The organism is Pseudomonas sp. 382 (assembly GCF_002759075.1).
Classification (GTDB): Bacteria; Pseudomonadota; Gammaproteobacteria; order Pseudomonadales; family Pseudomonadaceae; genus Aquipseudomonas; species Aquipseudomonas vlassakiae.
This window is the reverse complement of record NZ_PEMX01000019.1, coordinates 1-96,244: the sequence shown is the minus strand read 5'-3', so window position 1 is coordinate 96,244 and position 96,244 is coordinate 1. Positions and strand designations below refer to the sequence as shown.

Annotated in this window: 90 protein-coding genes, 2 tRNA genes, 1 rRNA gene and 1 pseudogene; 59 read left to right on the top strand and 35 right to left on the bottom strand. The window is 63.4% G+C overall.

Features of this window, described 5'->3' with window-relative positions:
• Together CQW31_RS30965 and CQW31_RS20325 are read left to right on the top strand one after the other, a co-directional pair.
• A partial coding sequence (locus CQW31_RS30965) for a hypothetical protein (protein WP_143524242.1) occupies positions 1-183 on the top strand: 183 nt, incomplete at its 5' end.
• 9 nt (positions 184-192) lie between these two features.
• Positions 193-438, top strand: coding sequence for an AlpA family transcriptional regulator (locus tag CQW31_RS20325; protein WP_099815245.1), 246 nt, complete (start codon positions 193-195; stop codon positions 436-438).
• Here the strand turns inward: CQW31_RS20325 and CQW31_RS20320 are convergent.
• From CQW31_RS20320 to sohB, 3 genes are all read right to left on the bottom strand, one after another.
• The gene (locus tag CQW31_RS20320; RefSeq protein ID WP_099815251.1) at positions 435-1,412 is read right to left on the bottom strand and encodes a site-specific integrase; all 978 of its coding nucleotides are present in this window, start codon (positions 1,410-1,412) and stop codon (positions 435-437) included. The genes CQW31_RS20325 and CQW31_RS20320 overlap by 4 nt on opposite strands.
• Before the next feature lie 139 nt (positions 1,413-1,551).
• Positions 1,552-1,625: transfer RNA gene (locus tag CQW31_RS20315), tRNA-Cys, on the bottom strand.
• 153 nt (positions 1,626-1,778) lie between these two features.
• Complete coding sequence (sohB, locus tag CQW31_RS20310; RefSeq protein WP_099815244.1) at positions 1,779-2,798, bottom strand: protease SohB; 1,020 nt, start codon at positions 2,796-2,798, stop codon at positions 1,779-1,781.
• 194 nt (positions 2,799-2,992) lie between these two features.
• Between sohB and CQW31_RS20305 the strand changes: the two genes are divergently transcribed.
• The 4 genes from CQW31_RS20305 to CQW31_RS20290 all read left to right on the top strand — a co-directional run bounded on the left by CQW31_RS20305 (position 2,993) and on the right by CQW31_RS20290 (position 6,119).
• Complete coding sequence (locus CQW31_RS20305) at positions 2,993-3,703, top strand: histidine phosphatase family protein (protein ID WP_099815243.1); 711 nt, start codon at positions 2,993-2,995, stop codon at positions 3,701-3,703.
• A gap of 54 nt (positions 3,704-3,757) precedes the next feature.
• Positions 3,758-4,075: an SCP2 sterol-binding domain-containing protein gene (locus CQW31_RS20300; RefSeq protein WP_054884931.1), complete on the top strand. Its 318-nt coding sequence runs from the start codon at positions 3,758-3,760 to the stop codon at positions 4,073-4,075.
• A 185-nt stretch (positions 4,076-4,260) separates the two neighbouring features.
• Positions 4,261-5,328, top strand: coding sequence for a phosphotransferase family protein (locus tag CQW31_RS20295; protein WP_099815242.1), 1,068 nt, complete (start codon positions 4,261-4,263; stop codon positions 5,326-5,328).
• Between the two features lie 23 nt (positions 5,329-5,351).
• The gene (locus CQW31_RS20290) at positions 5,352-6,119 is read left to right on the top strand and encodes an SDR family oxidoreductase (RefSeq protein WP_099815250.1); all 768 of its coding nucleotides are present in this window, start codon (positions 5,352-5,354) and stop codon (positions 6,117-6,119) included.
• A gap of 121 nt (positions 6,120-6,240) precedes the next feature.
• Here the strand turns inward: CQW31_RS20290 and CQW31_RS20285 are convergent, their stop codons facing one another.
• On the bottom strand, positions 6,241-6,591 hold the full coding sequence (locus tag CQW31_RS20285) for a hypothetical protein (protein WP_054884929.1): 351 nt from the start codon (positions 6,589-6,591) through the stop codon (positions 6,241-6,243).
• A gap of 103 nt (positions 6,592-6,694) precedes the next feature.
• Between CQW31_RS20285 and CQW31_RS20280 the strand changes: the two genes are divergently transcribed.
• From CQW31_RS20280 to CQW31_RS20260, 5 genes are all read left to right on the top strand, one after another.
• A complete protein-coding gene (locus tag CQW31_RS20280; RefSeq protein ID WP_054884928.1) occupies positions 6,695-6,988 on the top strand; it encodes an RcnB family protein in 294 nt (97 codons plus the stop codon).
• 113 nt (positions 6,989-7,101) lie between these two features.
• On the top strand, positions 7,102-7,284 hold the full coding sequence (locus CQW31_RS20275) for a hypothetical protein (RefSeq protein WP_054884927.1): 183 nt from the start codon (positions 7,102-7,104) through the stop codon (positions 7,282-7,284).
• Positions 7,285-7,358: 74 nt separating this feature from the next.
• The gene (locus CQW31_RS20270; RefSeq protein WP_082433539.1) at positions 7,359-7,751 is read left to right on the top strand and encodes a glycine zipper domain-containing protein; all 393 of its coding nucleotides are present in this window, start codon (positions 7,359-7,361) and stop codon (positions 7,749-7,751) included.
• A 153-nt stretch (positions 7,752-7,904) separates the two neighbouring features.
• On the top strand, positions 7,905-9,734 hold the full coding sequence (locus CQW31_RS20265) for an SLC13 family permease (RefSeq protein WP_054884925.1): 1,830 nt from the start codon (positions 7,905-7,907) through the stop codon (positions 9,732-9,734).
• A gap of 138 nt (positions 9,735-9,872) precedes the next feature.
• Complete coding sequence (locus tag CQW31_RS20260) at positions 9,873-11,291, top strand: GGDEF domain-containing protein (RefSeq protein ID WP_099815241.1); 1,419 nt, start codon at positions 9,873-9,875, stop codon at positions 11,289-11,291.
• Between the two features lies 1 nt (position 11,292).
• Here the strand turns inward: CQW31_RS20260 and CQW31_RS20255 are convergent, their stop codons facing one another.
• Entirely contained in the window at positions 11,293-12,051 is a 759-nt protein-coding gene (locus CQW31_RS20255) for a TSUP family transporter (protein WP_099815240.1), read from the bottom strand.
• 98 nt (positions 12,052-12,149) lie between these two features.
• Between CQW31_RS20255 and CQW31_RS20250 the strand changes: the two genes are divergently transcribed.
• From CQW31_RS20250 to CQW31_RS20235, 3 genes are all read left to right on the top strand, one after another.
• Positions 12,150-13,070, top strand: coding sequence for a LysR family transcriptional regulator (locus CQW31_RS20250; RefSeq protein WP_099815239.1), 921 nt, complete (start codon positions 12,150-12,152; stop codon positions 13,068-13,070).
• 482 nt (positions 13,071-13,552) lie between these two features.
• The gene (locus CQW31_RS20240) at positions 13,553-14,125 is read left to right on the top strand and encodes a cysteine hydrolase family protein (RefSeq protein WP_054884921.1); all 573 of its coding nucleotides are present in this window, start codon (positions 13,553-13,555) and stop codon (positions 14,123-14,125) included.
• Positions 14,126-14,248: 123 nt separating this feature from the next.
• Positions 14,249-16,162: a tyrosine-protein phosphatase gene (locus CQW31_RS20235; RefSeq protein WP_099815238.1), complete on the top strand. Its 1,914-nt coding sequence runs from the start codon at positions 14,249-14,251 to the stop codon at positions 16,160-16,162.
• A 28-nt stretch (positions 16,163-16,190) separates the two neighbouring features.
• Here the strand turns inward: CQW31_RS20235 and CQW31_RS20230 are convergent, their stop codons facing one another.
• The 3 genes from CQW31_RS20230 to CQW31_RS20220 all read right to left on the bottom strand — a co-directional run bounded on the left by CQW31_RS20230 (position 16,191) and on the right by CQW31_RS20220 (position 19,347).
• On the bottom strand, positions 16,191-17,159 hold the full coding sequence (locus tag CQW31_RS20230) for an AraC family transcriptional regulator (protein WP_099815237.1): 969 nt from the start codon (positions 17,157-17,159) through the stop codon (positions 16,191-16,193).
• Positions 17,160-17,232: 73 nt separating this feature from the next.
• On the bottom strand, positions 17,233-17,949 hold the full coding sequence (locus CQW31_RS20225; protein WP_054884918.1) for a glycosyltransferase family 25 protein: 717 nt from the start codon (positions 17,947-17,949) through the stop codon (positions 17,233-17,235).
• Between the two features lie 24 nt (positions 17,950-17,973).
• Positions 17,974-19,347 (bottom strand): oligosaccharide flippase family protein, encoded by a 1,374-nt coding sequence (locus CQW31_RS20220; RefSeq protein WP_099815249.1) that lies wholly within the window; start codon positions 19,345-19,347, stop codon positions 17,974-17,976.
• Between the two features lie 200 nt (positions 19,348-19,547).
• Between CQW31_RS20220 and CQW31_RS20215 the strand changes: the two genes are divergently transcribed.
• Positions 19,548-20,795 carry an MFS transporter gene (locus tag CQW31_RS20215; RefSeq protein WP_099815236.1) on the top strand — a complete coding sequence of 416 codons (1,248 nt, stop codon included), beginning with the start codon at positions 19,548-19,550 and terminating at the stop codon, positions 20,793-20,795.
• Between the two features lie 55 nt (positions 20,796-20,850).
• Here CQW31_RS20215 and CQW31_RS20210 read toward each other — a convergent pair whose 3' ends face one another.
• The 7 genes from CQW31_RS20210 to CQW31_RS20180 all read right to left on the bottom strand — a co-directional run bounded on the left by CQW31_RS20210 (position 20,851) and on the right by CQW31_RS20180 (position 25,719).
• A complete protein-coding gene (locus CQW31_RS20210) occupies positions 20,851-21,237 on the bottom strand; it encodes a hypothetical protein (protein ID WP_099815235.1) in 387 nt (128 codons plus the stop codon).
• Positions 21,237-21,797 (bottom strand): hypothetical protein, encoded by a 561-nt coding sequence (locus CQW31_RS20205; RefSeq protein WP_099815234.1) that lies wholly within the window; start codon positions 21,795-21,797, stop codon positions 21,237-21,239. Before CQW31_RS20205 ends, CQW31_RS20210 begins: the two co-directional genes overlap by 1 nt.
• Positions 21,798-22,064: 267 nt before the next feature.
• Positions 22,065-22,140 (bottom strand) — tRNA-Gly (locus tag CQW31_RS20200).
• Positions 22,141-22,203: 63 nt separating this feature from the next.
• Positions 22,204-22,764, bottom strand: a complete 561-nt coding sequence (gene pgsA / locus CQW31_RS20195; protein ID WP_027920568.1) for a CDP-diacylglycerol--glycerol-3-phosphate 3-phosphatidyltransferase — start codon at positions 22,762-22,764, stop codon at positions 22,204-22,206.
• 33 nt (positions 22,765-22,797) lie between these two features.
• Entirely contained in the window at positions 22,798-24,621 is a 1,824-nt protein-coding gene (uvrC, locus tag CQW31_RS20190) for an excinuclease ABC subunit UvrC (protein ID WP_054884911.1), read from the bottom strand.
• A 6-nt stretch (positions 24,622-24,627) separates the two neighbouring features.
• Positions 24,628-25,266: a UvrY/SirA/GacA family response regulator transcription factor gene (uvrY, locus tag CQW31_RS20185; protein ID WP_054884910.1), complete on the bottom strand. Its 639-nt coding sequence runs from the start codon at positions 25,264-25,266 to the stop codon at positions 24,628-24,630.
• A gap of 78 nt (positions 25,267-25,344) precedes the next feature.
• Positions 25,345-25,719, bottom strand: coding sequence for a helix-turn-helix domain-containing protein (locus CQW31_RS20180; RefSeq protein ID WP_054884909.1), 375 nt, complete (start codon positions 25,717-25,719; stop codon positions 25,345-25,347).
• 525 nt (positions 25,720-26,244) lie between these two features.
• Between CQW31_RS20180 and CQW31_RS20175 the strand changes: the two genes are divergently transcribed.
• From CQW31_RS20175 to CQW31_RS20125, 11 genes are all read left to right on the top strand, one after another.
• On the top strand, positions 26,245-27,552 hold the full coding sequence (locus CQW31_RS20175) for a nucleotide sugar dehydrogenase (RefSeq protein ID WP_099815233.1): 1,308 nt from the start codon (positions 26,245-26,247) through the stop codon (positions 27,550-27,552).
• 91 nt (positions 27,553-27,643) lie between these two features.
• The gene (locus tag CQW31_RS20170; RefSeq protein ID WP_177332377.1) at positions 27,644-29,173 is read left to right on the top strand and encodes a glycosyltransferase; all 1,530 of its coding nucleotides are present in this window, start codon (positions 27,644-27,646) and stop codon (positions 29,171-29,173) included.
• Positions 29,174-29,189: 16 nt separating this feature from the next.
• Positions 29,190-30,353: a PilZ domain-containing protein gene (locus CQW31_RS20165; RefSeq protein ID WP_099815232.1), complete on the top strand. Its 1,164-nt coding sequence runs from the start codon at positions 29,190-29,192 to the stop codon at positions 30,351-30,353.
• Positions 30,354-30,374: 21 nt separating this feature from the next.
• Positions 30,375-31,826: a tetratricopeptide repeat protein gene (locus tag CQW31_RS20160; RefSeq protein WP_099815231.1), complete on the top strand. Its 1,452-nt coding sequence runs from the start codon at positions 30,375-30,377 to the stop codon at positions 31,824-31,826.
• Positions 31,823-33,277: an alginate export family protein gene (locus CQW31_RS20155; protein ID WP_099815230.1), complete on the top strand. Its 1,455-nt coding sequence runs from the start codon at positions 31,823-31,825 to the stop codon at positions 33,275-33,277. Before CQW31_RS20160 ends, CQW31_RS20155 begins: the two co-directional genes overlap by 4 nt.
• A gap of 14 nt (positions 33,278-33,291) precedes the next feature.
• Positions 33,292-34,719, top strand: a complete 1,428-nt coding sequence (locus tag CQW31_RS20150) for an MBOAT family protein (protein WP_054884904.1) — start codon at positions 33,292-33,294, stop codon at positions 34,717-34,719.
• Positions 34,720-34,728: 9 nt separating this feature from the next.
• A complete protein-coding gene (locus tag CQW31_RS20145; protein WP_054884903.1) occupies positions 34,729-35,823 on the top strand; it encodes an alginate O-acetyltransferase in 1,095 nt (364 codons plus the stop codon).
• A gap of 18 nt (positions 35,824-35,841) precedes the next feature.
• Positions 35,842-36,471, top strand: coding sequence for an alginate O-acetyltransferase AlgF (locus tag CQW31_RS20140; protein ID WP_054884902.1), 630 nt, complete (start codon positions 35,842-35,844; stop codon positions 36,469-36,471).
• A 27-nt stretch (positions 36,472-36,498) separates the two neighbouring features.
• Complete coding sequence (locus CQW31_RS20135) at positions 36,499-37,911, top strand: alginate biosynthesis protein AlgX (RefSeq protein WP_054884901.1); 1,413 nt, start codon at positions 36,499-36,501, stop codon at positions 37,909-37,911.
• A gap of 92 nt (positions 37,912-38,003) precedes the next feature.
• On the top strand, positions 38,004-39,131 hold the full coding sequence (locus tag CQW31_RS20130) for a polysaccharide lyase (protein ID WP_054884900.1): 1,128 nt from the start codon (positions 38,004-38,006) through the stop codon (positions 39,129-39,131).
• 3 nt (positions 39,132-39,134) lie between these two features.
• Positions 39,135-40,589, top strand: a complete 1,455-nt coding sequence (locus CQW31_RS20125) for a right-handed parallel beta-helix repeat-containing protein (RefSeq protein WP_099815229.1) — start codon at positions 39,135-39,137, stop codon at positions 40,587-40,589.
• Positions 40,590-40,714: 125 nt separating this feature from the next.
• Here the strand turns inward: CQW31_RS20125 and CQW31_RS20120 are convergent, their stop codons facing one another.
• Positions 40,715-41,146, bottom strand: coding sequence for a GNAT family N-acetyltransferase (locus CQW31_RS20120; protein ID WP_054884899.1), 432 nt, complete (start codon positions 41,144-41,146; stop codon positions 40,715-40,717).
• Complete coding sequence (locus CQW31_RS20115) at positions 41,136-41,522, bottom strand: DUF488 domain-containing protein (protein WP_054884898.1); 387 nt, start codon at positions 41,520-41,522, stop codon at positions 41,136-41,138. The genes CQW31_RS20120 and CQW31_RS20115 overlap by 11 nt, the downstream gene beginning before the upstream one ends.
• 121 nt (positions 41,523-41,643) lie before the next feature.
• On the opposite strand from CQW31_RS20115, the gene CQW31_RS20110 reads away from it, so the two are divergent.
• Positions 41,644-43,260: an inorganic phosphate transporter gene (locus CQW31_RS20110; protein WP_099815228.1), complete on the top strand. Its 1,617-nt coding sequence runs from the start codon at positions 41,644-41,646 to the stop codon at positions 43,258-43,260.
• Between the two features lie 168 nt (positions 43,261-43,428).
• Here CQW31_RS20110 and CQW31_RS20105 read toward each other — a convergent pair whose 3' ends face one another.
• Positions 43,429-44,124, bottom strand: coding sequence for a glutathione S-transferase N-terminal domain-containing protein (locus CQW31_RS20105; RefSeq protein WP_054884896.1), 696 nt, complete (start codon positions 44,122-44,124; stop codon positions 43,429-43,431).
• Positions 44,125-44,332: 208 nt separating this feature from the next.
• Here CQW31_RS20105 and CQW31_RS20100 point away from each other — a divergent pair, with 208 nt between their 5' ends.
• On the top strand, positions 44,333-44,758 hold the full coding sequence (locus CQW31_RS20100; RefSeq protein WP_099815227.1) for a hypothetical protein: 426 nt from the start codon (positions 44,333-44,335) through the stop codon (positions 44,756-44,758).
• Here the strand turns inward: CQW31_RS20100 and CQW31_RS20095 are convergent.
• Positions 44,736-45,233, bottom strand: a complete 498-nt coding sequence (locus tag CQW31_RS20095) for a PaaI family thioesterase (protein WP_054884894.1) — start codon at positions 45,231-45,233, stop codon at positions 44,736-44,738. The genes CQW31_RS20100 and CQW31_RS20095 overlap by 23 nt on opposite strands.
• Positions 45,234-45,291: 58 nt before the next feature.
• Positions 45,292-46,674 carry an amino acid permease gene (locus tag CQW31_RS20090; protein ID WP_099815226.1) on the bottom strand — a complete coding sequence of 461 codons (1,383 nt, stop codon included), beginning with the start codon at positions 46,672-46,674 and terminating at the stop codon, positions 45,292-45,294.
• A gap of 267 nt (positions 46,675-46,941) precedes the next feature.
• Here CQW31_RS20090 and gcvA point away from each other — a divergent pair, with 267 nt between their 5' ends.
• Positions 46,942-47,838: a transcriptional regulator GcvA gene (gene gcvA, locus CQW31_RS20085; RefSeq protein ID WP_099815225.1), complete on the top strand. Its 897-nt coding sequence runs from the start codon at positions 46,942-46,944 to the stop codon at positions 47,836-47,838.
• A gap of 209 nt (positions 47,839-48,047) precedes the next feature.
• Positions 48,048-49,298 (top strand): aspartate aminotransferase family protein, encoded by a 1,251-nt coding sequence (locus CQW31_RS20075; RefSeq protein ID WP_099815224.1) that lies wholly within the window; start codon positions 48,048-48,050, stop codon positions 49,296-49,298.
• A 3-nt stretch (positions 49,299-49,301) separates the two neighbouring features.
• On the opposite strand, the gene CQW31_RS20070 is transcribed toward CQW31_RS20075, so the two are convergent.
• Positions 49,302-49,604, bottom strand: coding sequence for a hypothetical protein (locus CQW31_RS20070; protein ID WP_054884890.1), 303 nt, complete (start codon positions 49,602-49,604; stop codon positions 49,302-49,304).
• A gap of 239 nt (positions 49,605-49,843) precedes the next feature.
• Here CQW31_RS20070 and CQW31_RS20065 point away from each other — a divergent pair, with 239 nt between their 5' ends.
• Complete coding sequence (locus tag CQW31_RS20065) at positions 49,844-50,269, top strand: hypothetical protein (RefSeq protein WP_099815223.1); 426 nt, start codon at positions 49,844-49,846, stop codon at positions 50,267-50,269.
• Between the two features lie 73 nt (positions 50,270-50,342).
• Positions 50,343-52,454 carry an elongation factor G gene (gene fusA / locus CQW31_RS20060; RefSeq protein WP_054884888.1) on the top strand — a complete coding sequence of 704 codons (2,112 nt, stop codon included), beginning with the start codon at positions 50,343-50,345 and terminating at the stop codon, positions 52,452-52,454.
• A 112-nt stretch (positions 52,455-52,566) separates the two neighbouring features.
• On the opposite strand, the gene CQW31_RS20055 is transcribed toward fusA, so the two are convergent.
• Positions 52,567-54,009, bottom strand: a complete 1,443-nt coding sequence (locus CQW31_RS20055) for a SulP family inorganic anion transporter (RefSeq protein WP_054884887.1) — start codon at positions 54,007-54,009, stop codon at positions 52,567-52,569.
• Positions 54,010-54,229: 220 nt separating this feature from the next.
• Here CQW31_RS20055 and CQW31_RS20050 point away from each other — a divergent pair, with 220 nt between their 5' ends.
• The 17 genes from CQW31_RS20050 (at position 54,230) to CQW31_RS19965 (ending at position 75,180) form a co-directional block, all read left to right on the top strand.
• Entirely contained in the window at positions 54,230-54,964 is a 735-nt protein-coding gene (locus CQW31_RS20050; protein ID WP_054884976.1) for a secretin N-terminal domain-containing protein, read from the top strand.
• 489 nt (positions 54,965-55,453) lie between these two features.
• Positions 55,454-56,779, top strand: coding sequence for an isocitrate lyase (gene aceA / locus CQW31_RS20045; RefSeq protein ID WP_054884886.1), 1,326 nt, complete (start codon positions 55,454-55,456; stop codon positions 56,777-56,779).
• Positions 56,780-56,999: 220 nt separating this feature from the next.
• Complete coding sequence (locus tag CQW31_RS20035; RefSeq protein ID WP_099815222.1) at positions 57,000-57,662, top strand: lysoplasmalogenase; 663 nt, start codon at positions 57,000-57,002, stop codon at positions 57,660-57,662.
• A 381-nt stretch (positions 57,663-58,043) separates the two neighbouring features.
• Positions 58,044-58,457: an NADH-quinone oxidoreductase subunit A gene (locus CQW31_RS20030; RefSeq protein ID WP_011534614.1), complete on the top strand. Its 414-nt coding sequence runs from the start codon at positions 58,044-58,046 to the stop codon at positions 58,455-58,457.
• 10 nt (positions 58,458-58,467) lie between these two features.
• On the top strand, positions 58,468-59,145 hold the full coding sequence (locus CQW31_RS20025; RefSeq protein ID WP_027920598.1) for an NADH-quinone oxidoreductase subunit B family protein: 678 nt from the start codon (positions 58,468-58,470) through the stop codon (positions 59,143-59,145).
• 79 nt (positions 59,146-59,224) lie between these two features.
• Positions 59,225-61,006 (top strand): NADH-quinone oxidoreductase subunit C/D, encoded by a 1,782-nt coding sequence (gene nuoC / locus CQW31_RS20020; RefSeq protein WP_054884885.1) that lies wholly within the window; start codon positions 59,225-59,227, stop codon positions 61,004-61,006.
• Positions 61,007-61,008: 2 nt separating this feature from the next.
• Positions 61,009-61,506 (top strand): NADH-quinone oxidoreductase subunit NuoE, encoded by a 498-nt coding sequence (nuoE, locus tag CQW31_RS20015; protein ID WP_003251433.1) that lies wholly within the window; start codon positions 61,009-61,011, stop codon positions 61,504-61,506.
• Positions 61,503-62,867 (top strand): NADH-quinone oxidoreductase subunit NuoF, encoded by a 1,365-nt coding sequence (nuoF, locus tag CQW31_RS20010; RefSeq protein ID WP_099815221.1) that lies wholly within the window; start codon positions 61,503-61,505, stop codon positions 62,865-62,867. Before nuoE ends, nuoF begins: the two co-directional genes overlap by 4 nt.
• A gap of 129 nt (positions 62,868-62,996) precedes the next feature.
• On the top strand, positions 62,997-65,711 hold the full coding sequence (gene nuoG / locus CQW31_RS20005) for an NADH-quinone oxidoreductase subunit NuoG (RefSeq protein WP_099815220.1): 2,715 nt from the start codon (positions 62,997-62,999) through the stop codon (positions 65,709-65,711).
• On the top strand, positions 65,708-66,715 hold the full coding sequence (gene nuoH / locus CQW31_RS20000) for an NADH-quinone oxidoreductase subunit NuoH (RefSeq protein ID WP_054884882.1): 1,008 nt from the start codon (positions 65,708-65,710) through the stop codon (positions 66,713-66,715). The genes nuoG and nuoH overlap by 4 nt, the downstream gene beginning before the upstream one ends.
• An 11-nt stretch (positions 66,716-66,726) precedes the next feature.
• Positions 66,727-67,275, top strand: a complete 549-nt coding sequence (nuoI, locus tag CQW31_RS19995; RefSeq protein ID WP_016488223.1) for an NADH-quinone oxidoreductase subunit NuoI — start codon at positions 66,727-66,729, stop codon at positions 67,273-67,275.
• A gap of 10 nt (positions 67,276-67,285) precedes the next feature.
• Positions 67,286-67,786, top strand: coding sequence for an NADH-quinone oxidoreductase subunit J (gene nuoJ / locus CQW31_RS19990; RefSeq protein ID WP_054884881.1), 501 nt, complete (start codon positions 67,286-67,288; stop codon positions 67,784-67,786).
• A gap of 3 nt (positions 67,787-67,789) precedes the next feature.
• Positions 67,790-68,098 carry an NADH-quinone oxidoreductase subunit NuoK gene (gene nuoK, locus CQW31_RS19985; RefSeq protein ID WP_008096201.1) on the top strand — a complete coding sequence of 103 codons (309 nt, stop codon included), beginning with the start codon at positions 67,790-67,792 and terminating at the stop codon, positions 68,096-68,098.
• The gene (gene nuoL / locus CQW31_RS19980; RefSeq protein WP_099815219.1) at positions 68,095-69,948 is read left to right on the top strand and encodes an NADH-quinone oxidoreductase subunit L; all 1,854 of its coding nucleotides are present in this window, start codon (positions 68,095-68,097) and stop codon (positions 69,946-69,948) included. The genes nuoK and nuoL overlap by 4 nt, the downstream gene beginning before the upstream one ends.
• 49 nt (positions 69,949-69,997) lie before the next feature.
• A complete protein-coding gene (nuoM, locus tag CQW31_RS19975) occupies positions 69,998-71,530 on the top strand; it encodes an NADH-quinone oxidoreductase subunit M (protein ID WP_054884879.1) in 1,533 nt (510 codons plus the stop codon).
• 7 nt (positions 71,531-71,537) lie between these two features.
• On the top strand, positions 71,538-73,007 hold the full coding sequence (nuoN, locus tag CQW31_RS19970) for an NADH-quinone oxidoreductase subunit NuoN (protein ID WP_054884878.1): 1,470 nt from the start codon (positions 71,538-71,540) through the stop codon (positions 73,005-73,007).
• Positions 73,008-73,134: 127 nt separating this feature from the next.
• Positions 73,135-75,180 (top strand): TonB-dependent receptor domain-containing protein, encoded by a 2,046-nt coding sequence (locus CQW31_RS19965; RefSeq protein WP_099815218.1) that lies wholly within the window; start codon positions 73,135-73,137, stop codon positions 75,178-75,180.
• A 7-nt stretch (positions 75,181-75,187) separates the two neighbouring features.
• On the opposite strand, the gene CQW31_RS19960 is transcribed toward CQW31_RS19965, so the two are convergent.
• Positions 75,188-76,252, bottom strand: a complete 1,065-nt coding sequence (locus CQW31_RS19960; RefSeq protein ID WP_099815217.1) for an AI-2E family transporter — start codon at positions 76,250-76,252, stop codon at positions 75,188-75,190.
• A 129-nt stretch (positions 76,253-76,381) separates the two neighbouring features.
• Between CQW31_RS19960 and yegQ the strand changes: the two genes are divergently transcribed.
• The 6 genes from yegQ to CQW31_RS19930 all read left to right on the top strand — a co-directional run bounded on the left by yegQ (position 76,382) and on the right by CQW31_RS19930 (position 82,299).
• Positions 76,382-77,716 (top strand): tRNA 5-hydroxyuridine modification protein YegQ, encoded by a 1,335-nt coding sequence (yegQ, locus tag CQW31_RS19955; RefSeq protein ID WP_054884875.1) that lies wholly within the window; start codon positions 76,382-76,384, stop codon positions 77,714-77,716.
• Positions 77,717-77,794: 78 nt separating this feature from the next.
• A complete protein-coding gene (locus tag CQW31_RS19950) occupies positions 77,795-79,486 on the top strand; it encodes a copper resistance system multicopper oxidase (protein ID WP_099815216.1) in 1,692 nt (563 codons plus the stop codon).
• Entirely contained in the window at positions 79,479-80,345 is an 867-nt protein-coding gene (locus tag CQW31_RS19945) for a copper resistance protein B (protein WP_099815215.1), read from the top strand. The genes CQW31_RS19950 and CQW31_RS19945 overlap by 8 nt, the downstream gene beginning before the upstream one ends.
• Before the next feature lie 14 nt (positions 80,346-80,359).
• Positions 80,360-80,788 carry a DUF411 domain-containing protein gene (locus CQW31_RS19940; RefSeq protein WP_054884872.1) on the top strand — a complete coding sequence of 143 codons (429 nt, stop codon included), beginning with the start codon at positions 80,360-80,362 and terminating at the stop codon, positions 80,786-80,788.
• Positions 80,788-81,225, top strand: a complete 438-nt coding sequence (locus CQW31_RS19935; protein WP_099815214.1) for a YqaA family protein — start codon at positions 80,788-80,790, stop codon at positions 81,223-81,225. The genes CQW31_RS19940 and CQW31_RS19935 overlap by 1 nt, the downstream gene beginning before the upstream one ends.
• Positions 81,226-81,300: 75 nt before the next feature.
• Positions 81,301-82,299 (top strand): alpha/beta fold hydrolase, encoded by a 999-nt coding sequence (locus CQW31_RS19930; RefSeq protein ID WP_054884870.1) that lies wholly within the window; start codon positions 81,301-81,303, stop codon positions 82,297-82,299.
• On the opposite strand, the gene CQW31_RS19925 is transcribed toward CQW31_RS19930, so the two are convergent.
• The 6 genes from CQW31_RS19925 to CQW31_RS19900 form a co-directional block, all read right to left on the bottom strand.
• A complete protein-coding gene (locus tag CQW31_RS19925) occupies positions 82,296-82,877 on the bottom strand; it encodes a DinB family protein (protein ID WP_099815213.1) in 582 nt (193 codons plus the stop codon). The genes CQW31_RS19930 and CQW31_RS19925 overlap by 4 nt on opposite strands.
• 12 nt (positions 82,878-82,889) lie before the next feature.
• Complete coding sequence (zapE, locus tag CQW31_RS19920; protein WP_054884868.1) at positions 82,890-83,999, bottom strand: cell division protein ZapE; 1,110 nt, start codon at positions 83,997-83,999, stop codon at positions 82,890-82,892.
• Positions 84,000-84,316: 317 nt separating this feature from the next.
• Complete coding sequence (locus CQW31_RS19915; protein WP_099815212.1) at positions 84,317-85,465, bottom strand: PQQ-dependent sugar dehydrogenase; 1,149 nt, start codon at positions 85,463-85,465, stop codon at positions 84,317-84,319.
• A gap of 32 nt (positions 85,466-85,497) precedes the next feature.
• Positions 85,498-85,815 (bottom strand): hypothetical protein, encoded by a 318-nt coding sequence (locus CQW31_RS19910; RefSeq protein WP_099815211.1) that lies wholly within the window; start codon positions 85,813-85,815, stop codon positions 85,498-85,500.
• 136 nt (positions 85,816-85,951) lie between these two features.
• Positions 85,952-86,914, bottom strand: a complete 963-nt coding sequence (gene speB / locus CQW31_RS19905; protein WP_099815210.1) for an agmatinase — start codon at positions 86,912-86,914, stop codon at positions 85,952-85,954.
• Between the two features lie 25 nt (positions 86,915-86,939).
• Complete coding sequence (locus CQW31_RS19900; RefSeq protein WP_099815209.1) at positions 86,940-88,019, bottom strand: polyamine ABC transporter substrate-binding protein; 1,080 nt, start codon at positions 88,017-88,019, stop codon at positions 86,940-86,942.
• 102 nt (positions 88,020-88,121) lie between these two features.
• Here CQW31_RS19900 and CQW31_RS19895 point away from each other — a divergent pair, with 102 nt between their 5' ends.
• A complete protein-coding gene (locus CQW31_RS19895) occupies positions 88,122-89,012 on the top strand; it encodes a LysR family transcriptional regulator (protein WP_099815208.1) in 891 nt (296 codons plus the stop codon).
• Between the two features lie 117 nt (positions 89,013-89,129).
• On the opposite strand, the gene CQW31_RS19890 is transcribed toward CQW31_RS19895, so the two are convergent.
• From CQW31_RS19890 to CQW31_RS19880, 3 genes and pseudogenes are all read right to left on the bottom strand, one after another.
• Entirely contained in the window at positions 89,130-91,553 is a 2,424-nt protein-coding gene (locus CQW31_RS19890) for a TonB-dependent receptor (protein ID WP_099815247.1), read from the bottom strand.
• A gap of 129 nt (positions 91,554-91,682) precedes the next feature.
• Entirely contained in the window at positions 91,683-92,558 is an 876-nt protein-coding gene (locus tag CQW31_RS19885; protein ID WP_249341950.1) for a FecR domain-containing protein, read from the bottom strand.
• 4 nt (positions 92,559-92,562) lie between these two features.
• Positions 92,563-93,069 (bottom strand): annotated as a pseudogene (locus CQW31_RS19880) (RNA polymerase sigma factor); the annotation flags it as partial.
• A gap of 133 nt (positions 93,070-93,202) precedes the next feature.
• Here CQW31_RS19880 and CQW31_RS19875 point away from each other — a divergent pair.
• The gene (locus tag CQW31_RS19875; RefSeq protein WP_054884861.1) at positions 93,203-93,691 is read left to right on the top strand and encodes an LEA type 2 family protein; all 489 of its coding nucleotides are present in this window, start codon (positions 93,203-93,205) and stop codon (positions 93,689-93,691) included.
• 9 nt (positions 93,692-93,700) lie between these two features.
• On the opposite strand, the gene CQW31_RS19870 is transcribed toward CQW31_RS19875, so the two are convergent.
• Positions 93,701-93,964 carry a hypothetical protein gene (locus CQW31_RS19870; protein WP_054884860.1) on the bottom strand — a complete coding sequence of 88 codons (264 nt, stop codon included), beginning with the start codon at positions 93,962-93,964 and terminating at the stop codon, positions 93,701-93,703.
• A 129-nt stretch (positions 93,965-94,093) separates the two neighbouring features.
• On the opposite strand from CQW31_RS19870, the gene CQW31_RS19865 reads away from it, so the two are divergent.
• Positions 94,094-94,414, top strand: a complete 321-nt coding sequence (locus tag CQW31_RS19865; RefSeq protein WP_054884859.1) for a YqjD family protein — start codon at positions 94,094-94,096, stop codon at positions 94,412-94,414.
• A gap of 3 nt (positions 94,415-94,417) precedes the next feature.
• On the opposite strand, the gene CQW31_RS19860 is transcribed toward CQW31_RS19865, so the two are convergent.
• Complete coding sequence (locus CQW31_RS19860; protein WP_054884858.1) at positions 94,418-95,035, bottom strand: tRNA-(ms[2]io[6]A)-hydroxylase; 618 nt, start codon at positions 95,033-95,035, stop codon at positions 94,418-94,420.
• A gap of 154 nt (positions 95,036-95,189) precedes the next feature.
• Here CQW31_RS19860 and CQW31_RS19855 point away from each other — a divergent pair, with 154 nt between their 5' ends.
• On the top strand, positions 95,190-96,053 hold the full coding sequence (locus CQW31_RS19855) for a universal stress protein (RefSeq protein ID WP_099815207.1): 864 nt from the start codon (positions 95,190-95,192) through the stop codon (positions 96,051-96,053).
• 66 nt (positions 96,054-96,119) lie between these two features.
• Here CQW31_RS19855 and rrf read toward each other — a convergent pair.
• Positions 96,120-96,235 (bottom strand): 5S ribosomal RNA (gene rrf / locus CQW31_RS19850).
• Positions 96,236-96,244 lie beyond the last annotated feature (9 nt).

The following is a 96,244-nucleotide window of genomic DNA, read 5'->3' as shown; positions in this document are numbered from 1 at the left end:
CCATCCATGAACCTGATCGACTGCTACGTCACGAAGATCCTCGGCGAGCCGTACCGCAAGTTCGGCGCCTGTTGGGTCGATGCCGAATACGAGGCCTATGGCCGGATCAGCAAAACCCAGCTCATGTTCCGCACTGAGGAAGCCGCCAGGGCGGCGAAGGTCGGGCATCACTTTTTGGCCTAAGGAGGTCAGATGGAGCAAGAAATCATCCACGTTCCCGAGCTGGCCAAGATGCTCGGGCGCACAGAATCATCGATCCGCAGTGCGCGGCAGGACGGAGCCAGCTGGCTGCCACCATTTTTCAAGCAGGGAAAGCGCGTGTGTTGGCGGGTCGCGACGGTGCGCAAGTTCTTGGAAGAGTACGAACAGGGTCTGCATGTGCCAGCCAAGCGGGGCCGGAAGCGCAATGCACCGCCGACCCTCGCCAGCGTTCGCTAGCCCAGCTTGTCCGCCAGAGTGTTCGGGCACAAATGCGTGTACCGCTTGAGCTGGCTCATCGTTTTGTGCCCGGTAATGCTGGCCACCTCCATGATCGACAGCCCCTTCTCGAAAAGCCTGGAGGTTCCTTCGTGGCGCAGGTCATGGAAATGCAGGTCCTTCACCTTGGCAGCCTTGCAGGCCCGGTTGAAGTACAGGCTAACCGAGTGCGGGGCCAGGGAGAACAAATTGCCATCGAGCCGATACGGCAGACTGTCGAGTGCTGCCCTGGCTTTCGATGACAGTGGCACCGTTCTCCTGGTCCCGTTCTTGGTATCCTCAAGCACCACGTGCTTTTCCTTCACGTTCTCGCGGCGCAGCCCCAGCAGTTCGCTACGGCGCATGGCAGTTTCCACCGCAAGCTTGATGATCGCCGGCATCTCGGCGTGAATCGCCCCCGCCTTCTCGATTACGTCCGCAAGTTCGAAGCTGGCCGGTCGACGATCCCTCTCCTTTGCCCCCTTGGGCATGCGAAGTTTGAAAATCGGGTTGCTCAGCCCCTCGATACCCCAGTCCTTGATCGCCACCGTGTACAGGTGGCTGATGATCGCCAGGTCAAGCTTGACCGTGGACACGGACCTTCCCGCCTTGAGCTCATTATCTCGGTACAGCGCAAAGTCGCTGGACTTCAACACGGCCAAGCCCTTGTCGGCTAAAGCATGCTTCTTCCACTTATTGATGCGCGTCAGCTCTTGCTTGGCGCCCTTTTTCTCTACGCTGACCTCGCGGGCATAGCGGTCCAATGCTTCGGCCAGGGTCGTTCGCTCAGCCTCACGCATGTCGACGAAACGAGCCCGCGACATGTCGCCTTCAATCTCAGCCGCCCATCGCTGGGCCTCGGCCTTGGTGTCGAAGGTGGCGGAAAGTGCGGGATATCCTTTGCGGCGGATCTTTGCCCGCCATGCGCCGCCTGGGCGCTGTTCGAAAGTAGCCATGAACCGGATTTTGCCGGGGACATTTGGGACATGCAATTTCTTCCAGTGTCCCAGATTTGTCCCAAATGCAGGGTTCGTGACCAATCCGCAGGCATTAAAAAAGCCCCGCAACCTCAATGGCTGCGGGGCTTTCGAATGGTGGAGGCCGAGGTCGGAATCGAACCGGCGTAGACGGATTTGCAATCCGGAGCATAACCACTTTGCTACTCGGCCTCAAAGTTCGGATCTAGCAGCTTGCGCTTCGCTATCTCCTTGAAACACCGCACCTTTTCAAGGTTTGCTGCGTTTCGATGGGCGCCATTATGTCCGCATTCTTTTCACCTTGCAACCCCCTGAACGAAAAAAAATTTCAACGGGTTCAAGGTGTTAGCGCAAGCGCCCAAGTTTACTCCACAAACCTACCACGGTGTTCTCAACCGTGCCGCTGGCGGCCATGCCGATTCGCTCCTGCAGGCTCTTGCGTTCGGCATAGTGCAGGTGGAACAGGCTGGCCGTGCGGGCGCGCTCACTGAGGTACTCGTCGCTGGTCTGCAGTGCATCGACCAGCTTGCGGTTCAATGCGGCAATGCCGAGCCAGACTTCACCGGTGGCGACCTCATCGATGTGCAACTGCGGGCGGTAGCGGGCCACGAAGTCCTTGAACAGCTGGTGGGTGATGTCCAGGTCTTCCTGGAACTTCTCCCGGCCTTTCTCGGTGTTCTCGCCAAACACGGTCAGGGTACGCTTGTACTCGCCGGCGGTCAGCACTTCAAAATCGATGTCGTGCTTCTTCAACAGGCGGTTGACGTTGGGCAACTGCGCCACCACACCGATCGAGCCCAGCACGGCGAAGGGCGCGCTGATGATCTTGTCGCCGATGCACGCCATCATGTAACCGCCGCTGGCCGCGACCTTGTCGATGCACACGGTGAGCGGGATGCCGGCCTGGCGGATGCGCGCCAGTTGCGAGGCCGCCAGGCCATAGCTGTGCACCAGGCCGCCGCCGCTTTCCAGGCGCAGCACCACTTCATCGCGAGGGTTGGCGAGGGTCAGCAGAGCGGTGATCTCGTTGCGCAGGCTCTCGGTGGCTGAGGCCTTGATGTCCCCGTCGAAGTCGAGCACGAACACCCGGCCCTTTTCCTCAGCCTTGCCCTTCTTCTGCTGTTTTTCCGCCTTGGCCTGTTGCTTGCGCAGGGCCTTGAGCTGGGCTTTGTCAAGCAAGCCGCTTTCCAGGCGCTCGCGCAACTCCTTATAGAATTCGTTGAGGCGGGTGACCTGCAACTGCCCACCGGCCTTGCGCCGCCCCTTGCCGCGCAAACCGGCAATGGCGGACAACACCACCAGGATGGCAATCACCAGGGTGGCGGTTTTGGCGAGAAAGCTTGCGTATTCGGCAAGAAACTCCACGTTGACTCCTTATGAACCTGCGCCCGATCGGCGCGAAACTGCTGCAAGCATACCGTTGCGCCCGTGCCCTCGCCAGCCGAGGTAAATGCTGGCAACACAGTTCAAACAACCTTTTCAAACGCTTGTATGTTTTTTCGTTGACAGCCTGTCTGGCGCATCCTAACCTCGAGCAACCTTCAACGCCGGATACCGCAGTGGGCAATCTCTACCTGATCCGACATGGCCAGGCTTCCTTCGGTGCAGACGACTACGACGTCCTCTCCCCTGTCGGTGTGCGCCAGAGCCAGGCCCTGGGCGCACACCTCGCCCAGCTCGGCCTGCACCTGGACCGCTGCGTGGCGGGTGACCTGCGCCGGCAGCAGGACACTGCCCGGCACGCACTGCAGGCGATGAACGCCAGCGGTTGCCCGGTACCGGCCATTGAGACCGACCTTGCGTTCAATGAGTTCGACGCCGATGGGGTGATTCGTGCCCTGCTGCCCGGCCTGTTGACTGAGGAGCCGCATGCCCGGGAGATACTGCGCAATGGTGCCCGCAACCGCAGCGAGTTCCAGCGCCTGTTCGCGCTGATGGTGCAGCGCTGGCACGCGGGCGAACATGCCGATGACGGCCTGGAGACCTGGCAGGCCTTCACCGCACGGGTCGAAGCCGGCCTGCAGCGTGTGCTGGGCACTGCTGGCAGTGGCGAAAACATCGCCGTGTTCACATCCGGGGGCACCATCGCCGCCCTGCTTCACCTGGTTACCCGAATCACGCCCAGCCAGGCCTTTGCGCTGAACTGGCAGATCATCAACACGTCGCTCAGCCAGCTGAAATTCCGCGGCCGTGACGTGGCACTGGCTTCCTTCAACAGCCAAGCCCATGTGCAGCTGTTGAGGGCCCCGGAGCTCATCACCTACCGTTGAGCCCGGCCCGTTGTGTCCTTACGGACGCGAATATCACTTAACAAGGAAAACACCATGAGCGATGTAGCTAAAGCCGTCGAAGCGATGAAAGCAAAATTCAACCCAGCGGCTGCTGAAGGCCTGGACCTGGTGTTCGGCTTCAATATCACCGACGAAAACAAGCAATACGCGCTGATCGTCAAAGATGGCACCTGCGACATCCAGGAAGGTGAAAACCCGGATGCCAACTGCACCCTGGTGCTGGACAGCGAAACCCTGAAAGGCATCGTCAGCGGTGAAACCGACGGCATGCAGGCCTTCATGGGCGGCAAGCTGCGCGTCGAAGGCGACATGATGCTGTCGATGAAACTAAGCGAGCTGTTCCCTTCCTGAGTGCTGGGCACAACGCAGAATCAAAGAACCGAAGCCTGGCCGGCTTCGGTTTTTTTTTGCCTGGCATTCGGTGCAGTGATCGACCAGCAACACCCTCGCCTATATGGCGCCTGGCACGCTTGTTCCACTGCCGCCAGGCCATTAGATTAGCCAATAGTCCTTGCACCAGATAATAAGGAAATCGCATGACGCTCACCGACCAGTCCACCCAGGTACGCCCCGGCGAAGAACTCGACGCGGCCGTCATCGATCCTTATCTGAAGGGCCACATCGCCGGCCTCGAAGGCCTGCCGCGCATCAGCCAGTTCCCCGGGGGCGCGTCCAACCTCACCTACCTGGTCAGTTACCCGGGCCGTGAATTCGTGTTGCGCCGCCCGCCCTTCGGTCACAAGGCCAAGTCGGCCCATGACATGGGCCGCGAGTTCCGCATCCTCAACCAGCTCAACAGCGGATTCCCGTATTGCCCCAAGGCCTACGTCCATTGCACCGACGAGTCGCTGATCGGGGGAGAGTTCTACGTGATGGAACGGGTCAAGGGCGTGATCCTGCGCTCCGACATCCCCGCCGAGCTGGGCCTGGACGCCAGCCGCACCGAGGCCCTGTGCAAAAGTTTCATCGACCGCCTGGTCGAGTTGCATCAAGTGGATTACCAGGCCTGTGGCCTGGCCGACCTGGGCAAGCCGGAAGGATACGTGCAGCGCCAGATCGAGGGCTGGACCAGCCGCTACGAAAAAGCCCTGACACCCGATGCGCCACGCTGGGAGAACGTGATCGACTGGCTGCACGAGAAGATGCCCGCCGACCACCCGCGTCCAGGCATCGTGCACAACGACTACCGCTTCGACAACGTCATCCTCGACGCCGACAACCCCATGCGCATCATCGGGGTGCTGGACTGGGAGATGGCCACCCTGGGTGATCCCTTGATGGACCTGGGCAACAGCCTGGCCTACTGGATCGAGGCCAGCGACCCGGCGCCGGTGCAACTGATGCGCCGCCAGCCAAGCAATGCCCCAGGCATGCTCACGCGCCGCCAGTTCGTCGACTACTACGCCGAGCGCGCCGGCATCCACCTGGACAACTTCGATTACTACTATTGCTACGGCCTGTTCCGCCTGGCCGGCATCGTCCAGCAGATCTACTACCGCTACTACCACGGCCAGACCCAGGACAAACGCTTCGCCCAGTTCATTCACATGAACCGGCTGCTGGAGCAGATGAGCCTGCAAGTCATCGGCAAGTCCACGCTCTGATGCCAGACAACAAGGAAAACAGCATGTCCAAGACCCAACTGTTCGACCTCGACGGCAAGATCGCTTTCGTCTCCGGTGCCAGCCGTGGCATCGGCGAGGCCATTGCCCATCTGCTGGCCCAGCAAGGCGCCCACGTGATCGTCTCCAGCCGCAAGCTGGAGGGTTGCCAGCAGGTGGCGCAGGCGATCATTGCAGCGGGTGGCAAGGCTACGCCGGTGGCCTGCCATATTGGTGAGCTGGAGCAGATCCAGCAGGTGTTCGCCGGCATCCGTGAACAGTTCGGGCGCCTGGATATCCTGGTCAACAATGCAGCCACCAACCCACAATTCTGCAACGTGCTCGACACCGACCCGAGTGCCTTCCAGAAGACCGTCGACGTAAATATCCGCGGCTACTTCTTCATGTCGGTGGAAGCCGGCAAGCTGATGCGTGAAAACGGTGGTGGCAGCATCATCAACGTCGCCTCGATCAACGGCGTTTCGCCGGGCCTGTTCCAGGGCATCTATTCGGTGACCAAGGCGGCGGTGATCAACATGACCAAAGTGTTCGCCAAGGAATGCGCGCAGTTCGGCATTCGTTGCAACGCCCTGCTGCCGGGCCTGACCGACACCAAGTTCGCCTCGGCCCTGGTGAAGAACGACGCCATCCTCAATGCCGCGCTGCAGCAGATCCCGCTCAAGCGCGTGGCCGACCCCAAGGAAATGGCCGGTGCCGTGCTGTACCTGGCCAGCGATGCTTCCAGCTACACCACCGGTACCGCGCTGAATGTCGACGGTGGTTTCCTGTCCTGATCATCGCTTGCCGGCCTCTTCGCCGGCTTGCCCGCTCTCACAGGTACTGCACAGCGCCCAGAAGCTGTGATGGCCTTGTGGGAGCGGGCAAGCCCACGAAGAGGCCGGTACTGCATCGCCGTTACAAACAGGTGGCCGCCGCCGCCCGACGCTGCAGGGCCACTCCGTCATTCTTCTGCGCATAGTAATCCACCCGCGTCCCACCCGCCTGCGGGTACACATCCACGAACGACTCCGCCTCGCGGGTATAAACCGTCAACCCACCCTGCTTGCGCGGTTCCAGGTAGCCGCTGGCGTCGTCGCCGAACACTTCCTCTTTCTGCCAGCTGAACTGGATGCACTGGGCCACCAGCTCCGGCGCCTTGCGCGAGTCAAGCTGGGCTGTCGGCTTGCCAGCGCGTGCCGCATCCATGGTCGCGCTCGCGCAACCGACCAACACCAGCGCCGCAGCCATCGGCAGAATTGCTCGCATGTTCCATCCTCGGGGCAAAAAAGAAAGCGACTCTAGCACCGCAAGTGAATTGTCCCAAGCGGGCCGCTGTCGCATCTGTTACATACCCCTCAAGGAGATTGCCATGAAAACCAACCACCTTCTGCCTGCACTACTGCTGGCCAGCCTGCCGATGATGACCCTGGCAGCCCCTTCGGCCGAAGAAAGCGTCAAGGCACCGGAAACCCATAACCGCGAACTCAAGGTCGGCGACAAGGCGCCCGATCAATACAAACGCGACGACGCGGCCCTGAGCGACTGGAAAGCCAAGGGCCTGCCCGCACCGGAAAAGGAAAGCCACTGGGTGCGCATGGGGGATCACTATGTGCTGGTCCAGACCACTAATGGCGTAGTGCTTGCCATCCACCCTGCCTCCTGAGCGCCATTCATCGCTTGCGCAGCAAAATCTTGCGGGTCAAGGAAACCAAATGGATCGATTCCAGTCTCAGTTAGTGTCCCGTAAACCTATGCGGATCAAGGACCTAAATCGAGATGACCCGCTTTGCAAGCTTTTCACTGATCGCCGCTATCCTGCTTTTGTCGGGCTGCTATCACCACCACTACCGTGATGACGGCGGCTGGCGCGACGACGACCGCGGCCACCGTCACCACCACCGGCACGATCGCGACGATGACGACGACCGCCAATGGCGCAGTGACCGTTACGATCGTTGAAGCGTCTTCCCTACCCTGGCCCGCCGCCCATCCGTGCGGCACCTTAACCTGATGATTCCTCTGAGGTTCCAATCATGCGTCTGACTCTACCTTCCCTCGCCCTTGGCCTGCTGCTGTGCCAGGGCGCTTTCGCCGGTGACGGTACTGCCGCCATTGGCGGTGGCCTGGGTGGTGTCCTGGGCAACGTTGTCGGTCAGCAGATGGGCGGCCGCACTGGCGCAGCCATCGGCGCCGGTCTCGGCGGTGCCGCCGGTAGTGCAGTAGCGGCGAAGAAAGGCAACCGTACCGAAGCCGCCATTGGCGGTGGCCTGGGCTCGGCCGGCGGCTCGCTGCTGGGTGGCGCAGTAGGTGGCAGGACCGGTTCTACCATCGGTGCAGGTCTGGGCGGCGCGGCCGGTGGCGCCTTGGGCAACCACCTGGGCGACAACGGTGGCAGCAGCAAGCACCGCCATCACCGTCGCCACTGAGTGACGTCAAGCGAAAGGGCCGCATCGTGCGGCCCTTTTCATTTACCCTTGGCTGCAAACCCTGCAGCACATCAACACCACCTTCACCGCAAGCTGCCACACTGACTGCTACTGTCTTTCGTGCCCCCTTGAGTGAAGGAACACCCTCGCCCCATGAACCAGGAATTGCTCTGGGTACTCGGCCTGCTGGCTGTCGTCGTCATCCTCTTCGTCATCAACCGCCCGCGCATGGACGTGGTCGCCCTGCTGGTGATCCTCGCCTTGCCACTGTCGGGCATCCTCACCGTGGAACAGGCCCTGGCCGGTTTCAGCGACCCCAACGTGGTACTGATCGCCGCCCTGTTCGTGATCGGCGAAGGGCTGGTACGCACCGGCATCGCCTACCGCATCGGTGAATGGATGAGCGAAAAGGCCGGTAACAGTGAGGCACGGCTGCTGGTCTTGCTGATGGTCTCGGTGGCCGGGCTGGGCTCGGTGATGAGTTCGACCGGCGTGGTGGCGATCTTCATCCCGGTAGTGCTCAGCATTGCCGCGCGCCTGAAACTGTCGCCCAGCCGGTTGATGATGCCGCTGAGCTTCGCCGGCCTGATCAGCGGCATGCTCAGCCTGGTGGCCACGCCCCCCAACGTGGTGGTGCACAGCGAACTGGTACGCCATGGCGCGCCCGGCTTCAGCTTTTTCAGCTTCACCCCGTTCGGCCTGGTGGTGCTGGTGCTCGGCATCGGCTACATGCTGCTGACTCGCAACTGGCTCAATGGCGAAACGCGCAAGGACGGCCGCGTGGAAAGCCGCCGCACACTGCTTGACCTGGTGCTTGACTACAAGCTCAACGGCCGCGAACGGCGCCTGCGCATCCGCCCCAGATCGCCACTGATCGGCCATACCCTGGGCGAGCTGGAACTGCGCACCAGGCATGGCGCCAACGTCATCGGCATCGAACGCCAGCACAAGTTCACCACCCGGGTGATCGCCGCCGATTCAGGCACCGTCCTGCAGCAAGGCGATGTGCTGCTGCTCGACCTGTTCGCCAAACGCGACGACCTGCGCACACTGTGCCAGACCATGCAACTGGAACCGCTGCATTTCAAGGCCGCCTATTTCATCGACCAGTCGCAGGACCTGGGCATGGCGGAGGTGTCGCTGCCGCCGGGCTCGCAGCTGATCGGCAAGAGCATTCTGGAACTGGCCTTCCGCACCCGCTATGACCTCAATGTGGTTGGCCTGCGCCGCGAGCAGGCGGCCATTGAAGAACAACTGGTGGAAGAGAAGCTGCGCCTTGGCGATACGCTGCTGGTGGTCGGCCCATGGAAAGCCGTGCGCCAGCTGCAGAGCCAGCCAAAGGACTTTCTGGTGTTGAGCCTGCCGGCCGAGATCGATCAGGTGGCGCCAGCCCGCGCCCGTGCACCCCATGCCCTGCTCAGCCTGGCAGTGATGGTCGGGTTGATGGTCAGCGGCGCAGTACCCAATGTCATCGCCGCGCTGATCGGCTGCCTGCTGATGGGCGCCGGGCGCTGCATCGACATGAACAGCGCCTACCGGGCCATTCACTGGCAGAGCCTGGTGTTGATCGTCGGCATGCTGCCGTTCGCCCAGGCGCTGCAGAAAACCGGCGGCATCGACCTGGCCGTGGGTGGCCTGGTCAGCCTGCTGGGCGGTGCCGGGCCGCTGGCCATGCTGGCCTGCCTGTTCATGGTCACGGCCATCATCGGCCTGTTCATCTCCAACACCGCCACCGCCGTGCTGATGGCCCCGGTGGCGATCAGCACGGCCACTCAGCTGGGCCTGTCGCCCTACCCGTTCGCCATGACCGTCGCCCTGGCAGCATCGGCAGCGTTCATGACGCCGGTGTCTTCACCCGTCAACACCCTGGTGCTCGGCCCGGGTCAGTACCGCTTTGCCGACTTCGTCAAAATCGGAGTGCCTTTCACCGTACTGGTGATGCTGGTCACGGTGCTGATGGTGCCCTGGTTCTTCGGTCTTTAGGCAACATGGCGAGGATTGGAGGCTATTTGACATCAACTTGCACGAACACGGCAGATTGACATCAAGCACCCGGTGCCAACACACTGACACGCCAATGCCCCAGGTGCTTATAGCCGTTGTCCTGGATTTCGTTTCCGCTTGTCGGTCGAGCCTATGGTTTTTCCAGCACAATCGCGTTTGTTGCCCTACCTTGCCCTGTTCGCCCTGACCTTCGCCCTGACCCTCGGCGGGATCCTGGCCCGGCCGATCGAATCATTATCACTGTTCTGGCCGGTCAATGCGGTGCTGGCCGGGGTGCTCTTGCGTTACCCGCGCCAGGCCAGCCTGGTGGGCTTTGGCCTGGTGTGGCTGGCCATGGTCGCCGCCGACCTGGCCTGTGGCAGTGCCTGGGCTCCCGCCCTGTGGTTCAACCTGTGCAACCTCGGCGTGGTGGTGACGGTGTGGTGGTTGCTTTCGCGCTTGCCCCGCCTGCATAGGCGGATGCGTACCCCGCATGGCGTGCTCAGTGTTTTCGGCGCCTGCGCAGCGGGTGCCGTGGTGGCGGCCAGCATGGCCTGCGTAATGGCTACACCGTGGTTCGAGAAGTCGCTGGAGGCCACCTGGCTGGCCTGGTTCAGCGAACAGTTCTCGACCAGTGTGCTGGTGCTGCCGGTGCTGCTCACCGCCCATTCGACCCGTGTACTGATGCGCAGCGGCGCCCAGGCTATCCGCCTGGCGCCCTTGTTGGTGCTGCTGGCCTCACTGGCCTTGAGCATCGCCTTCGGCGGCCCTGGCGCCATTGCCTTTCCGATTGCCGCGCTACTGTGGTGTGCCTGGACGTACTCGCCTTTTCTGGTTTCGTTGCTGGCGCTTACCGCTGGCAGCACACTGATCGTGGCGGTGGCGCAGAACCTCATGCACTTCAGCGTGCCGCAGAGCGAGCCTGGGGTCACCACGCTGATGTCGGCGCGCCTGGGGATCGCCATGCTGGTCCTCGGCCCGCTGGTCGTCGCCTGCGTCAGCCAGGCCAACCGCAGCCTGCTGGCGCGCCTGGCGCACCAGGCCACCATCGACCACCTCACCGGCCTGCTCAGCCGCAGTGCCTTTACCCGGCGCGCCAATGCCCTGCTCGACAGCCGTCAGCAGCATGGGCTGCCGCTGACCTTGATGATGCTCGACATCGATCATTTCAAATCGATCAACGATTGCCATGGTCATGCGGTCGGTGACCAGGTCCTGCGCCAGTTCGCCAGTACCCTGCAGGAGCAGTTGCACGACGAAGCGCTGCTGGCTCGCCTGGGCGGTGAAGAGTTCGTGGTGGTGCTGCCGGGGCTACCACCGGAACAGGCCACGTTCACCGCCGAACGTCTGCGCCGCGCCGTGCAGGACCTGCATGCGGCTCAGGGCGATACGCGCTTGCAGATCACCGTCAGCATTGGCCTGGCTGGCTGCGCCGCGGACGAGCGCGCGCCGAGCCTGGACGACCTGCTGGCGCGCGCCGATCAGGCGCTGTACCGGGCCAAGGCGCATGGCCGCAATCGCGTCGAGCAGGCCGAGGCGCAGCGCCAGGTCATCTGAGTCAGTTCAGCAGGTCCCAGGACAGCTTGGCGATCAGTACGCACAGCAGGATCAGGAACAGCCCGCGCACAAAGCCCGCGCCCTTGCGCACCGCCAGCCAGGTCCCGGTCAGCGCACCGAGGATATTGCATGCAGCCATCGGCAGGGCGATGGCGTAAAGCACATTGCCCGACGGCACGAAGAACACCAGCGCTGCCAGGTTGGTGGCGATGTTGACCACTTTCGCCGATGCCGAGGCATGCAGGAAGTCGAGGGCAAAGAAGCGGATGAACAGGAAGATCAGGAAACTGCCGGTGCCCGGGCCGAACAAGCCGTCATAGAAGCCGATCGCACCGCCGATCAGCACCGCCAGGCACTGCTCCCGGCGGCCGATCCTGGCCGGCTTGTGCAAGGTGCCAAAGTCCTTCTTGCAAAAGGTGTAGATCGCCATCAGCACGATCAGCACCAGCACCGCCGGGCGCATCACGCTCGGCGGAACTCGCGAAACCGTGGCCGCTCCGGCAAACGACATGACAAAGGCACTGAGCGCCGCCGGTATGATCAACCCCCAGTCCAGGGTCACCTTGCGAATGAATGAGCGAGCCGCAAAGGCCGTGCCGCACACCGAGGCCAGCTTGTTGCTGCCCAGCAGCGCCGCCGGCTGCGCCGTGGGCAGCACGTTGAACAGCGCCGGGATCTGAATCAGCCCGCCGCCACCGACGGCGGCATCGATCAGGCCGGCAGCGAAAGCGAACAGAGAAAGTACGGCGATATCCATCATGGTGCGGTCCTGGCAGTGAAAACAGACCGCAAGGCTAATCAATCCAGCGCGCTTGTGTTGAAATGCCGCATTGCGAAAACTGCAATCAGGAGCACTCCATGGCATTGAACATGCTGCGCGAAATCCAGGCATTCGTCAGTGTTGCGCACAAGCGCAGCTTCGTCGCCGCCGCCCGTGCCCTGGGCCGTTCGCCCAGCGCAGTAACCCGCGCGGTGCAAACCCTGGAGGACAACAGCGGGTGCAAGCTGCTCAACCGGAACGCCAACGCGGTTACGCTAACCGAAGCCGGTGAACGCCTGCTGCCCCATGCCGAGCGCTTGCTGGATGTGCAACGCGACGCGGCCGATGAACTGGCTGCGCTCACAGGTACTGCGCAAGGCTGGGTGCGCTTCGCCGCGCCGCAACTGCTCGGCGAGCACGTATTGCCGGGTGTGCTGGCCAGTTTCAGCCAGCGCCATCCGCAAGTGACCCTCGACGTGCAATACGGCGATGCCGCCTTCGACCCGTTGCACGGCAAGTTCGATTTCGTGGTCCGCGGCGCCTTTGCGCAGTCCAGCGAACTGATTGGGTACCCACTGTGGCGCTATCACCGCCACTTGTATGCCAGCCCGGCCTACCTCGCCCACGCCGGCATGCCGGAACGGCCCGAGCAGCTGGACAAGCATGCGCTGATCCTGCACACCGCGCCGCGCATCCTCAAAGCCTGGCATTTCTGCCGTGACGGCCAGATCACCAGCCTGCGCCCTCATCCGCGCTTGCGCCTGGGCTCTGGCGACGCGGTGTACCACAGCACCTTGGCCGGGGCCGGCATCGCACGCCTGGCAGACTGGGTGGCAGAAGCACAGGTGAAGGCGGGACGCCTGGTGCGGGTATGCGCGGATTACCGGCTGACCTCAAGCACCGGCCAGGACCCGCAGATGCACGCGGTGTACCCCTCTGGCGAGCTGCCAGCGCGCGTGCGTGAGTTGCTGCTGGCCTTGCGCCAGGCCGGCTCAGCCGCCTCTGAACGCGCCAGGTAGAGGCTGCTCAATTTCTGCTCAATTTAACAGAGCCCGCAAATTACCTGGCCTGCAGAACTTTATCCACAGACCTACCCACGTTTTTTGTGGACAGATTTCCTCGGACAATTAAGGACTTATCGCACAGTGATCGCCGAGACAACGTCCAGCGGTGCAGCCGGGGGAGGACCATCAGGATCTGGCAGCAGTCTGGCCCGTCCAACGAGGCAGACGGGCCGAAAGGGGTGAGAAGAATCAGCTTGGCGGAATGGTGCCCAACAAGCCGATCAGAACGGTCAACAGCAGAAAGCCACCCAGAAACAGCGCGAGCTTGCCCATCGGAACCTCTTCAGTGTGATAGCAGGGACGAACAGCATTGTGCGCGTCAGGCTGATACGGTTACAGATTCAGGTTCAAGGAAAAAAAGCAGATCAGATGACCCGCTCGCCTCCCACACTGTCGCCTGTGCTAGGGTCAGATGCTCGCAGACAAAGGAGCCTCGCATGACTGCTATCGCCGCCAATGCCGCATTGTTGCTGATCGACCTGCAGGTCGGTATCCATCACCCACGCCTGGGCCGACGCAACAACCCTGAGGCCGAATTGCGCATGGGCGAACTGCTCGCGGCATGGCGCCTGGGCGGGCGGCCCATCGTGCATGTGCGGCATGTGTCCCGCTCACCCGACTCGGTATTCTGGCCAGGCCAGGCGGGCTGTGAGTTCCAGCCGGCGTTTACACCACTGGCCAGCGAAACGGTGTTCGACAAGCATGTACCGGACGCTTTCGCCAACTCGGGCCTGGAGCGCTGGCTGCACGTTCGCGGCATCGGCGAACTGGTGATTGCCGGCGTCATCACCAACAACTCGGTGGAATCCACGGCGCGCTCGGCAGGCAATCTCGGTTTCGATGTCGTGGTCGTGGCAGACGCCTGCTTCACCTTCGACCAGCAAGACTGGCAAGGCCGGCTCTGGCCTGCCGAGGATGTGCATGCATTGTCGTTGAGCAACCTGGCACTGGATTACGCCCGGATCCTGGAGAGCCACGCGGTCTGTACCGGCCTGTTGGGGGCGGCGTAGCCAAAAAACGCTCACAATGGACAGAACGCGCAGCCATTTACGCTGCGCGGCTACTTGTAACATTCAGTTTCATATTGCCCGCCGACAGTAGCCAGCCCAACGCACCTGATCGAGGCTACTTCCGTGTTGCAACGTCTGTTCTGCTCCGTGTCCCTGCTCACCCTGGCCGTTTCCGCTGCGCATGCCGCCGACTCACTCGACACGCCGCGACTGGCCGGCATCGACAATTTCCGCGATATCGCCGGCACCACCAGCGCCTATACCACCCGCCATGATGGCGTCATGCGTAGCGGGGTGTTCTACCGCTCCAACGCCCTGACCCCTACGGCGGCCGACCTCGCAATCCTCAACGGCCTTGGCATCAGCAATGTCTACGACCTGCGCACCCCCACCGAAATCGCCAGCACGCCCGACACCCTGCCAGCAGGCGCCAGCTACACCAACATCGACATAATCGGCAGCACCACCTCGGGCTCGAACATCACCAACATCTCGTTCACCAGCGCAGCCCAGGCGCGGGCGATGATGCAGGACACCAACCGCGCCTTCGTCAGCGATGCCGGCATGCGCGGGCAGTTCAGCGTGCTGTTCAACGAACTGGCCAACGCCGACGGTGCCGCGCTGTTCCACTGCACCGCAGGCAAGGACCGCACCGGCTGGACCGCGGCCGTGCTGCTGAGCATTGCCGGGGTCGACGAAGCGACCATCATGAACAACTACCTGGCCACCAACGACTACACCGCCACGCGCGTGGCGGCGACGCTGGCGGCCATGCCGGCGAGCATGGCCGACATCTACGCGCCGCTGCTCGGTGTCGAAGCCAGCTATCTGCAGGCTGGGCTGGATGAGGTCACCGCCGAGTACGGGACCATGGACAATTACCTCAAGGCAGGCCTTGGGCTGTCGCAAGAAACCCTCTATGTGCTGCGCGGCAAGATGGTGCGCTACGGCACGCTGCCAGGCGAAGCCGGCCTGCTGGGCAACGCAGCTGCCGGTGCACAGCTGCTGGGGCAGTTGCAGGACACCCCGTTGTCGGGCACCTACAGCGCCTACAACTACTACCTGCAGTCAGCCATCGACGCTGGCACGCTGGGGGGCGTCGAGTCGACCGTGGGGGGCCAGGTGCATGCCGACGCCGCCAGCTTCCTGCTGCGCCAAGGGGCGATGATCGACCGTGCGGCCGCGCCGTTTGCCGATGGCCCCGACCTCAAGGTCGGCCAGTCGCGCCTGTGGAGCACTGCGCTGACCGGCTACCTGGGCACCGACGGTTCCTCCCGCGCGGCCAGCAGCAACGAGCACAGCCAGGGGCTGATGGTCGGGCTGACCCAGCGCTTCTCCGAGCAGCTCAGCGCCCATGCCGGTTTCGGCTACAGCAATGGCAATGTCGGCGGGGCCGGTGGCGAGGCGGACACCGACCTGACCTTCCTCAGCCTGGGGGCGCGCTTTGCGCCCAATGGCCTGGAACGTGGCCTGTTCATCGACGCCGATGCCAGCGCCGGCTGGCTCGACTATTCCAGCAAGCGTGAGCTCGGTGGCGGCCTGGGAACGGCGAAGGGCGACAGCCATGGCACGCTGGCTGGCGGCAGCCTGACACTGGGCTATCGCCTGCCCGCCGCCGCCCTGCTGCTGGAGCCGAGCCTGGGGCTGCGGGTCAGTCGCGTTGAGGTGGAGGGTTTCACCGAGAAAGGCAGCGAGCTGGCCCTGCAGGTCGATGACCTGAAACAAACCCGACGCACCGCCGTGGCCAACCTCCAGGCCTCGTTCGCGCCAGTCGCCATGGGCAGCTGGCAGCTGGTGCCAGGCGTCGAGGTGAGTTACGAGCATGTGCTGGGCGACCGCCAGGTCGACAGCGAAGGCCATTTGCTGGGGCTTGATATCGCGCAGCGGGCGGCCTTCGACAATCGCGACCAGTTCACCGGCGGCGTCAACCTGATGGCCAACCTTGGGGCGCTGAGTGTCGGGGCCGAGGTGGCAGCCATGGGTGGGGGTGACAGCCATGGGGTCAGTGGCAGCCTCAAGGCCAGCTACGCGTTCTGAAGATCATGGGGCCGCTGGGCGGCCCCGACTATCGGCGCCGCAGATCGGCGGGGTTGATCCCGAAGGCAAGCTTGAAGTACTGGGCAAACCGCCCGGCATTGCTGAAACCATGGCGCAAGGCAACCTCCGCCACCGACCCGCCCTCCCCGCGCGCCAGCACCGCTCGCGCCTGCTCCAGCCGAACTTGCCGCTGATAGCCGACGATCGACGTGCCGGCAAAACGCCGGAAGCCCTCCTGCAACGCACGCAGGCTGACATTGGCCAACCCCGCCAGCTCGCTACCACTGACCTGCCTGGCCGGGTGTTCGCGCAGGTAGGCCATGGCCAGTTTCACATGCCGCGGCGCAATGGCTGGCACCGGGCTGCGCAACGCCTCGCTGTAGTTGTGTGGCCAGGTTTCCAGCAGCGCGTCGACCAGCATCTCCTGCAAGCGCACAGGCATCAGCAGGCCCGTGCTGATCAGTTGATCGAACTCGGTTCCGGTTGCCAGTTCGAGCAAGGCCCGGATGCCAGGCAGTGCGCAGTTGCCCAGGTCAACCTGTGGCGTAAAGCGAATCGGCGCAGGCAAGGGTTGTTCGAGCAGGGTCGACAGCCGTTCGGCGAACGCGCCACGGCGAATCGACATGCCGCATTGAGCATGCCCGTCGGTGATGCGCACCGAGCGGATGTCGAGCTTGTCCACCGCCAGGCCCACCTGAGCACCGCCGATCGACTCGCCGCGGTGGTCGAAAATGATCTTGCCCGCAGTGGGCAGCACAAAGGTGATTTCGTCCTGCGGTGCTGGCAGGACGAGGGTGAAGTCGCCCTGATAATGCATGCGTCGCACGCTCATGCCGTCGAAGCGGCCATAGACGCCACCGATGGCAATGCCATCGCCCAGCGGCGGCATGTCGGCATACAGGTTGCCGTAAAGCTGGGTGAACAAGGCGGCGAATTCGTCGCTGCGCATGTCGCTGGAGCGGAGCATGAACGGCTTGCGGGTCGTGCCGGGATACACCGTGTTGCACACCTTGTGCCACGAAAAGGGACCCGCACACTATCAACTTCGCATGACAGGCAGGTGACGCCGGCTAGCGGGTTCGCCTGAGTTTTTCTGCCTTCAAGCGCCGGTAGAGGGCCATCATCGGCCGCAGCAGCGCCAGCCGGTCAAATATCGACAGGGCATGCAGGTCGGTGCGCGAAGGCCTCTGGTAGCCCAGGTTCCAGGTGAAGTAGTAGGCCTGGATGTTCTTGTCAGTGTGGATCAGCGTATTGAGGGCCGCGTCATAGTGCATCGGCCCACCGTCCGGGTGCCCGGGCGGGCGCTGCAGAACCTGCGCAAGAAAGTCACGCAGTTTGCCCACGCTCTTGCCATTCACCGCATAGAAGTGCGACAGGTGGATGGGACGATCAACCGGTGCCCAGCCGGGGTTATCGGAATTGCCCTCGCAGGAATGGCCGAGGTAGGCGATGTCCCAGTCCATGCCTTGCAGGGATTCGATGGCCTTTTTGCCAAACGGGCCGATGCGCCGGGAAAACTGGATGTCGTCTTCCATGATGAGGATGTTGTCGACATTCAGGCGCACGGCTTCTTCCAGTATCTGCATATGGCTCATGAAGCAGCCCCGGGCGCCGATGCTGGGGAAGCCCTGTTGGTCGGTGGGCGTCACAGCTGGGAAGAAGCCGATCTTTTCGTCATCGATGTGGAAGCCGTTGCGGGCGAATTCGGCCTCGGTTTCTTCGCGGCGATCCGTTCTGGACGGGATGTTGATGATTCGGGTCCGATCAAAAAAGTCGATCACATTCATCGTTCAGGTCCTTGGCGCAGCCGATCAGAAGGCGAACAGATGGCTGATGAACTGGCCACAAAGGGCGCCAAACACCATGACTGGCAGCACCACCAGCTCCCGCTTGATGCTCAGCATGCCCAGCTGGTGGCTGACCTTGAAGATCAGGAACAGCGTGAAGAAGGTGTGCAGGGCCACGCCCCACAACGCATAGGTCACCCCGCCGATGGCCAGCAGCAACGGCATCAGGGTGAACAGCGCTACCACCCGAATGATGTTGTCCATGGCCATGTACTTGGTCAGCCCGAGGGCCATCCATATCTGTTGCGTCAGGCCGTAGCGCAAGGTGAACAGCGACAACGACAGGATCGCCATCATCTGCCCGGCCTCCTGATACCGGGCGTCATAAAGCCAGTGGATGATCAGCGGGCTGGCAGTGAACAGGAAGCCGCAGGTGAACAGGGTCAGCACATCGAAGATCAGCCTGAAACGGAAATACAGGTGGCGCAGGCGGTCCATGTCACCGGTCCTGGCCGCCTCGCTGAAGGCCGGCAAGGCCACTGCCCCGGCCAGCCGCTGCAGGCTGAGCTGGAAGGCTGCCAGAATGCCCACCGCAATCGAATACACCCCCAGCTGCGCCACCGTCATGCTGCCGCCGAACCAGATCCGGTCCCCCTGCATGGCCAGTACGCCGACCGCAGACGACAGGAACACCCAGCGGCCGTAGTTGACGATCTCGCGCAGCGCGGCCGGGTCCCATTGCGGGCGGTCCTTGTGGCCTGGGAAGATCAGGTGGCTGAGCACCGTGGTGACCAGGGTCGAGACCAGACCCGCAGCCACCAGCGCCCAGATGGACCGCGTGAGGTAGCCGATCACCAGCATCACCACCAGGCCGGCGATTTGCGACACCAGCTCGACCAGCACCACCTTTTTCTGCTGGAAGGTGCGGATGGCCACATCGATCTTGGTCGACTGGAAGGCAAAGATGATCGCGAAAAAGCCAGTGACAGCCAGCACCGCAGGCAACTCCGGGGCGGCGTAGGTGGAATGTGCCGGCCACATTGCAAAGTGCTGGGACACCCAGGAGGCCAACGCCACCAGTTGCATCACCACGAACAGCCCAAGGCCGCGAATGATCTGCAGCGACCAGATCGTGTTGAGGAACAGCGGCTCGTCGCCGCGGGGGCTCTGGATGATGTTCTGCCGCAGGCCGACATCGGACAGCAACAGCAGCAACACCGAAACCGTGGTGGCAATGGCCATGAGGCCGAACATCTCTGGCAACAGCAAGCGGGTGATGATCAGGTTGCCGCCCAGGCGTATGACCTGGGAGGCCACGATGGAGCCGATATTCAGCGCCCCAGCCAACAACACGCGTTTGCGAAGACTTTGCGAGGACGACAGATCGATCGTAGACATGGCACCCACTGACCCGGCTTTTAAGACGTTACTATAGTCTCAATCTGCCATGCTGCTAATGCGTGGCTGCCGATGGCGGCGATCCTGCCTTGGGCCAGGGTCAGGAACCTATCGGCTACACTGCTGGTCCTTGACGAGAGCGGACGGCCCCGCGCAATTTGGCTGCCGATAGCGCCCATGGCTTTCACGAGATTGCATCGTTGACCCCTTCAAAGCCCCTCGCCTCACATCACCGTGCCCTGGACTGGCTGAATTTCTTCCTGGCCGACGTACGCGACGGCCTGGGGCCGTACCTGGCCATCTACCTGCTTGCCGTGCACCAGTGGCAAGCAGCTAGCATCGGCCTGGTGATGAGCTTGGCGGGCATCGTCGCGCTGCTGGCGCAAACGCCGGCCGGAGCGTTGATCGACAGCACCAGGGCCAAGCGCGCGGTGGTGGTGATCGCCGCCCTGCTGGTGACCGGCAGTTGCCTGCTGCTACCCTGGATCTCGTCGTTCGCCGGGGTAGCCTTGACCCAGACGGTCGCGGCCCTGGCAGGCTCGGTGTTCGCGCCAGCGATTGCCGCCATATCGCTTGGCATCACCGGCCCGAAGGCATTCACCCGCCGGGTCGGGCGCAACGAAACGTTCAACCACGCCGGCAATGCCTGCTCGGCGCTGCTGGCCGGCGGCCTGGCGTACCTGTTCGGCCCGGTGGTGGTGTTCTACCTGATGGCGGTCATGACCGTGGCCAGCATCGTGGCCACGGTCCGGGTACCCGCTGCGGCCATCGACCACCAACTGGCTCGCGGCCTTGGCCATGGCCCGATGGCGGCTGACCACCCTGCCGGGCTGAAGCTGCTGCTGCACAACCGCACCCTGTTGATCTTCGCCGTGTGCTGCGCGCTGTTTCACCTTGCCAACGCAGCGATGCTGCCACTGGTGAGCCAGAAGCTGTCACAGATTGACCTGCGACTGGCCACCCCGCTCACCTCTGCCTGCATTGTCGCGGCGCAATTGGTGATGGTGCCGATGGCGCTGCTGGTCGGCGCCAAGGCCGAGCAATGGGGGCGCAAGCCGTTCCTGCTGGCAGGCTTTCTCATCCTGCCGATACGGGGTGCGCTTTACCTGGTTTCCGACAACCCGTTCTGGCTGGTAGGCGTGCAATTGCTCGACGGTATTGGCGCGGGCATCTTCGGCGCACTGTTGCCCATCGTGGTCAAGGACCTGACCGAAGGCAGCGGGCGCTTCAATGTCAGCCTCGGCGCGCTGACGGCGACGTTCGGGCTGGGCGCGGCGCTGAGCCCTGGAATCGCCGGGCTGGTGCTGCAGGCCGCTGGCTACGATGCAGCGTTTCTTGCCCTGGCGGCCATTGCCGCAGTCGCCTTCGTGCTGGTGCTGGTGGCATTGCCTGAAACCCGACCAGGCAGCTCACCGCTGCCCTCGACCACGCCTGTCGAGTCAACCTGAACTGCTCGGGAAGCGTGATTGCTGCAGGCAAGCACGCACACCTCCCCCAAAAGGACTAAGGCGCCAGACTCACGCCGTTACAACGCCCCTTCGTGGAGAAATCGCTGATCAGCCGTGCCTTGTCCACCCTCATCAGGATCGTGCAGCCACCCGGATGGGTCACGTCATCCCAGTAGTTGGTATGGACCATCACGTTGCCCTGCATTTCAGCGGTGCTGCCGACGACCTCCTGGCGTACGTAAGTGGTGTCGCGGTACCAACCCAGCTGCACCCCAGCTCCGCCAGGCAAAGGCTCCATGCGCCCGGGCGGGCCGAAGAAGTCAATCGCCTGCTTGGCGTCACGCCCCTGCCATTGATGGCTGGCACGCAGCTCCGGCAGGGTCGGGATACACCCGGTGAGCGTAAGCAGCATCAGGCCGAGCAACCGAATCCGGAGGGTCATCAAGGGCTTTTGCTCAGCATGTCGTCCAACTCTTGCACCGCCTGGCTGTTGGCTTGCACACCCACCAACTGGATGAACATGGCCTGGACAGTTGCGACCATCTGGGTGGGAGGCATCTTGCCAATCGACAGCATCTGATTGCGTGCTCGATTTTCAGGGGCGCAAACGAAGGCGAAGGTGCGCTTCAACCAGTAATCTTTCGGTGCGACCCAGTTGCGGGCATTGGTTTTTACATCCTTCACTGCGCCGTCGAAGCGCCGTATCGCCCGGGCGCTGTCCAGGCGTATCTGGCGCTGTTTACACTTCACCTGTACTTCATAAGCGACGAGGGTTGGATAGGCGGGGTCTTCGAACAGCTGCATGACCTGCGCCGATTGTACGCCACCCGCCTTTTGCAGGATGCCGGCACTGTCGGCAACGTACACTTCGTTGTGCAGACGCTCACCTTTGCCGTAGATGATCCAGTAGTCACCCGGCGCTTGAGCGGCCATGGCCGGGGCGCTGCAAGCCATGGCCAGGATGGCCAACCAGAGGCTTGAGGATAGAAATCTGTCTTTCATGGAAGTCCTGTCCCGATGTCTGTAATCCGGCACGGACTATACGAAAGCTGCCTCGCCAAGGTCGATTAGGACGCTTGTGCTAGTGGCCGAACGCCTGCAGCGCAGGCAATCCTGCATCCGGCGCGCATTCACTGACGGAGGGTGCAGTAACTTCGCGCCTGGAAAAGGCCGGATGACCTTGGATCGGCGCGGACTTGACAGAAACGAAAAAAGGCCCCGAAGGGCCTTCTTTACTTGCCTTACCGAAATACTTCGTCAAGGCCAATTTGGAGCGGGAAACGAGACTCGAACTCGCGACCCCGACCTTGGCAAGGTCGTGCTCTACCAACTGAGCTATTCCCGCGTCGTGATGGGTGCCATTCTAGCGATATCTAAAACGGCGTCAACCCCTTGATTCAAAAAAGTTTTATTTTTGCTCGGAGCCTTCGCGCAGGTGCGGCCAGGCAGCAAGCAGGTAGTGCACCATCGACCAGAGGGTCAGCGCCGCCGCCACCAACAGCAGGCCGTAGCCCAACACGACCCAGAAGCTTACCACCGGCGGGTTGGCCAGCAGGATCACCAGCGCCAGCATCTGCGCCGCGGTCTTCCACTTGCCAAGGCTGGATACCGCCACATGCGCCCGCGCGCCCAGTTCGGCCATCCACTCGCGCAATGCCGAAACGACGATTTCACGGCCGATGATTACCGCTGCCGGCAGGGTCAGCCAGAAGTTGGCGTGCACCTGCACCAGCAACACCAGGGCCACGGCCACCATCAGCTTGTCGGCCACGGGGTCGAGGAAGGCGCCGAAGGGCGTGCTCTGCTGCAGGCGACGCGCCAGGTAGCCATCCAGCCAGTCGGTGGCGGCGGCGATGGCGAACACCGTGCTGGCGGCCATGTAGCTCCAGTGATAGGGCACATAGAACAGCAGGATGAAGATCGGGATGAGCAGGACGCGTAGAACGGTGAGCAGGTTTGGAATATTCATCGGTACGACTGGCTGCGGGTTGAACCCGGCATTCTACTCGCTATGCAGGCTGGCATAAATCGACTCGGCGAGCTTTTTACTGATGCCGGGCGCTTTGGCGATCTCATCGATGCTGGCGCGGTTGAGCTCCTGCAGGCCGCCGAAGTGTTTCAGCAAGTCGCGGCGGCGCTTGGGCCCTACCCCGGCGACGTCCTCCAGGCTCGATGTGCGGCGGGCCTTGCCGCGCCGGGCGCGGTGGCCGGTGATGGCGAAGCGGTGGGCTTCGTCGCGGATCTGCTGGATCAGGTGCAACGCCGGGTTGTCGCCCTTGAGGGTGAATTCATGGGACACGTCGTTGAGGTACAGGGTCTCGAAGCCGGCCTTGCGGGTCACGCCCTTGGCCACGCCGAGCAGGGTCAGGTCGGTGAAGGCCAGCTCCTGCATCACTTCGCGCGCCATGTTCAGCTGGCCCTTGCCGCCGTCCACCAGCAGCACATCAGGCAATTTACCCTCGCCGTCCTTGATCCGACCGTAACGGCGGGTCAGGGCCTGGTGCATGGCGGCGTAGTCATCGCCAGCGGTAACGCCTTCGATGTTGAAGCGACGGTAATCTGACTTTATCGGGCCCTCCGGGCCGAACACCACGCAGCTGGCGACCGTGGCTTCGCCGCTGGAGTGGCTGATGTCATAGCATTCCAGGCGTTGCGGTACCTCATCCAGGCCAAGCACTTCGGCCAGGGCCTCGAAGCGCGCGGCCATGTGCTGGCGGTTGGCCAGGCGAGCATTGAGTGCTTGTTCAGCGTTGGTCACCGCCAGTTGCTGCCAGCGTGCGCGGGTGCCGCGCACCCGGTGGCTGATGCTCAGCTCACGGCCGCGCAGGCTCTGCACGGCTTCGGTGATGGCCTCGAAGTCTTCGTGCACCACATTGACGATCAGCTCGCCGGGCAGCTCGCGCTCGGCGTTGCCCAGGTAGTACTGCGACAGGAACGCAGCCATGACTTCGGCTACCTCCTCCTCGATGCCCACCTGGGGGAAGAAGTTCTTGCTGCCCAGCACCCGGCCACCGCGCACGCTGATCAGGTGCACACAGGCACCGCCGGGGTTGACGAAGGCGGCCACCACATCGACATCGCCGGAGCCGCCTTCGATGTACTGCTGGTCCTGGACCCGGCGCAACAAGGCAATCTGGTCACGCAGCTCGGCGGCCTTCTCGAAATTGAGGGCCATTGCCGCCTTTTCCATGGCTTCGTTGAGTTCGTTGCCCAACTGCTGGCTGCGGCCTTCGAGGAACATCACCGAGTGGCGCACATCCTCGGCATACTCCTCTGGCGTGACCAGCTGGGTGCACGGGCCCTTGCAGCGCTTGATCTGGTACTGCAGGCATGGGCGGGTGCGGTTGGCGAAATAGCTGTCTTCGCACTGGCGCACGGAAAAGGCCTTCTGCAGCAGGCTGAGGCTCTCGCGAATGGCGCCCGCGCTGGGGTACGGCCCGAAATACCGCCCCTTGGCTTTCTTCGCCCCGCGGTGGATGCCCAGCCTCGGGAATTCTCCTTCCGACAGGAACACGTAGGGATAGGACTTATCGTCGCGCAACAGAATGTTGTACGGCGGGCGCCACTGCTTGATCAGGTTCTGCTCGAGCAGCAGCGCCTCGGTCTCGTTGGCGGTGATGGTGGTTTCGACCTGGGCGATGCGCGCCACCAGCGCAGCGGTTTTCGGCGCCAGGCCGGTCTTGCGGAAGTAGCTGGCCAGGCGTTTCTTGAGGTTCTTGGCCTTGCCCACATAGAGCAGCCGCGCCTCGGCGTCGAACATCCGGTATACGCCTGGGCGACCACTGCAGGTCGCCAGGAACGCGCTGGCATCAAAGACTTGTGACATGAAGGATTAGAGGCTTGCGTCAACCATACCGTGGCGAACGGCCAGCAAGGTCAATTCGACATCGCTGGTGACCGAGAGTTTTTCGAAGATCCGATAGCGGTAAGTATTGACGGTCTTGGGCGACAGGCACAACTTGTCGGAGATGATCTGCACTTTCTGGCAGCCGACAATCATCAGGGCGATCTGGATTTCCCGTTCCGACAACGCGTCGAACGGCGACGCTTGCGGCTGGAACGACTTCAGCGCCAGCTGCTGGGCAATCTGCGGGCTGATATAACGCTGGCCGGCAAAAGCCAGGCGGATGGCCTGGACCATTTCGTCGAGGCCGGCGCCCTTGGTCAGGTAACCGGCGGCGCCGGCCTGCATCAGGCGGGTGGGGAACGGGTCCTCTTCACACACGGTAACCGCCACCACCTTGATGTCGGGGTGACTGCGCAGCAGCTTGCGGGTGGCCTCCAGGCCGCCGATCCCGGGCATCTTCACGTCCATCAGGACGACGTCAGGTTTCAGTTCGCGGGCGAGTTTCAGCGCCGACTCGCCCGAATCCGCCTCACCCACCACCTGCAGGCCGTCGATATCAGCCAGCATGCGAGTAATACCGGTTCGAACCAGATCGTGATCGTCGACCACTAGAACCCTAATCAAGCAGACACCTCGTCAACAGGGCGATTGGATCCCGCCACCTTAACAAAATTTTTCACGGCGGACCTAGCGTAAAACTTCCTACAGAAACGTCTGACGCTCATGACGCGGCTGTCGTGCCACTTCCCCCGCACTGCCCTCACCCACCAGGCGCCCCAGCAGATGCCACAACGCCGCCTTGTCAGCCGCCGGCAACCGCCGGAACGCGCCCAGCAGACCGGTTTCATCTGCCGACAGGCTTTCCAGCGGCGCCGGAGTGCGCTCCCCGCTGAGCACATACAGCGCATCCACGCCCTTGGTCGCCAGCGCTGCCAGGTAATCCGCCCGAGGCGTGCGCTCGCCACTTTCGTATTTGCCCTGAGCGTTGGGTTCGACGCCGCCGATATCACCAAATACCCGCTGGGTCATGCCCAGCCGTTCACGCTCTTCTCGCAGCCGTGGGCCGATTCCTTTCATATGGCGTTCTCCTTGTTCCTGTGCCGTCATGGGCTACCTGCTCACAATCCCGAGAGCAGCTGCAGACTGTGCGGTCACTATGCCCATCGCCGACCTTCGTCGCAAGCCAGTATTGCGCCACCACCGCGACCTGGGAGGCCTTGATTTACAGGGATCTTAGCCGTCCCAGCGGTGTAGTTCAGGCCGACCAAGCCGAGGGAGGAACCAGCAGAACGCCACGTCCTTGGCGTCACTTTACCGCCATTCATGGCGCTATCAATTTTTTGACGCCCAACTAACAACAACTTTAAGTTATTGATTTTTAAGAGTTTTTAAACTTTAACAAGCACCAATTAAATTAATTTCAAATAACCCAATATCAGCGCTTGCAATAAAATTAAAAACGCCCTTAGGCTGTAAAAAGACCACTAAGAAACAGCCTGCAACGCCATTTCGAGCGCGGCTTACTTCTGCGCGTCTGCCATTCGACAACTTCATGAACGATGTATCTCGGCCGGCTTTGCCGTGCCCCAGGGAGAGGGACGTATGAACATCAGTATCTTTGGACTTGGCTATGTAGGCGCAGTCTGCGCGGGGTGCCTGTCGGCCCGCGGCCATCACGTGCTGGGGGTGGACATTTCTCCGGCAAAAATCGAACTGATCAACCAGGGCAAATCGCCGATTGTCGAGCCAGGCCTGGAACAACTGCTGCAGGACGGTGTCAGCACAGGCCGCCTGCGCGGCACCACCGACGTGCAGGCAGCGATCCTCGCCAGCGACCTGTCGCTGCTGTGCGTCGGCACCCCGAGCAAGAAGAACGGCGACCTGGACCTGGTGTACATGGAGGCGGTCTGCCGGGAAATCGGCACCGCCCTGCGCGACAAGGCCAACCGCCACACCGTGGTGGTCCGCAGCACCGTGCTGCCAGGCACGGTAAAGAACGTGGTGATCCCGATCCTGGAGCAATACTCGGGTAAAAAAGCCGGCGTCGACTTCGGCGTGGCGGTCAACCCGGAATTCCTCCGCGAAAGCACGGCCATCCAGGACTATGACTTCCCGGCCATGACGGTGATCGGCGAACTGGACAGCCAGTCGGGTGACCTGCTCGAGTCGCTGTACAACGGCCTTGAGGCACCGGTGATCCGCAAGTCGATCGAAGTCGCCGAGATGATCAAGTACACCTGCAACGTGTGGCACGCGACCAAGGTCACCTTCGCCAACGAGATCGGCAACATTGCCAAGGCTGCCGGCGTCGATGGCCGCGAGGTGATGGATGTGGTGTGCCAGGACCACAAGCTCAACCTGTCCCGCTACTACCTGCGCCCGGGCTTCGCTTTCGGCGGCTCGTGCCTGCCCAAGGACGTGCGCGCCCTCACCTACCGCGCTGCCAGCCTGGATGTGAAGGCGCCGCTGCTCGACTCGCTGATGGCCAGCAATGCCTCGCAGGTGCAAAACGCCTTCGACCTCATCGAGCGCCAGGACAAACGCAAGATCGCCCTGCTGGGCCTGGCCTTCAAGGCCGGCACCGACGACCTGCGCGAAAGCCCGCTGGTGGATCTGGCCGAGCGCCTGATCGGCAAGGGCTACCAGTTGCACATCTTCGACGAGAACGTCGAATACGCCCGCGTGCACGGGGCCAACAAGGAGTACATCGAAGCGAAGATCCCCCATGTTTCGTCGCTGCTGCACAGCGACCTGCAGCAGGTGATCGATGACGCCGAGGTGATCGTCCTGGGCAACAACGACCCACGCTTTGCCAGCGCCCTGCAAAGCGGCCACGGCAAGCAGGTGATCGACCTGGTCGGCTTCATGCCCGGCCTGAGCGACAGCCACAGCCAAGGCATCTGCTGGTAACCGACCCGGCACCCACCGCGCACCACCTGCCATTGGCCCAGGCCTCGGCGGGGTGGCGCGCGGGCACCGCAAAAACAGGAGTCAAGCCGACATGGATCGACAGCAACCGCCCTTCGTGGCCCCCGGTTACCTGCGCGCAGGCGCCAGCTTCTTCGGCTGGGCGTGCCTCGCCGGGTTGATTGCGCTGGCGTCGGAAATGGTCGCGCCGCAGTACCTGGACCCGGACCACCACCTGTTCATCTTCATCATCGGCACGCTGGGCATGTGGCGCTACGGCAATGCCGTGGTCCACTACCTGCGCGGCATGTACTTCCTGCACTGGAAGTTTCCGCGCCTGCGTCGTCAGGTCGAGCGCCTGGGCGATGCTGCGCTGCCCTCGCACATGTTCATGGTGGTGACCAGCTTCCGCATCCCGACCACCACCACCTTCAAGGTCTACCAGTCGGTGTTCCAGGAAGTGCAACGGCTGAACGTGCCCTGCACGGTCATCGCGTCGATCGTCGAGAAAGGCGACGAGACCTTCATCAAGCAGATCATGCGCAACGAGGTCAAGGACCGTGACGACATCAAGCTGGTGATCGTCCGCGCCCGGGGCACCGGCAAGCGTGACGGCCTGGCCCATGCCTTCCGCGCGTTGTCGCGGCAGATGCCGCTGAGTGACGCCGTGGTCGGCGTGGTCGACGGCGACACCATGATGCTGCCTGGCTGTGTCGAGCGAGCGGTCAAGCTGTTCGCCGTGCTGCCAGACGTGGGCGGCCTGACCACCAACGAATTCTGCGAAGTCGAGGGCAGCCGCTGGATGCGCCAGTGGCACTCGATGCGCTTCGTCCAGCGCCACATCAACATGTGCTCGATGGCGCTGTCGCACCGGGTGCTGACCCTGACCGGGCGGCTGTCGTTCTTCCGCGCCGAAGTGATGACCGACCCCGAGTTCATCCGCGACGTCGAGGCCGACTTCCTCGAACACTGGCGCCTGGGCCGCTTCCAGTTCCTTACCGGGGACGACAAGTCGAGCTGGCTGAGCCTGATGCGCGCTGGCTGGAATACCTTCTACGTGCCCGACAGCCATACCCTGACCGTCGAGCATCCGCCCAGCGACAGCTTCTGGATCGCCACCCGCCAGCTGATGTTCCGCTGGTACGGCAATTCGCTGCGGCAGAACTTCCGCGCCACTGCCCTGCTCGGCCGGGCCCGCCTGGGGCTGTTCACCCTGTACGTGCTGCTCGACCAACGCGTGTCGATGTGGACCTGCCTGATGGGCCTGACCGCCTCGGTGGTGGCCGGCCTGGTGTTCGGTATCCAGTACCTGCTGGTGTACCTGTTCTGGGTGCTGATCTCGCGCAGCCTGGTGACTGTGCTGTTCGTCTTCGCCGGCCACCCGGTCAGCCCGATGTACCCCTTCGTTCTTTATTACAACCAGATCGTCGGTTCGCTGATGAAGGTCTACGCGATGTTCCACATGGACCAGCAAAGCTGGACGCGACAGAAGACCACCCTGGCCACTGGCAGCGTCGACTTCGACGCCAGCCTCAACCGCTGGTCCTCGAAGGCGATGCTGTGCTCGTCGATCGCGATCTTCTTCGGGGTCATCACCGTTCTCCTAGAACTCTCGCAACGTTAAGGAAAGGCGCCTGCACATGAGTACCACGAACATTCCCGCGGCCCCGGGCAAGACAGCGGCCAACATCGTCCACGAGGCGGTCGACGAGCGCCAGTACGTGCGCACCCGGATGAACGCACGGGTGCGCCTGGCCAGTGCCGGCCAGGCCCCGTTCGAAGTCGCCCTGCAGGATATTTCCCTGGGCGGGCTGGGCCTGATCCACGACGCGCCGCTGAACGTCGGCACCCTGTACGACGCCTCGATCCGCTTGCGCCTGAACCAGGTCGACCTGAACATCGACAGCAAGATCCGCATCGTCTCCCAGCGTGGCAGCGAAGTGGGCGCGCAGTTCGTCGAACTCGATGCACAGAAGCGCGACATCCTGCGCTACCTGATCAGCGCCTATATGTCCGGCGAGATCGCCGACATCAACGGCCTGTTCAATGTCATGCAGCGCGAGAACTACATCAAGGAACGCAAGCACAAGTACGCCAGCGCACGCACCCCGGGCGCCCGCCTCAAGGCCCTGACCGGCACCTTGCTGTACACCGCCGCTGGCATCGCCGCGCTGGCCTTCGTCGGCTACAAGGGCTACCTGCTGTTCTTCCGCATCCCGGCGCTGCAGGCCCAGGTGGCGACCAACGCCCAGGTCATCAGCATGCCCGACAACGGCTATGTGAAGTACCTGCTGCCCGCCGGCGCCACCGAAGTGCAGGCCGGCCAGCCGCTGGCCAGCATCTCCACGCAGCTGGCCACCAGTTTCACCAGCCCGGCCGACATGAAGGCGGTCGCCGACCTGTCGCCGGGTGACCTGCAGACCCTGCTCGGCCGCGCCACCATCGAGACCGTGATCAACAGCCCGTGCGATTGCACGGTCTACTACCCGAACCAGCGCCTGGACGGCTACGGCTATAAAGAAGCCGCGCTGATGCACCTGCTGCCCAGGGACCAGGGCCTGTTCGTACGCGCCAATGTGCCGTTCGACAAGCTCGCCGATGTCGACCGGGTGAAGTCGGTGGACATGCAGGTGTTCGGCCTCGACCAGCACTACAGTGGCAAGGTGGTCGACGCACGGGTCGATGAGGTCAACCGCAACCTGGCGCTGACCATCCAGCCTGACAGCCCGTTGCCGGCGGCGGCCTACCAGAAAGCGGTAGCGGTCGACCTGTTCATGGGCCTGCCGTTCGGCGCAGCGCGCTAAACGGCCGAGGACGATGACGCCATGACCGCCAATATGCCCCCACGCCTGCTGCTGGCTGGCCTGGCCCTGGCCTGCGCCAGCTCGGCCAGCGCCGGGCAGAGCCTGGAGCAGATCCGTTACGCGCTGTACAAGGACCCGTCGGCCGAGGTCACCACCGACCTGCGCGAACTGGCTGCCCGTGGCGACCTGGCCAGTACCCTGCTGCTGGGTGATGTGCTGGCCGGGCGCGAAGATGCCAGCCGCGCAGAAGTGGTGGCGCTGTATCAGAAGGCCTTTGCCGACGGCCATGGCATGGTCCCGGCACTGGCTTCGCTGGCCCGCCTGATCGACCGCACCCCGAGCCTGCGCGAGACGCTGCGGCCGTGGATGGCCCAGGCACTGACGCGCTACCCGGCCAACCTCGACCCACGCAACACCAGCACCACGCTGGAAGTGTTCCTGACCTACCCGGAGCTGGTCGACACCGCCCAGGCGGCGCAGTTGCTGGCCCTGTACGAACAGGCCTGCCTGCTCAACTGCCGCCCCGAGCTGTACCACGCCGTGCTTGCCGAACGCCAGGGCGACCGTGCCAGCGCCGAGCGCTGGTATCGCCAGGCGGTGCGCGTGGACGTGCGCGCCCTGGACCGCTACTACGCGTTCCTCGGCGAACAGCAGGACCGCCTGTTCCCGCCCTTCGCCGACCAGCTCGAGCCTGAACGCGAGCAGTTGCCGGTGGAGATCATCCACCGCGTCGCCGCGCTGCTCGACAGCATCACCAGCGTGCAGCGCGCCGAACAGGAAGCCGACCGCTACGACAACCAGGCCAGCGCACCTGGCGCCGAAAAGCTGCCACCGACGCCCGAGCAACAGGCGCGAGAAAAGGCGCAGGACGACGCACTGAACCTGGCTACCGCCCGCGTCCAGCGCTGGCGCGATGTGGCCGTGGCCCGTGGCTTCGTGCCGGCCATGGTGTCCAAGGCCAACTACATGATCTCCAACCCGACCGAACACAACGCCGAAGAAACCCAGGCGCTGATCGACCAGGTGCGCGAGCGCGAACCCACCCGGGCCAAGGCCTTGCAGGCGCAGTTCTACATGGTCAACAACTGGTTGACCCTGGACCCGGACAAAGCCCGCGCCCTGATCGAGGAACTGCGCGCCAGCGGCTACCCCGGTGCCGGCCTGCTGCTGGGTGAGTACTACAGCAAGGGCGTCGAAGACCAGCCTGACCAGGAAAAGGCCTTGGCGCTGTTCCAGGCCGAAGCCGACAAGGGCAACACCGCCGCCTGGTACCGCATGGCCACCCTGCACGCCTACGGCCGTGCCCTGTGCCACGACCCGGTCAAGGCCTACACCTATGCCCGCGTCGCCCTCGACCTGGGTGAACGCAGCGCGCGCAGCCTGATCAGGCGCCTGGAAAAGACCCTGCCAAAGGATGATATCGAGCGTGCCCTGGCCGCTCGCAACGGGCTGTTCAAGGAGGCCACCCTGTGAAAGCGCATCACCCCCTGTTCGGCGCCCTGCTGGCCCTGGCGCCGCTGCCGGCGGCGTTCGCCGCAGAAGAAATCACCGGCCCCGAGGCCGACAGCAATGAACCGGTGCGCGTCACGGCACTGGATGGCAGCGAGCCGGTGATCACCTCGGAAGTGTTCAACAAGCTCACCGTACAGACCGGCTACGGCCCTGAAGACTCCCAGGTCGGCAGCGACCGCGAGATGTTCTACAGCCTGCGTTACGAGCCGTCGTTCGCTTGGTATTCGCCGGAAAAGCGCTGGGCCAAATGGATGGTCTATGGCCGCCTGTGGTTGAACTATGACTCCAGCCAGTCGAGCAACCTGACCAACGAAGCGTCCAACGCCAACGAACGCGAGCAGCCCGAAGGCTGGTACGCCGAACTGCGCGAGTTGTACGTCAAGCGCAACCTGATCGGCGACGACCCGCGCTTCTCTGCATCGTTCGGCCGCCAGCGCTTCTATGACGACTATGGCATCTGGTGGGATGACAGCCTCGAGTCGCTGCGTTTCAACTATCAGGACACCTTCAGCGAGGGGTTCTTCGCCGTCGGGCAGAAGTTCCATAACTACAACACCGACGTCAACCGCCTGGCCGACAGCGAGGAGCGCACCACCTACCTGATGGGCCAGTACGCCTACCGCTGGAGCCAGAACAACCAGGTCGGTGTGCGCCTGATGCACGAGAACGACCACAGCGGCCACGACGCCGACGACCGCTACGACTTCAAGGGCATGCGCTACGGGCTGTTCTTCAAGGGCGACAACCTCGCCTACCCGGTGCTCAGCGACTACCACCTGGAACTGGCGGCGCTGGACGGCAAGATGGACAACACCGACGGCAACGGCGTCACCAGCACCGGCCACAGCAGCAAGGGCTGGGCGGTCCTCGGCGAACTCGGCAAGCGCTTTGACGATCTGGCCTGGACTCCGCGCGTGGCACTGCGAGGGGGCCTGACCGACAAGCCCGGCGACGAGAACGACGGCTTCCGCCTGAACGCCATCCAGTCCGACCGCATCACCCGCACCGGCTCCTACAGCACGCGCCTGACCAGCTCGTTCGTCGCCCTCGACCTGCGCAACCTGAGCTACTACGGCTTTGCCGTGGAGACCCGCCCCACCCCGCGCAGCGCGCTGGACCTGCGGGTGACCCAGCTGGACCTGCGCGATGCCGACGGCACCTTGCCGATCCGCATGAACGGCGACCAGCGTTCGCAGCGCAATCGCGCCATCAACCAGGGCAGCAATGGCAACGGGCGCAATGTCGGGCAGATGGTCGACCTCAACTACTACTGGAAGATGTTTCCGGTGGCTATCGATGGCAAGCACCTGGACGTCAACGCGCTGGTCAGTGCCAGTTACCTCAATGCCGGCAGTGCATTGCAAACCGGTGATGACTACCAGCTGAGCGTCGGCGTGGTGATCAGTTACTAAGGAAGGGCCGTGCCATGATCTTCGCCTCCAATGTGTTCCTGTTCCTGTATCTGCCGCTGTTCCTGGCCGTGTATTTCCTGGCCAAGGCGCAGTGGCGTTCGACGGTGATCGTGGCCGCCAGCTACATTTTCTACGCCTGGTGGCGGCCGGACTTCCTCCTGCTGTTCGTCGGCATCACCTATTGGAATTACTGGTTCGGCCTGCGCATCAAGGCACGCCTGGATGCCGGCGACAAGCGCCTGGCCCTGCGTCTGCTGTGGGTCGGAGTGGCCGGCAACCTGTCGACCCTGGGCTACTTCAAGTACGCCAACTTCGGCGCCGAGGTGCTGGCCTTGCTGCTGGCGCCGCTGGGCATCAACACCTGGACGCTGGAAAACATCTTCCTGCCGCTGGGCATCTCGTTCTACGTGTTCCATGCCCTGAGCTACATCGTCGACATCTACCGCAAGGACGCGACGCCAACCCGCAACTTCATCGACTTCGCCGCTTTCGTCGCGCTGTTCCCGCACCTGGTGGCCGGGCCGATCCTGCGCTACAGCCAGCTGGCGCCGCAGCTGCGCGAGCGTAGCCATTCGCTGGAGCTGTTTTCGCTGGGCGTGTGCCGCTTCATGCTCGGCTTCATCATGAAGGTGCTGATCGCCGACCGCCTGGCCCCGATCAACGTGCTGTTCGTCAGCGAAGGCACGCTGCAGTTCAGCGATGCCTGGTTCGGCCTGGTGATATCCACCCTGCAGTTGTACTTCGACTTCGCCGGCTACAGCCACATGGCCCTGGGCCTGGCGCTGATGATGGGCTTCCGCTTCCCGGAGAACTTCAACCAGCCCTACGTGGCGCAGAGCATTACCGAGTTCTGGGCACGCTGGCACATGACCCTGGCGCATTTCCTGCGCGACTACGTGTACATGCCGCTGGTGCGCAAGCGCGTGGCCGGCGCCTTGCCGGCGCTGATCTGGACCATGCTGCTGTCGGGCCTGTGGCACGGCGCGAGTTTCGCCTTCATCTGCTGGGGGCTGTTCTTCGGCGTGGGCATGGTCATCGAACGCAAGTTCAACCTGGCGACCAAGGTCACCACGCCCTACCACCCAGGCCGCAACCTGCGCACCGGGGTGCTGATCCTGCTGAGCATGCCGCTGTTCTTCACCATGGACCTGCGCCACAGCATCGACATCTACAAGGCACTGTTCGGCTTCAACGGCTTCGGCTCGCTGGAACTGTACGTGCTCGGTGCCTCGAAAATGGCCATGGCCTTTGCCCTGGTGGCGCTGGCCTGGCTGGTGCTGGCCGGGATCAACAACGTGCGTTTCTACGCCGGCAACAAGGAAGGTTATTTCATGCGCCACGTGGGCGCGCTGCACAGTGTGCTGCTGTGGGGCGGCTTTCTGCTGGCGCTCAGCAGCCTGGCGGCCAACTCGTTCTCACCCTTCCTGTATTTCCAGTTCTAGGAGCCTGCCATGTACCCGGTGATGAATTCGGCCAGCAAGGCCAATGGCATTCTGTTCGCGGTGGTGCTGGCGGCGATGTTCATCTATTCGCTGCCGCCGGTGTTCAGCTTTGCCCGCACCTCGACCGACACCTGGAACCTGTTCGTCGATGGCAAGCTGCTGCGTAAGTTCGAGCAGGCCTACGACAGGCGCTTCTTCCTGCGTGAGCCGTCGGTGGAACTGTGGGCCGATGCCCAGTTTTACTTGTTTGGCGAAGGCACCAAGGGTGTGGTGCTGGGCAAGGATGGCTGGCTCTACACCAACCAGGAATACCGCGTGCCCAACGACCTTGACGCCAACGTCGCCAGCCAACTGGAACAAATCGCCAAGGTCCGCACGCAACTGGCCGAGCACGGCAAGCAGTTGGTGATCCTGCCGCTGCCGATGAAGCTGGATGTGTACGCGGCGCATGCCGAGCATGCCTTCGACCCACGGGTGACCAGCCTCTACGACCACTTCGTCGGTGAGCTGCAAAACCGCCATCTGGACGTGGTGCCGCTACGCGCCGCGTTCCTCGCCAACCTCGAAGGCCCGCCGCTGTTCCTCAAGTCCGACACCCACTGGAGCCCGGAAGGCGCGCGGCTGTCGGCCTACGAACTGGCACGCCAGCGCCCGCAACTGCTGGGCGACCAGGTGTACGTGTCGCGCAAGGCCGGTGAGAAGAGCATCAAGGGCGACCTGATGAATTACATCCAGTTCGACCATGCGCGCCTGGCGCCGCAGTTCGGCCCCAACCCGATCGCCTTGTACGAAACCCTCAAGGCCAAACAAGGCGCCGACGACCTGTTCGCCGAGGCAAACCAGAGCCTGCTGCTGGTCGGCACCAGCTACAGCAAGATCGACGACTGGAACTTTGTCGGCTTCCTCAAGGAGGCACTCAACCGCGACCTGTTGAGCATTGCCGTGGAAGCCCGCGGCCCGTTCGAGGCGATGAGCCAGTTCCTTGCCAGTGACGAGCTGGCCAACACGCAGATCGACACCGTGGTCTGGGAATTCCCCCTGCGCACCTTGCTCGCCCACCGCCCCGGCTCGCTCAGCCGCAGCGCGGCGCCCCAGCATTTCTGACGATTCAAGGAGAGCCTGATGAAACTTGCCCCACTGTTCACCGCCATCGCCCTGGCCGCTGCCAGCCAGGCTGCGCTGGCCGCCGAAGGCAACGCCGACCTGTACGATGCCGTGGCCCCGGCCGACTCGGCGTTCGTCCGGGTGCTGAACCTGTCCGACCGCAACATCGACGTCACCCTCAGCGGCAAGGTCAACCCGCAACGGGTTGCCGCCGGCCAGCTCAGCGGCTACCGCTTCACCCCTGCCGGCCCGCACAAGATCGCCGTCGGCAGCCAGTCGATCGAACCGCAGCTAAAGGCCAACGCGGCCAGTACGGTGGTCTACGACGGCAAGCAGCTGAAACTGATCAGCGACAAGTATGTCAACGAGCCGAAGAAGGCGCAGATCGCCTTCTACAACCTGACCGCCAACCAGGCGACGCTGAAAACCTCCGATGGCAAGCATGACGTGGTCGAGGCCATTGGCAATGGCGAGACCGGCACGCGCATGGTCAATGAGATCAAGATCGACTTCGCCGCCTACCAGCAGGACACCAAGGTCGCCAGCTTCGACGAGCAGTTCCTCAAGAAGGGCCGCTCGTACAGCTATGTGCTGCTGCCCGGCAACCGCAGCATGACCATCGCCAACAGCATCGACCCGACCGAGTGATGAATGCCCTGCAAGGATGAATGGCACATGAAGACCCTTGTTCCTTTTGGCCTGAGCGCTGCCCTGGCCTTGTTCAGCCTGCCCGGCCAGGCCGCGCAGCCGGCCCAGGCTGCCCAGGTGGCCGGGCCTGGCTGCGAGAACCTGCAGTGCATGGTTTGCCCGGCCTTGAGCGACCCGCAACGCTATGCCGAGGGGCGCATGAAACTGATGCGCGAGATCGTGCCTGGCAAGGACCGCTGGCTGTTCCGCTCGGCCGTCGACCTGACCAATGACTTCGGCATCCCCGCGCCGATGCGCCCGGAGTTTGCCCGCCTGATGCAGGCGTTCGAGCGCCAGGGCATCCATGTGGCCATGGCGATCCAGCCCACCCGCGGGCTGATGCACCGCGACAAGCTGTTCGCCGACCAGTTGCACGGTTTCGACTATGCCCGCGCCAGCAACAACCTTGCCGCCTATCTCGGCCAGTTGCGCCAGGGCGGCGCGGTGGTGGCGCCGATGATGCAGCTGGTGCAGCAACCGCCGAAGGGCGAGTACTTCTTCCGCCGCGACCACCACTGGACACCCACCGGCGCCGAAGCCACGGCGAAACTGATGGCCGAGGAGATCCGCCGCCAGCCGTTCTATGCCGGGCTGACCAAGAAGGCGTACCGCACCGAGCCGGGCGTGATGGTGCCCAAGGACGGCACCATGAACCTGGCGCTGAGCAGCATCTGCGGCAACAACTATGGTTTCCAGTACGTGCGTGGCTACCAGACCATCCCGGTGGCCGCAGGCGCCGACGCGCTGTTCGACGAGGCACCGGACCCGGAAGTGATCCTGGTCGGCGACAGTAACGCCGCTGCCCGTGAGGACGAGAGCAAGCAGTTCAACTTCGACGGCTACCTGAAGCAGTACCTGAATGTCGACATCCTCAACTACGCCCTGCCTGGGGTGGGTGAAGATGGCTCGCTGCTGGAGTACCTGTTGTCCAGCGACTACAAGCCCAAGGCGCCGCCCAAGCTGATCGTCTGGGAGCTGCCGGCCAACTACCGGCTCGATTCGCCGCTGATGTATCGCCAGCTGGTGCCGGCAGTCCAGGGTGGGTGCTCGGCAAACAGGGAAGTACTTGGCTCGAAACTGCAGCGCCCGGCGTTGCAGGTGGGCGAGCGCATCGAGCTGCTGAGCAATGCCGGCAGCGGGCGCCAGGCGCTGTCGAAAGGCTTTCTCGACATTCGCCTGAGCGACAAGAACGTCAAGGACTTCTACATCATCGTCTATTACGACAATGGGGCGCGGGACAAGGTGTGGTTCCGCCGCGAGGCGGCGGTGACCGGTGGCCAGTACTACCTGGAGCTGAGCAAGGCACCGGAGTTTGCCGGGGCCAACCTGTTGTCGGTGTTCATGGAGCCGACCAAGGCCGGGACTGTGGCGACCGATGTGGAGACCCGGCTATGTCTGTAATACCGCTGATTGGGTCCGCGTTGCGGCCCTTCGCGGGCACGCCCGCTCCCACACCGACCACCTCAACCTCACAAATCCCTGTGGGAGCGGGCATGCTCGCGAAGGGCTGCAAAGCAGCCCCGGTCCTGCTCATGATGTTTCTGATGAGCCCACTGACACAGGCGGCGCAATCCATCTGGCCCGCCCACAGCACTCCGCAGTCGGCCATGATCGCCGACTACCGCACCCTCTCCTGCACCAGGGAACCGCCCGCGCCCTACACCGGCAGCTTGCGCCTGGAAAGCAAGTACGACCAGCGCGACGCCAGCAAGTCGACCCTGCGCAGCAGCCCCGACGCCAACAGCGAGCAGATCGCCAAGCAGGTCAAGCAGTTCGTCGGTGGCCTGATCTACGCCAGCAAACGCTTCCAGGGCGCCAAGAAACCTCAGGACGCCAACATGGCCCTGGCCTGCCAGGACCAGTGGCTGCAACACTGGGCCGAAGCCGGCGCCCTGCTCAACCCGGATGCCAGCGGCACCGGCATGGCCGCGCGCAAATGGGCGCTGGCGGCCATGGCCGGTGCCGTGCTGCTGACCCAGTCGGCCGCCGACGGCAAGCTGCAACTGAACGAAACGCAGCGCAGCTGGTTCACCCGCCTCGGCGAGCAGGTGATCCGTGAGTACGACCCGCGCCGCAGCACCAGCGGTGTGTACTTCAACAACCACGACTACTGGGCAGCCTGGGCCGTGGCCGCCACCGGCATGCTGGTCGGCCGCGACGACTTCATCCAGTGGGCCGACGGCAACCTGCGCCGTGCCCTGGCCCAGGCCGTGCGCGCCAACAACGGTAACTACGCCTATCTGCCGCTGGAAGTGGCGCGCAGCAAGCTGGCGGCCAACTACAGCCAGTACGCCCTGGTGCCGCTGGTGCTGCTGGCCGAGTCGGCACGTGCCAATAACCTGCCGTGGAGCCACGACGACCAGCAGACCCTCGACCAGCTGGCCAGCTTCGCTGCCCGCACGGTGCTCGCCCCAGGTGAGCTGCCCGAACTCAAGGGCCAACCCCAGGCGGACGTGGCACCCTACAAACTGGCCTGGCTGATCCCGTTCCTGCAACGCAACCCCGGCCATGCACTGGCGCGCCAGCTGTACGACAGCGAAGACGGCGAGGTGGACAACTACAGCCAGCTCGGCGGCCCGATCAAAGCGTTCTACCCCCCATTGCCCGGATCAAGGAGCTGACCCATGGCTGCCCTCGCCCGCTTTTCCCTCACTTGCCTGGCCGCCTTGTGCCTGGCCGGCGCTGCCCACGCCGCCAGCCAAGCGCTGCCGGTCAACCAGACCATGGACACCCTGCCCGGTGAGCAACGCCAGCTCAAGGTCGAGCAGCTGCGCCAGCAGGTGCGCCAGGCCGTGGCCTTCCAGCAGGCCGAGCGGCCACGCCCGGCCGGGCGCGCCAGCGTCAGCCTGCAGCCAATGTTCTCGTCCCAGGCCGGCAGCTGGCCGTTCGAGCCATTCGTCAACAATGGCCTGTTCCGCGCCATCGCCGGTTACCAGGCGCACCACCCGCAAGTGGTGATGCTGCGCGGTGGCAGCATCACCCTGGCGCAGTTGCACGACGCCCTGAATGATCCACGCATCCTCAAGCGCTACAAGGACGGCTACCTGCTCAGCTACCCGCTGATGATCGCCAGCGATGCCGGACTGGTGCTCGAAGGCACCAGCCTGTACCTCTCGAGTTTCTCCGGCACGGCGCTGATCAACCAGGGCTGGCTCGGGCTCAACCAGTCCAGCCTGGAGAGCATGGCCGGCGACAAGCCGGGCAGCACCGACCGGGCCTGGCGGCCGTTCGTGGTGGCCTGGGCCGGCAGCCATACCCAGGTGATCGGCTCGACGCTCAAGCGCCTGGGCTACAACGCCAACCTCTCCCGTGGCCTGACCACCGCCTTGAGCACCCAGCAGGCGGCCAGCACGCGCCCGGCCACGCTGATCATCCGCGACAGCCAGTTCAGCGAGATGTCCAGCGCGGTGGAGCTGCAACACAGCCAGGCGACCATCACCGGCAGCCAGTTCGGGCAGTCGCAGCAATACGCCATCGATGTGCAGAACAGCCAGGTCAGGCTGCAGGGCAACCAGCTGCGCGGCATCGACAACAACAGTGGCGTGCGCCTGCGTGGCCAGACCCGCGCCCTGGTCGAAGGCAATCTGATCCTCGGCGCGACCAAGGCCGCCATCGAAGTCAGCGAGCAACAAGGCGCAGTGCTGCTGGCCGGCAACCGCATCGGCGACAGCCGTGGCAACGGCATCCAGCTGCGCGACCTGGCACCCACTGCAACGGCACCGCTGGTGATCGACGACAACCTGCTGGCCAGCAGCCAGGGCAGCGCGGTGGATGCCAGCGAGGTGGGCGCGGTGGCGCTGCTCGACAACCGCATCGGTAATACCGCGGAATATGCCATCAGCCTGCGCAATGCCACGCCGCTGGCCGGGCCCTTGCTGCTCAGCGGCAATCGCCTGGGCCGGGTCGGCAAGGCGCTGGTGCGGGTCGAGGGTGTGCGGGATGTGGTGCTGGGGGGCAACAGCTTCGATGGCAAGCCGTTGCTGCAAAACCTGTTGATCGGCGATTTGTTGCCCTTGCAGGGGCAGTTGCTCGAGGCCACGGTTCGCCAGGGTGAGACTGTGCGTGTGAGGCAGCAGTGATCCAGCATCTGCTGTAACTGCACCGCCCTCTTCGCGGGCTCGCCCGCTCCCACAGGTACTCCACAGCATTCAGAATTGTGGTGATCCTGTGGGAGCGGGCGAGCCCGCGAAGAGGGCGGCACAGGTCAACCGATAACTCGCTGCATCCTCACAAAGCAATCATCCTCACCCATCTCGACAAACCCATGGCGCAGGTACAACTGCCGCGCCGGGTTGCTCCTGAACACCATCAACCTCAAGAGTGGCAAACGCCGCTGCGCCGCCCAGTCTGCCAGGGTTTCCAGCACCTGGCTGCCCACCCCGCGCCCACGCTGCTCCGGCACCAGGTGCAACTCACGAATGAACAATGCCTGCCGGTCCTGGCTGAGGCTGCAGAAACCCAGCACGACCTCCCCTTCCATCACCAGCCATTGCTCGCGCCAGCCCCAGGCTTCGTCGAAGGCCTCCTCGATCCACAACAGGTCGAACTCGCGGTAATAGGGCAACATCGCCCGTCGCGTCAGGTCCCGGGCAAACGTGCACCAGGCATCGCTCGCGGCGATCAGCTCAACGGGCATAGCATACCGGCGAGCTGCCCGGGCCGCGCCGCTCCAGTTCGTCTTCCAGCCAGGCCGCCAGCACCTGGGCATTGTTGTGCCCGGCGTCCTTGCCGGCATACAGCAAGGTCAGGTTGCCTTTGGCGGCGAGGTCCAGCAGCGGATACCAGTGTTCCGGGTGCGCCGCCAGTTCCTGCTGATAGCGCTGGGTGAAACCGGCGAAATCCACCTCGCCCTGATGAAACGCCTTGCGCAAATCAGTGGATGGCGCTACTTCGCGAAACCACTCGCCATGCAGTTGGTCCTTGCGTTTATTGCGCGGCCACAGGCGGTCGACCAGCACGCGCCGGCCATCTTCCTCCTCTGGCGCGTCGTAGACGCGCTTGCAACGAATCATGGGGTTCTCCTGCCTTTACCGTCTGTCTTGAGCCTAGGTAAATCATTGACCGAGGTCACGTCCAGCCGGGGAATTGTTTCTATGCTCAGAGCCACCCTCGCCGACGCCAATCGGAGCTCCCATGGCAACCCCGTCCCTGGCCAGCCAGCCGCCACTGGTCCACAGCGATGCTCGCCCGCAGCTTTCACACAAACCCGGGCGCGCCACCCTCGTGCTGTTCTTCGGCCTGCTGCTGGCCGGCATCGCCTACACCGCCTGGAGCCTCAAGCAGGACGTGGCCGCCAGTGGGACGGCAATCACCACCGTCACGCCGTTTCTGCTGCTGGGCCTGGCGCTGCTGATTGCCCTGGGCTTCGAATTCGTCAACGGTTTCCATGACACCGCCAACGCGGTGGCCACGGTGATCTACACCCACTCGCTGCCGGCACCGGTGGCGGTGGTCTGGTCCGGCTTGTGCAACTTTCTCGGCGTGTTGCTTTCCAGTGGCGCGGTGGCGTTCGGCATCATCGCCCTGTTGCCGGCAGAGCTGATTCTACAGGTCGGTTCCTCGGCTGGCTTCGCCATGGTCTTTGCCTTGCTGCTGGCGGCGATCATCTGGAACCTCGGCACCTGGTGGCTGGGGTTGCCGGCGTCCTCCTCGCATACACTGATCGGCTCGATCATCGGCGTCGGCGTGGCCAACGCGCTGATGCATGGGCGTGATGGCACCAGCGGGGTCGACTGGGCGCAGGCCAGCAAGGTCGGCTATGCCCTGCTGTTCTCGCCGCTGATCGGCTTCGCCTGTGCCGCCGTGTTGCTGCTGGCGCTGCGCGCGCTGGTCAAGCGCAAGGCGTTGTACCAGGCGCCGGAAGGCCGCACGCCGCCACCGTGGTGGATCCGCGGGGTGCTGATCCTGACGTGCACCGGGGTGTCGTTCGCCCACGGCTCCAACGACGGGCAGAAGGGCATGGGTCTGATCATGCTGATTCTGGTCGGCACCCTGCCGATGGCCTATGCCCTGAACAAGACCATGCCCAGCGAGCAGGCCCTGCAGTTCTCTGCCGTTGCCGAAGTCACCCGCCAGGCGCTGGTCCACACCGCGCCGGCGCCGGCCCCCGGCGACCCCCGCCAGGCATTGACCGCGTTCATTGCCGAGCCCAAGGCCACGCCCCAACTGGTACCGGCACTGGCCGCGCTCACCGGCCAGATCGGTGACCAGGTCAAAGGCTACGGTTCACTGAAGCGCGTGCCGGCCGAAGCCATGGCCAACGTGCGCAACGACATGTACCTGGCCAGCGAAACCATCCGCCTGATCGAAAAGAAACAGCTGGTGGCATTTGACGCCGACACCCACAGCCAGGTGCTGGCGTTCAAGACGCAACTGGACGACGCAACCCGCTACATCCCGCTGTGGGTCAAGGTGGCGGTGGCCATCGCCCTGGGCTTGGGGACGATGGTCGGCTGGAGACGTATCGTGGTGACGGTGGGCGAGAAGATCGGCAAGACCCACCTGAGCTATGCCCAGGGGGCTTCGGCGGAATTGGTCGCCATGTGCACCATTGGTGCGGCGGACATGTTCGGGCTGCCGGTGTCGACCACCCACGTGCTGAGTTCGGGGGTGGCCGGGACCATGGTCGCCAACGGCTCGGGGATTCAGAAGCGCACGCTGATCAACCTGCTGATGGCCTGGGTGCTGACGCTACCTGCGGCGATGCTGTTGGCCGGCAGCCTGTACTGGCTGCTGAACCAGATTTTCTGATCCGCAATGAACGCTTTTTTGTGGGAGCGGCCTTGCGTCGCGAAAGGGGCGCGAAGCGGCCCCAGGATTTCTGCGCCATTACATATCGCTGGGGGCTGCTTCGCAGCCCTTTCGCGACGCAAGGCCGCTCCCACAAAGGCCGCACCTGCAGGAAGTGGCGTGAGCTGATCAGGCGGGAATTTTCAGGCCACGCTGCACGGCTGGCCGTTCAAGGAACTTCGCCAGCACCCGCTGCACTTCCTTGAATTCATCGAAGCCCACCAGCTCGCGGGCGTTGTAGCGTTCTACCAGGTTGCGCACCCAAGGGAAGATGGCAATATCGGCGATACTGTATTCGTCGACCATCCACTCACGCCCTTCCAAGTGGCGGTCCAGCACGCCCAGCAGGCGCTTCGATTCGTTGACGTAACGGTCCCGCGGGCGCTTGTCTTCGTATTCCTTGCCGGCAAAGAAATGGAAGAAGCCGACCTGGCCGAACATCGGCCCGATGCCGCCCATCTGGAACATCAGCCACTGCAGGGTCTGGTAGCGCTGGGCCGGATCCTGGCTCAGCAACTTGCCGCTCTTTTCCGCCAGGTACTGCAGGATCGCCCCCGACTCGAACAGCGGCAACGGCTGGCCGCCTGGGCCGTTGGGGTCGAGGATCGCCGGGATCTTGTTGTTGGCACTGAGCGAAATGAACTCGGGGCTCAGTTGATCATCGTTATCGAAGCTGACCTTGTGCGGCTCGTAGGCCAGGCCGATCTCCTCCAGCATGATCGACACCTTGACGCCGTTGGGCGTGGGCAGCGAGTACAGTTGCAGGCGCTCAGGATGCTTCGCAGGCCATTTATGGGTGATGGGGAAAGCGCTCAGATCGGTCATGCTCGGTCCCTGCAGGAGTGAAACTCATCACTCTAAGGACATTGCTCTGGTTTGACCATCTCCGAGCAATTGGCAGACGACGCGCAAGCCTGAGCAGAATCGAGTACTCCCCTGCCTGGCATTTCTACCAGTAGACGCCCCTATGCTTAAGTCATACCGTCCAGCTGTAAGCACTGCACAATCTGTGCGGGCACCAGAGGAACGGACCATGCCCACGACACTCGAAATCAACCTGATGCTCGAAGGACGGACAGGAACCTCGCCAGCGCAACTTACAGTTTATCGGCAAGACTGGTGGGAGGATGGCTTCGATATCGAAGCCATCAGTGAAGAGCACAATCAGCGACCTCAATACTGGCTGCGCTTGACGGGGCACAATGCACCGAAGAAAGGCACATACCGACTTGATGGCGACGATGATCGTGAAGATCGTCTGCTTATCGAATTCGGCCTCTACAATCGTGATGTCCAGCCGATTGAAAACGGTGCGTTCATTCTCGAATCGATCGAGTTTAACCAACGCTCGTTAAAAGGAGAGTTCGAGTTCACTTGGGAACATGATGATGAGAAAGTCGAGGTCCAGTGCTGGGACCTTGAAGTGTTATCTCCATCTACGCATGACCATGAGCCTTGAGCTTGAGTTTTTCGGTGTCCACCCGCACGAACACCGAGTCGGCGCTGACCGTCAGCACATCGCCCGCCCAGACCTCACAGACGACCCGGGTCTTGCGCCCGACTTCACCTTCCACACGCGCCTTGAGCAGCAACTCTACCCCCATCGGCGTGGGCTTGAGGTAATTCAGCCCGAGGCTGCCGGTGACACAATCGATGCGCGGCAGGCTGCCCGCTTCGCGGCCTTCGGCGCGGTAGTGGTAGGCCATGGCGGTCCAGTTCGAATGGCAGTCGACCAGCATCGCCAGCAGGCCGCCATAGACCAGGCCGGGCCAGCCGATGTAAGTGCTGTCGGGTGAGTGCCGGCACAGCAGGTGAATACCGTCGGCGTCCCAGTGGCTTTGCAGGTGCAGGCCGGAGGGGTGGGAGCAACCGCAGCCGAAGCAGGTGCCTTCGGGGGCAGCGAGGGCCTGGAGGGAAAGGGGGTTATCGTTCATACGCAGCCTTGTGCTTGTTGGAATGGGGGCGCGAAACGCCCCCATTAAAGCAGAAAGTTCAAGCCGGCTGGGCAACCACCTTGCCGCCCTTCTGGGTCAGCGACACCAGCAGGATGAACAGGGTCACGCCAGCGGTCATCAGCGTCTCGTAGCGGTAGGCGTCGCTGAACAGCATGTAGCCCAGGACCATGACGATGGTGCCGATCACCAGCCAGGTCAGCCACGGGAACAGCCACATCTTCAGCTCCAGCGGCCGCCCTTCACGTTCGGCACGAGCGCGCATGCGCAGTTGCGACACGGCGATCACCAGGTATACCAGCAAGGCGATGGCGCCCGTGGTGGACAGCAGGAAGCCAAAGACCTTGCCCGGCAGTACATAGTTGACGAAGCAGCCGACGAAACCGGCCAGGGTCGAAAGGAGCACCGCCACGGTCGGCACGCCAGCACCGGAAATGCGCTTGGTCATGCTCAGCGCCTGGCCGCGGGCACCCAGCGAATAGAGCATCCGCGAAGCGGTATAAAGGCCGGAGTTCATGCAGCTGGTCACGGCCACCAGCACCACCAGGTCGACCAGCAGCTTGGCGCCCGGCACGTTGAGCACTTCCAGCACGCGCTGGAACGAGCCCACCGCTTTCAGGCCAGGGTCGTTCCAGGCTACCAGCGACACCACCAGGAAGATCGACGCCAGGTAGAAGATGGCGATGCGGTACACCACCAGGTTGGTGGCACGGCGGATCTTGTCTTTCGGGTTGGCGGTCTCGTCGGCAGCAATGGTGACGATCTCGGCGCCGAAGAACGAGAAGATGGTGATCAGCACGCCACCGAGCACGGTGCCGAAACCGTTGGGCATGAACCCACCGTTGTCCCACAGGCGGCTGATGCCGGAAACCTCGGCCAGCGGCCAGACGCCGAACACGGCCAGGCTGCAGACCGCGATGAAGGCGATGATGGCGACCACCTTGACCAGCGCGAACCAATATTCGAACGCACCGAAGTTCTTCACGCTGACCAGGTTGCTGCCCGACAGCACGACCATGATCAGGAAAGCGAACAGCCAGGATGGCACGCCCGGGAAGTAGGCATGCAGGATGTCTGCACCGGCGATGGCCTCGACCGGGATGATCAGCACCCAGAACCACCAGTACAACCAGCCGATGGTAAAGCCTGCCCAGGGGCCGATGGCCTCCGAGGCGTAAGTGGAGAACGAGCCGCTGTTGGGGTTGGCGATGGCCATTTCGCCCAGCATGCGCATCACCAGCAGCACCAGCAGGCCGGTCATGGCGTAGGAGATGAGAATGGCCGGGCCCGCCGTGGCGATGGCGTTGGAAGAACCGATGAACAGGCCGGCGCCGATGATGCCGGCAATGGAGATCATGGACACCTGACGCGAGGTCAGGCCGTGCTGCAAGGAACGCTGTTTGTTGTTGTGTAGCGAAGCCATGAAGAACCCTCGAATGGGTCGGCCGGCGTGCGGCTTGAGTGCCGTCGTCGGCTGAAAAGTTGGAGCAGAAGTCGGGTAGGTCGTATTGCTCGTTGTTGTTGTTTTATGTCGCCGGTCGCGCCGTTACCTCCTCTTCGCCGTACCGGTTGTAATCGTTGATCGAGGTCAGTATTAATCTATAGGGCGAGGTCAACAAACGACCTTTTCGAAGCACATGATTCCAATACGGAATGAACTTCATCTTTTTTTGCTCGGTACGCGCCTGCCATGTCCAAACGCCTGATGCCCTCGACCACCGCCCTGCAGTGCTTCGAAGCCGCCGCCCGGCACCTGAGCTTCACCCGCGCGGCGCAGGAGCTGCACCTGACCCAGAGCGCTGTCAGCAAGCAGGTTGCGCAACTCGAGGACATGCTCTCGCATTCGCTGTTCCAGCGTATCCGCCGGCGCTTGCACCTGACCCCGGCCGGCGCGCTGTACCTCGCCGAAGTGAACAAGATCCTCAACCAGATCGACATCTCCAGCCGCTACATCCTCAGCTACGGCGACGAGACCGAGGTGCTGCGCATCGCCACCCAGCCAACCTTCGGTGCGCGCTGGCTGGTACCCAGGCTCAAGGGCTTCGGCGACCGCCACCCGCGCATCCACCTGGACATCCGCAACGAGCTGGAGCCGTTCGACCTGGTGCAGGCCAAGGCCGATATCGCCTTCTTCTTTGGCCAGGGCACCTGGCCGGGGGCCACCTGCATCGAGCTGTTCAGCGAGGAGGTGGTGCCGGTGTGCGCACCCGAGCTGCTGGCCCGGCACCGCTTCGACAGCGCCGAGGCACTCACCGAACACCGGCTGCTGCAGTGCGCATCACGGCCAGAGGCCTGGCATGAGTGGTTTTTGGGGTTGGGCTTGCACAGCCAGAACAGCTACCACGGGCCGCGCTTCGACACGTTCTACCTGTGCATCCGCGCGGCCATCGCCGGCAGTGGCATTGCCCTGATTCCGCGCTACCTGGTGGCTGAAGAACTGAGCGAAGGCAAGCTGGTGGTGGCCTGGGACCACCCGGTGGCGAGCAATGGCCGGCATTTCATCGCCCACGCCGAACACGCCGCCGAAGTGCCCAAGGTCAAGGCCTTCGTGCAGTGGATTCGTGAGCGGGTGGCCGAGGGGGATTGATGTCGCCTGTACCGGCCTCTTCGCGGGCGAGCCCGCCCCCACAGGTAATGCACAAGGCTTGAATCTTGCGCTGATCCTGTGGGAGCGGGCTTGCCCGCGAAGAGGCAAGTTCATGAATCTTAGGAATGATCGCAATCGAATAATTCGTTTGCGGAATAATACCGCGGCGCGCTTGGATATTAAGAAACTCGAACAAGGTCCGCGTGCCCATGAAACTGGAAAGTATCAGTCAATCCATTGCCATCGTTCATCCGATCACACTTTCCCATGGCCGTAATGCCGAAGTCTGGGATACCGACGGCAAACGCTACATCGACTTTGTTGGCGGTATCGGGGTGCTCAATCTGGGCCACTGCAACCCGGCGGTGGTCGAGGCGATCCAGGCCCAGGCCAGCCGCCTGACCCACTACGCGTTCAACGCCGCGCCCCATGGCCCGTACCTGGAGCTGATGGAGCGCCTGCGCCAGTTCGTCCCGGTCAGCTACCCGCTGGCCGGCATGCTCACCAACAGCGGTGCGGAAGCGGCGGAAAACGCCCTGAAGGTCGCCCGCGGTGCCACCGGCAAACGCGCCATCATCGCCTTCGACGGCGGCTTCCACGGCCGCACCCTGGCCACCCTGAACCTCAACGGCAAGGTCGCGCCCTACAAGCAGCGGGTCGGCGAATTGCCGGGGCCGGTGTACCACCTGCCCTACCCCAGCGCCGATACCGGCGTCAGCTGCGAGCAGGCGCTCAAGGCCATGGACCGCCTGTTCAGCGTCGAATTGGCGGTGGAGGACGTGGCGGCGTTCATCTTCGAACCGGTGCAGGGCGAAGGCGGCTTCCTCGCCCTGGACCCAGCGTTCGCCCAGGCACTGCGGCGGTTCTGCGATGACCACGGGATCCTGATCATCATCGACGAGATCCAGTCCGGCTTCGGCCGCACCGGCCAGCGCTTCGCCTTCCCGCGCCTGGGAATCGAACCGGACCTGCTGTTGCTGGCCAAGAGCATCGCTGGCGGCATGCCGCTGGGCGCCGTGGTCGGGCGTCAGGACGTGATGGCAGCACTGCCCAAGGGTGGCCTGGGGGGCACCTATTCGGGCAACCCGATCGCCTGCGCGGCAGCACTGGCAAGCCTGGCACAGATGACCGACGAGAACGTCGCCACCTGGGGTGAGCGCCAGGAACAGGCTATCGTTGGCCGCCATGCCTGCTGGAAGACCTCGAACCTGAGCCCGTACATCGGCCGCCTGACCGGTACCGGCGCGATGCGCGGTATCGAGCTGGTCAATGCCGACGGCAGCCCGGCGCCCGTGCAGTTGGCCAAGGTGATCGAAGCGGCGCGAGCCAAGGGGCTGCTGCTGATGCCCAGCGGCAAGGCGCGGCACATCATTCGCCTGCTGGCGCCGCTGACCATCGAGGCCGAGGTGCTCGAGGAAGGGCTGGATATCCTCGAGCAGTGCCTGGCTGAACTGAGCTGAGGGTTACAGGCCCAGTTCTTCAGGGGTGAGCATGTCGGACTCGAAGGCGATCCAGCCGCCTTCGAGTTCGGCATGGCCGTTGACGATCGGGCCGTAGTAGGTCAGGCCATTCTCCAGGGTCACGCAGATGTGCGTGGCGGTTTTTTCGGGGGCCGCGAGCGTACCGACGAAATGCACCTTCTTCAGGGTTTCGGTCACCGCTTCCAGCCCGACGCGCATGCCCGGGTTTTCCGAGGCTTCGGTGTCCCCCCCGCGGTCTTCGGCACTGATGGTCACGGTGGCGGTGTAAGGGTACTTGGTGCTCAAGCGGGGTTACCTCAAAAGGGTGTCTGGGTATATGGGCGCGTAGAGTACGGCAGGCGATCTCCGTTGTCTCTACCGGCCTCTTCGCGGGTAAACCCGCTCCCACAGGAATTTCACATTGCTCAAGGTGTGCACGGTACCTGTGGGAGCGGGCGAGCCCGCGAAGAGGCCAGGCCTGCAAAAGCTGCCCCGATCTGTTAGGGTGCCCGCCGATGCACGCCACACCACACGAGGACACCTGAGTGAGCGCCGAAGAACCCCTGATCGCCGACCTGTTCGAGGTCGACAAACGCCTGACCCTCAAGCCCGTCGTGGATTTCAACAGCTTCCTGCGCAACGCCTTTGGCGAAGGCCCGTGCCGCTGCCACCGCTGCGCCGAAGGCAGCGACCAAAGCAGCTACAGCCACGCCCACACGTTCACCTTCGAAGGCCGCCCGTGGCATCGCCGCTTCGCCAGCACCGCAGGCAGCGACGTCGCCCAGGTACTGAAAAAGGCCTGGCTGTCGTACACCAAGGCCGACCTCACCCTGCTCGGCGCGCTGGACCTCACCACCCTCAAGACATTCACTGAGGTCGCCCTGCACGAGCGCCTGCTGGCCCTGCTGCCGGCCAGCGGCCTGGCCCGCGAAATCGACGGCCAGTGGATGCTGCAAGCCCAGGCTGACTGACGGCCCGGCGGTCAGGCAGGATTCCCCCGCTCTGCTACCGTGGGGGAATCCGCCCATCTGCAGGTAGTCCGTCATGGCCCGTACAACGCCCATCGAGCTGTACCGCAATATCGGCATCGTCGCCCACGTGGACGCTGGCAAGACCACGACCACCGAGCGCATCCTGTTCTACACCGGGGTCAACCACAAGATGGGCGAGGTGCACGATGGCGCCGCGACCATGGACTGGATGGCCCAGGAACAGGAGCGCGGCATCACCATCACCTCGGCGGCGACCACGGCCTTCTGGCAGGGCTCGACCAAGCAGTTCGCCGACAAGTACCGCTTCAATATCATCGACACCCCCGGCCACGTCGACTTCACCATCGAGGTGGAGCGTTCACTGCGCGTACTGGATGGCGCGGTGGTGGTGTTCAGCGGCGCCGACGGCGTCGAGCCGCAGTCCGAGACGGTCTGGCGCCAGGCCAACAAGTACCACGTGCCGCGCCTGGCCTATATCAACAAGATGGACCGCCAGGGCGCCGACTTCCTGCGTGTGGTCAAACAGATCGACCAGCGCCTGGGCCACCACCCGGTGCCGATCCAGCTGGCCATCGGCAGCGAAGAGAACTTCATCGGCCAGATCGACCTGGTGAAGATGAAGGCGATCTACTGGAACGACAATGACCAGGGCACCAGCTACCGCGAAGAAGACATTCCCGCCGAACTGCAGGCGCTGGCCGACGAATGGCGCGCGCACATGATCGAGGCCGCGGCCGAAGCCAATGATGAACTGACCATGAAGTTTCTCGAGGGCGAGGAGCTGAGCGTCGATGAAATCAAGGCAGCCTTGCGCCAGCGCACCATCGCCAATGAAATCGTACCGACCATTCTCGGCTCGTCGTTCAAGAACAAGGGTGTGCCGCTGATGCTCGACGCGGTGATCGACTACCTGCCCGCGCCCTCGGAAATCCCGGCAATCAAGGGCACCGACCCGGACGACGAGGAAAAGCATCTGGAGCGTCACGCTGACGATAAAGAGCCCTTCTCCGCCCTCGCCTTCAAGATCGCCACCGACCCCTTCGTCGGTACCCTGACCTTCGCCCGGGTGTATTCCGGTGTGCTCAGTTCGGGCAACGCCGTGCTCAACTCGGTGAAAGGCAAGAAGGAACGCATCGGCCGCATGGTGCAGATGCACGCCAACCAGCGCGCCGAGATCAAGGACGTGTGCGCCGGCGACATCGCCGCGCTGATCGGCATGAAGGACGTCACCACCGGCGACACCCTGTGCGACATCGACAAGCCGATCATCCTCGAACGCATGGACTTCCCCGACCCGGTGATCTCGGTGGCGGTGGAGCCGAAGACCAAGGGCGACCAGGAGAAGATGGGCATCGCCCTGGGCAAGCTGGCCCAGGAAGACCCGTCGTTCCGTGTGCGCACCGATGAAGAAACCGGCCAGACCATCATTTCCGGCATGGGCGAACTGCACCTGGACATCATCGTCGACCGCATGAAACGCGAATTCAATGTCGACGCCAACATCGGCAAGCCGCAGGTGGCCTACCGCGAGAAGATCCGCAACACCTGCGAGATCGAGGGCCGCTTCGTTCGCCAGTCCGGCGGGCGCGGGCAGTATGGCCACTGCTGGATCCGCTTCGCCCCCGGCGATGAAGGCAAGGAAGGCCTGGAATTCATCAACGAGATTGTCGGCGGCGTGGTGCCGCGCGAGTACATCCCGGCGATCCAGAAAGGCATCGAGGAACAGATGAAGAACGGGGTACTGGCCGGCTACCCGCTGATCAACCTGAAGGCAGCGGTGTACGACGGCTCCTACCACGACGTCGACTCCAACGAGATGGCCTACAAGATCGCGGCGTCCATGGCCACCAAGCAGCTGTCGCAGAAAGGCGGTGCGGTGTTGCTGGAGCCGGTGATGAAAGTCGAGGTGGTGACACCGGAGGAGTATCAGGGCGATATCCTCGGCGACCTGAGCCGACGTCGGGGGATGATCCAGGATGGCGACGAGACCCCCGCCGGCAAGGTGATCCGCGCCGAAGTGCCGTTGGGCGAGATGTTCGGCTATGCCACCTCGATGCGCTCGATGACCCAGGGGCGGGCAAGCTTCTCGATGGAATTCACCCGCTATGCCGAGGCACCGGCTAGCATTGCCGATGCCATCGTCAAGAAAAACCGCGGGGAGTGAGCATTTTTCCTGTACCGGCCTCTTCGCGGGCACGCCCGCTCCCACAGGGATCGCATATTCCCTGTGGGAGCGGGCGTGCCCGCGAAGAGGCCGGTGCAGGTCACAACGATAGTCAGTGCTGCTCGCCAGCCCGCTTCAGCAGCTTCTTGCAACGCTCCGACAGATGCACCACCCGCAGATGCTTACCCGCCTTGGCATAACGCTCACGCAAGGTCTTCAACGCCGCAATCGCCGAATAATCGACAAAGCTCAGATGCTGGCAATCAAGGATGACCTTGGCCGGGTCATTGGCGGGGTCGAACTGGTTGAGAAACGGTGTGGTCGAGGCAAAGAACAACGTGCCATGCACCTGGTAATGCTTGCCCCCTTCCCCGTCCTCGTGGCTGTCGGCATACAGCTCACGGGCATGCTGCCAGGCAAAGTTGACCGCCGCGATGACAATGCCGAACAGCACCGCCACCGCCAGGTCGGTGAACACCGTCACCACGGTCACGGCGATGATCGCCAGCACGTCGCTCACCGGTACCTTGTGCAGCACCCGCAACGAGGCCCAGGCAAAAGTCTGCTGGGCCACCACGAACATCACCCCGACCAGCGCCGCCAGCGGAATGCGCTCGATCAGCGGCGACAGGAACAGTACGAACAGCAAGATCATCAGCCCCGCTACCACGCCTGACAACCGGCCACGGCCATTGGAGCTGAGGTTGATCACGGTCTGGCCGATCATTGCGCAGCCCCCCATGCCACCGCACAGGCCGGAGACCATGTTGGCCGCCCCCAACGCCACGCACTCGCGGTCCGGGTAGCCACGGCTCTCGGTGATCTCATCGGTAAGGTTGAGGGTCAGCAGGGTTTCCAGCAGGCCGACCATGGCCATCAGCACTGCGTAGGGGACGATGATTTTCAGGGTTTCCAGGTTCCAGGGCACCGCCGGCAGGGCCAGCTGCGGCAGGCCACCGGCAATATGCGCCATGTCACCGAGGGTGCGGGTCGGCAGGCCGAGCAGGTACACCAGCATGCCAACACCGAGAATCGCCACCAGCGCAGGCGGCACCGCACGGGTCAGTTTCGGCAACACATAGACCACCAGCATGGTCAGCGCCACCAGGCCGATCATCAGGTACAGCGGTGCGCCACTGAGCCAGTGCCCACCGTCCTTGAAGTGCTCGAGCTGGGCCAGGGCGATGACGATCGCCAGGCCGTTGACGAAGCCGAGCATCACCGGGTACGGCACCAGCCGCACCAGTTTGCCCAAACGCAGCAGGCCGAACAGGATCATCACCACCCCGCCCAGCAGGACGGTGGCCAGCAGGTATTGCACACCATGCTGCACCACCAGGGCGACGATCACCACCGCCATCGAGCCTGCGGCACCGGAGATCATCCCCGGGCGGCCACCGAACAGCGCCGTCAGGGTGCAGATGATGAAAGCGCCATACAGGCCCATCAATGGATTGAGGTGGGCCACCAGGGCGAAGGCGATGCACTCGGGCACCAAGGCGAACGAAGTGGTCAGGCCGGCGAGCAGGTCGGCACGTAGTCGGGCGGGTTTCATGGGCATCCTGTGGTGCGGTCCGGGCGGACGGTACGGAAAAACAAGGGGCGCGATGTTACGGAATTTGTCTGACAGCGGCCACCGCAGCGCCACGGCTTTCCTCAATTATTCGGCGGACAATATTTTATAGTTGGCCGGATAATTGAGGATAAAAGCCGTAGCCCGGCAGACTCCTGACAAATTTGCCATCATGTTGATTCCACCTGCGGAGATCATGGACATGCCGCTACGCCCCCTCTTCACTGCCCTGCTGCTGACTGCCAGCCTCACCGCCCAGGCCGCCACCGAAGTGGTGCCCCTGCAGCATCGCAGCAGCGCCGAACTGCTGCCCGCCGCACAGGCCTTCATTGGCCGCGACGGCACGGTGAGCGCTTTCGAGAACAAGCTGATCGTCAATGCCAGCCCCGAGCGCATCGATGACCTGCGCACGCTGCTGCAACAGTTGGACACCGCGCCCAAGCGCCTGCTGATCAGTGTCGACAACAACGACAGCAACTATCAGGACACCCGCGGCAACGGCCAGGTCATCCGCTACGGCACCAGTAACCGCGATGGCGGCTTGCAGCAAATTCAGGCCAGCGAAGGTCAGCCGGCATTGATCCAGATCGGCCAGAGCATCCCGATTACCAGCAGCAGCACCGACGGCTACGGGCGCATTCAGAGCAACACCGAATATCGCAATGTGACCCAGGGTTTCTACGTCACGCCGAGCTTGAGCGGAGATACGGTTCGTCTGCAAATTAGCAGCAATAATGACCGAGTGAGCCAGGAACGTGCCGATGTAGTGAAAGTGCAAAGTACCGACACGACAATCACCGGCAGGCTCGGTGAGTGGATCACCCTGGCCGGCTACAACCAGCAGAGCCAAGCCGACCGCAACCCTTCAAGCCGCACCTACAGCACGCAACGGGGTGAAAACATGACTTTGCGCGTCAAAGTCGACCTTCTGGACTGATCCCAGGCAATTCAAGGCCTCGACCAAAGGCCTTGAAACTGACCGCCAAGTCGCATTAGACCAAAGATGTAGTAATAGAAAAAAACCACTACAAAACATTTGACAGGGTCTTTTTGCCAAGGGCATGATGGCCTCGCTCCCGCTAATCAGGGGCCCTGGCAAGGGCCTTCGAGGCGCCCTCCTCCCACCCCTGGAGGCACCTCGTGTCTATACGGCCCACAAGGCGGTTCGACGGGATTGCGACTGCAACGAAGAAGTTGTCCCGAGGGACGGAAGCGCATCACCGCAGTTCTGGCAATCGCGTAGCACCGCAGCAAGGCAACCACGAGCCGACCTGCCGGAGCGCAACTGCGCCTGACCTGCATCTCCTTCCCCTTCGAGCCTTCGCGTTCGCCGCCGCATTCCCCCGCACAGGACAGCCGCCAGTCCCTGATGAGCCCCGAGCATCAGCACAATTAACCCAAGATCGATGCGACGAGGTTTATTTCCATGGCACTGACACGCGAACAGCAAATTGCAGCCCTCGAGAAAGACTGGGCCGAGAACCCGCGCTGGAAAGGCGTGACCCGTACCTACACCGCCGCCGATGTCGTTCGCCTGCGTGGCTCCCTGCAGCCGGAGCACACCCTGGCCCGCCTGGGTGCAGAAAAACTGTGGAAGCTGGTCACCGAAGGTGCCCACCCGTCCTTCCGCCCAGAAAAAGATTTCGTCAACTGCATGGGCGCCCTGACCGGCGGCCAGGCAGTGCAGCAGGTCAAGGCCGGCATCCAGGCCATTTACCTGTCTGGCTGGCAAGTGGCCGCCGACAACAACTCGGCCGAATCCATGTACCCAGACCAGTCGCTGTACCCGGTCGACTCGGTACCGACCGTGGTCAAGCGCATCAACAATGCATTCCGCCGCGCCGACCAGATCCAGTGGAAAGCCGGCAAGAACCCGGGCGATGAAGGCTACATCGACTACTTCGCGCCGATCGTGGCTGACGCGGAAGCCGGTTTCGGCGGCGTGCTGAACGCCTACGAGCTGATGAAGAACATGATCGAGGCAGGCGCCGCCGGCGTGCACTTCGAAGACCAGCTGGCCTCGGTGAAAAAATGCGGCCACATGGGTGGCAAGGTACTGGTACCGACCCAGGAAGCGGTGCAGAAGCTGGTGGCCGCACGCCTGGCTGCCGACGTATCGGGTGTACCGACCATCATCCTGGCCCGTACCGACGCCAACGCCGCCGACCTGCTGACCAGCGACTGCGACCCGTACGACCAGCCGTTCGTGATCGGCGAGCGTACCCGTGAAGGCTTCTACAAGGTGCGTGCCGGCCTTGACCAGGCAATCGCCCGCGGCCTGGCCTATGCCCCGTACGCCGACCTGATCTGGTGCGAGACCGCCAAGCCGGACCTGGACGAAGCCCGTCGCTTCGCCGAAGCGATCAAGAAGGAGTACCCGGACCAGATCCTGTCGTACAACTGCTCGCCTTCCTTCAACTGGAAGAAAAACCTGGACGACGCGACCATCGCCAAGTTCCAGCGCGAGCTGTCGGCCATGGGCTACAAGCACCAGTTCATCACCCTGGCCGGCATCCACAACATGTGGCACGGCATGTTCAACCTGGCGCACGATTACGCCCGCAACGACATGACCGCCTACGTTAAGCTGCAAGAGCAGGAATTTGCCGACGCCAACAAGGGCTACACCTTCGTGGCGCACCAGCAGGAAGTCGGCACCGGCTACTTCGACGACATGACTACCGTGATCCAGGGTGGCGCTTCGTCGGTGACTGCACTGACCGGTTCGACCGAGGAAGAGCAGTTCCACTGATCGTGGCTTGCTGACTGAGGCCCGGGGCTTGCGAAAGCCCCGGGCTTTTCATTTTCCTGTACCGGCCCTTTCGCGGGCACGCCCGCTGCCACAGGAACTGCGCACAGTTCGAAGGCTGTGGTTATCCTGTGCGGGCGTGCCCGCGAAAGGGCCAGTACAGGCTGAAGCAATTCCCGGGATCAGGGCTATGCTTGTGGCAGCCCAGCAGCAAGGACCGCCCATGCCCCGTCCAAGCCACCTGATGATGCTCGCCCTGGCCGCCGCCGCGCTCTATCTATATGCAGTGGCCAGCGACAACGCGCTGCTCGGCCTGCTGGCCAAGCCCATTCCAGTCATGGCACTGATTGCCTGGCTATACACAGCCCCCGCTACACCCTATCGCCGCCGGATCACCATCGGCCTGGCGTTCTCGGTACTGGGCGACATCCTCCTGGCCATCCCGGCCGACCTGTTCGTGTTCGGCCTGGCCGCGTTCCTTTGCGCTCACCTGGCCTACCTGCGCGCCTACTGCGGCAAGACCATCCGCCCCGCCCTGCCCGCACTGCTGCTAAGCGTCATCACCGGCGTCACCCTGTTCGGCGTACTGGCCAGCCACGGCCTTGGCCCGCTGCTGACTCCGGTCTCGGTCTATGCCCTGGCCATCAGCGCCATGCTCTGGCGCGCGCTTGCCTGCGGCGGTGTCGCCGCTTTGGGGGCCTGCCTGTTCGTCTTCTCCGACAGCCTGATCGGCATTGACCGCTTCGTCAGCCCGTTCGCTGCCGCGCCCTACCTGGTCATCCTTGCCTACTGGCTGGGCCAGTGGGCGATCGCTTCGTCAGTCCGTCATGGCTCAAGCGCTGAAGTATTGACCCAGAGCGGTGCGCGCAGCACCGGAAGCTGCTAGAACACGGGTCTTTCGCATTTACAAGTAGGGTGAATCTGCAGATGAACTTTACAAGGCACAGAACAGCCAAATTCAAAGGCATCAGATCAAATGATATCAATTATCATTACGAAGTTTGTAATTCGTTACCACTCGCAAGAAACATAATTAACAAAACCGCATGCAATGCCCGAATCTCAAGGCTTTCAGCCAGTTAGGCGCGGGTTTTGTACTAAATCCTACGAATAAATTTGCAACGGAAATTTTACTTGCACCGGGTTTACCCATAAAATCAGCCCGATTGATTCAGCTGCGACATTTGGTCACTGCACCTGCGACACCACGTCGCCGCTCTACTTATTTCAGACTGCAGAGCTGGGTCTCTGTATAAGGATTTCTAGCATGTCCGATTCGGCAGGACTCATCGCCCACAACTGGGGCTTTGCCATCTTCCTCCTGGGTGTCGTCGGCCTGTGTGCCTTCATGCTCGGCCTGTCCAGCCTGCTCGGTAGCAAGGCCTGGGGCCGCGCCAAGAACGAACCTTTCGAATCCGGCATGCTGCCCGTCGGCAGCGCCCGCCTGCGCCTGTCCGCCAAATTCTATCTGGTCGCGATGCTGTTCGTGATCTTCGATATCGAAGCCCTCTTCCTGTATGCATGGTCTGTGTCCGTCCGCGAAAGTGGCTGGACCGGATTCGTCGAAGCACTCGTTTTCATAGCAATTCTGTTGGCTGGTCTTGTCTACCTATGGCGCGTCGGAGCCCTTGACTGGGCACCCGAAGGTCGCCGCAAGCGGCAAGCGAAGCTGAAACAATGAGGCTTTGGCAATGCAATACAATCTCACCAGAATCGATCCGGATGCGCCCAACGAGCAGTACCCGGTAGGTGATCGGGAAACCGTCACAGACCAGCTGCTCGAGGACCAGGTCCACAAGAACATCTTCATGGGCAAGCTTGAAGATGTGATGCGTGGCGCGGTCAACTGGGGTCGCAAGAACTCCCTCTGGCCGTACAACTTCGGCCTGTCCTGCTGCTACGTGGAAATGACCACGGCCTTCACGGCGCCCCACGACATCGCCCGCTTCGGCGCCGAAGTCATCCGGGCCTCGCCGCGTCAGGCCGACTTCATGGTCATCGCCGGTACCTGCTTCGTCAAAATGGCGCCGATCATCCAGCGCCTGTATGAGCAGATGCTCGAACCGAAGTGGGTCATCTCCATGGGTTCGTGCGCCAACTCCGGTGGCATGTACGACATCTACTCGGTCGTTCAGGGGGTCGACAAGTTCCTCCCCGTGGACGTCTACGTGCCTGGCTGCCCGCCGCGCCCTGAGGCTTTCCTGCAAGGCTTGATGCTGCTGCAGGAGTCGATTGGCCAAGAACGACGCCCGCTTTCCTGGGTGGTTGGTGATCAAGGCATCTACCGTGCCGAGATGCCAGCCCAGAAGGACCTGCGTCGTGAACAGCGCATTGCGGTTACCAACCTGCGCAGCCCCGACGAAGTCTGATCCAGCGACCTGCCGCCCGCTCCCGAAAGAGCCGGCGGCCTGGCTTCATTCTTAACGCTGACCCAAAGCGACCGAGACCATGACAGCGGACAACGCTATTTTCATTCCGCCTTACAAGGCAGACGACCAGGATGTGGTCGTCGAATTGCACAACCGTTTTGGCGCCGACGCATTCGTCGCCCAGGAAACCCGCACCGGCATGCCTGTGCTGTGGGTAAAGCGCGCCCAGCTCAAAGAAGTGCTGAGCTTCCTGCGCGGCGTCGCCAAGCCGTACAGCATGCTGTACGACCTGCACGGCGTCGACGAGCGCCTGCGCACCCAGCGCCGCGGCCTGCCCGCTGCCGACTTCAGCGTTTTCTACCACTTGCTGTCGATCGAACGTAACAGCGATGTGATGATCAAGGTGTCGCTCAGCGAAGGCGACCTGAACCTGCCGACCGTGACCGGCATCTGGCCCAACGCCAACTGGTACGAGCGCGAAGTCTGGGACATGTTCGGCATCGACTTTGCCGGCCACCCGCACCTGAGCCGCATCATGATGCCGCCGACCTGGGAAGGTCACCCGCTGCGCAAGGACTACCCTGCCCGCGCCACCGAGTTCGATCCCTACAGCCTGACCCTGGCCAAGCAGCAGCTTGAAGAGGAATCGGCGCGCTTCAACCCGGAAGCCTGGGGCATGAAGCGTCAGGGCGCCAACGAGGACTACATGTTCCTCAACCTCGGCCCGAACCACCCTTCGGCCCACGGTGCCTTCCGTATCGTCCTGCAGCTGGACGGTGAAGAGATCGTCGACTGCGTGCCGGACATCGGTTACCACCACCGTGGTGCCGAAAAAATGGCCGAGCGCCAGTCCTGGCACAGCTTCATTCCCTACACCGACCGTATCGACTACCTCGGCGGGGTGATGAACAACCTGCCGTACGTGCTCGCGGTCGAGAAGCTGGCCGGCATCAAGGTGCCACAGAAGGTCGACACCATCCGCGTGATGCTGGCCGAGTTCTTCCGTATCACCAGCCACCTGCTGTTCCTGGGTACCTACATCCAGGACGTCGGCGCCATGACCCCGGTGTTCTTCACCTTCACCGACCGCCAGCGCGCCTACACCGTGATCGAGGCGATCACCGGTTTCCGCCTGCACCCGGCCTGGTACCGCATCGGTGGCGTCGCCCACGACCTGCCACGCGGTTGGGACAAGCTGGTCAAGGACTTCGTCGAATGGCTGCCCAAGCGCCTCGACGAGTACGAGAAGGCCGCCCTGCGCAACAGTATCCTCAAGGGTCGTACCATTGGTGTTGCCGCGTACAACACCAAGGAAGCGCTGGCCTGGGGTACCACCGGTGCCGGCCTGCGTGCCACCGGCTGCGACTTCGACCTGCGCAAAGCGCGCCCGTACTCCGGCTACGAGAACTTCGAGTTCGAAGTACCGCTGGCCCACAACGGCGATGCCTACGATCGCTGCATGGTCCGTGTCGAGGAGATGCGCCAGAGTATCCGCATCATCGACCAGTGCCTGCGCAACATGCCGGAAGGCCCGTACAAGGCGGACCACCCGCTGACCACGCCGCCGCCGAAAGAGCGCACCCTGCAGCACATCGAAACCCTGATCACGCACTTCCTGCAGGTCTCGTGGGGCCCGGTCATGCCGGCCAACGAGTCGTTCCAGATGATCGAGGCGACCAAGGGCATCAACAGTTACTACCTGACGAGCGATGGCGGCACCATGAGCTACCGCACCCGGATCCGTACTCCGAGCTACCCGCACCTGCAGCAGATCCCTTCGGTGATCAAAGGCAGCATGGTCGCCGACCTCATTGCGTACCTGGGCAGTATCGACTTCGTTATGGCTGACGTGGACCGCTAAGCATGAACAGCACGCTTATCCAGACAGACCGTTTCGCCCTGAGCGAAACCGAGCGCTCGGCCATCGAGCACGAAATGCATCACTACGAGGACCCGCGCGCGGCGTCCATCGAAGCCCTGAAGATCGTCCAGAAGGAACGTGGCTGGGTGCCGGACGGCGCCATCCACGCCATCGGCGAAGTGCTGGGCATTCCCGCCAGCGACGTCGAGGGTGTGGCCACGTTCTACAGCCAGATCTTCCGCCAGCCGGTTGGCCGCCACATCATCCGCGTGTGCGACAGCATGGTCTGCTACATCGGTGGCCACGAATCGGTGGTCAGCCAGATCCAGAGCGAACTGGGCATCGGCCTCGGCCAGACTACCGCGGACGGGCGCTTCACCCTGCTGCCGGTGTGCTGCCTGGGCAACTGCGACAAGGCCCCGGCGCTGATGATCGACGACGACACCTTTGGTGACGTACAGCCGGCTGGCGTTTCCAAACTGCTGGAGGGTTACGTATGACCATTACTTCCTTCGGCCCGGCCAACCGCATCGCGCGCTCGGCCGAAACCCACCCGCTGACCTGGCGCCTGCGTGACGACGGCGAGCCAGTGTGGCTGGCCGAGTATGAGTCGAAGAACGGCTACGCTGCCGCGCGCAAGGCGCTGGCCGACATGTCGGCCGACGACATCGTGCAGAGCGTCAAGGACTCCGGCCTCAAGGGCCGCGGTGGCGCTGGCTTCCCCACTGGCGTGAAGTGGGGCCTGATGCCCAAAGACGAATCCATGAACATCCGCTACCTGCTGTGCAACGCGGACGAAATGGAACCGAACACCTGGAAGGACCGCATGCTGATGGAGCAACAGCCCCATCTGCTGGTCGAGGGCATGCTGATCAGCGCCCGCGCCCTGAAGGCCTACCGTGGCTACATCTTCCTGCGTGGCGAATACACCACCGCGGCGAAGAACCTCAACCGTGCCATCGACGAAGCCAAGGCCGCAGGCCTGCTGGGCAAGAACATCCTGGGTTCGGGCTTCGACTTCGAGCTGTTCGTGCACACCGGGGCCGGGCGCTACATCTGCGGTGAAGAAACCGCACTGATCAACTCCCTCGAAGGCCGTCGCGCCAACCCGCGCTCCAAGCCGCCCTTCCCGGCCGCCGTTGGCGTATGGGGCAAGCCAACGTGCGTGAACAACGTCGAGACCCTGTGCAACGTCCCGGCCATCGTCGCCAACGGCAACGACTGGTACAAGTCGCTGGCCCGTGAAGGCAGCGAAGACCACGGCACCAAGCTGATGGGCTTCTCCGGCAAGGTGAAGAACCCGGGCCTGTGGGAACTGCCGTTCGGCGTTACCGCCCGCGAGCTGTTCGAAGACTACGCTGGTGGCATGCGCGACGGCTACAAGCTGAAGTGCTGGCAGCCTGGCGGCGCCGGTACCGGCTTCCTGCTGCCCGAGCACCTCGACGCCCAGATGTATGCCGGTGGCATCGCCAAGGTCGGCACCCGGATGGGTACCGGCTTGGCCATGGCGGTCGACGACAGCATCAACATGGTCTCGCTGCTGCGCAACATGGAAGAGTTCTTTGCCCGCGAGTCGTGCGGCTGGTGCACCCCGTGCCGTGACGGCCTGCCATGGAGCGTGAAGATGCTGCGCGCGCTGGAGAAAGGCCAGGGCCGCGCCGAAGACATCGAGACGCTGCTGGGCCTGGTCAACTTCCTCGGCCCGGGCCGTACCTTCTGTGCTCACGCACCGGGTGCCGTCGAGCCGTTGGGCAGTGCTATCAAATACTTCCGGTCCGAGTTCGAGGCTGGTGTCGCGCCAGTGTCCGCTGCAGACAGCCTGCGCCCTGACCTGGCCAAGCCGATCGTGGTCGGCGCATAACAAGATGACAAGGCGGGTGGCCCGTGCCGCTCGCCAGCTGACAGGCCCGAGTCGATCGTGGCGTGTCGCAAGCTCACCGATTTCCATTAGCCACGCCCGCTCACGCGGGCCAACGAAGAACTTTGAACAATGGCCACTATCCACGTAGACGGCAAAGCGCTCGAAGTCAACGGTGCAGACAACCTGTTACAGGCGTGTCTGTCGCTCGGCCTCGACATCCCTTATTTCTGCTGGCACCCGGCGCTTGGTAGCGTCGGCGCCTGTCGGCAGTGTGCGGTCAAGCAGTACACCGACGAGAACGACACCCGTGGTCGTATCGTCATGTCCTGCATGACCCCTGCCTCCGACGGCACCTGGATTTCCATCGACGATGACGAGTCCAAGGCGTTCCGCGCCAGCGTCGTCGAATGGCTGATGACCAACCACCCGCACGACTGCCCGGTGTGCGAGGAAGGCGGTCACTGCCACCTGCAAGACATGACGGTGATGACCGGCCACAACGAGCGCCGCTACCGTTTCACCAAGCGTACCCACCAGAACCAGGACCTTGGCCCGTTCATCGCCCATGAGATGAACCGCTGCATCGCCTGCTACCGCTGCGTGCGCTACTACAAGGACTATGCCGGTGGTACCGACCTGGGCGTGTACGGCGCCCACGACAACGTGTACTTCGGCCGCGTCGAAGACGGCGTGCTGGAAAGCGAGTTCTCCGGCAACCTGACCGAGGTCTGCCCGACCGGCGTGTTCACCGACAAGACCCACTCCGAGCGCTACAACCGCAAGTGGGACATGCAGTTCGCCCCAAGCATCTGCCATGGCTGCTCCAGCGGCTGCAACATCAGCCCGGGCGAGCGCTACGGCGAGCTGCGTCGCATCGAGAACCGCTTCAACGGTTCGGTCAACCAGTACTTCCTGTGCGACCGCGGCCGCTTCGGCTATGGCTATGTCAACCGCAAGGACCGCCCGCGCCAGCCACACCTGGCCGACGGCACCAAGCTGGGCCTGGACGCTGCGCTGGACAAGGCCGCCGACCTGCTGCGCGGCCGCACCATCGTCGGTATCGGCTCGCCACGCGCCAGCCTCGAAAGCAACTACGGCCTGCGTGAGCTGGTCGGCGCCGACTACTTCTACTCCGGCATGGAAGCAGGCGAACTGGCCCGCGTCCGCCTGGTCCTGGACGTGCTGAACAACAGCCCGCTGCCAGTACCGACCCTGCGCGACATCGAAGACCACGACGCCGTGTTCGTGCTCGGTGAAGACCTGACCCAGACCGCTGCCCGGGTTGCCCTGGCCGTACGCCAGGCCACCAAGGGCAAGGCCGAGGCCATGGCCGAAGCGATGAAGGTTCAACCGTGGCTCGACGCCGCCGTGAAGAACATCGGCCAGCACGCGCTGTACCCGCTGTTCATTGCCTCGCTGGCTGAAACCAAGCTGGACGACGTTGCCGAGGAATGCGTGCATGCCGCCCCGGCGGACCTGGCCCGCATCGGTTTCGCCGTGGCCCACGCCATCGATCCGAGCGCACCGGCAGTCGCCGGCCTGGACGACGAAGCCAAGGCCCTGGCCCAACGCATCGCCGATGCCTTGGTCACCGCCAAGCGCCCACTGGTCGTGGCCGGTACTTCGCTGGCCGACCCGGCACTGATCGAAGCTGCCGCCAACATCGCCAAGGCCCTGAAGCTGCGCGAGAAGAACGGTTCGCTGAGCCTGGTGGTACCTGAGGCCAACAGCCTCGGCATGGCCATGATGGGTGGCGAGTCGGTCGATGCCGCACTGGATGCCGTCATCAGCGGCAAGGCCGACGCCATCGTCGTGCTGGAGAACGACCTGTACGCCCGCGTACCGGCCGCCAAGGTCGATGCTGCCCTGGCTGCGGCCAAGGTGGTGATCGTCGCCGACCACTCCAAGACCGCCACTGTCGACCGCGCCCACCTGGTGCTGCCGGCCGCATCCTTCGCCGAAGGCGACGGTACCCTGGTCAGCCAGGAAGGCCGCGCCCAGCGCTTCTTCCAGGTGTTCGACCCGCAGTACCTGGACAGCAGCATCCTGGTTCACGAAGGCTGGCGCTGGATGCACGCCCTGCGTGCCACCCTGCTCAACAAGCCGGTCGACTGGACCCAGCTGGACCACGTCACCAGTGCCTGCGCCGAAGCCGCCCCGCAACTGGCCGGCATCGTCAACGCCGCGCCGAGCGCCGCGTTCCGCATCAAGGGCATGAAGCTGGCCCGTGAGCCGCTGCGCTACTCCGGCCGTACTGCCATGCGCGCCAACATCAGCGTGCACGAGCCGCGTACCCCGCAGGACAAGGACACCGCGTTCGCCTTCTCCATGGAAGGCTATTCGGGTTCGGCCGAACCGCGTCAGCAGGTGCCGTTCGCCTGGTCGCCAGGCTGGAACTCGCCGCAAGCCTGGAACAAGTTTCAGGACGAGGTCGGTGGTCACCTGCGTGCCGGTGACCCTGGCGTGCGCCTGATCGAATCGCAAGGCGATCGCCTGAACTGGTTCACCGCCATCCCTGGCGCGTTCAACCCGGCCCGTGGGACCTGGACTGCGGTACCGTTCTTCCATCTGTTCGGCAGCGAAGAGAGTTCTTCGCGCGCAACCCCGGTGCAAGAGCGCATCCCGTCCGCCTACGTGGCGCTGGCCAAGTCCGAAGCCGACCGCCTGGGGGTCAACGACGGCGCCCTGCTGAGCCTGAACGTCGCAGGCGTGGCGCTGCGCCTGCCGCTGCGCATCAATGAAGAACTGGGCGCTGGCCTGGTTGCCCTGCCCAAAGGCCTGGCCGGCATCCCGCCGGCCATCTTCGGTGCATCCGTCGAAGGTCTGCAGGAGGCAGCACAATGAGCTGGTTCACCCCCGAAGTGATCGATGTGATCCTCACCGTGGTCCGGGCCATCGTGGTCCTGCTCGCGGTGGTGGTGTGCGGCGCGCTGCTCAGCTTCGTCGAGCGCCGCCTGCTGGGCTGGTGGCAGGACCGTTACGGTCCGAACCGTGTCGGCCCGTTCGGCATGTTCCAGATCGCTGCCGACATGCTGAAGATGTTCTTCAAGGAAGACTGGAACCCGCCCTTCGTCGATCGCATGATCTTCACCCTGGCGCCAGTGGTGGCCATGAGCGCCCTGCTGATCGCCTTCTGCGTGATCCCGATCACCCCGCTGTGGGGCGTCGCCGACCTGAACATCGGCCTGCTGTTCTTCTTCGCCATGGCCGGCCTGTCGGTCTACGCGGTGCTGTTCGCCGGCTGGTCGTCGAACAACAAGTACGCCCTGCTGGGCAGCTTGCGTGCCTCGGCACAGACCGTGTCGTACGAGGTGTTCCTGGGCCTGGCGCTGATGGGCGTGGTGGTGCAGGTGGGCTCGTTCAACATGCGCGACATCGTTGAATACCAGGCTCAGAACCTGTGGTTCATCATTCCGCAGTTCTTCGGCTTCTGCACCTTCTTCATCGCTGGCGTCGCCGTGACCCACCGTCACCCGTTCGACCAGCCGGAAGCGGAACAGGAACTGGCCGACGGCTACCACATCGAGTATGCCGGCATGAAATGGGGCATGTTCTTCGTCGGTGAGTACATCGGCATCATCCTCATCTCGGCGCTGCTGGTGACCCTGTTCTTCGGCGGCTGGCACGGCCCGTTCGGCATCCTGCCGCAACTGTCGTTCCTGTGGTTCGCCCTGAAGACTGCGTTCTTCATCATGCTGTTCATCCTGCTGCGCGCTTCGATCCCGCGCCCACGCTATGACCAGGTGATGGACTTCAGCTGGAAGTTCTGCCTGCCGCTGACCCTGATCAATTTGCTGGTGACCGCTGCGATCGTGCTCTACAACACGCCAGCCGTCGCGGCCCAGTGAGGATTTGACCCATGTTCAAGTATATCGGCGACATCGTTAAGGGCACCGGCACCCAGCTGCGCAGCCTGGCAATGGTGTTCTCCCACGGGTTCCGCAAGCGCGACACCCTGCAGTACCCCGAAGAACCCGTGTACCTGCCGCCGCGCTACCGCGGCCGCATCGTCCTCACCCGCGACCCCGATGGCGAGGAGCGCTGCGTAGCGTGCAACCTCTGCGCGGTGGCCTGCCCGGTCGGCTGCATTTCGCTGCAGAAGGCCGAGACCGAGGACGGCCGCTGGTACCCGGAGTTCTTCCGCATCAACTTCTCGCGCTGCATCTTCTGTGGCCTGTGTGAAGAAGCGTGCCCGACCACCGCGATCCAGCTGACTCCGGATTTCGAAATGGCCGAGTTCAAGCGTCAGGACCTGGTGTACGAGAAAGAAGATCTGCTGATCTCCGGCCCCGGCAAGAACCCTGACTACAACTTCTACCGTGTTGCGGGTATGGCGATCGCTGGCAAGCCGAAGGGCGCTGCGCAGAACGAAGCCGAGCCGATCAACGTGAAGAGCTTGCTCCCATAAGGACAGAAAGATGGAATTCGCTTTCTACTTCGCATCCGGGATCGCCGTGGTCTCCACCCTCCGGGTGGTGACGGGCACCAACCCCGTGCACGCCCTGCTTTACCTGATCATCTCGCTGATCTCCGTCGCGATGATCTTCTTCGCCCTGGGCGCGCCGTTTGCCGGCGCCCTGGAAGTGATCGCCTACGCTGGCGCCATCATGGTGCTGTTCGTCTTCGTGGTGATGATGCTCAACCTCGGGCCAGCTTCGGTCGCCCAGGAACGGGGCTGGCTCAAGCCCGGCATCTGGGCCGGGCCGGTGATCCTGGCCGCCCTGCTGCTGCTGGAGCTGCTGTACGTGCTGTTCGTCGCGCCGAGCGGCGCGGCCATCAGCGGTACCACCGTCGGCGCGAAAGAAGTGGGTATCAGCCTGTTCGGCCCGTACCTGCTGGTGGTCGAACTGGCCTCGATGCTGCTGCTCGCTGCTGCCGTCACCGCCTTCCACCTGGGTCGCAACGAGGCGAAGGAGTAAATCATGGGTGCTATCCCTCTCGAACATGGTCTGGCAGTCGCCGGCATCCTGTTCTGCTTAGGTCTGGTTGGCCTGATGGTCCGCCGCAACATCCTCTTCGTGCTCATGAGCCTGGAAGTCATGATGAACGCCTCTGCCCTGGCGTTCATCGTCGCCGGTGCCCGTTGGGTCCAGCCCGACGGCCAGGTGATGTTCATTCTGGTGATCAGCCTGGCAGCCGCCGAGGCCAGCATTGGCCTGGCGATCCTGCTGCAGCTGTATCGCCGCTTCCACACTCTCGACATCGATGCTGCCAGTGAGATGCGCGGATGAACCTTCTCTTCCTGACTTTCGTCTTCCCCCTAGTCGGCTTCCTGCTGCTGTCGTTCTCGCGCGGGCGGTTCTCGGAGAACCTGTCCGCCCTGATCGGCGTCGGCTCGGTGGGCCTGTCGGCCGCCACCGCCGCCTACGTCATCTGGCAGTTCAACGTCGCCCCGCCTGAGGGTGGCGCCTACAGCCAGCTGCTCTGGCAGTGGATGTCGGTGGACGGCTTCGCGCCGAACTTCACCCTGTACCTGGACGGCCTGTCGGTCACCATGCTCGGCGTGGTCACCGGTGTCGGCTTCCTGATCCACCTGTTCGCCTCCTGGTACATGCGTGGCGAAGCCGGCTACTCGCGCTTCTTCTCGTACACCAACCTGTTCATCGCCAGCATGCTGTTCCTGATCCTCGGCGATAACCTGCTGTTCATCTACTTCGGCTGGGAAGGCGTGGGCCTGTGCTCGTACCTGTTGATCGGTTTCTACTACAGCAACCGCAACAACGGTAATGCGGCACTCAAGGCGTTCATCGTCACCCGTATCGGCGACGTGTTCATGGCCATCGGCCTGTTCATCCTGTTCGCCCAGCTGGGTACCCTGAACGTGCAGGAACTGCTGGTGCTGGCACCGCAGAAATTCCAGGCTGGCGACACCTGGATGGTCCTGGCGACCCTGATGCTGCTGGGTGGCGCGGTCGGTAAATCGGCCCAGCTGCCGCTGCAGACCTGGCTGGCCGACGCGATGGCGGGCCCGACCCCGGTTTCGGCACTGATCCACGCGGCAACCATGGTGACCGCGGGCGTGTACCTGATCGCCCGTACCAACGGTCTGTTCCTGCTGGCGCCGGACATCCTGCACCTGGTAGGCGTGGTAGGTGGCGTGACCCTGGTACTGGCCGGCTTCGCCGCGCTGGTGCAAACCGACATCAAGCGTATCCTCGCCTACTCGACCATGAGCCAGATCGGCTACATGTTCCTCGCCCTGGGCGTGGGCGCCTGGGACGCGGCGATCTTCCACCTGATGACCCACGCCTTCTTCAAGGCCCTGCTGTTCCTGGCCTCCGGTGCGGTAATCGTTGCCTGCCACCACGAGCAGAACATCTTCAAGATGGGCGGCCTGTGGAAGAAGCTGCCACTGGCCTATGCCAGCTTCGTGGTCGGTGGCGCTGCCCTGGCAGCCTTGCCGATCGTGACCGTGGGCTTCTACTCCAAGGACGAGATCCTCTGGGAAGCCTTCGCCAGCGGTAACACCGGCCTGCTGTACGCCGGCCTGGTCGGTGCGTTCATGACCTCGCTGTATACCTTCCGCCTGATCTTCATCGCCTTCCACGGTGAAGCCAAGACCGAAGCCCACGCTGGCCACGGCATCAGTCACTGGTTGCCGCTGGGCGTGCTGATCGTGCTGTCGACCTTCGTCGGCGCCTGGATCACCCCGCCGCTGGCCGGTGTACTGCCAGAAAGCGCCGGCCATGCCGGTGGCGAAGCCAAGCACGCGCTGGAGATCACCTCGGGTGCCATCGCCATCGCCGGCATCCTGCTGTCGGCCCTGCTGTTCCTGGGCAAGCGCAGCTTCGTCAGCGCGGTCGCCAACAGCGGCATCGGTCGGGTGCTGTCGGCCTGGTGGTTCGCTGCCTGGGGCTTCGACTGGATCTACGACAAGCTGTTCGTCAAACCTTACCTGCTGATCAGCCACGTCCTGCGCAAGGATCCGGTTGACCGCAGCATCGGCCTGATCCCGCGCCTGGCTCGCGGCGGCAACGTCGCCATGAGCAAGACCGAGACTGGCCAGCTGCGCTGGTACACCGCTTCGATCGCCGTTGGCGCAGTGCTGGTACTCGGCGCTGTGGTAGTGGCAGCGGTATGACCATGAACTTTGCGAACCTTGCGACTCTGCGAAAGGAAACCAACCCGTCATGATTTTGCCTTGGCTGATCCTGATCCCCTTCATCGGCGGCCTCCTGTGCTGGCTGGGTGAGCGCTTCGGCGCCACCCTGCCGCGCTGGATCGCGCTGCTGACCATGTCCCTGCTGCTCGGCATCGGCCTGTACCTGTGGGCCAACGGCGACTACACCCTGGCGCCCGCCCCGGGTGGCGAGCCTGCCTGGGCCCTGGAATACAAAGTCCAGTGGATCCAGCGCTTCGGCATCAGTATCCACCTGGCCCTCGATGGCCTGTCGCTGCTGATGATCCTGCTCACCGGCCTGCTCGGTGTGCTGTCGGTGCTGTGCTCCTGGAAAGAGATCCAGCGCCACGTCGGCTTCTTCCACCTCAACCTGATGTGGATCCTCGGCGGCGTGGTCGGTGTGTTCCTGGCCCTGGACCTGTTCCTGTTCTTCTTCTTCTGGGAAATGATGCTGGTGCCGATGTACTTCCTCATCGCGCTCTGGGGTCACAGCTCGGCAGATGGCAAGAAGACCCGGATCTACGCGGCGACCAAGTTCTTCATCTTCACCCAGGCCAGTGGCCTGATCATGCTGGTGGCGATCCTGGGCCTGGTGCTGGTCAACTACAGCAACACCGGCGTGATCACCTTCAACTACAGCGACCTGCTCAAGGCCGAGCTGCCGGCCGGTACCGAGTACCTGCTGATGCTGGGCTTCTTCATCGCCTTCGCGGTGAAGCTGCCGGTGGTGCCGTTCCACTCCTGGCTGCCTGACGCTCACGCCCAGGCGCCGACCGCAGGTTCCGTAGACCTGGCCGGTATCTTGCTGAAGACCGCGGCCTATGGCCTGCTGCGCTTCGCCCTGCCGCTGTTCCCGAACGCCTCGGCCGAGTTTGCGCCGATCGCCATGACCCTGGGCCTGATCGGTATCTTCTACGGTGCCTTCCTGGCCTTCGCGCAGACCGACATCAAGCGCCTGATCGCCTTCTCCAGCGTTTCGCACATGGGCTTCGTGCTGATCGGTATCTACTCCGGCAGCCAGCAGGCCCTGCAAGGCGCGGTGATCCAGATGCTGGCCCACGGCCTGTCGGCTGCCGCGCTGTTCATCCTGTCCGGCCAGCTGTACGAGCGCCTGCACACCCGTGACATGCGCCAGATGGGCGGCCTGTGGCACCGCATTGCCTACCTGCCAGCCATCAGCCTGTTCTTCGCCGCCGCGTCGCTGGGCCTGCCAGGTACCGGTAACTTCGTCGGCGAGTTCCTGATCCTGATCGGCAGCTTCGTGCATGTACCGTGGATCACCGTGATCGCCACCACCGGCCTGGTATTCGGTTCGGTGTACTCGCTGATCATGATCCACCGCGCCTACTTCGGCCCGGCCAAGGCCGACACCGTGCTGGCCGGCATGGACGGTCGCGAGCTGGTCATGGTGCTGGGCCTGGCGGTACTGCTGATCCTGCTGGGCGTGTATCCGCAGCCGTTCCTCGACACCTCTGCCGCCACCATGTCCGGCGTGCAGCAGTGGCTCGGTTCCGCTTTCACTCAACTCGCTTCGGCCCGGTAAGAGCGCTATGGAATTCACCACTCAACACTTCATCGCATTGGCGCCGATGCTGATCACCACCATCACCACCGTGGTGGTGATGCTGGCGATCGCCTGGAAGCGCAACCACTCGCAGACCTTCCTGCTGTCTACCGTAGGCCTGAACCTGGCCCTGCTGTCGATCCTGCCGGCACTGAAAGTCGCGCCCTTGGCGGTGACCTCGCTGGTCACCATCGACAAGTTCGCCTGCCTGTACATGGCGATCATCCTGGTGGCCACGCTGGCTTGCGTCACCCTCGCCCACGCCTACCTCGGCGAAGGGTCCAAGGGTTTCCCGGGCAACCGTGAAGAGCTGTACCTGCTGCTGCTGATGTCTGCCCTCGGTGGCCTGGTGCTGGTCAGCGCCAACCACCTGGCCGGCCTGTTCATCGGCCTGGAGCTGCTGTCGGTACCGGTCTATGGCCTGGTGGCATACGCCTTCTTCAACAAGCGTTCGCTGGAAGCTGGCATCAAGTACATGGTGCTGTCGGCCGCAGGCTCCGCCTTCCTGCTGTTCGGCATGGCCCTGCTGTACGCCGACGCTGGCAGCCTGACCTTCGACCAGCTGGGCAAGGCCCTGGCCGCCACCAGCATGCCAAGCCTGCTGGCCCAGCTGGGCCTGGGCATGATGCTGGTCGGCCTGGCCTTCAAGCTGTCGCTGGTACCGTTCCACCTGTGGACCCCGGACGTGTACGAAGGCGCCCCGGCGCCGGTCGCCGCGTTCCTCGCCACCGCCAGCAAGGTTGCGGTATTCGCCGTGGTCGTGCGTCTGTTCATGCTCTCCCCTGCTGCCAGCAGCGGCGTGCTGAGCACCGTCCTGGCCGTGATCGCGGTAGCGTCGATCCTGATCGGTAACCTGCTGGCACTGACCCAGAGCAACCTCAAGCGCCTGCTCGGTTACTCGTCCATCGCCCACTTCGGCTACCTGGTCATCGCCCTGGTCGCCAGCAAGGGCCTGGCCCTGGAAGCCATGGGCGTGTACCTGGTCACCTACGTGATCACCAGCCTCGGTGCCTTCGGTGTCATCACCTTGATGTCGTCGCCTTACGCCGGCCGTGACGCCGACGCCCTGTACGAGTACCGCGGCCTGTTCTGGCGCCGCCCGTACCTGACCGCGGTGCTGACCGTGATGATGCTGTCGCTGGCGGGTATCCCGCTGACCGCTGGCTTCATCGGCAAGTTCTACATCATCGCCACCGGCGTCGAATCGCAGCTGTGGTGGTTGGTCGGTGCGCTGGTGATCGGTAGCGCCATCGGTGTCTACTACTATCTGCGCGTCATGGTCACCCTGTACCTGGTCGAGCCCAACCTGCGTCGCCACGACGCCCCGCTGAAGTGGGAACAGCGCACAGGTGGCGTGATGCTGCTGGCCATCGCCATCCTCGCCTTCGTCCTCGGTGTATACCCGCAGCCTCTGTTGGACATGGTCCAGCACGCCGGCCTGCAACTGCTGGGCTGATCACTCGGCAATACGCAAAACCCCGCCTCGGCGGGGTTTTTCTTTTTCAAAGGTTACACAACGAAAGCTGTGCTTCGTCTGACACTTGCAGCGTCAGAATCCCGCTTATCGATCTGGAACCCCTGAAATGCGCCCCACCCTCCCCCTTTCGCTGCTGGCCCTGCTGGTCACCAGCGCCGCCCAGGCCGCTGGCAGTATCGAACTCGACCAGGTACTGATCGAAGATCGGCAACAGACCGAACTGGAGACTGCCGCCGAGCGTCTGCGTGAGATCCCAGGCGCCAGCAACCTGGTCGACATGGACAAGGTGGGGCAAGGACGGGTGGCCAGCAATCAGGACGTGCTGGCCTATCAACCTGGCGTGTTCGCCCAGTCCGCGGGTAACGATGGCATCAAGTTGTCGATCCGCGGCTCGGGCATCAACCGTGCGCCTGGAGCCCATGGCTCCGGGGTCTACACGATGTTCGACGGCCTGCCGCTGACAGGCCCGGGCGGTACGCCCTACGAGCTGTTCGAACCCCTGTGGCTGAGCCGTGCCGAAGTACTGCGCGGGGCCAACGGTTTCGATCAAGGCTCGCTGGCCCTGGGCGGGGCCGTCAACTATGTGACCCATACCGGTTACGACGCCGCGCCGCTGCAGGTGCGATACGAGGTCGGCAGCCGAGGCTACCAGCACCGGCAGATCAGTTCCGGGCAAGTACTGGGCAACCTCGATTATTACGTGGCCCTGACCGACTCGGAGTACGACGGCTATCAGGACCACAGCAGCGGCAGCTCGAAAGGCATTGCCGCCAATGTCGGCTACCGCTTCAACCCGAACCTGGAAACGCGCTTCTACCTGCGCTACCGGGAAACCGAAAACGAACTGGCCGGGCGCCTGACCAAGGACCAGATCAGACATGACCCTCGCGCTGCCAACCCAGGCTATCTGTCGCGCAACGACAGCCGCCCGCAACCGGGCAGCACCTGGGTGGGCAACAAGACCACCTTCTTCCTCGACGACGATTCGCGGCTGGAGGCCGGGCTGGTCTATCACGACTACCCGATGGACCTGCGCGAGGGCGCCATGCGCCTGAAGGTGGCCTACACCGATGTCAGTGGCACGCTGAACTACTTCCGGCGTGACACCCTGCTTGGCCATGAGAGCAAGACCACCGTTGGCTGGCGCACCACCAAGCACCTGCCCAACAGTGGCGCCTCGCAATTCTCCCGGGTCAATGACGTGGTCGGCGCGCGCACGCGTGACTTCACCTACCAGGGTTCGGACACCGTGCTGCACCTTGGCAATGATCTGGAACTGGTCCCCAACCTGTGGCTGACCACGGGACTTGCGGTGATCTATACCCGCCGTGAAAGCGATGTGACATACCCCGCCGATGGCGGCAAAGTCAGCCAGCATGACTGGGACTATGCCCCGCGTGTGGGCCTGCGTTACGACATTCGCCCGGACCTGCAGGTTTACGGCAATCTCAGCCGCTCGGTCGAACCGCCTCACCCATGGTCGCTGATCTGGAGCGCACCCACCAAGTTCCAGCCCATCGAGATGCAGAACCAGACCGCAACCACGCTGGAGCTCGGCGCCCGCGGTGAATCACTGCTCGGCCGCTGGGACCTGGCCTGGTACTACGCCCAGGTGCGTCACGAACTGCTGGCAGTGGAGCTGGCCCCAGGCATCACTGGCGAATACAACGCCAGCCCCACCGTACACCAAGGCGTCGAAGCCGGCCTGGACAGCCTCCTCTGGGAGCAACCCGGCACGGGCAAGCTGAGCCTGCGCCAGGCCTACACCTTCAGCGACTTCCACTACCGCGACGACGACAAATTCGGCGACAACCGCCTACCTGGCATCCCCATGCACTTCTACCAGGCGGAACTGCGCTACGACTGGCCGAGCGGGTTCTACGCCGGGGTCAACACGCAGATGGCGTCGAAAGTCCAAGTCGACTACGCCAACAGCTACCACGCCGACGCCTACGCCTTGTTCGGCGCTCGCCTGGGCTGGGATTCACCGAAGCAGGACTGGCAGACCTGGCTGGACCTGCGCAACCTGACCAACCAACGCTACGCGGCGACCGTAACGCCGGGGTACAACGATGCCGGCAAGGACGTTGCCCGCTCGACACCGGGCGAAGGCTTCGGCGTGTATGCCGGGGTTTCGTACAGCTTCCGCTGATACCGTCTCAGGACGGTAACTGCACCTGCGGCTTGGCCGCAGCGAAGATCGCCCAGCTGGAAACGAACAACGCCGCAATCAACGGCCCGATCACGAAGCCGTTGAGCCCGAATACCGCGAGCCCGCCCAGGGTGGACACCAGGATCAGGTAATCGGGCATCCGCGTGTCCTTGCCCACCAGGATCGGCCGCAGCAGATTGTCCACCAGGCCGATCACCAGCACGCCGAACGCGGTCAGGATCAACCCTGGCAGAATCGCCCCGGTCAACAGGAAGTAGGCTGCCACCGGCGCCCAGACAATCCCCGCGCCGACCGCTGGCAATAGCGACAGGAATGCCATCAGTACTGCCCAGACCAACGCACTGGGGATATCCAGCACCCAGAAGATCAAACCACCCAGCGCACCCTGGGTGATGGCCACCAGCACATTGCCCTTGACCGTAGCCCTTACCACCCGGTTGAACTTCAACTGCAGGCGGCGCTTCTGGTGTTCCGGCAACGGCACGGCCAGGCGCACCCGGCGCGCCACGTCGGCCCCCTCGCGCAGGAAGAAGAACAACAGGTACATCATGATGCCGAAGCTCACCACAAACTCGAAGGTGCCCTGGCCAAAGTTGAATGCCTGGCTGGCCAGCACCTGGCTGCCCTGGGTGGCCCATTTGGTGATCTTGTCACGCAGCCCGTCCAGGTTGCCCATGCCCATGCGGTCCAGACCGTGTTGGGCAAAGGCCGGGAGCATGTCCTTGCCGCGCTCGACGTAGCCGGCGATGTCCAGCTGCCCACTCTCGATTCGCTGGTACAGGGTGGCGCCTTCCTGCACCAGCAAGGCGCTGGTGATGATCACTGGCAGCACGGCCACCAGCAGGCACACCAGCACGGTACAGGCCGCCGCCAGGTTGCGTCGGCGGCCTAAGCGGATCAGCAGGTGACGCTGCAACGGTGCGAACAGGATGCCGAGAATCACGGCCCAGAAGATGGCGCCGTAATACGGCAGCAGGATCCACACGAAGGCGATGGTCACCAGGGTCAGGAGTACGGCCAGGGCTTTGTTCTGCAGGGCGTCTTGGTTCATGGCAACTCCTCAGGGGTCATGGTCATTAGTGCACACCACCTGGGCAAAAGTGCCACCCTGCCGTTGATTCAAATCAATACCACGGCCCCGGCCAGCCGCTAGCATCCGCGCCTTTGCCCCGGTGCGCCCATGACCCTACCTGCCAAGCCCGAACTGCTTGCCCCCGCCGGCAGCCTCAAGACCATGCGCTATGCCTTCGCCTACGGTGCCGATGCGGTCTACGCCGGCCAGCCGCGTTACAGCCTGAGGGTGCGCAACAACGAATTCGACCACGCCAACCTGGCGCTGGGCATCAACGAAGCGCATGCCCAGGGCAAGCGCTTCTACGTGGTGGTCAACATAGCGCCGCACAATGCCAAGTTGAAGACCTTCCTCAAGGACCTGGCACCGGTGATCGAGATGGCGCCCGATGCGCTCATCATGTCCGACCCCGGGCTGATCATGCTGGTGCGCCAGCATTTTCCGCAGATGCCGGTGCACCTGTCGGTGCAGGCCAATACGGTCAACTGGGCCAGCGTGCAGTTCTGGCAGCAGATGGGCCTGAGCCGGGTGATCCTGTCGCGTGAACTGTCGCTGGAGGAGATCGAGGAAATCCGCCAGCAGGTACCGGCCATGGAGCTGGAAGTGTTCGTCCACGGCGCACTGTGCATGGCCTACTCCGGTCGCTGCCTGCTGTCCGGTTACCTGAACAAGCGCGATGCCAACCAGGGCACTTGCACCAATGCCTGCCGCTGGAAATACCAGGCCACCCCAGCCACGGAAAACGCCACCGGCGACATCGTCCGAGAGGTCGAGCCGACCCTGGGCCTGGGCGCGCCCACCCAGCAGGTGTTCCTGTTGCAGGAGAGCAATCGCCCAGGCAGCGAGATGCCGACCTTCGAGGACGAGCATGGCACCTACATCATGAATGCCAAGGACCTGCGCGCCATCCAGCACGTCGAGCGCCTGGCGGCCATGGGTGTGCACTCGCTGAAGATCGAAGGGCGGACCAAGAGTCACTTCTACTGCGCCCGGGCCGTGCAGTCCTACCGCAAGGCCATCGACGACGCGGCAGCCGGTAGGCCGTTCGACATGGCCTTGATGGACAACCTCGAATCGCTGGCCCAGCGCGGCTATACCGAAGGCTTCCTGCGCCGCCATGTACACGACGAATACCAGAACTACCTGCGCGGCAACTCGCTGTCTGAGCGCCAGCAGTTCGTCGGCGAGCTGACGGGCTTGCGCGTCGATGGCCTGGCCGAGGTCAAGGTCAAGAACCGCTTCGCTTTGGGTGACCACCTGGAGTTGATGACCCCGCGTGGCAACTACCACTTCGACCTGCACCGCCTGTTCGACCGCCAACAGCACGCCATCGAAGTTGCGCCCGGCGACGGCCATGTGGTGTACCTGCCGATTCCCGAGCAGGTTGCGCTGGAGTACGGCCTGCTGATGCGCGACCTGGGCGATGCCGAACAGGCTGCCTGACAAGGCTGTAACCTGCGCCTCAGCCAGCTGACAGGCGCAAACGGCGAGGATCGTGTCTCCCCCGCACGAGACCACGCCATGTTGCGCAACCCTACCCGCCGCACCTTCGTCAAAGGCCTGGGCGCTGCCACCACACTGGCCGGACTGGGCCTGTGGCGGCCGCTGGCCCAGGCCAGCGATGGCCGCGAACTGGCCGGCCAGCACTTCGAGCTGTTCATTGGCCAGACGCCGGTCAATATCACTGGCCGGCCACGCACCGCGCTGACCATCAATGGCAGCCTGCCCGGCCCGCTGCTGCGCTGGCGCGAAGGCGACACGGTGACCCTGCGCGTGCGCAACCGCCTCGACCAGGACACCTCGATCCACTGGCACGGCATCCTCCTGCCGGCCAACATGGATGGCGTACCGGGGCTGAGCTTCGCCGGCATCGCGCCGGGTGGCGATTACCTGTACCGGTTTACCCTGCGTCAGAGCGGCACCTACTGGTACCACAGCCATTCCGGCCTGCAGGAACAGGCTGGGGTGTATGGCGCGATCGTCATCGAACCACGCGAGCCCGAGCCGCATGCCTACCAGCGCGACCATGTGCTGCTGTTCAGCGACTGGTCCGACCAACCACCCGAAGCGTTGCTGGCAACCCTGAAGAAACAGTCCGACGCCTTCAACTACCACAAGCGCACACTCGGCGACTTTTTCACCGATGTTGCCGACAACGGTTGGGGCGCTACCGTCGACGAACGCCTGGCCTGGGCGCGCATGCGCATGAGCCCGACCGATCTGGCCGACATCAGCGCCGCCAGCTACACCTACCTGCTCAACGGCCAACCCCCTGACGGCAACTTCACCTGCCTGTTCCAGCCCGGCGAAACCGTGCGCCTGCGCCTGATCAATGCGTCGGCCATGACCTATTTCGATTTCCGCATTCCGGGCCTCACGCTGACCGTGATCGCCGCCGACGGCCTGCCGGTGACGCCGGTGACCGTGGACGAGATTCGCATCGCGGTGGCCGAAACCTACGACGTGCTGGTGACCGTCGGCGACCTGCCCGCCTACACCCTCTTCGCCCAGAGCATGGACCGCAGCGGTTACGCCCGCGGTACCCTGGCACGTGCCAACGGTCTGCAGGCAGCGGTGCCCGCGCCTGACCCGCGCCCCGTGCTGAGCATGGCCGACATGGGCCACGGCAACATGGCTGCGATGGATCACGGCAACATGGCCGGCATGGACCACGCCAGCATGAGCGGCATGCAAGGCCACCCCACCAGCGAGGCCGGTAACCCGTTGGTGGACATGCAGACCATGGCCCCGCGCGCCAACCTGGCCGACCCTGGCATCGGCCTGCGTGACAACGGCCGCCGGGTGCTGACCTATGCCGACCTGCGCAGCCCCTACCCTGACCCGGACGGCCGCGAACCTTCACGGGATATCGAACTGCACCTGACAGGGCACATGGAGCGCTTCGCCTGGTCGTTCGACGGGGTCAAGTTCAGCGATGCCGCGCCGTTGCGCCTGGCCTACGGCGAGCGGGTGCGCATCACCCTGGTCAACGACACGATGATGACCCACCCCATCCACCTGCACGGCATGTGGAGCGATCTGGAGGACGAACACGGGCGCTTCCTGGTGCGCAAGCACACCGTCGACATCCCGCCCGGCAGCCGCCGCAGCTACCGCGTAACTGCCGACGCCCTGGGCCGCTGGGCCTACCACTGCCACCTGCTCTACCACATGGAGACCGGCATGTTCCGCGAGGTACGGGTCGATGAATGAGATCAGCAACCGGCGCCTGGTCACGGGCGTCGCCCTGGCCGCGCTGCTGGCCAGCGAACGGGCCACGGCCGCCAGCATGGAGCACATGGAACATGGCGTCATGCCGATGGACCACAGTCAAATGAACCACGGCACAGCCCCAAGCCAACCCCGCACACCGCTCCCCGTGCTGACCGACGCCGACCGCCAGGCCGCCTTCCCGCCCCTGCCTGGCCATCAGGTGCATGACCGCGCCGTCAACTGGGCGGTGATCGTCGATCAGCTGGAATATCAGGACTTCGAAAGCAGCAACGCCCTCAAGTGGAACGCCACGGCCTGGGTCGGTGGCGACATCGACCGCCTGTGGCTACGCACCGAGGGCGAACGGCAACAAGGCAATACCCACAAGGCAGAGTTGCAGGCGCTGTGGGGCCACGCGATCAGCCCCTGGTGGGAGTTGGTCGGCGGCCTGCGCCAGGACTTCAAGCCGGCCAGCGGGCAAACCTGGGCCGCCTTCGGCATCCAGGGCACCCCGCTGTATGGCCTGGAGCTGGAAGCCACCGCCTATGCCGGTGAGCGACAACAGAGCGCGCTGCGCCTGGAAGCTGCTTACGCTATCCTGCTGACCAACCGCTGGATCCTCGAGCCGAACCTGGAAGCCAACTTCTACGGCCGCAACGATACCGGCCACGAACAGGGCGCCGGGCTTGCCGACAGCGAGGTCGGCCTGCGCCTGCGCTACGAAATCAGCCGGGGCTTCGCGCCCTATGTCGGGGTAAGCTTCGAGCGCCTGCACGGCAACCGCGCCGACCAGGCCCGTGAAGACAGCGAAGACCTCGGCCAGACCCGTCTGGTGGCAGGCATACGCCTGCGTTTCTAAGGAGATGTTCCACCATGCTGCGTAAACACCTGATCACCTTCGGCCTGCTGGCCATCACCGGGCTTGCTCAGGCAGCCGAAACCATCGATGTCTATCGCGACCCCAACTGCGGCTGCTGCAAGGCCTGGATCAGCCACCTGCGCGACAACGGCTTCACCGTCAACGACCATGTCGAGCCGAACATGAGCGCCGTCAAACAGCGCCTGGGCGTGGCGCCGCGCCTGGCGTCGTGCCACACCGGGGTGATCGAGGGCAAGTTCGTCGAAGGCCATGTGCCCGCCGAACAGGTGCGCCTGCTGGCCCAGCGCAACGATCTCAAGGGCCTGGCCGTGCCAGGCATGCCCATGGGGTCGCCCGGCATGGAAATGGGTGACCACAAGGATGCCTACCAGGTCATCGGCGTGACCCAGGATGGCCAGGACACCGTGGTTGCCAGCTACTGATGCTGAGCCTTTGGGCGCTGTTTCTCAGCGCCTTCGGTGCCGCCACCCTGCTGCCGCTGCAATCGGAGGCAGTGCTGGTCGGCTTGTTGCTGCGTGAGCCCGACGCCTGGGTGACCTTGCTGCTGGTAGCCACCTTGGGCAATGTGCTCGGTTCGCTGGTCAACTGGCTGCTCGGCCGGGCCATCGAGCACCTGCGCGACCGGCGCTGGTTCCCGTTCAGCGCCAGCCAGCTGCAACGGGCGCAGCGGCGTTACCAGCGTTGGGGGCAATGGTCGCTGCTGCTGAGCTGGATGCCCGTGATCGGCGATCCGCTGACGCTGATTGCCGGCATCATGCGTGAACCATTCTGGCGTTTTCTGCTGCTGGTGACCCTGGCCAAGGGCGGGCGCTATATCGTCGTGGCGATGATTACCCTGGGCTGGTTTCATGCCTGGTAACACCTTTAACGTTTAAGGTGGTCCACTGACTGCTAAAGTCGCCAATTCCTACATGGTCCTACATGGAGTGCCCCAATGCTGCGCGCAACCGCCCTGGCCCTGGCCTGCCTCGTCGGCGCCCCGGCCATCGCTGCCGAATCGCCCACCTACGGCAAACAGCTCGAAGGCTTCAGCTACCCTCACCCCCTCCGGCATTTCGACTTCCAGTCCCAGGGCCAGCACCTGCAGATGGGCTACATGGATGTGCCAGCACAGGGCCAGGTCAATGGCCGCAGCGTGGTGCTGATGCACGGCAAGAACTTCTGCGCCGCCACCTGGGAGACCACCATCGACGCCTTGAGCCAGGCTGGCTACCGGGTCATCGCGCCGGACCAGATCGGCTTCTGCACTTCAAGCAAGCCGGCGCAGTACCAGTACAGTTTCCAGCAGCTGGCAGTGAACACCCATGCCCTGCTCGAACAACTGGGCGTCAAGCAGGCCATCGTGCTCGGCCACTCCACCGGCGGCATGCTCGCCACTCGCTATGCGCTGATGTACCCGCAGCAGGTCGAGCGCCTGGCGATGGTCAACCCGATCGGCCTCGAGGACTGGAAAGCACTCGGGGTGCCCTACCGCACGGTGGACCAGTGGTATGCCCGCGAGCTCAAGCTCGATGCCGAAGGCGTGCGCGAGTATGAACGCAAGACCTACTACGCGGGGCGCTGGAAGCCTGAATACGAGCGCTGGGTACAGATGCTGGCGGGCCTTAACAAGGGGCCGGGGCATGAGGCGGTGGCGTGGAACTCGGCGCTGATCTACGACATGATCTTCACCCAGCCGGTGTATCACGAGTTCAAGGACCTGAAGATGCCGACCCTGCTTCTCATCGGCGACCAGGACACCACGGCGATCGGCAGCGACATCGCCCCGCCTGAAGTAAAGGCCAAGCTGGGCAAGTACAAGGAACTCGGGCCGCACGTGGCCAAGCTGATTCCACAAGGCGAGCTGGTGATCTTCGAGGGCATGGGGCATGCGCCGCAGATCGAGGAGCCGCGGCGCTTCAACCGGACACTGGTGGAGTGGCTCGGGCGCTAACCCTTCCAGACCTGCGCTTCGCTCCAGCCGAGTTCGGCGAAGTCCAGGGCGCGCAGGTCGGCCTCCTCTTCACAGAAAAACTCATCCAGCTGCGGCGGCCGCACCGCTGTGTCACTGAGCATCGCATGCACCTGCCAACGGTGATGGATCTGGTGCTCGAACAAATGCGCCAGCAGGCGCAAGCGCTGTTCGCGCTGGATCCGCCCAGGCCGCACGATGCTCACGTAGCGCGCCAGCTGATCGTCCTGCAACTGCCTGCAATAGGCGATCAGCCGGTGGTCGGCCTGGGCCTGCTCGGCATGCAGGTCGGTACAGGTAGCAAACGGTTGCTCCGGCTCGAAAAAGCGCTCGCCGTCAGGGTTCGGCGTTTCACCGCGCTGTTCGCACTCAAGCATGTCCAGATAGAACCAGTCCACCGTCAGCAGATGGTTGAGGGTGGCCTTGATCGACGGGAAGAAACTGCAACGGGGGGCGATGAACTCGTCGTGGGTCAGCTGCAGGCAGGCTTTGTACAGGCGGTGGTTGGCCCAGCCATTGTTGTAGGCCTGGGTCAGCAGATGATGCGACAGCGGCTGCATGATTCGGCTCCTTCAGACGAAGCGTTGCAGTTGCATCTCCCGTAACCGGCTCAGGGTGCGTTGGTACGGGAACGCCAGATACCCTTGAGTGTAGAGCGCATCGAGCGGCACCTGCGCCTCCAGGTACAGGGCCACACGCCGATCGTAGCATTCGTCGACCAAAGCAATGAAACGGCGCACGGCGTCATCCCTGGGTGACAGCATCGGCAATTCCCGGTCGCCTGCCACGACACGCGCGGCGCCATCTTCGGTGCCGCGGGCAATGCGCCCGGCCCGCTGTTCACCGCCCAAGGCCGGAATACCCTCGACCAGGATCGCCGGAAACTGGTCGCACAAGGCCATGAACTCCATGGCGGCCAAGGGCCGTTCACAGAGTTCGGTAAAGTGGCACCAGACCGCCTGGTTGCTGCGCCGGATCACCTCGACCTGCCGCGAGCCAATCAACAAAGGCGCAGTGCTACCGGGTTCACCCGCGCTGAGCTGGAGGAAAACAGCTTCGAGCGCACCGCCTTTGCTCCCCGCTTCGGCCACCCAGTAACGCTGGCACTGTGCGCCGGGATGCAAGCGATGGTCCTGCTCGCCGGCCACCGACAGCACTTGCATGTGCCGCTCGATGGCGCTGATGGCCGGCAGGAAGCGCTCGCGATTGAAACCGTCGCGGTACAGCTGTTGCGGCGGCTGGTTGGAGGTAGCGACCACCGCCACGCCGTGGTCGAACAGCACTTGAAACAGCCGGCCGAGAATGATCGCATCGCCGATGTCGCTGACAAACAGCTCGTCGAAGCACAACACACGGATCTGCCCGGCCAGCTCCCGCGCCAATGCCTTCAAGGGGTCGGCAGTGCCGTTGAGCTGGAACAGGCGCTGGTGGACCCAGGCCATGAAGTGGTGAAAGTGCTGGCGCCGGGACGGGACGCTGAGGCAGCGGTGGAACAGGTCCATGAGCCAGGTCTTGCCGCGGCCGACCGGGCCCCAGAGGTACAAGCCCTGGGCAGCATGGCCGCTTTCCAGGGCTTCGAAACAGCTTTGCAGGGCCGTGACCGCCTGGGCTTGAGCAGGGTCATGGGCGAAGCCCTGCTCGGCGAGCGCCTGGAGATAGAGAGACTGCGGATCGAGGGGCATATAGTCGGTGGCTTGGGCAGTTAGCCCTCTATTGTCTGCACTGGCCCCTTCGCGGGCAAGCCCGCTCCCACAAGGATCGCAACGCCCCTCAGGCTTGTGGTGAACCTGTGGGAGGGTCATGGGCGAAGCCCTGCCCGGCGAGCGCCTGGAGATAGAGGGACTGCGGATCGAGGGGCATATAGTCGGTGGCTTGGGCAGTTAGCCCTCTATTGTCTGCACTGGCCCCTTCCCACAAGGATCGCACCGCCCCTCAGGCTTGTGGTGAACCTGTGGGAGCGGGCTTGCCCGCGAAAGGGCCAGTGCAGGAAAAAGCGCCTTCAGCCCTCGCTCAGGCCCACCTTCAGCAGTGTGCCGTCCTTGGCATCGGTGAGAACGTACAGGTAACCGTCCGGCCCCACCCGCACATCACGAATGCGTGCCTTCAACGCTCCCAGCAAGCGTTCTTCGTGGACGATCTTGTCACCGTCGAGCTGCAGGCGGATCAATTCCTGAGCCGCCAGCGCGCCGACGAACAGGTTGTGATCCCAGGCCTTGAAAGTCGGGCTGTCATAGAACGCCATGCCGCTGATGCCAGGCGACTTCTCCCAGACATGGTGCGGGTCGACCATGCCGTCGACATGCTTGCCCTTGGCTTCAGGGATTGGCATGAGCGAATAGTTGATACCGTGCGTAGCGATCGGCCAGCCATAGTTCTTGCCTGGCTCCGGGATGTTGATCTCGTCGCCGCCACGCGGGCCGTGTTCATGGGTCCAGAGTTTGCCGGTCCACGGGTTGAGCGCTGCGCCCTGCTGGTTACGATGGCCAAACGACCAGATTTCCGGGCGCACATTCCGCTTGCCGACGAAGGGGTTGTCCTTTGGCACTTCGCCGTCCGGCAGGATCCGCACCACCTTGCCCTGCAGCTTGTCCAGGTCCTGCGCTGTCGGGCGCTGGTTGTTCTCGCCCAGGGCAATGAACAGGAAACCGTCGCGGTCGAATACCAGCCGCGCGCCAAAGTGATTGCCTTCGGAGAGCTTGGGTTGCTGGCGGAAGATCACAGTGAAGTCTTCCAGCCGTGCGCGGTCCTCGGACAGCTGGCCACGACCCACTGCCGTGCCGGCCTTGCCATCACTGCCCTCCTCGGCATACGACAGGTACACCGTGCGGTCCTTGGCAAACTCAGGCGACAGCACCACGTCAAGCAGGCCACCCTGGCCCTCGGCCCAGACCTTGGGCACGCCGCTGATGGGTGGGCCGACCTTGCCCTCGGCGCTTACCACCCGCAGATTGCCGGGGCGCTCGGTGACCAGCATGTCCTTGCCACCCGGCAGGAAAGCCAGCGCCCAGGGGTTGCGCAGGCCATCCGCCACGGTGCTGACGGTAAGTTGGCCCTCTTCGCTGGGAAATTGCTGCTCAGGGGCGGCGTGGGCCAGCAGTGGCAACAGCGCAGCGGCGGTCAAGGTGGTCAGCCAGTTGATTCGGGTCATGCAGGATTCCTTTCTGAGGCTCAGGCGATGGATCAGGGCACACGCTGGCTATCACGCGCTGGCCGCGTCGGCTCCAGATTGGGAGCCTGCTGCTGGCGGCGCAGGTTGTCGCCATTGCCGATGCCGCGGTTATCCAGGCTTGGCGTACGGTAGATGGGCTGGGTGGACGGGCCGCGAACGGGCGGTGTGGCCGGCATGCTGCCCTGGCGACTGTTGGGGTTGGCACGCTGGATCGGGCTGTTGTAGGGGTTGTTGTTGCCTGCGGCGAGCTGCAATGGCTGCGCAAACGCAGCCTGTAACGACAGGCCCAGCGTCAAGCCGAAGAACAAGGCTGGCACCCTGGGATTCATGCTTCACCTCCTGTACAAAAAAGCGCGCCATGTGGGTTTGGATAGCCTAGGGCGCGAAGGGTTCGCGGCAAAAGTGTGAATGCGATTCCTGATGTTTCAGTATGGGCCTGATGGCACGGCGCATCAGGCCCGCCGATCACCGGGCGGCGCCGACCTTGTGCCGTGCCGCATACAGGCACAGCATCTCCATGGCCAGGGTAGCCCCGGCCAGCGCAGTGATATCGGCGTGGTCATAGGCTGGCGCCACTTCCACCAAGTCCATCCCTACCAGGTTGATACCGCGCAGGCCGCCGAGGATCTCCAGCGCCTGCAGCGTGCTCACCCCCCCGCATACCGGGGTGCCGGTGCCTGGCGCATAGGCCGGGTCCAGGCAATCGATGTCGAACGTCAGGTACACCGGCCGGTCGCCGACCCGCTGGCGGATCGCCGCGATGATCGCCTCGGTGCCTTGGCGGTGAACCTGCCGGGCATCGAAGATGGCGAAGCCCTGGCTGTCGTCATTGGTGGTGCGCAGGCCGACCTGCACCGAGCAGGATGGATCGACCAGGCCCTCGCGGGCGGCATGCCAGAACATGGTGCCATGGTCGATGCGGCCCTCTTCGTCCGGCCAGGTGTCGCTGTGCGCATCGAAATGGATCAGCGCCAGCGGGCCGTGGCGGCGGGCATGGGCCTTGAGCAGCGGGTAGCTGATGAAATGGTCACCGCCCAAGGTGAGCATGGCGCAACCGGCTTCAAGTATGTGCTCGGCATGGGCCTGGATACTCTCCGGGACCGACTGCGGGGTGCCACTATCGAAAGCGCAGTCGCCGTAGTCGATCACTGCCAGATGGTCGAACGGGTCGAAGGCCCAGGGCCAGTGGCGCGCCCAGGCCTGCTGCACCGAGGCGGCACGGATTGCGCGCGGCCCGAAACGCGCCCCGGGGCGGTTGCTGGTGGCGTTGTCGAAAGGCACACCGCTGACCACCACATCCACTCCACGCAGGTCGCGACTGTAGCGACGACGAGAGAAACTGGTAATACCTGCGTAGGTACTTTCCGCTGCAGTACCGTACAGGCTGTCACGGGTCATGGCCTGGTCGTTGTTCTGGGCTTGTTCCACGGTTGGGCTCCTTTGTGTTTATCGGTCACTGGCGGCTACGGAAGGCGGTCCACAGCCGGTTGCGCTGACGCAGGTCGGACAGCGCCATGCTGCGGTCGGCATACAAGCGCTCACGCACATCGGCAGGCGGGTAGATATCCGGGTCATTGCGCACGGCGTCATCGACCAGAGCCGTCGCGGCCTGGTTGGCATTGGCAAAGAACAGCGTATTGGTGAGCGCAGCCACCGACTCAGGTTTCAACATGAACGCAATGAACGCCCGGGCAGCTTCCGGGTGTGGGGCGTCCTTGGGGATGACCAGGTTGTCCTGCCACACCAGCGTGCCTTCACGGGGAATGCGGTAGATCAGCTCGAACGGCTTGCCGGCACGGCGCGCCTGGTCGGCGGCCATGGCCGCGTCGCCGTTGTAGGTCAGCGCCAGGCACACGCTGCCGTTGGCCAGGTCACTGATCTGTCGGCCATTGGCGACGTAGCTGATCGACGGCTGCAGCTGGTTGAGCAGGTCCTGCGCCGCCGCGAGGTCGGCCTTGTCCTGGCTGTAAGGGTCCTTGCCGAGGTAGTTGAGGGCGACACCGATCACTTCCTGTGGTGAGTCCGGCATGGCAATGCCACACGCCTTGAGGCGGCTGGCGTACTCGGGCTTGAACAGCAGGTCGAGGCTATCCAGCGGTACATCGCCCAGGCGCTGGCGCACCGCCTCGACATTCACCCCCAGGCCCAAGGTGCCCCAGGTATAGGGCACCGCGTAGCGGTTGCCTGGGTCGGTCTCGGCCAGCTTGGCCAGCAGGTCCTTGTCAAGGTTGGCGTAGCCGGGCATGCCTTGCGCATCGAGCGGTTGCAGGGCATTGGCCTTCAGCGCCCGGGCCAGCACGGTGGCTGATGGCACCACCACGTCGTAGCCGCTGCCGCCAGTGAGCAGCTTGGTTTCCAGGACTTCGGTGGTGTCAAAGGTGTCGTAACGCACCTTGTAGCCGGTTTCCTTTTCGAAGCGCTGAAGGGTTTGCGGCGCGACGTAGTCGGCCCAGCTGTAGAGGTTGACGACCTTTTCTTCGGCCTGCAGCGGCAGAGCCAGGATCAAGGATAACAGGCACAGCGATCGACGCATGACGGGCACCTCGGCAAGTGGGTGGATGCCGCCAGCATGCCATCCGGGTAACATTGCAAGAATGGCAAGTTTGCAAAGCTGACATTCATCAGGAGCAATGTGATGCTCGGACAACTGCACGACCCCGACCTGCACCTGCTGCGGCTGTTCGTCACTGTAGTAGAGGCAGGCGGCTTCAGTGCCGCCCAGGGCGTACTGGGGCTGAGTCAGCCCACCATCAGCCAGCGCATGGCGCAGTTGGAAACGCGCCTGGGTTACCGCCTGTGCAGCCGCGGCAAAGGCGGTTTTCGGCTGACCGAAAAGGGCGAGTTGCTGCTGGAAGCGGCACGCGGGCTGTTGCTGAACGTCGAGTCGTTCCGTCAGCAGGCCAACGGCGTCGCCGGGCGCTTGCTGGGGACGGTGCGGGTGGGCATGGCCGAGCACCAGGATGCGGCCGTGAGCCTGCGCCTGGCCACGGCCATCTCACGCTTTCGCCGGCGCGAAGAAGCCGTGCAACTGGAGCTGATCAGCGCACCACCGGCGGAACTTGAGCGACTGCTGCTGGAGCAACGGCTCGACGTTGCCATCAGCTATTTTTCCGGCAACCAGGCGGCGTTCGATTATCAGCCTTTGTTCGAAGAGCGCCAGCGCTTGTACTGCGGCAAGGGGCATGTGCTGTTCGACAAGGCCAAGGTGACGCACGAGCAGTTGCTGGAGGCGGACCAGGTGCGCCACCCGTACCGCTTTCTCAAAGGCGGCGAGCCGTTCCAGAGCCGACGCAGCATGGCGGTGGCGGAACAGATCGAGAGCGTGCTGACACTGATACTTTCGGGTCGGCATATTGGCTACCTACCGTGTCATTGTGCAGCGAGCTGGGAAGACCAGGGGATGTTGCGGGCGCTGGATACGGAGCTGGATTTCGTGGTGCCGTTCACCTTGGCTCGGCATCGGGCACAGCGGCCTGGGGAGGCGCAGGCCGCATTTGTAGAGGATTTGCTGGTAGCGTTCTCCTGACATGGCCTGTTCGCGGGTAAACCCGCTCCTACACGTTCATCACAGCCTTCAAGACTTGTGCTGTACCTGTACAAGGAGCGGGTTTACCCGCGAAGAGGCCAAGTCAGGCGGCGACCTCTAGTAAGCCATGCTCCAGGTCAGGGTGTAGGTGCGGCCCCGGCCCTGGTAGTCATACAGATAGGCCGGCCCGTAGGTCGGCGAGTAGAACAGCGTCGCCCGCTGCCCCCACACGGTGCTGTACTGCTTGTCCAGCAGGTTCTGTATCCCCGCGCTGAAAGTGCCGAAACCGCTGTCCTGGCTGGCCAGCAAGTCAAAGGTGGTGTAGCCGTCGATTTCATGATCGGCATCGTCCTTCAAGCTGAAGGCGTGGTTGGCCTGCAGCCGCGCACTGCGGCCATCGCCCTTCCAGCCGACGAACGCGGTGGCCTTGGACAGCGAGGCATAGCGGGCATCGCGCTTGATCCAGTCGCCGTCGGCATCTTCTTCCTCGGAACGGGTCAGGTGCAGCGTTCCACCCGCCTCCCAGCCCGCCAGGAAATGCCGGGTCAATGCGCCCTCGAAGCCGAAATCGCGGCTTTTCTGATCCTCGACGTCGATGGTCAGCGTCTGCGAGTCGACGTTGATGATCTTGTCCGACCAGATGTAGTACAGCGCCGCCTGCGCGTCCCATTCGAGGTCGGCATAGCGCCAGCCCAGCTCGACCTGGCGACTCTTGATGCCGGCCAGCGGGTTGTCCGCCACGCTCAGGCCAGGCTTGCCGTAGTACTTGGCCGGGTCTGGCAGGTCGAAACCTTCACCATAGTTGGTCCACACCTGATGACCGTTCTTGAAGTCGTAGATGGCGCCGACGTTGTACAGGTTGACCTCATAGTCGTTACTACCACCGGGTACGCCCTTGAAGTCACTGACATCCACATCCATCTGCTGGCGCCGGGCGCCGCCGGACAAGGTCAGGTTGTCGCTGGCATGCCAGTCGAGCTGGGCGTAGACCGAAACGCCATCGACCCGATAGCTGGGGTAGCGCTCGGCCTTGCTTTGCTTGTCCAGGTCCAGCCCACCGCTCTGAGAGGACGTCAGCGCATCGAACGTGGTCTGGTCGGCGTTGAAACGCTCGCGATCCAGGTCGACGCCGTAGGTCAGCTTGAGGCTGTCCCACTGCTTGGCGAACAGCCCCTTGAGGCTGGTGACTTCGAAGTTCTGTTGCGAGGCAGCGAAGTACACGCCACGCGACCCGCTCGGAGTGGCACGGTTGTAGTACGGGAACGGATAGAAATTATCGTCTTCCTTGCGGTACGAGGCCTGCAAGTAGAAGTCCTGGCCCAGCACGTCGGTGTGGTGGTAATTGGCGTTGAGCAACAGGCGCCGGGTGCGTGGCTCAAGGTCAGAGGAATAACCGCCGCGCAGTTTGGCGTCCTCCAGGTCCGAGGGGGCGTTGTAGTTGAGGTTGGGGAAGTAGATGCCGGTACTGCCGTGGTTGCCGGAATCGTAGTACTGGGCCAGCAGGTCGAGGCTTTGCTCGTCGATGAGTTTCAGGCCGAGGGTGCCCAGCACATCGACAGTGCGGTTGTACTGCAGGTCGGTCTGGGTGTTATCGATGAAGATCTGCTCGCCTGCGCCATCGTAGAAGGCTTCGTTCTGCTCCCCGGAAATCCCCAGGCGCGCGTTGACCCGGTCGTTGCCGCCACTGATCGACTGGGCGAAACGAGTGGCCAGGTCATCACTGTTGTTGAAACCGCTGCTGGCACCGAGCTGGGTCTCGAAGCGTGCCGGGCCCGCTTCGCCCTTTTTAGTGACGATATTGATGATGCCGCCCGTTGCGCCACCGCCGTAGATGGCACTGGCGCCAGACAGCACCTCGACGCGTTCGACGTTGAACGGCGAAATGCTGTCGAACTGGCGCGACAGGCCGCGCGAGCTGTTCTGGCTGACACCGTCGATCATCACCAGCACATTGCGACCGCGCATGTTCTGGCCGTAGTTGGTGCGCCCTTCGGGCGCCAGGTCGAGGCCCGGCACCAGCTTGCCGATAGCCTCCTTGAGGCTGACGCCGCTGTCGATCTGTTCACGCAGCTGCTGTTGGTCAACCACCCATACCGTGCCGGGGATTTCGCTGATGGCGGTGCTGGTGCGCGAGGCAACACTGACTTCGATGGGCTTGAGGTTGACCGCCTGCGGCGCGGGCACGGCCTTGCGCAGGGTGACCGTGCCGGCATCGCTGAATTGCCAGGCCATGTCACTGCCTGCCAGCAGCAGCTGCAGCGCCTGCTCGATACTGTAGCTGCCCTGCAGTGCCGGGCTGTTCAGGCCGGCCACATCCCCGGTGGTGTACAGCAGGTGCAGGCCAGCCTGGTCGGCAAAGGCGGTCAGGGCCTGATCCAGCGTTTGTGCTGGCAGGTCCAGTTGAACCTGGCGCGCCTGAACCTGCGCTGCCACGTCTGTGGCGGCCCACGCCTGCAAGGGGCCGGCGAACATGGCCAGGGCACTGCAGGACATCAGGGCATGGTGAAGGCGACCGCCGCGACGGTAGTTGGGCTTGGGCAAGAGAGGCACGAATGAGCTTCCAGACAAGTCGTGAAAGAGAACGGGTTGCTGATCAGTCCCACTACGACGTTCTGGCTTGCACGAACTTGCAGCGCCAAATGAAAAAAATTTCGATTATTTTTTACAGGCTCAATGCACGACGGCCAGCCAGGGCAGATAGGTGACTTTCAGGCCATAACGCTGCTCCAGGGTGCGCAGCAGGGCCTGCGGCTCGTTCAAATCGAACACACCGCTGACTTCGAGAGCCGACAGCGTGTGGTCGGAGAGCAGAATGCGGCCATGCTGGTAGCGCTCGAGTTCGGCCAGTACCTGCCCAAGCGGTTTGCCATTGAAGATCAGCTTGCCACGCTGCCAGGCAGTCTGCGCGCTGGCGTCGACGGCGATCGCCAGGTTGTGCTCGCCAAGCCGGGCTGCCCCCTTGGCCAGCACAACCTGGCCGTCACGACGCACACTGAAGGTGGCCGCACTGCCCTGCACGGCCTCGCCGGCGGTTTCGACGACGAAGGGCCGTGGGTCATCGGTGGTTTCGAAAAGGGCCTCGCCAGCTTGCAGCGTCACCCGGCGTTCGTTGGCGCTGAAGGACACACTGAGGGCGCTGGCGCTGTTGAGCAGTACCCGCGAACCGTCTGCGAGGGTGATGCTCTGCCGCTCGCCCATGCCCGTGTGATAGTCCGCCAGCCACACCGGCACCTGTTGCCAGCTGCCGTAACCTGCCACCAGCAGCACAAGCGAGGCAGCGATGCCTGCCGCCCAGTGACGCTTGCTGCTGCGCCCGGGCGCGGCTTCCAACGCTTGGGCAGCCTGTGTATTCCCCAGATCCTGCCACAGCGCTTCGGCCTCATGTGCCGCCTCGGCATGCGCCGGGCTGAGCTGGCACCAGCGCAGATAGCGTGCCCGATCGGTCGCACTGGCCCGCCCCGAGTGCAGCAGTACCTGCCAGTCGAGGGCATCGTCGGACAAGTCACTGATCGGCTGCGGAGCGTGCATGGTCGAAGTTTCAGTCATGGTTGTGCTTGAGCCAGTCGCGGCAATGGCGCAGGGCCTGGCCGATGTATTTTGCCACCATGCTCTCGGAAACGCCCAACCGTTGTGCGATCTGCGCCTGGGTCAGGCCTTCGACACGGTTCAGCAGCAACGCCTGGCGAGCATTGCTGGATAACTGCAGCAGTGCTTGGTCGAGTATCTGCAGGCGCTCCCGGGCCAACAGCGTCGCCTCAGGCGCCGGCGCCGGGCAGGCCACCTCTTCTGCGCCATCGCTGCCCTCATGGCTGGAGGCGATGCGCTGTTCGCGGCGCAGCGCATCGATGGCCAGATTGCCAGCCACGCGGAAGATGAAGCTGCGCGCATGCAGCACCGGCACCGCCTGCTCGTCGATCTTGACCAGTTTCAGGTAAGTCTCCTGCGCCACGTCGGCGGCACGCTGCCGATCACTCATGCGCCGGGTGAGGAACTGCAGCAGGTCGTCGTAGTGCTCCTGGAAACTTGCCAGCAGAGCGGACACGGGAGACGTCAGCATGGGGTAAAGCACTGCCAGTAGGAGAAATTATCGGGCGTTAATGAGAAACAGTATCTTTCATAACACCCTGTGCTTTCAACGCTGCCGTGCTTTTGCCACACTGCAGGCACCACTTCGTCGGTAAGGACCTTCCATGGCTGCCCATTTGCGCCGTTCCCTTCGCTTGCTGCTGGTGTTGCTGCTGGCGGGCGGGCTCAACGCCTGCGCACTGTTCCAGGCCCGCGACCCGCTTGCTATCAGCGTGATCGGCATCGAGCCGCTGCCAGGGCAGGAGCTGGAAATGCGCATGGCGGTGAAAATGAGAGTGCAGAACCCCAACGAGTCGCCCATCGACTATAACGGCGTTGCGTTGAACCTGGAGGTGAACGGCCAGCCGCTGGCGTCTGGGGTCAGTGATCAGCAAGGGCGCATCGGCCGTTATGACGAAGCCGTGATCGTGGTGCCAGTGAGCATTACGGCGTTCGCCTTCCTGCGCCAGGCCTATGGCCTGGGCAAGCTCGATACATTGCAAGGGATGCCTTACAAGCTGCGAGGCAAGCTGGCCAGCGGGCCGTTTGGCACCGTGCGCTTCACCGATGAGGGCAAGCTGGACCTGCCCAAGGAGGGCAGCCTGTATTGGTAGGGCGTGGGATCAGCGACTGGCGCTGGCGGCAGCCATCATCTTGTTGACCTCGCTGCGGACCATACTGGCGAATTCTGGCGGCGACATCGCGTCCAGCTCACCACGCACCCACTCAGCCCACTTGCCTTTGCGGCGCGGCTTTTCAGCGATCAGTCGCGCAGCTTCACCCTTGGCCTTGCCCAGGTTGTTCTGCCACAGCTCGAACAGCCGGGCCTTTTCCGCCTCGATCTGCGCCCGTTCCTCGAAGCTCATGTTGGCCAGATTGAAAGTCATGAAGGTACCTGCCGGTTGAAAATGGCCGCTATCTTACACTCAGGCGGCGCATCATCGGCAAAGCCTTCGCAACTTTCCCGCCGCGCAGGCATCCATTGTTCTAACAATCCCATCGACGAGGACGTGTTCATGGCCCGGAAAAACGCCGCACTGGCAGACAGTGATCAGATCAAGGACCAGGTGTTCAGTGAACTGCAGGCATTGATCGAAGAATCGGAAAAACTGCTCAACGACAGCGCCGCACTGGTTGGCGAAGAAGCCGAGACACTGCGTGCCCAGGTCAGCCTGAAACTGCGCCAGGCTCGCCAGGCCGCCGGCCAGGTGCGCGCCAAGGCGCAACCGGTGGTGGACGCCACCCAGGACTACATCGGTGGCCATCCATGGCAGACCGTGGCAGTGTCTGCAGGCTTTGGCTTGGTGGTCGGCCTGCTGCTGGGGCGCCGCTACTGAGCGTCAGGCCGCTAGCGCCATCGGGATGCCGCTGTGAAAACGTAGCTCCTGGTCCGGTGACAGGATCAGTTCGGCTTCGGCTTCACGCACCAGGGTGACGCGGCGGGCAATATCCGCCTCGTCACCGTACTGCTGGGCCAGTTTCAGGTAACCCTGATAGTGGCGTGCTTCGCTTTTCAACAAGCCGTGATAGAAGGTGCCGAGCTCTTCATCGAGGTGCGGCACCAAGGCAGCAAAGCGTTCGCAACTACGGGCTTCGATGAATGCCCCGACCACCAGCGTATCCACCAGTTTCACCGGCTCGTGAGCGCGCACCAGACGGCGCAGGCCAGACGCATAGCGCCCTGCTGAAACCGGCCGCAATGGCACGCCACGACGCTTCATCAGCCGCAGTACCTGCTCGTGATGCACCAGCTCTTCGCGGGCCAGGCGCGACATCATGTTGATCAGGTCCAGGTGGGTGTTGTACTTGGCGATCAGGCTCAGGGCCGTGCTGGCCGCCTTGAACTCGCAATTCTTGTGATCGATCAGTAGGGTTTCCTGGTCGGCGAGTGCCGCTTCGATCCAGGCGTCTGGGGTCGGGCAGCCGAGAAAGGCATCGATTTCGGGGATCAGCGACATAAGCGAACAACCACACTGGACAGGCAAGACCGGCGATTATACCGAGGGCGGCGGGTATCACCAGTGACTATGCTTGATGTATATCAAACGGCGACGCGGGAAGCGCCGACTATAGTCAGGCATTGGTCGCAACCTTTGAACGGAGTTCACGCCCATGCAAGAGGTTCGCAGCATCCTCGTTGTCCTCGACCCCGAACATGCCCATAGCCGTGCACTGACCCGGGCCAAGCTGATTGCCAGCGTAACCGGTGCTCGCCTGCACCTGCTGATGTGTGACAAGAAGCATGACCACAGTGCGTTGCTCAGTTTGCTCAGCAGCCAATTGCATGATGCTGGCTATGACAATGTCAGCCATGAGCAGAACTGGCACGAGAACTTGCATGAATCGATCATCGCCGTGCAGCAGGCCGAGGGTTGCGAGCTGGTGATCAAAGAGCACCGGCCGGAAAGCCCGCTTAAGAAGGCCCTGCTGACGCCTACCGACTGGAAGCTGTTGCGCCAGTGCCCCTGTGCGGTACTGATGGTCAAGAGCGAACGACCCTGGACCGGTGGCGTGGTTCTGGCAGCGGTGGATGTCGGCAACCAGGACGAGGATCATCGTCGCCTGCATGCCAGCATTATCGACCACGGTTATGCGATTGCCGGGTTGGCCAAGGGCGACCTGCATGTCGTCAGTGCGCACCCCTCCCCCATGCTGTCGGCATCAGACCCGGTTTATCAGCTGAGTGAAACGATCGAGAAGCGCTATCGCGAGGCCTGCAGTGCGTTCCAGGCCGAATACGATATCAGTGAAGACCGCCTGCATGTCGCCGAAGGGCCAGCTGATGTGTTGATTCCTTATTTGCAGAAGCAGCTCGATGCCGTGGTCACGGTGATCGGCACTGTAGCCCGCACAGGGATTTCCGGGGCCCTCATCGGCAATACCGCAGAAGTAGTGCTCGATTCGCTGGAAAGCGATGTGCTGGTGCTCAAGAGCGAAGAAGCGACAGCACACCTGGCGGAACTGGCCCGGGGCTGAAAGTTTCCTGGGCCAGAAAGACAAAACCCCTACCTGCATGCGCAGATAGGGGTTTTGCGAAATGAATCTTGACGATGACCTACTCTCACATGGGGAAACCCCACACTACCATCGGCGATGCATCGTTTCACTACTGAGTTCGGGATGGGATCAGGTGGTTCCAATGCTCTATGGTCGTCAAGAAATTCTGT

Coding starts and splice junctions, on each gene's coding strand:
- CQW31_RS19965 (WP_099815218.1), top strand. CDS start 73,135: ATGCGCCCCACCCTCCCCCTTTCGCTGCTGGCCCTGCTGGTCACCAGC.
- CQW31_RS20150 (WP_054884904.1), top strand. CDS start 33,292: ATGATCTTCGCCTCCAATGTGTTCCTGTTCCTGTATCTGCCGCTGTTC.
- CQW31_RS19900 (WP_099815209.1), bottom strand. CDS start 88,019: ATGCGTCGATCGCTGTGCCTGTTATCCTTGATCCTGGCTCTGCCGCTG.
- CQW31_RS19950 (WP_099815216.1), top strand. CDS start 77,795: ATGTTGCGCAACCCTACCCGCCGCACCTTCGTCAAAGGCCTGGGCGCT.
- CQW31_RS19885 (WP_249341950.1), bottom strand. CDS start 92,558: ATGACTGAAACTTCGACCATGCACGCTCCGCAGCCGATCAGTGACTTG.
- CQW31_RS20075 (WP_099815224.1), top strand. CDS start 48,048: ATGAAACTGGAAAGTATCAGTCAATCCATTGCCATCGTTCATCCGATC.
- uvrC (WP_054884911.1), bottom strand. CDS start 24,621: ATGTCACAAGTCTTTGATGCCAGCGCGTTCCTGGCGACCTGCAGTGGT.
- CQW31_RS20145 (WP_054884903.1), top strand. CDS start 34,729: ATGTACCCGGTGATGAATTCGGCCAGCAAGGCCAATGGCATTCTGTTC.
- CQW31_RS19925 (WP_099815213.1), bottom strand. CDS start 82,877: ATGCAGCCGCTGTCGCATCATCTGCTGACCCAGGCCTACAACAATGGC.
- nuoM (WP_054884879.1), top strand. CDS start 69,998: ATGATTTTGCCTTGGCTGATCCTGATCCCCTTCATCGGCGGCCTCCTG.
- CQW31_RS19855 (WP_099815207.1), top strand. CDS start 95,190: ATGCAAGAGGTTCGCAGCATCCTCGTTGTCCTCGACCCCGAACATGCC.
- CQW31_RS20090 (WP_099815226.1), bottom strand. CDS start 46,674: ATGGCTTCGCTACACAACAACAAACAGCGTTCCTTGCAGCACGGCCTG.
- CQW31_RS20055 (WP_054884887.1), bottom strand. CDS start 54,009: ATGAAACCCGCCCGACTACGTGCCGACCTGCTCGCCGGCCTGACCACT.
- CQW31_RS20325 (WP_099815245.1), top strand. CDS start 193: ATGGAGCAAGAAATCATCCACGTTCCCGAGCTGGCCAAGATGCTCGGG.
- nuoL (WP_099815219.1), top strand. CDS start 68,095: ATGAACCTTCTCTTCCTGACTTTCGTCTTCCCCCTAGTCGGCTTCCTG.
- gcvA (WP_099815225.1), top strand. CDS start 46,942: ATGTCCAAACGCCTGATGCCCTCGACCACCGCCCTGCAGTGCTTCGAA.
- zapE (WP_054884868.1), bottom strand. CDS start 83,999: ATGCCCCTCGATCCGCAGTCTCTCTATCTCCAGGCGCTCGCCGAGCAG.
- CQW31_RS19915 (WP_099815212.1), bottom strand. CDS start 85,465: ATGACCCGAATCAACTGGCTGACCACCTTGACCGCCGCTGCGCTGTTG.
- CQW31_RS20180 (WP_054884909.1), bottom strand. CDS start 25,719: ATGAAAGGAATCGGCCCACGGCTGCGAGAAGAGCGTGAACGGCTGGGC.
- CQW31_RS20320 (WP_099815251.1), bottom strand. CDS start 1,412: ATGGCTACTTTCGAACAGCGCCCAGGCGGCGCATGGCGGGCAAAGATC.
- CQW31_RS20125 (WP_099815229.1), top strand. CDS start 39,135: ATGGCTGCCCTCGCCCGCTTTTCCCTCACTTGCCTGGCCGCCTTGTGC.
- CQW31_RS20135 (WP_054884901.1), top strand. CDS start 36,499: ATGAAGACCCTTGTTCCTTTTGGCCTGAGCGCTGCCCTGGCCTTGTTC.
- CQW31_RS20030 (WP_011534614.1), top strand. CDS start 58,044: ATGTCCGATTCGGCAGGACTCATCGCCCACAACTGGGGCTTTGCCATC.
- CQW31_RS20175 (WP_099815233.1), top strand. CDS start 26,245: ATGAACATCAGTATCTTTGGACTTGGCTATGTAGGCGCAGTCTGCGCG.
- CQW31_RS20255 (WP_099815240.1), bottom strand. CDS start 12,051: ATGATGGATATCGCCGTACTTTCTCTGTTCGCTTTCGCTGCCGGCCTG.
- CQW31_RS19895 (WP_099815208.1), top strand. CDS start 88,122: ATGCTCGGACAACTGCACGACCCCGACCTGCACCTGCTGCGGCTGTTC.
- nuoJ (WP_054884881.1), top strand. CDS start 67,286: ATGGAATTCGCTTTCTACTTCGCATCCGGGATCGCCGTGGTCTCCACC.
- CQW31_RS20285 (WP_054884929.1), bottom strand. CDS start 6,591: ATGCGAGCAATTCTGCCGATGGCTGCGGCGCTGGTGTTGGTCGGTTGC.
- CQW31_RS20265 (WP_054884925.1), top strand. CDS start 7,905: ATGAACCAGGAATTGCTCTGGGTACTCGGCCTGCTGGCTGTCGTCGTC.
- nuoF (WP_099815221.1), top strand. CDS start 61,503: ATGACCATTACTTCCTTCGGCCCGGCCAACCGCATCGCGCGCTCGGCC.
- CQW31_RS20210 (WP_099815235.1), bottom strand. CDS start 21,237: ATGACCCTCCGGATTCGGTTGCTCGGCCTGATGCTGCTTACGCTCACC.
- CQW31_RS19940 (WP_054884872.1), top strand. CDS start 80,360: ATGCTGCGTAAACACCTGATCACCTTCGGCCTGCTGGCCATCACCGGG.
- CQW31_RS20220 (WP_099815249.1), bottom strand. CDS start 19,347: ATGTCTACGATCGATCTGTCGTCCTCGCAAAGTCTTCGCAAACGCGTG.
- CQW31_RS20130 (WP_054884900.1), top strand. CDS start 38,004: ATGCTCGCGAAGGGCTGCAAAGCAGCCCCGGTCCTGCTCATGATGTTT.
- CQW31_RS19935 (WP_099815214.1), top strand. CDS start 80,788: ATGCTGAGCCTTTGGGCGCTGTTTCTCAGCGCCTTCGGTGCCGCCACC.
- nuoH (WP_054884882.1), top strand. CDS start 65,708: ATGAGCTGGTTCACCCCCGAAGTGATCGATGTGATCCTCACCGTGGTC.
- CQW31_RS20105 (WP_054884896.1), bottom strand. CDS start 44,124: ATGACCGATCTGAGCGCTTTCCCCATCACCCATAAATGGCCTGCGAAG.
- nuoG (WP_099815220.1), top strand. CDS start 62,997: ATGGCCACTATCCACGTAGACGGCAAAGCGCTCGAAGTCAACGGTGCA.
- CQW31_RS19945 (WP_099815215.1), top strand. CDS start 79,479: ATGAATGAGATCAGCAACCGGCGCCTGGTCACGGGCGTCGCCCTGGCC.
- CQW31_RS19870 (WP_054884860.1), bottom strand. CDS start 93,964: ATGACTTTCAATCTGGCCAACATGAGCTTCGAGGAACGGGCGCAGATC.
- pgsA (WP_027920568.1), bottom strand. CDS start 22,764: ATGAATATTCCAAACCTGCTCACCGTTCTACGCGTCCTGCTCATCCCG.
- CQW31_RS20280 (WP_054884928.1), top strand. CDS start 6,695: ATGAAAACCAACCACCTTCTGCCTGCACTACTGCTGGCCAGCCTGCCG.
- nuoC (WP_054884885.1), top strand. CDS start 59,225: ATGACAGCGGACAACGCTATTTTCATTCCGCCTTACAAGGCAGACGAC.
- CQW31_RS20050 (WP_054884976.1), top strand. CDS start 54,230: ATGCCGCTACGCCCCCTCTTCACTGCCCTGCTGCTGACTGCCAGCCTC.
- CQW31_RS20275 (WP_054884927.1), top strand. CDS start 7,102: ATGACCCGCTTTGCAAGCTTTTCACTGATCGCCGCTATCCTGCTTTTG.
- CQW31_RS20035 (WP_099815222.1), top strand. CDS start 57,000: ATGCCCCGTCCAAGCCACCTGATGATGCTCGCCCTGGCCGCCGCCGCG.
- CQW31_RS20205 (WP_099815234.1), bottom strand. CDS start 21,797: ATGAAAGACAGATTTCTATCCTCAAGCCTCTGGTTGGCCATCCTGGCC.
- CQW31_RS20100 (WP_099815227.1), top strand. CDS start 44,333: ATGCCCACGACACTCGAAATCAACCTGATGCTCGAAGGACGGACAGGA.
- nuoI (WP_016488223.1), top strand. CDS start 66,727: ATGTTCAAGTATATCGGCGACATCGTTAAGGGCACCGGCACCCAGCTG.
- CQW31_RS20165 (WP_099815232.1), top strand. CDS start 29,190: ATGAGTACCACGAACATTCCCGCGGCCCCGGGCAAGACAGCGGCCAAC.
- CQW31_RS19860 (WP_054884858.1), bottom strand. CDS start 95,035: ATGTCGCTGATCCCCGAAATCGATGCCTTTCTCGGCTGCCCGACCCCA.
- CQW31_RS19960 (WP_099815217.1), bottom strand. CDS start 76,252: ATGAACCAAGACGCCCTGCAGAACAAAGCCCTGGCCGTACTCCTGACC.
- CQW31_RS20140 (WP_054884902.1), top strand. CDS start 35,842: ATGAAACTTGCCCCACTGTTCACCGCCATCGCCCTGGCCGCTGCCAGC.
- CQW31_RS20110 (WP_099815228.1), top strand. CDS start 41,644: ATGGCAACCCCGTCCCTGGCCAGCCAGCCGCCACTGGTCCACAGCGAT.
- CQW31_RS20300 (WP_054884931.1), top strand. CDS start 3,758: ATGAGCGATGTAGCTAAAGCCGTCGAAGCGATGAAAGCAAAATTCAAC.
- nuoK (WP_008096201.1), top strand. CDS start 67,790: ATGGGTGCTATCCCTCTCGAACATGGTCTGGCAGTCGCCGGCATCCTG.
- CQW31_RS19910 (WP_099815211.1), bottom strand. CDS start 85,815: ATGAATCCCAGGGTGCCAGCCTTGTTCTTCGGCTTGACGCTGGGCCTG.
- aceA (WP_054884886.1), top strand. CDS start 55,454: ATGGCACTGACACGCGAACAGCAAATTGCAGCCCTCGAGAAAGACTGG.
- CQW31_RS20025 (WP_027920598.1), top strand. CDS start 58,468: ATGCAATACAATCTCACCAGAATCGATCCGGATGCGCCCAACGAGCAG.
- CQW31_RS20295 (WP_099815242.1), top strand. CDS start 4,261: ATGACGCTCACCGACCAGTCCACCCAGGTACGCCCCGGCGAAGAACTC.
- nuoE (WP_003251433.1), top strand. CDS start 61,009: ATGAACAGCACGCTTATCCAGACAGACCGTTTCGCCCTGAGCGAAACC.
- CQW31_RS20160 (WP_099815231.1), top strand. CDS start 30,375: ATGACCGCCAATATGCCCCCACGCCTGCTGCTGGCTGGCCTGGCCCTG.
- CQW31_RS20270 (WP_082433539.1), top strand. CDS start 7,359: ATGCGTCTGACTCTACCTTCCCTCGCCCTTGGCCTGCTGCTGTGCCAG.
- nuoN (WP_054884878.1), top strand. CDS start 71,538: ATGGAATTCACCACTCAACACTTCATCGCATTGGCGCCGATGCTGATC.
- yegQ (WP_054884875.1), top strand. CDS start 76,382: ATGACCCTACCTGCCAAGCCCGAACTGCTTGCCCCCGCCGGCAGCCTC.
- CQW31_RS20250 (WP_099815239.1), top strand. CDS start 12,150: ATGGCATTGAACATGCTGCGCGAAATCCAGGCATTCGTCAGTGTTGCG.
- CQW31_RS20095 (WP_054884894.1), bottom strand. CDS start 45,233: ATGAACGATAACCCCCTTTCCCTCCAGGCCCTCGCTGCCCCCGAAGGC.
- CQW31_RS20225 (WP_054884918.1), bottom strand. CDS start 17,949: ATGAATGTGATCGACTTTTTTGATCGGACCCGAATCATCAACATCCCG.
- CQW31_RS20170 (WP_177332377.1), top strand. CDS start 27,644: ATGGATCGACAGCAACCGCCCTTCGTGGCCCCCGGTTACCTGCGCGCA.
- fusA (WP_054884888.1), top strand. CDS start 50,343: ATGGCCCGTACAACGCCCATCGAGCTGTACCGCAATATCGGCATCGTC.
- CQW31_RS20115 (WP_054884898.1), bottom strand. CDS start 41,522: ATGATTCGTTGCAAGCGCGTCTACGACGCGCCAGAGGAGGAAGATGGC.
- CQW31_RS19875 (WP_054884861.1), top strand. CDS start 93,203: ATGGCTGCCCATTTGCGCCGTTCCCTTCGCTTGCTGCTGGTGTTGCTG.
- CQW31_RS20290 (WP_099815250.1), top strand. CDS start 5,352: ATGTCCAAGACCCAACTGTTCGACCTCGACGGCAAGATCGCTTTCGTC.
- CQW31_RS20240 (WP_054884921.1), top strand. CDS start 13,553: ATGACTGCTATCGCCGCCAATGCCGCATTGTTGCTGATCGACCTGCAG.
- CQW31_RS20120 (WP_054884899.1), bottom strand. CDS start 41,146: ATGCCCGTTGAGCTGATCGCCGCGAGCGATGCCTGGTGCACGTTTGCC.
- CQW31_RS19865 (WP_054884859.1), top strand. CDS start 94,094: ATGGCCCGGAAAAACGCCGCACTGGCAGACAGTGATCAGATCAAGGAC.
- CQW31_RS19930 (WP_054884870.1), top strand. CDS start 81,301: ATGCTGCGCGCAACCGCCCTGGCCCTGGCCTGCCTCGTCGGCGCCCCG.